Origin of the sequence: Albidovulum sediminis (assembly GCF_025380365.1) — a bacterium.
Taxonomy (GTDB): domain Bacteria; phylum Pseudomonadota; class Alphaproteobacteria; order Rhodobacterales; family Rhodobacteraceae; genus Albidovulum; species Albidovulum sediminis.
Map to the genome: position 1 here is coordinate 1384079 of NZ_JAOCQF010000001.1, position 112459 is coordinate 1496537.

The following is a 112459-nucleotide window of genomic DNA, read 5'->3' on the forward strand; positions in this document are numbered from 1 at the left end:
CTGCGGGCCTCGGACGCGAACATCAAGAACTTCGAAACCCAGAAGGCCCAGCTCGAGGCGCGCAACCTCGAGACCCGGAAAGAGGCCGCGGCGCTCGCCGAGAAGCTCGACGGCCAGACCTATGTCGTGATTCGCTCCGCCTCGGACGCGGGCGCGCTCTACGGCTCGGTCACGCCGCGCGACATCGCCGATGCCGCCACCGCGGCCGGCTTCTCCATCGACCGTCGGCAGATCTCGCTCACGGCGCCGATCAAGGACCTCGGCCTGCACACCGTCTCGGTCGTGCTGCACCCCGAGGTGTCCGTCTCGGTGACCGTGAACGTCGCTCGTTCGGCCGAGGAAGCGGCGCTCCAGGCGTCCGGCAAGTCGATCCAGGAACTCGCGGCCGAAGCGGAAGCTGCGGCGGAATTCGAGATCGCCGAGCTGTTCGACGAAGTCGGCGCCGCGGCCGCCGAAGAATAATCGCGCCTTCAGGCCGATTTCCGACCGCGCCGGCCCGTCCGGCGCGGTTCTTCGTTTCCCGGCAACGTCCCGTTTCCGTCATCTCCTGTCGCACGCGGCAAAGACCGCGGCGCCTGCCCCGCGCCACCCTTGCCCAAACAGGACAGGAACCCGAATGGCCCTTGCCGCCCCTTCCCTGCAACCGGGCCACGCGTCAGGCGCGGGCGTCGGCTACCTCGTGGCCGGCATCACCGTCTTTTCCGTCCAGGACCTGATCCTGAAGCTCCTCAGCGGCTCCTACCCGCTTTATGAGGTGATGGTGCTCCGCAGCATCACGGCCATGCCGCTCCTCCTCGTGCTGGTCGCCCTGAACGGCGGGTTGCGTACGCTGGCAGCACCTGGCTGGACGGCGATGGTCGGGCGCGGGTTCGTCATGTGCTGCGCCTATTTCGGCTATTACCTCGCGCTCGCGGCACTTCCGCTGGCGACGACTGCGGCGCTCTACTTCACCGCGCCGCTCTTCATCACGCTGATGTCGGTGTTCCTGTTGCGCGAACACGTGGGCCCGCGGCGCTGGGCCGCCGTCGCCATCGGCTTTCTCGGCGCGCTGATCATGTTGCGGCCGGGGTCGGAGCTTTTCGACTGGGCGGCGGTGCTCGCCATCGGCTCCGGCCTGACATACGCGATGTCGATGGTCCACGCCCGACACCTCGGCACCCGCCACAGCGCCGCCGCGCTCGCCTTCTGGGGCAACCTCGTGTTCCTCTGCTGCGCGCTCCTCCTCGCGCTCGCCTTCGGCGGCGGCGCCCACGACAGCCAGTCCCACGCCAGCCTCGGGTTCCTCACTCGCGGCTGGGTGACGCCGACGCTCCGCGACCTAGCGCTGATGATGGCGACCGGCATCATCGCGGCGGCGGGTCTCACGCTTCTGACGCAGGCCTACCGGATCGCGGAATCGAACGTCGTCGCCCCGTTCGAATACACCTCGATGGTGTGGAGCGTCCTGTTCGGCTGGCTCTTCTTCCGCGACCTGCCCGACGCGCAGGGCTGGCTCGGCATCGCCATGATCGTGGGCGCGGGCCTCTACGTTCTTTACCGCGAAGGTGTCCGCGCCCGGCGCTGAGGTCAGCCCAGCTGGCAGCCGGGGGTGGAGCGCATGATCGCGCGCTCCTCCTCGCTCATCTCTTCGGCGATGCCCTCGAACAGCGGCGTCGACAGATAGCGCTCTCCGGTGTCGGGCAGCATGACCAGGATCACCGACCCCGGTGCCGCACTTTCCGCCACCCGCATCGCCGCGGCGAAGGTGGCCCCTGCCGATATGCCGACAAAGATCCCCTCTTCCGCCGCCAGCCGCCGCGACCAACCGATGCCCTCGGGTCCGGTGACCGGGATCAGGTCGTCGTGGAACCCCTTGTCCAGCGTCTCCTGCAGCACCAGCGGGATGAAGTCCGGCGTCCAGCCCTGGATCGGGTGCGGTTGCCAGGCGGGATGTCCCTGGGCCGGGGCGCCGTCCGCCTCCCGCGGCTGGGGCGTGCCGCTTTGCACCAGCGCGGCGTTCGTGGGCTCGGTCAGGATGATCTTGGTCTCCGGCCGCGCCTTGCGGATCACGCGCCCGATGCCGGTCACCGTGCCGCCGGTGCCATAGCCGGTGACGATGTAGTCCAGCCGCTCGCCCGCGAAATCCGCCAGGATCTCTCGCGCGGTCGTGGCCTCGTGGATGTCGGCGTTGTCCTTGGTCTCGAACTGGCGGGCCAGGAACCAGCCGTGCTCCTGCGCCAGTTCCACCGCCTTGCGATACATGCCGACGGCCTTTTCGGCCTTGGGCGTCAGGACCACCTTCGCGCCCAGTAGCCGCATCAGCCGCCGCCGCTCGACCGAGAAGGTTTCCACCATCGTCACGACCAGCGGATAGCCCTTGGCCGCGCAGACGACCGCAAGGCCGATGCCGGTGTTGCCCGAGGTGGCCTCGACCACCGTCTGACCGGGCTTCAGCCGCCCCTCGCGCTCGGCCGCCTCGATGATGTTGACGGCCAGCCGGTCCTTGACCGAGGCGCCGGGGTTGAAGGCCTCGACCTTCACGTAGACGCTCACGTGTTCCGGCGCGATCCGGTTGATGCGGATCACCGGCGTGTCGCCGATGGTGTCAAGCACGCTGTCGTAACGCCGGCCGCGTCCGGCCGTGGTCCTGATGGTTCCGGGCATGGTGTTCCCCCTGTTCGCTTCGCCTGCGGAGGATAAGCCATCGGCGCACCCGAAGGAACCGCCCTGCGCGGACTATTCCGCCGCCCTGCCCAGAAGGGCGCGCGTGCCGGCCAGCACCCGCCGGAACTCCGCCCGCGCGGGTTCCGCCCCGGCCGGAAGCGCGCCGACGACCTCCTCCGCCCAGTCCAGATAGGCAATCTGCCGCGCCCGTGGCCAGCCGACGGGGGGCGTTTCCCCCACCGCGCGCACGTTCGACATCTTGTCGCAGATCTTCACCAGCGTCGCCCCGGTCGACTTGTGCGGCGCCTTCAGCACCTGCTGCCGCTTGCGCTCGGCCTTGGGCAGGTTCTTGTCGTCGGTCAGTTCCAGCACCAGCGCGGTGATCTCCTCCCCGAACAGGGTCCGCAGATCGCCGGCGGTGACGCTGCAATCCTCGATCGTGTCGTGCAGCCAGGCAGCGGCGATCACGGCCTCGGAGCCGCCGAAGCGGACGGCCAATGCCGCCACCTCCTCCAGATGCACGGTATAGGGCTCCCGCGCGGCGCCCTTGCGGACCTGCCCGTCATGGGCACGCATGGCGAATTCCTTCGCCCTTTCAATGATATCCATCAACACTCCATCCGGCCAGCCGCCGCACGCAGGTGATACCCTCCGCTGCGCGGAAAGCATGGCCGATTCCAGATTTGGGAAAAAGAAGGCATTGCCTTCCCTTCCAACATGGCACTTCCCGGCGAAGATGCAAGGGCAAAAGAAAAGGCCGCACCCAGAGGTGCGGCCCGGTTCCGGTCCGATGACCGAAGGCTCAGATCTCGTCGAGCGCGTCGACCGCCTTCTGCAGCGCGTCCTTCGACACTTCCTTTTCCTTCACCTTCGCACCGGCAAAGATCAGGTCCACGACCTTGTCCTCGAAGATCGGGGCGCGCAGTTGCTGCTGCATCTGCGGGTTCTTCTGCACGAACTCGAAGAAGGCGCGTTCCTGGCCCGGATACTGGCGCGCCTGCGCCAGGACCGCCTGCGTCATCTCCGCGTCCGTCACCTCGACCTTCTCCTTGCGGCCGACCTCGGCCAGGAGAAGCCCAAGCCGCACACGCCGCTCGGCGAGCTTGCGGTGCTCGTCCGTGGGCGTGATCGCGCCGTGGTCGTGGCCATGGTGGTCAGGGTTTTCCTCGTGCCAGAGCTGGTGCGCGATCTGGTTCGCCTCGGCATCGACCAGGCTCGGCGGCAGGTCGAAGCTCACCTGCTTGTCGAGTTCGTCCAGCAGCGCACGCTTCATCACCGCGCGGGCGGCGGAGACATATTCCGCCTCAAGCCGCTCCGTCACCTGGCCCGTCAGCGCCTCAAGGCTTTCCGCCCCGAACCGCTTGGCCAGTTCGTCATCGATCTCGGCGGGCTTCGGCGCCTTCACCGCCTTCACGGTGCAGTCGAACACCGCGGCCTTGCCGGCCAGATGCTTGGCCCCGTAGCTGTCCGGGAACGACACCTCGACCGCGACCGCGTCGCCGGCCTTGGCCCCGACAAGCTGCGCCTCGAAGCCGGGAATGAAGCTGCCCGACCCCAGCACCAGCGGATAGTCCTCGCCCGCGCCGCCGTCGAACGGCTCGCCGTCGATCTTGCCGACGAAGTCGATCACGACCTGGTCGCCGTCCTTGGCCTTCGACCCCTTCTTGCGGTCCTCGAAGCTCTGGGCGTTGCTCGCCAGGTTGTCGAGCGCCTCCTTCACCGCGGCCTCATCCGCCTTGACGACCAGCTTATCGAGCTTGATCTTCGAGACGTCGAGATCGGGGATCTCGGGCAGCGCCTCATAGCTCATCTCGACGATGACGTCGTCGCCCTGCTGCCAGGCTTCGCCGCCCTTCATCTCGACCTTCGGCTGCACCGCCGGACGGTCGCCGGTCGCATCGAAATGCGACTTCATCGCGCCGTCGATCGCATCCTGCATCGCATCGCCCAGCAGCCGCTGGCCGAACTGCTTGCGCAGCATGGCAAGCGGCACCTTGCCCTTGCGGAAACCCTTCATCTCGATCTCGGGCTGCGCCTCGACGAGCTTTTCGGTAACTTTCCGATCCAGATCCGCAGCCGGCACGGTGATCGTGTAGCTGCGCTTCAGACCGTCCTTCAGGGTCTCGATGACCTGCATTCCCTTGTCCTTTTCCCTCATGGTGCGGGTGAAGGGACTTGAACCCCCACGCCGTTAGGCGCCAGAACCTAAATCTGGTGCGTCTGCCAGTTCCGCCACACCCGCAATGCCCACGAAGGACAGCCCCTGAGGACCGCCCCCCGAAATCCGCGCCCTTCTAGCAAGTCCCGAACGGGGATGCGAGAGGAAAAAGGCGCGTTCCGGCGCGCGCAGGGCCGCGCCATCGCGCCGATTTTCCCCGAATTGTCCCGCCCTCATCGCATTCTTGCCAGAATTCACCGGCAGACTTGACTTACGGTTGGTTAACAGGTGCTGCCATGTCCATGATCTTTGCCGACAATCTTGCTCGCAAGTCCGATTGCCTTGACGAAGGAACATTCCACGGAATCGCCGATGGCACGCGCATCTTCACCTCGAAGGGCCTGCAACCGGTGGAAACGCTGTCCGCCGGCGACCGCATCGTGACGCTTGAGGGCATGCGCGTCCTGCGCCGCGTCTGGGTCGAGGATCACGCCGGCCCGATCGTGCGGGTCAGGGCCAGCACGCTCGGCAGCCAGCAGCCCAGCCGCGACATGACCTTCTCTGCCGGAATGCCGGTGGTGATGCGCCAGTGGCGCGGACGCGGGCCCCGGGCCACAGCCGTGGTGCCGCTTCTGCGGCTTGTCGACGGGGTCGAGATCTGCCGCGGCGACGAGGCGGTCCTGCGCACCTACACGCTCCAGTTCGACACCGACCAGGTGGTCTATGCCGCCGGGCTCGAGGTCTTCTGCGCCGGGATCGGGATCGAGACCGAAGCCTGGTACAAGCGCGGCAACATCTTCCTCTCCTGATCGCTAAAGCCCGAGGGTCCGGAAGACCGCAGGCAACTGCTCCGGCAGGTCCTCCGCGATCAGGCCGGGGCCGAATGTCCGCGCGCATTCGACATGCAGCCAGGCGGCGGTTTCTGCCGCCTGCATCGGTGCGAAGCCCCGCGCCAGAAGCCCCGCGATGAACCCCGCCAGCACATCACCCGACCCCGCCGTGGCAAGCCAGGGCGCCGCGCGGTCGTAATGGGCGGAGTTGATGCTGCACCGTCCCGAGGGGTCGGCGATCACGGTATCGGGGCCCTTGAAAAGCACCACGCAACCCGCCCGCGCCGCCGCCTCTCGCGTGGCGTCGACCTTGGAGTAGGCCGGGCCCTTCATGGCGGGGGCGGCCAGTTTCTCGGCAATGTCGGGGAAAAGCCGCGCGAACTCGCCGCCATGGGGGGTGAGGACACAGCGGTCATGAAGCGCCGCGAAAAGATCGGGCCGCCCCGCAAGGATCGTCAGCGCGTCGGCGTCAAGGACAATGGAGGGACGATGGCCGTTCTTCTTGAGGAAAGCCGCCACCTGCGCCTCGGTCGCATCGATCAGCGGCAGTCCCTCGGCCAAGTGCCAGGCCAAGGCCGTCGCCACCAACTCCACCTCCCGCTCGCCCGTGCCAAGACCTGGCCCTAGGCAGAGCGCGTTGATCCGCTTGTCCTCCAGCACCTGCGCCAGCTCATCGGCATCGGCGACAGGTTTCAGCATCACCGCATCCAGCCGCGCCGCATTTTCCGCCAGCGCCTCTGGCGGGCACCCCACCGTCACCACCCCCGCCCCGATCCGGATAGCGCCCCGTGCAGCGAGACGGGCGGCCCCGCCCCTGCCCGCGCCACCGGAGAGGATCAGGGCGTGCCCGTGGGAGTATTTGTGGGCATTTGGTCTTGTGGCTGCGATCCGAGCCGCTTTGACGGATGTAACGAAGACCGTCTCTTGCCGGGGTGCCAACCCCGGCTCGCGCCCGACCCGCCCCCCCGGGGCGGGCGCGAACGCCCCCCCCGCGGGCCGGGCGCGAGCCTCGTCTCTATTGCCAGCATCGTCGGAAAGGCCGATGTCCTTGACTACCAGACCCCCGCATGCTTCCGGGCCAAGCGCGAGCATCATCCCGATCTTTGTTCGGTGAAACGTCACCGTCAGATCGGCAGGAAACGCAGCCTTTCCCAGCAGACGACCGCTATCGGCGCAAATTCCGGACGGAACATCGACGGACACGCGGCGGATATTCCCCACCAGCCCGGGATCATCGAGTGTGCCGAAGAAGTCCAACATGTTCGGCCATGCCAGCGGGCGGCTGAGGCCGATCCCGAAAAGTGCGTCCACAACAAGATGGTGTCCGCACGGATGAATCGGTGGGGGCAGGAACTCGGTGTTGAGATCAGTCCCGACGACCTCCCCCATCCCCAACCACCGCTCATAATTCACCCGCGCATCCGGCGGCATCTTCTCCGGGTCGCCGTAGAGGAACACCTCCACCTCCCAGCCCCACTCCTTCAGCAGACGCGCCACGACGAAGCCGTCGCCGCCATTGTTGCCCGGCCCGCACAACACCACCGCCCGATGTGAGGTCTTCGCAAGCTCCGGCCATTCCTCGAAGATCGCCTCGACCACGCCCCGGCCCGCGCGCTCCATCAGCTCAAGGCCCGTGACCTCGCCGGAGGCAATCGCCGCCTGTTCGATGGCCCGCATCTGCGCGGCGGTCAGAAGCTCGGTCATGCGGAAAAGCCCCCAAAGTTCACAAACAGCCCCAAATGCGGGCGATATGCACAAAAATGAGGCACATGACCCGGAATCGCGGCCGGCGGCGCCCCTCTCGCAGCCTAGCCAATTGTGCGCCCGCAGCGAAAGTGGTGACAGGGGCCGACCGCGATGAAACCCCCAAGGGAGTCGGCCCATGAAGAAGATCGAAGCCATCATCAAGCCCTTCAAGCTCGACGAGGTGAAGGAAGCGCTTCAGGACGTCGGCGTGCAGGGGCTGTCGGTGATCGAGGTGAAGGGCTTCGGCCGCCAGAAGGGCCATACCGAACTTTACCGCGGCGCCGAATACGTCGTCGACTTCCTGCCCAAGGTGAAGATCGAGGTCGTGCTTTCGGACGACATGGTCGAGGCCGCGATCGAGGCCATCGTCTCGGCCGCGCGCACCGACAAGATCGGCGACGGCAAGATCTTCGTCTCCCCCGTTGAACAGGTCATCCGTATCCGCACCGGCGAAACCGGTGAGGACGCGATCTGAAACACCCCGGCGGCCCCCGGCCCGAACCACCAGGCCCCCGGCCCAAACCTCCACAAGAAAGGATCACAGGATGAGCAAGATCCAGGATGCTCTGAAACTGATGAAGGACGAGGAGGTCGAATATGTCGACATCCGCTTCACCGACCCCAAAGGCAAGCTTCAGCACGTGACGCTGGTTGCCGATCTCGTCGACGAGGACTTCTTCGAGGAAGGCTTCATGTTCGACGGCTCCTCCATCGCCGGCTGGAAGTCGATCGACCAGTCCGACATGAAGCTGATCCCCGATGCGGGCTCGGTCTACATCGACCCGTTCTATGCCGAAAAGACGATGTGCGTGCACTGCAACGTCGTCGAACCGGACACGGGCGAGCCCTACAGCCGCGACCCCCGCGGCACCGCGGCCAAGGCCGAGGCCTACCTGAAAGCTTCGGGCATCGGCGACACCGCCTATTTCGGCCCGGAAGCGGAATTTTTCGTCTTCGACGACGTGCGCTATTCGGTGACGCCGCAGAAGGTCTCCTACCAGATCGACGCCCATGACGCGGCCTGGAACACCGACGCGGAATACGAGATGGGCAACCTCGCCCACCGCTCGCTCCACAAGGGCGGCTACTTCCCGGTCAACCCGATGGACGCGGCCCAGGATCTGCGCGGCGAGATGCTCTCGACCATGAAGCGCATGGGGATGAAGGTCGACAAGCACCACCACGAGGTGGCGACCGCCCAGCACGAACTTGGCCTGATCTTCGGCGGCCTCGTCGAGCAGGCCGACAACATGCAGAAATACAAGTACGTGATCCACAACGTGGCCCACGCCTACGGCAAGTCGGTGACCTTCATGCCGAAGCCGATGAAGGGCGACAACGGCTCGGGCATGCATGTCAACATGTCGATCTGGAAAGGCGGCAAGCCGCTTTTCGCCGGCGACAAGTATGCCGACCTGAGCCAGGAGGCGCTGTGGTTCATCGGCGGCATCCTCAAGCACGCCAAGGCGCTCAACGCCTTCACGAACCCCTCGACCAACTCCTACAAGCGCCTGATCCCGGGCTTCGAGGCGCCGGTGCTGCGCGCCTATTCCGCCCGCAACCGGTCGGGCTGCGTGCGGATCCCGTGGACCGAATCGCCCAAGGCCAAGCGCGTCGAGGCCCGCTTCCCCGACCCGGCGGCGAACCCGTATCTGGCCTTCGCTGCGCTTCTCATGGCCGGCCTCGACGGCATCAAGAACCGGATCGACCCGGGCCCGGCCTCGGACAAGGATCTCTACGACCTGCCGCCGGAGGAACTGGCCGAAATCCCGACCGTCTGCGGCTCGCTCCGCGAGGCGCTTGAGGAGCTGGAAAAGGACAAGGACTTCCTGCTGGCGGGCGACGTCTTCACCCGCGACCAGATCGATGGCTATGTCGCGCTCAAGTGGGAAGAGGTCTACGCCTACGAACACACGCCGCACCCGATCGAGTACCAGATGTACTACAGCTGCTGAGATCGGCGGCGCGATGACGAAAGGGCCCCGCAAGGGGCCCTTTTGCTTTGGCGGCGGCGCGCAGGCTTCAGACGAGGATCGCGGCGATGCCGGCGGTCATCGCCCCCATCACCACCGCCATCGCGGGAAGGCCGCGATGCCGGCGCGGAAGCCAGAAGAAAAGGCCAGAGGCCAGCATCATCAACCCCAGCGGCGGGGCGACCTTCCAGGTGTCCCAGGTGGCGCCCTTGCCGGCAAGGCGCAGAACCGGCCCCATGTGGCCGATCATCCGGGCCATCGCCGACATCGTGCGGCTGACCGCGGGCCGCGACACCGGACGACGCGCCGCGATCTCGGCCAGTGCCCTGCCAATCGCGGCGGTCTCGTTTGCCCACTGGGCGCGGAACAGGATGCGGCAGTCGAAGTCGATCACATAGGCGCTGTTCGGGCGCCCGCCGAGGGCGCGGTGCAGCGTGCCGTCGATATCGTCCGCGGCCACCTCGAACGGAATGCGGTGGCGCGCCTTGAGGTCGCGCGCGTTGGCAAGCTTGGCGGCGGCGGCGCGGGGCTGGGGAACGCGTGCGCCGGGGTGCGCCTCGCGCACGTTGACAAGCACGAAGCGGATCGCGTGGCCATAGGTGGCATGCAGCCGCACCAGCCCTTCGGCGGCACTTTCGGTGACCGGGCAGGTCAGCGACCCGAAGACGATGAGGATCGGGCGGCGGTCGGAGGCTTCGGGCCAGCGCAGGGTGGAGCCGTCGACAAGCTGCAGATCGGGCAGCGAGACATGGTCGCCCGGCCCGAGGTCGGACTTGCGCACGAACATGTCGTTCAGGATGTCTGGATAGATGCGGGGGTGATCGTAGCGGTAGAAATCTGCCGCTTGCGGTTCGGTGGACCGGGACATGACGGGGCTCCGTGAAAGGGGGGGCGCGCGACGGGCGCGCCCCCGCAGGGGATCAGGCCTTGGCGCCGGCCTTGGCGAGCGCGCGCAGGTCGTCGGCGGTGACGGGCGTGCCGCCCACGCCCCAGGCGCCCGGCTGGACATCCTGGATGGTGACCCAGGTGACCTGGCGCAGGCCTTCGCCTTCCACCGACACCACGGCGTCGGTGACCTTGCGGATGATTTCCTGCTTCTGTTCGAGGCTCAGGTATTCACCGACCCCGGTGATCTGGACGAGAGGCATTGTCGTTCTCCTTTTCTGGTTTGGGATTTCAGGCGGCGGCAGACCATTCGACGGCCTTGAAGGCGGCGTCGAGCGGGGTTCCGGCGATGTGGGTGGTGTAGTTCGAGATGGTCTTGAGGCCGACGCCCAGGACCACTTCAAGGGCCTGCTGCGGGCCGTAGCCCGCGGCCTCGAAGGCGGCCAGATCCTCGGCCTCGGGCCAGCCGCGGGTGCGCGTCACGGCGGCGGCGAAAAGCCGGAGCGCCTGCAGCTTGCTGTCCGCGATGGCGGTGTCGTTGCGCAGCGCGTCGGTGACCGAAGTGGCGACCTTCTGCATCCCGGCCAGCGCGGTGTGCACCGACATGCAGTAGGCGCAGCCGTTTTCGCGGCTGGCGGCCAGAAGGACGATCTGCCGCTCGGTCGCGCTCAGCGACGATCCGTCGAAGATGCGCGCAAGCGTCATGTAGCCTTCCAGAAGTGCCGGCGCGGTGGACATGACGGCCAGCAGGTTCGGCACGAAGCCAAAGCCCTTCTGTGCGCCGGACAGGATCGGCCGGGCCGATTCCGGTGCGGATTCAATGGTATTGACGGGGAAGTTCACGTTGGTCTCCTTATGATGATCTGGAACAATCGTTCCAATTTGGACAGAATCGGGTAGAGGGTCTTCGCCCGGGCAGGAAACCCGGGATTCGGCGGCCCCGGGCGACGTCGCCCGGGGAGGTTTCAGTGCGCGTTCAGTCGGTGGCTCAGGTCATCGAAGCCGCCGATATGCTCGTCCCCGGCAAAGATCTGCGGGATGGTGCGGGCATTCGGCACCCGGCGGCGCATTTCGGCCAGGACCTCGGGCTTGCTGACGTCACGTTCGACGAAGGACAGGTTGCGCGCGACCAGCAGTTGCTTGGCGGCGACGCAGTAGCTGCACCCCGGGCCGGTGAATATCTCGATCCGTTCCATCCCCGCCCCTTCAGTGCGAGACGCTGAGCACGGGCGTCACGCCGTCGAACATGGATTCAAGCCCGACACCCAGCGCATCGCCGAACTTCGACACCGCGATATAGGTGGTGATGACAAAGGCGGCGTCGACGATCTGCGCATCGGACCAGTTCGCCTTCAACCGTTCCCACAGGTGCTTCGGCACGCGGTTCGCATCGACGCCGATCTGCACGGTGAAGTCCAGAAGCGCGCGTTCGGCTTCGGAGAAATGCGGGCTGGTGCGGTAGCGGTCGCCGTCCAGATCGGCGATCTTTTCCTCGCTGATGCCCAGCATGCTCGACACCCGCTCGTGCTGGACGACGCAGTACTGGCAGCTGTTGGCCTGCGTCGCCTTCAGGATCAGCAGTTCCTTCGTCGCCCAGTCAAGCACGCCATCCTTGAGGATCGCCATGATCGTGTCGGTAAAGACCGTGCCGTATTCGGGCTGGTGGCCGAACACCTTGAAGATGTTCAGAAGCGCCTGGAACCGCGCCTCGGACCGGTCGTAGAAGGCCAATGTCACGGCATCGGCCTGATCGCGTTCGACATAGCTGACAGTCATCGTCTTCTCCCATAAAAGTTCTGGAATGTTCGTTCCAGAACGGCCAAAAAAAATCACCCCAGCAGACGCATCGCCTGAACGACGATCTGCTCTTTCTGCGCTGCCGGGGCGTTCGCCCTGCTCATCACCCGAAGGCCGAGGAACAGCGCGTAGAGTGTCGTCGTCGTCGCCTCGGCGTCGAGGTCCGGCGCAATGTCGCCGGCCGCTTGCGCCTCCGCGATCCGCTGGCGGAAGAACGCACGCAGTTCGCCCAGGCTCGCGGTCACGGCGGCGGCGATCTCGGGATCATGGGGCGCAAGTTCCACCGCCGAATTCACGATCAGGCATCCGGCCGGGCTTTCCGGCGTCGTCACCTGTTCGGCGGCGGCGCGGAATGCGGCAAGGATCGCCTCCCTCGGGCCGCCCGCCGCGATCAGTCCGGCCAGGAAGCGCGCCCGATAGCGTTCGTCATAGCGGTCCAGCGCGGCAAGAAAGATGTCACGCTTGCCTTCGAAGCTTGCGTAGATGCTGCCGCGGTTCACGCCCGTGGCCTGCACCAGGTCGTTGATCGACGTGCCCTCATAGCCGCGCGACCAGAACACGCGCATGGCGCGGTCGATGAAGGCGTCGGTGTCGTGTTGCTTGGGGGCGGGCATGGCGTTCTCCTGATGCAGGAACGTTTATAGCATCTGGAACGGTCGTTCAAGAAGATTCCGAAATGTCCGGTTTCGTCCCCGGCGCGGCGGCACGATCGCCGCGCCGGGGAACACCTCAGAGCGCCGCGATCTGCGCCACGGCCTCTTCGGTGGTCCACAAGGCGTTGGCGATGTAGCGGAAGTTGATGATGGCGGCGAGGTAGCCGTCACCCTCGGGCAGCTTGGCCGCGGCGGTCGCGTCGCTGACGACCGCAACCTCGAAGCCCATCTCCAGCAGTTCGCGCAAGTGCGCCTCGACGCAGAGGTTCGCGGACATGCCGGCCAGGATCACCTGATCGACGCCGTTCTTGCGCAGTTGCAGCGCCAGGTCGTTCTGCTCGGGGCCGTAGACCTTGTGGGGCGAGGCGACGATGGTCTTGCCGTCGTTGATGAACTCCCGGTATTCGGGCATGAAGTCGGCGCCCGAATTCTCGAACCCGTCAAGGTTGGTCGGCCCCTTGCGGTCGAACATCCCGATGGCGTGCATCAGTTTTTCCAGCGGGCCTTCGAATTTCCAGCCATGGTCGGTCGGGTAGTAGTAGTGGGGCGAAACCGCCACGACCAGGTCTTTTTCCTTCGCGGCGCGGAACAGCTTGCCGATGTTCTCGACCACGCCGTGTTCGGTCACGCTTTCGCCGACGACCTTCCAGGTCACGCCGTCCGGGCTGAGGAAGTCGATCTGCGGGTCCGTCACCACCACGGCGACTCGGCCCTTCTGCAGGACCATGTCCGACGGCGGCAGCGCCGGTTCGGCCGGCGGGGCGTAGGGATCGGCTTCCTGCGCGGCGGCAGGGGCAGCGATGGCGGCGGCGCCGGCCAGGGTTGTCGCGCCGACGCCCATCAGCGCCTGACGCCGGCTTACGCCGCAGGCATGCCCGTGGGCATGGTCGTGATCGTGATCATGAGAGTCGCACATTTGAGTTGTCCTCCGTGGATTGATGATGCCTAGATAATCGGGGCGATGTTCGGAATCGTCTCGATTATGTCCGGAGGCGGAAAATGTTGCTGGATGAGGTCCTGTCGCGGATGACGGTCGAGGTCGAGCCCTTCTCGATCTGCGAGATGGCGCCGCGCGGATGGCTCGACATGCCGAAATCCCCCGCCGCCAGCCTGCATTACGTTCTCAGCGGTACCGGGGCGCTGCATCTGGGCCCCTCGCGGTCGCATCCCCTGAAGACCGGTGACCTGGTCCTGGTGCCGGCGGGGTCGAGCCATTCCATCGGGGCGGAAGATGGCCGATTCGTCTCGTTCGCCAGTTGCCAGCCGGCGCGGCTCGGCCTGTCGCACCACCGCGACGGCACGGCGGACGAAGGGCTGGGGCTGATGGTGCTCTGCGCCAGCATTTCGCTCGGGCTCAGCGGGGCGGGCACCGTCATCGACCTCCTGCGCGAACCGGTGATCGAGGCGGCGGGGGCCGAACACCTGATCCGCCTGATCCTCGATGAACTCGCGGCGCCCGGCCCGGGGTCGCGCGCGCAGATCAAGGCGCTGCTGCTCTACCTCATCATCGCGTCCCTGCGCCGCAGCGTCCTCAGGCAGGATCCGGGCACGGGCTGGCTGGTCGCGCTGTCCGACCGCAACCTGTGGCCGGCCCTGGCCGAGGTGATAGCGCGGCCGGGCGCCGACCACAGCGTTGAATCGCTGGCCGAGCGGGTGGGGATGAGCCGGGCGCGCTTCGCGGCCCGCTTCAAGGATACATTCGCCACCAGCCCGATGCATCTTGTGCGCGACCTGCGGCTTCAGCACGCGGCGCGCCTGCTGCTCGAGGGGCATCACGGCGTGGCGCGCGTGGCCGAGCTTGTCGGCTTTTCCAGCCGCAGCCATTTCACGCAGGCGTTCGAGGCGCGCTATGGCATCAGTCCCGGCCGCTACGGGCGCACGGGCGGGACCGAGGAGTCCCCGTCCGGCGACACCGCGGACGGGGAATAGGCAGGGCGCGAAGCCCCACCCTGCCCTACCTTGCCCTACCTTGCCCTGGCCTAGCCGATGATGCGGTTCAGCGTCTGCGACGGGCGCATGACCGCCGCGGTCCGGACCGGGTCGGTGTGGTAGTAACCACCCAGATCGGCCGGCTTGCCCTGCGCGGCGGCGAGTTCCGCGACGATCTTCGCCTCGTTCTCCCTGAGCGCCTGCGCGATCGGCGCGAAATGCGCGGCAAGGCCGGCATCCGCCGTCTGCGCCGCCAGCGCCTCGGCCCAGTAGAGCGCGAAGTAGAAGTGCGAGTCGCGGGTGTCGGGCTCTCCCACCTTGCGGCCGGGCGAGCGGTCGTGGTCGAGGATGCCCTGAGTGGCCACGTCGACCGCGTCGCCCAGCACCTGCGCCCGGGCGTTGCCGGTGCGGTCGGCGAGATACTTGAGGCTTTCGCCCAGCGCGCAGAACTCGCCCAGCGAATCCCAGCGCAGGTGGTTTTCCTCGATCAGTTGCTCGACGTGCTTGGGGGCGGAGCCGCCCGCGCCGGTTTCGAACATGCCACCGCCCTGCATCAGCTTGACGATCGACAGCATCTTGGCCGAGGTGCCCAGTTCGAGGATCGGGAACAGGTCGGTCAGGTAGTCGCGCAGCACGTTGCCGGTGATGGCGATGGAGTTCTCGCCCTTGCGGATGGTCTCCAGCGTCACCCGCACCGCCTTTTCCGGCGCGAGGATGAGGAAGCGGTCGGCCACGCCCTTCGCCGCAAGGATCGGCCTGACATAGCGGATCAGTTCCGCGTCATGCGCGCGCGTCTCGTCCAGCCAGAAGATCGCCTGACAGCCTTCCAGCCGCTGACGGTCGATGGCCAGTTGCACCCAGTCCTCGATCGGCGCCTTGCGGGTCGAGGCCGAGCGCCAGATGTCGCCCTTCTGCACCCGGTGTTCGTGCAGCACCGTCCCGTCGGCCAGCCGCATCCGCACGATCCCGTCGGCCGCGATCTCGAACGTGGTGGGGTGGGAGCCGTATTCCTCGGCCTTCTGCGCCATCAGGCCGACGTTCTGCATCGTGCCCGCCGTGCGCGGGTCAAGCGCGCCGGTTTCCTTGAAATAGGCGATGGCCTCGGAGAAGACGCCCGCATAGGAACTGTCGGGGATCACGCAGTTGGAGTCGGCGGCCTTGCCGTCGGGGCCCCAGCCCTTGCCGCCCGCCCGGATCAGCGCCGGCATCGAGGCATCGACGATCACGTCAGAGGGGACATGCAGGTTGGTGATCCCCTTGTCCGAATTCACCATGTAGAGCGGCGGGCGCGCGGCCAGCGTCGCCTCGATATCCGCCTCGATCGCGGCGTGTCCGGGCATCTCGGCCACCCGCTCAAGCAGCGCGCCGAGGCCCGAGTTCGGGTTGACCCCCGCCGCGGCCAGCGCCGCGCCGTGCTTGTCGAACACCGGCTGAAGGAAGGCCGTGACCGCGTGGCCGAAGATGATCGGGTCGGAGACCTTCATCATCGTCGCCTTGAGGTGGATCGAGAACAGCGTGCCCTCCCGCTTGGTCGCCTCGATCTCGCGCGCAAGGAAGGCGCGCAGCGCCCGCGCCGACAGGAAGGTGGCGTCGACAACCGTGCCCGCGGGCAGCTTGAGCCCGTCCTTGAGCAGGGTCACGGTGCCGTCCGCTGCCTCATGCTCGATCCGGATCACGCTGTCGGCGGCGAGCGTCACGGAGGTCTCGTTGGCGCGGAAGTCGTCCGCCCCCATGGTGGCGACCCGGGTCTTGCTGGCGGCAGACCAGGCCCCCATCGAATGCGGGTTGGCGCGGGCATAGGCCTTGACCGCCTTGGCGGCGCGGCGGTCGGAGTTGCCTTCGCGCAGGACCGGGTTCACCGCCGATCCCTTGATCGCGTCATAGCGGGCGCGCGCGTCGCGTTCCGCGTCGGTCGCAGGCGCCTCGGGATAGTCGGGCACGTCGTAGCCCTGCGCCTGCAACTCGCGGATCGCCTCGACCAGCTGGGGAACCGAGGCGGAGATGTTCGGCAGCTTGATGACGTTGGCCTCGGGCGTCTTGACCAGTTCGCCCAGAACCGCAAGATCGTCGGACTGGCGCTGCGCCGGCGCCAGCCGGTCGGAGAAGGCTGCAAGGATGCGCCCGGCCAGCGAGATGTCGCGCGTGCCGACCGTCAGGCCCGCCGCCGCGGCGAAGGTGCGCACGATCGGCAGAAGCGAGGCCGAGGCCAGTTCCGGCGCCTCGTCCACCTTGGTGTAGATGATGTCGGGAGTATCGGTCTGTGACATGTCAAGCCTGCCTATGCTGGATCGCTGCGGCCGTATACTACAGTATACAAATGCCGCCAAGCCTTCGTTTCGAAAGAATCGCGGCGCCTTGCGGGCGGGGCACCACAGGCGCGCCTGCCCGCATAGTAGGAAATTCGGCGCCGGAGGTAAGCCGGATTCGCGGGCACCCCGCGCGGGTGTCGCAGGATCGGCCTGCCGTCCGGGCAGGGGCCCTCATCCGCGGCTCAGGCCCACCGGCGACGAGAGCGGCTTGACTTCCACGGGGTTGGCCTGGATTGGTCGGCGCATCGACCGGGCCGAAGAGGTTACGGATTTTGCAGTCGGAGGACAGAATGGCCAGCCTGGTGATCGAACCACCCGCCGCGGTGACGCTTCCCGTTGCGGGAACGGAGGCGCGGTTTCCGGTGCGCCGCGTCTACTGCATCGGCCGCAACTATGCGGCCCATACCGTCGAGATGGGCGGCGACCCGAATCGCGAACCGCCGTTCTTCTTCCAGAAGAACCCCGACAATCTCGACCCGTCGGGCCGGTTCCCCTATCCGCCCGCGTCCTCCGACGTGCACCACGAGGCCGAGATCGCCGTGTTCCTGAAGTCGGGCGGCAGCGACATCCCGGTGGACAAGGCGCTTGAACATGTCTTCGGCTACGCGCTCTGCCTCGACATGACGCGCCGCGACCTGCAGGCAGAGGCCAAGAGGCTTCAGCGCCCGTGGGAGGTCAGCAAGGCCTTCGAACATTCGGCGCCGGTCGGCCCGATCCATCCGGTGGCCGAGGTGGGCCACCCGACTTCGGGACGCATCGCGCTGACGGTGAACGGCACCCCCAGGCAGGAGGGCGACCTCAACCAGATGATCTGGAAGGTGCCCGAGATGATTGCCTGCCTGTCGCGGTATTTCGAACTCGCGCCCGGCGATGTGATCCTGTCGGGCACGCCCGCGGGCGTCGGCGCGGTCGAACGGGGCGACGTGATGGACATCAGCGTCGAGGGGCTGGGGAGCATGACGGTCAAGGTGGTCTGACCCGGCGCGGACGTCCCGGGCGGGCCTTGCCTGCCCGCCCGCCCAAGCCGGCGTCAGGGCTGGTCCACGGGCGGAGTGCTGCGGCCAAGGCGTCCGTTCAGGCCCAGCCGCATCTGCTTCTCGATCTCGACCAGCGCGAAGAACGCCGCCCCGATGGCGACGATCAGGAACCCGTCACGCAAGGGCACCGCCTCGGTCCCGAGGATCGTCTGCAGCGGCGGCAGGTAGGTGACGGCGAGTTGCGCGGCGGTGATCGCGACGACCACCGCCCAGACCACCGGCGTGCCCCGCACCGCGGTCCAGGTCAGCGAGGTTCCGTGGATGTTGCGGATGAAGAAAAGGTGGAAGACCTCGAGCACCACCAGCATGTTCATCGCCATCGTCCGCGCCAGCGCCAGCGAATGGCCCCGGTCGATCGCGTAGGCGAAGATGCCGAAGACTGCGGCCAGAAACAGCGATGCCACCAGCACCACATGCCAGACGAGCGCGCCCGACAGGATCGGCGCATCGCGGCGGCGGGGCGCGCGCGCCATCGTGCCCGGCTCGGTCGGCTCGAAGGCGAGTGCGAGGCCAAGGGTGATACCGGTGATGAGGTTGACCCATAGGATCTGCACCGCCGTGATCGGCAGGGCAAGGCCCGCGAGAAGCGCCAGAACCACCGTAAGCGCCTCACCCGCATTCGTCGGCAGTTCAAAGCTGATCACCTTCCTGAGGTTATCGTAGACCGTCCGCCCCTCGCGCACCGCTGCGGCGATGGTGGCAAAGTTGTCGTCAGCCAGCACCAGATCCGCCGCCTCCTTCGCCGCCTCGGACCCTTTGCGGCCCATGGCGATGCCGGCGTCGGCGCGCTTGAGCGCGGGCGCGTCGTTCACCCCGTCGCCGGTCATGGCGACGGAAAGCCCGCGCGCCTGAAGAGCGGCGACAAGGCGCAGCTTGTCCTCGGGACTGGTGCGGGCGAAGACGTCGACCGAGGTGACGAGATTTGCAAGCTCCGCGTCGTCCAGCTTGTCAAGCTCCGCCCCCGTCAGCACGCGGTCGGGATGCTCCAGCCCGATCTGCCGGGCAATCGCGGCGGCGGTTCCGGCGTGGTCGCCGGTGATCATCTTGACGCGGATCCCCGCCGCGCGGCATTCCGAGACCGCCGCCACCGCCTCGGGCCGGGGCGGGTCGATGAGGCCGACAAGGCCCAGGAAGGTCAGGCTGCCCTCCAGCGTCGCCTCCTCGATCCGCGCGCCGGGCTCGCTCCGTTCGGCCAGCGCCAGCACCCGCAGCCCCTGCCGCGCCAGCGCCTCGGCCCGGTGGTGCCAATCATGGGCGTCGATCCCCGAACACATGCGCAGAACCCGCTCCGGCGCGCCCTTCACATGGGTGAGCCGGCCGTCCGGCCCCTCGCTCAGGACGGCCATGAATCGGTGCCGGCTGTCGAAGGGGACCACGTCCAGCCGCGCCCCCTCTACCCGGCCCGCGACCTTGCCCGCGAAGGCCAGAAGCGCGCCTTCCATCGGGTCGCCCTCGACCGTCCAGTGCCCGCCCTTGCGGCCGATGGCGGCGTCGTTGCAAAGTGCCGCCGCGCGCGCCAGCCGCGTCAGGTCGCCTTCGGGTGCAACCCTGCCCTCGGGCGCATAGCCTTCGCCCGCGACCTCGAACGACCCTTCGGGCGTCTCGACCGCGACGACCATCATCTCGTTGCGCGTCAGCGTGCCGGTCTTGTCGGTGCAGATGACCGAGACCGAGCCGATCGCCTCGATCGCCGGCAGGTGGCGCACGATCGCGTTGCGCCGCGCCATTGCCTGCACGCCGATCGCCAGCGTGATCGTCATCACCGCCGGCAGGCCCTCGGGGATCGCGGCCACGGCGACGCCCACGACCGCCATGAACATCTCGGAAAAGTCGTGGTGGCCGACGAAGTAGCCGAAGGCCAGCAATAGCGCCGAGGCGAGCAGGATCAGGAAGGACAGCCAGCGCGCGAAATGGTCCATCTGCGCGACAAGCGGGGTGGACAGCGTCTCCACCCCGGCGAGCAGGCCGCCGATGCGCCCGACCTCGGTCGCGTGTCCGGTCGCCACCACCACGCCGTGCGCGGTTCCCTGCGTGACCAGCGTGCCCGACCAGAGCATGCAGGACCGGTCGCCCAGAAGGGCGTCGGCGGCCACGGCGCGCGCCGACTTCTCCACCGGCACGGATTCGCCGGTCAGGATCGCCTCCTGCGCGAAAAGTCCCCTCGCCACGGTCACGCGCAGGTCCGCGGGAACCCGGTCCCCCGGCTCAAGCAGGACGATATCGCCGGGAACCAGATGCGCGCCCGCGACCGTGACCCGCCGCCCGTCGCGCAGGACCGCGGCGCGCGGCGCCAGCAGGCCCCGGATCGCCGCCATCGCGGCCTCGGCCTTGCCTTCCTGAACGAAGCCGATGACGGCGTTCGCCAGCACCACCGCAAGGATCACGCCGGTGTCGATCCAGTGCCCCATCGCGCCGGTGACGACGCTCGCACCGAGAAGGACGTAGACAAGGACGTTGTCGAACTGCACGAGAAAGCGCGCCGCCATGCCCCTGCCCCGAACCTCCGCCAGCCGGTTCGGCCCGTGCTCCCCCAACCGGCGCGCGGCCTCGGCAGCGGACAGGCCGTCCGGCCCGCTCCCGAGCGCGGCAAGGCAGCCGGCCACCGATTGCGCATGTGCATCGGGCAGGGCCATGTCAGCCCCGCGCCGCTGCGGCGGCCGCCGCCGACGGAGTGCGCCGGCCTTTCTCCGGGGTCACGGGATGCTGCATGACACTCCTTTCGCGACGCGGGGACCCTGCGGCACCCGCCCGACCGCACCATAGCGCCATCGTGCAACGCCCAAATGACCTGCATCAACCCCGTGTGGCGCCGCTTCAGGCGCGCTCGTCGGTCTGCATCCGGCGTTCAAGCCAGCGCACCCCCGCCGAAACGACAAGGATCAGCGCCAGGTATTCGAGCACCAGGATCGTATAGATCTCCAGCGGGCGGTATTCGGTAACCACAAGCTCATTGGCCTTGCGCGTCAGCTCCTGCATCCCGATGACCGAGACGAGCGAGGACATCTTCAGCATGTAGACCAGTTGGTTGCCAAGCGCGGGCAGGATGCGCCGGATCGCCTGCGGCAGGATCACGTAGCGCATGGTGTCGCCATAGCCGAGCGAGACGGAATAGGCGGCCTCGTACTGCCCCTTCGCGATCGACTGGATGCCGGCGCGGAAGATCTCCGCCTCGAACGCGCTGTCCGAAAGTGCCAGCGCGATGACGCCCGCCCAGAAGACGCCGATGGTCAGCCCGGTCAGCTGCGGCAGGCCGTAGTAGACCCACAGGATCATCACCAGGATCGGCACCGCCCGCACCAGTTCGACATAGCCCCGGCTCGCCCCCCTCAGCCAGCGGTTCGACGACAGGCCCGGCAGCGCCACCAGAAGGCCCAGCGTGACAGAGATCACGATAGCGGTCAGCGACAGGGCGACCGTGTATTTCAGGCCGCTGAGAAGGAAACTCAGGTTCGTCCAGCCCGCCTTGGTCGAGGGGTTGACGACATACCAGCCCCAGTTTGACGAACAGCCCGAGAGGAGAAGGGCCAGCACCGGAACAAGGAAGAAGCGTTTCATGGCGGCCCCTCAGTGGTTCAGGATCTTCTGCAGGAAATCCTGGCAGCGGCGGCTTTTGGGCGCGGTGAAGAACTCGGCCGGGGGCGCCACCTCGACGATCTCGCCGTGGTCCATGAACACCATGCGGTCGGCGACCTTGCGGGCAAAACCCATCTCGTGGGTGACGACGATCATGGTCATGCCGGTGCCCGCAAGTTCCACCATCACGTCGAGAACCTCGTTGATCATCTCGGGGTCCAGCGCCGATGTCGGCTCGTCAAACAGCATGATGCGCGGCTCCATGCAGAGCGAGCGGGCAATGGCCACGCGCTGCTGCTGGCCGCCGGAAAGCTGGCGAGGATATTTCTCCGCCTGCTCGGGGATGCGCACCCGGTTCAGGTAGCGCATCGCCAGGTCGCGCGCGGCCGGGCGGCTCATCCCGCGCGCGCGGACCGGGCCCAGCATCAGGTTCTCGATCACCGTCAGGTGCGGAAACAGGTTGAACTGCTGGAAGACCATGCCGACCTCGGAGCGGACCTTGCGCGTGCTGGCGGCGTCCGCGCCCAGGCGGATGCCGTCCACCGTGATCGTGCCCGACTGATGCGCCTCAAGCCCGTTGATGCAGCGGATCAGCGTCGACTTCCCCGACCCGGAGGGCCCGCAGATCACGATCCGCTCCCCCGCGCGGGCGGAAAAATCAATGTTCTTCAGCACCTGGAAGTCGCCGTAGAACTTCGACACCCCCGAAAACGTGATGATCGGAGCCTCGTGCGCCGTGTCCATCTCTGCTAGTCTCTCCCCGCAGGCTTTCGGGGACATCTGGCGCCCCGACATTAGTGAGTGTTGCACAACACCTAATTGTTTGTCACTCTGATATGACTGCACAAATCAGCCAACCGGGGGAGAGACGGAAATGAAGGCGATCAAGGCCGCGCTGGCGGCTCTGGCACTGATGGTGGCGGCGCCCGCGGCGCAGGCGCAATCCGCCCTGAACGATATCCTGAACAGCGGCGTGATGAAGGTCGGCACGACCGGCGACTGGAACCCGATGACGATGAAGGACCCGGCGACGAACAGCTACACCGGCTACGACATCGACGTGATGACGGCGATGGCGCAGGACCTGGGGGTCGAGGTCGAATTCGTGCCGACCGACTGGAAGACACTGGTCAACGGCGTCGTGGCGGGCACCTACCACCTGACCGGATCAGCCTCGATTTCCCCCGCGCGGGCGAAGGCCGCGGGCTACTCGGACAGCTACTTCACGCTGGCGACGGTGCCGCTCATCAACAAGAAGGACGCCGACAAGTACAAGGACTGGGCCGACCTCGACAACGCCGAGGTGATCGTGGCCGCGACCCTGGGCACGACGCAGGAAAAGCAGGTGAAGGAATTCTTCCCCAACGCCCAGCACAAGATCGTCGAGGCGCCCGCGCGCGACTTCCAGGAGGTGCTGGCAGGCCGGGCGACGGCGCACATCACCTCGAACGTGGAGGCGAACAAGCTGGTGCAGGAATATCCCGAACTGATGATCGTTCCGGTGTCGGCGCCGCGCGCGCGCACGCCGGTGGCGATGCTCCTGCCGCAGGGCGACCAGGTCTGGATCAACTATGTCAACACCTGGATCGAGTTGAAGAAGCAGGCAGGATTCTTCGACGATCTTGGCGCGAAGTGGAACCTCGGCAACTGATCCGCGTCGGGGGCGCCACGGCGCCCCTTTCCGCAGGTGGATGCGCATGCCCCGGCTGGACCTGATGACCTGGAACGAGGTGCAGGCGCATCTTGCCGCCGGTGGCGGCGCGATCCTGCCTGTCGGCTCGACCGAGCAGCACGGGCCGATGGGCCTGATCGGTACCGACGCGCTCTGCGCCGAGGTCATCGCGGAGGCGGCGGCCGAAATCTGCGGTGCGGTTGTTACGCCGACGGTCTGGTTCACGCCCGCGCCCTTCAACATGGGCTTTCCCGGCACGCTGTCGGCCAGCACGCCACTATTTTCCGCGCTGGTGGCGGAAATCCTGGACGGCCTGTCACATCACGGCTTCCGACCCGTCTACATCCTGAACGGCCACGGCGCCAACCTGGAACCCCTGCGCGCGGTCGCGGCGGCGCGCCCGGACCTGCCTGTCCACATTCGAAGCTGGTGGGACTTCGCGACCGTGAACACCCTGCGCCGGACGCTTTACGGCGACTGGGAGGGGATGCACGCGACGCCGTCCGAGATTGCGATCACGATGGCCACGCACCGGCAGGTTCCGGTGCCGGAGGCGGCGAAGCAGCCGCCGCGGGCGCTGTCGGCGGACTTCATCCGCGACCATGCCGGCGACCGCCACGGCCCGCCCGACGAACACCGGCGCGACTTCCCGGACGGGCGCGTGGGCTCCCACTCCGCGCTGGCGCGGCCCGGACACGGGCGGGCGCTTCTCGAGGCCGCCGCCGCTGCCGTCGCGCAGGACTACCTGGATCTGATCGCGGCAAGGCCGTCGTCGCCGGCCCGCAGCTAGATCACCGCCCCCTGTTCGGCGAGGAACATGAGATGCCGCCGGTTCCGGGCGCCAAGCTTGGCGCGGATACTGCGTGCGCAAAGCTTCACGGTGCCTTCCCGCAGGCCAAAGTCGGTCGCGATCTCCTTGTTGCTGCGTCCGGCGCAAAGATGCGCGAGCAGCGCCTGTTCGCGCCGCGTCAGCGTCGACGCCGACAGTGGACTCCGCTCCGTGTCGTCGGCGGGATAGGCCGGCACCCTGCCCGACTGGACAAGGGTGAGAGCGTCCAGAAGGAAGGCCCCGCCAAGGCTTTTTGGCAGCACCGCAGAGGCCCCGGCCGACAGCAGCGCCTCTGCCGCCGCGGACCTCAGGCTTGCCGTCAGCAGAAGGACCTTCGTCGCCGCGTTCGCGTCCCTCAACCGTTGAAGGACTTCGAAGCGGGGCAGCGCAAAGGCGTCGCTGTCGACGACGACGCAATCCACGCAAGCGCCGCCCTTGAGGCGCGCGACCAGCTCGCCGATGTCAACGCAGGTTTCGACACGGGAGGGGCTGTTGGCCTCGATGTAGCTCGCCAGCGCCTCGTTCACCAGTCTCAGGCCGGTCGCCAGAATTATTCGCATGGTCTGTTCTTTCCATTCGCCCCACCCCGCCAAAATCCTGCCGAAATGCGCTTCAATTGGGGCGAAGGGCGCTGCCAGCGCAATGCATTGGAATAGACGCGGGCATACTAAAGTTGATCCCCCGGCAATCGGAGCCAGCCCGCGCCCGAAAGGAAAAAGCCCCGCCGGGTCCATCCGGCGGGGCGCACCCGATCAGGGGAACGACAGGGCCGGGCGGCCCCGCCGGTGCGGGAGCGCTCAGTAGCTCATCGCGATGTGGTCAAGGATGCCGCCGCTGCCGGCGGGCGTGGCGAGGCCCTGCCAGACATTCGCGGCGCGCGCATAGCGGTCGATCGCGGCCCAGGTCCGGCCCCCCCAGACACCATCGGCGGCGCCGTCCAGATAGCCGTATCCTGCGAGCACGGACTGAATCTTCTTCCGCTCCACCACCGGGCGGTCATTGAAGGCCAGGCGCATCGGCGCGGGATCGAACGCGTCGGGAACGGCAACCGGCTCATAGGGGATGATCCCGGACTTGGCGCCGATGATGAACATCAGGTCATGCCAATAGGCGCTTTCGGCGGCGGATGCCGTGTTGGCGGAAAGGGAAAGGGATAAAATCGTTACGGAAAGCAGCTTGCGAATCATAGCGCACCTTCTCTGCCCCCAAGGATTTGAAATCACCTTTGCGATCGGATTTGGATCGGGAATAGGGATATCCGGGCGGGATTGCGCATAGCCGCCCTACCCTTTCGGATAGATTCCGCGCAGGAGGGGTGCGCGCTTATGACGCGATGATGCCGCGGTCGCGCGCGATCATCGCGGCATGGGTCCGGTTGCGGGCGTCAAGCTTGCGGCAGATGCTTTTCACATGCGCCTTGATGGTGACTTCCTGCACGCCGAGTTCGTAGGCGATGATCTTGTTCGGCTTGCCTTCGCAGATGCCGCGCAGCACGCTCAGTTCCCGCGCGGAAAACTGCCCGCCTGCCTCATCGCCGCCCTGGCGCATGAACTGGAAGGGGGCATAGATCTCGCCCGCCGCCATGAACCGGATCGCCTGCACAAGCGACTTCGCGCCCAGAGTCTTGGGAACAAAGCCCGACGCCCCGGCGGCGATCGCCCGTTCCACCGTCTCGCGCGTCGCATTGCCCGACATCAGCGCCACCGCGCCGCCGGTGTTCGCCCTGAGCACGCGCGACAGCCCGTCAAGGCCGTTCATCCCCGGCATGTGGTAATCGAGAAGGATGCAGTCGAACGGCCCTTCACGCACGATCCCGTTCAGCGTCGCATCGACATCGGCCGCCGACGACACGTCCATGTCATCGTGGCTGGCGATATAGGCGACAATCGTTTCAAGAACCAACGCATGATCGTCGGCGACGAGAATCTTCATTAGCTCAGTTGGTGTCCATGCTGCGCGTCTGTTCGGTTTCCGCTCGAAAGATGTGGCCCATGGCCACGCTGTGCAAGCGTTAACGTCCGCGGTTCGATTATTCTAAAGCAACGCGCCCCATACTTAAGAAGACTTGCCTTTCGGTGCACGTCATGTTCCGTGCATCTCAGGTGTGTATGGGGAACCCCAAGTTTTGTGTGGTCTGGGCGCGTTTCGGAATAGGCTTGCGGCCGTCCGGCTTGCCATCATGGTCTGCTTCCTCGCACCCGCGGCATTTGCCAGCCCCCTGCCCGATCTCGCGAAGCCCTCGGGGGACGTTGTCCTGACGGTGTGCGGGCACATCCTGGTCCGGAACTGGGGCAGTTGCGCCGCACTCGACCTCGCGTCGCTCAGGGCGCTGGGGAGGGTGCAGATCACGACCAGCACCATCTGGACCGAGGGCGTCCAGCAGTTCGAGGGCGTCCCGCTCAAGGTCCTGCTCGACCGGCTGGGCGCCTTGGGCAGCGTCGTCTGGGCGCGTGCGGCCAATGACTATGGCGCCGAGATTCCGGTGGCGGAGACCTCGGAAGATGGCCCGATCATCGCCTACAGCATGAACGGCAAGGAAATGTCGCTGCGCGACAAGGGTCCGCTCTGGATCGTCTACCCCTACGATGCCGACAGCCGGTATCGCAACGACGTTGCCTATTCCCGCAGCGTCTGGCAACTTGTTGGCCTCGATGTGCGGGACTGATCCCGCCCCCGTGGCATCCCCCTGACCAAGGAGCAACCGATGGGCACCACCGGGCGGGAGAGCGGCCCTGACCCCCGCAGCCCTTCGTCCGGGCGGTTCGTCAGGATCGGGCAGTCCATCGGCCGCTGCCTGACCAATTCCTCGTGCTGGGCGGTCTCGGTCCTGGTGCTGTGCCTGCTGAGCGCGGCATTCCTGGTGCAGAACATCGTCCTCGACCTCGAGCGTCACCGCTCCGCTGTCGAGGACCGGGTGCTGTGGAACATCGCGCAGGCGGAACTTGAGCTGAGCGCGCTCGAACTGGCCATCACCCACAGCCTGCTCGACGAAAACCCCGGCAGCCTTGCCCAGGTCCGGCGCGCCTACGACATCTTCTACAGCCGTGTCCGCACCTTCGAGGAGGGCGACACCTACGGCGACCTGCGCCGGGACCCGAGCTTTGTCGAGGGAATGGCGCTGGTACGCGACTATCTCGACCGCACGACCGCCGTGATCGATGCCCCCGACGCCACGCTGATCGCGGCGCTGGGCGAACTGCATGTCGAGACGGACGCCATTCGTGACCCGGTCCGGCAGATGGCGCTCGATACCGTGCGCAACCGCACCGTCTACGCCGACGCCATCCGCGATACGCTGGTCGCGACACTGCTGCGGCTTGGCGGCATCGCGACCCTTCTGATCCTGGCGCTTCTGTTCAGCACTATCATCGTTCTGCGCCTGTCCAGAAGCGCCGAAGAACGCGCGCGCCGCATCGGCGAGACGAAGACCCGGATCGAGGCGATCCTGACGCGCACCAACCGGGGGGTGATCACCGTCGACGGCAACGGCACGGTGACGGACTTCAACCGCGCCGCCGAGCAGATGTTCGGGATCGGGGCGGCGGACGTGCTGGAGCGGCACCTGGAGGACGTGCCCATCGACGAGGCGATGAAGGATGCGATCTACCGGCTGATGATCCCCGTGGGCGAGCCGGGCAGCGGCATGGTTGAACGCCTGGTCGGCCGCCTGACCCACGCCCGGCGCAGCAATGGCGACCTGTTCCCGGTCGAGGTGTCGATGTCGGCCATCGACGGCCCGACCGGACGCGGCGTGCTGGTCTGGATCGCCGATATCGGCGCCCGCCTGCAGCGCGAGCGCGAGTTGAACGAAGCACTGGAAAGCGCCGTGGCCGGAGAGACTGCGAAGGCGCGGATGCTCAACCTGATGAGCCACGAGATCCGCACGCCGCTGAACGGCCTTGTCGGCGCGCTGCAGGTCCTCGGCGACACCACTCTGACCCCTCGGCAGGAAAAAATCGTCGGCGCCATGCAGACTTCCTGCGACATCCTCATGAGCCACGTTAACTCGGTCCTCGACATTTCCCAGATCGATGCGGGCCGGCTCGAATGTGCGCAGGACCCCTTCGACCTCGAGGAGGTCGCGCGGCAGGTCCATGACAACCAGATCCATGCCGCACGCAAGGCGCGCAATCACCTGATCGTTGAAAACGCCATCGCGGGCAGCGCGACCTACCTCGGCGATGCCCAGAAGATCCGGCAGGTGCTGATCAACCTTGTCAGCAACGCCACGAAATTCACCCAGGACGGCGAGATTCGCCTGCGGCTGTCCGAGGCGCCCTCGGGTGAGGTGACGATCGAAGTCAGCGACAGCGGGATCGGCATCGCGCCGGAACACCACGAACGCATCTTCCAGGATTTCGTCACCATCGACGCAAGCTATGAGCGCAACGCAGGAGGAACCGGCCTTGGCCTGCCGCTCTGCCGCCGACTGGCCCGGATGATGGGCGGCAGCCTGACGGTGCAAAGCGCGATCGGCGCGGGCAGCACCTTTTGCCTGACGCTTCCGCTTGCCCCGGCCCCTTCCGCCGAAGTCGCTGCCGCCGACACGGCCGCCCCGCCCGTCACCGCCGGCGCCGGTGACGGGCAGGCCCCGTCCGGCAAGCCGCTGCGCATCCTTGTCGCCGAGGACAACCTCATCAATCTAGAGATCCTGACCGACATGCTGACCGGCGACGGCCACAGCGTGACCAGTGCGCGCGACGGCGAGGCGGCGGCGCGGCTGGCGGAGGCCGAAGCCTTCGACATCATCCTGATGGACATCAGCATGCCGCTGCTGACGGCGCGGATGCGACGCGCGCAATCCGTCAGGGCGATGGGCCATGCCGGGATGTGCCGATCGTCGCCGTGACCGCCTATGCCCAGCGATCCGAGATCAACAAGTTCCTTGGCGCGGGCATGACCGCGGCTATTGTCAAGCCGGTCTCCCGCACCCGCCTGCGCGAGCTTCTGGGAACGCTGGCGGGCACTGCCCCTGCGCAGGGGGACGACGGCGGGGCGGGCGTCGACATGGACACGCTCCACGACCTCGTCGCCGCGCTTGGCCACGGCCGGGTCGCGGCGATCCTCGGACAGGTGGACGCGGAGGTGCAGGCGCTTGCCGGCGCGCTGGACCGGATCGACGCGGGCGGGACAGTGCGCGACGCGGCCGCGCAGCAGGCCCACCGGCTTGCGGGCGCGGTCGCGCTGATCGGCGCGCGCGGCCTGCGCGATCGCCTGGCATCGCTCGAATCCGCCGTGATCGGAGGCGCGGGAGCCGAGCAGGTTGCGGCGCAATCCTGGGCGATCGCGGCGGACTGGGCGCGCATCCGGGCCAAGGCCGAGCGCGCCCTGGCCGGCGAAGGGGCCGCGGCACGCACCCCGGCCACGCCCGGAAGCTGACCGAAAGAGACCGCGACGGCGCAAAAGGGCAACCTCGAAGCAGCGGAGATATCCGGTATCGCCCGACCGACCGAAAGCAAGGCTTAAGAGCGGGCCTGCCCGGTGGTCATATGGCAGGAACGATCCCTGCATGGCGCGCCGAGATGACTTTGCCGTTCCCCCTTCCCCGCCCCGATGCCGGTCTTGCCTTTCGCGGCGCGACGGCCCGCGCCTTCCGCTGGCTTCTCCGCAGGGGCGCGGGGGATGTGCCGGCCGCGCCCGCCGAACCGCCGTTTCGCAGCGATCTTCTGCGGGGGGAGCAGGTGATCGCCGTCAATGCGCCCGCAGACCTCGGCAGTGAGCTGACGCTCTGGTCCGCGCAACTCGGGGCGGGAGGGGTCCGTCACGCGGATGCGCCCGGCGCCGCAAGCGCCCTTGCCACCCCGCTGAAAGACGCCGCGCTGGCCGTCGTCTGGCTGGATCGCGACGAGGATGCCGATGGCCCTTCCCGCGACGGCCTGGCCCGGGCGCTGCGCGAGGCCGCCCCCGACATGCCGCTGATCCTGGTCTCCGCGGGACCGGGCCAGGCGGCCTTCGGCAATCGCGATGGCGAAGGGTTCGACTGTGTGCTGCCCGCACCGCTGGGTCCGGCCGCCTTCAAGCTGGCGGCAGGCGCCGCGATCGCGAACCGCAAGAAACACCGCAATCGCATCGTCCCCGGCGCCCGCACGGGCGGCCCCCGCCCCACCTGAGGAAACCCGCGAATGCCGCGATTGCCCGGCCCGCGAATGTGGGCGAAAAGGAAGCCCACGGGCAGGCGGATGACGGGGGCCGGGGCGGGCATGGTGGAACTCTTCGGGAAGATGCCGGACGGAATGCCGGTCGAGCGGGTTACGATCAGGGGCGGTGGTCTGACCGCCTCGGTCCTGACCTGGGGCGCGGTCCTGCAGGACCTGCGGCTGGACGGCCATGCCCCGCCCCTTGTCCTCGGCTTCGACGGGTTCGAGGATTACCCGGCCCATTCGCGCTATTTCGGCGCGACGGCGGGGCGCTGCGCGAACCGCATCGCCGGGGCGGCCTTCACGCTGGAGGGCGTGGAACACCGGCTGGAGGCGAACTTCCTCGGCAGGCACCAGTTGCACGGCGGCAGCGCGGGTTTCGGCAAGCGGCTGTGGACGGTCGAGGAGGCGGGAGCGGATCACGCGACGCTTCGGATTGACAGCGCGGACGGCGACATGGGCTTTCCCGGCGCGCTGAGCGCGCGGGTGCGCTTCGCGCTTGAGGCGGGCGGCGTGCTCGACATCCGCATGACCGCCTCGGCGGACCGGCCGACGCTTTGCAACCTTGCCCACCACAGCTATTTCAACCTCTCGGGCGAGCCGGACATCCTGAACCACCGGCTGCGCGTGGCGGCCGATCACTACCTGCCCGTCGACGCGGACCTGATCCCGACCGGACAGGTGGCGCCGGTCGAAGGCACCCCCTTCGACCTGCGCGCCGGCGCCCGCCTGGGCGATGTCACTGCCCGCACGCGGCTTGACCACAACTTCTGCCTCGGCCCCGCACGCGTCCCGATCCGCGAGGTGGCGGAGCTTCGGGGTGGCGATGTCGCGATGCGCGTGCTGACCACCGAACCGGGGGTGCAGGTCTTCGACGGCGCGCCGCTCCAGGTGCCGGTGCCGGGCCTTGACGGGCGGCGCATGGGCGCGCATGCGGGTATCGCGCTTGAACCGCAGGTCTGGCCCGACGCGATCCACCACCCGGACTGGCCGCAGCCGATCCTCCGGCCCGGCGAGACCTATCGCCAGCACACGCAGTTCGTCTTCAGCAGGCGCGCGCTCTGACGCGCCCGCGGATCATCCCGACAGGCGCCCTGCGTCATGGACAGGGCGCACCCGGATCGGGGGGGCATAGCCGCCCAGCCGCGTCGTCCTGAGGCCCAGCCGCACCGCCGATTCCGCCAGCGCGACCGCGCAGACGACCCCGTCGATCACCGGAAGCCCGTGTTCGCGCGACAGCGCCGCGGCGAAATCGGCCATGCCGGCGCAGCCCAGCACGATCGCCTCGGCCCGATCCTCGGCGATGGCGCGCGCGACCTCGGCGCTGACGCGGCCACGCCCTTCGGACCCGGGCCGCTCCAGCTCCAGCACCGGCACGTCGGAGGCGCGGACACGGGCGCATCGCGCGGCCAGACCGTAGCGCACCAGGTTGTGTTCGAGCGCCGGCACCGAGCGGGCCAGCGTGGTCACGACCGAGAACTTGTTCGACAGCATCGAGGCGAAGTGATAGCCGGCCTCGCCGATCCCGATCACCGGCCGGTCGGTCGCGCAGCGCGCGGCGTCAAGCCCGGTATCGTCGAAGCAGGCGATCACCACCGCGTCGAAATCGGGCGTGGTGTGGATCAGGTCCAGAACGCCCGGCACGCACATCGCCTCGTCATGGTAGCCCTCGATCGCGGCCGGCCCGGCCGCGGGATTGACGGCGATGATCTCCGTCCCCGGGGCGGCGGCGCGGCGGGCGGCCGCGCCGATCTTCTCGGTCATGGAGGCCGTCGTATTGGGGTTGATCACCAGAAGTCGCATCGCGTCACCTAAAGCTCCCCGCCGAGATAGGCGGCCTTGATCCGTTCGTCCCCCATCAGCGCGCGGCTTTCGCCCGACAGCACCACCGCGCCGGTGGAAAGCGCATAGGCCCGGTCGGAGATCGACAGCGCCATGCGGCTGTTCTGCTCGACCAGGAGAACGCTCACCCCCTCGTCCCGGCTGATCGCGACGATGGCGCGGGCGATGTCCTGGACGAGCTTCGGCGCGATGCCGAGCGAGGGTTCGTCAAGCAGGAGGAGCCGGGGCTTGGCCATCAGCGCGCGCCCGATCACCATCATCTGCTGCTCGCCCCCCGACAGCGTCCCGGCCTGCTGGCCGAAGCGTTCCTTCAGGCGCGGAAAGCGTTCCAGAACGCTGTCGAGCGTTTGCTGGATCTCCACCTTGTCGGTGCGGGTGAAGGCCCCCATCAGGAGGTTGTCCTTGACCGACATGAAGGGGAAGACGCGCCGGCCCTCGGGCACCATGGCGATGCCCTTCCGCACGATCTCGGGCGCGGGCGTGCCGTCCAGGCGTTCGCCCATGTAGTGGATTTCGCCCGAGCGGATCTTCCTCAGCCCGGTGATCGCGCGCAGGATCGAGGACTTGCCCGCCCCGTTCGCGCCGATCAGCGCGACGGTCTCGCCCTCGTTCATCTCGATCGAGACGCCTTTGAGCGCGTAGACGTGGTCGTAGTAAAGCTCGACGTTCCGGAAGGATAGCAACTGTGTCATGGCCTACATCCCGATCGCGGCGTCTTCGCTGCCCAGATAGGCTTCGATGACCTTTTCGTTGGACTGGATCTCCGCCGGCGTCCCCTCGGCGATCTTCTGGCCGAAGTTGATGACGACGATGCGGTCGGAGATCTTCATCACCGCCGGCATGTCGTGTTCGACCAGAAGGACGGTGATCCCGCGTTCGTCGCGCAGCCGACGCACCAGCGCCACCATGCGCATCGTCTCGTCATGGTTCATGCCGGCGAAAGGTTCGTCGAGGAGCAGCACCTTGGGGTCGGTGGCGAGCCCGATCGCCATGCCGAGCGCCCTCAGATGCCCCTGCGGCAGGTTCGACGCCATCTCGTCCCGGATCGCGTCGAGGCCGAGAAAGCCGATGATCTCGTCCGCCGAGGCGCCGAACTCCGCCTCGTCCTTGCGCGCCTGAAGCGTGCCGAGGAAGAACCCCAGGAGCGAGGCGCGCGAGCGCAGGTGATGGGCGACCACGATGTTTTCCCGCACCGTCATCGACCGGAAGATCGTGGTTTCCTGGAACGTCCTCACCACCCCCATCCGCGCCACCCGGTGCGGCGCGAGGTTCGAGATGCGCGTGCCCTTGTAGAGGACCTCGCCCGAGGTGGTCTTGAGGAACGAGGCGATCAGCTTGAAGAGCGTCGATTTCCCCGCCCCGTTCGGGCCGATCACCGACAGGATCTCCCCCTCCGCCACGTCGAAGGAGATGTCGTTGTTCGCGGTCAGCCCGCCGAAGCGCTTGGTTACGCCCCGGACCTGAAGGATCGGTGTCATTTGCGGCCTCCCTTGCGGTCGAACAGGCTCAGCAGGCCATTGGGCAGCACCAGCATGAGCGCGATCATGAGCGAGGAGTAGATGAGGAGCTGGTAACGCCCGGTGGTGAAGAGGAGATCCCAGCCGAAGTAGAGAAGCAGCGTGCCGAGCATCGGGCCGAAGACGTAGCCGAGCCCGCCGAGGAAGCAGTTCAGCATGAAGTTCACGCTGTCGGCGACCTGGAAGGACGAGGGGTAGATCGACTGCGAGATGGCCACGAACATCGCCCCAGCGATCCCCCCGAAGAAGGAGGAGATCGAATAGGCCAGCACGCGCAGGTAGGCGGTGTTGACGCCGATCGAGGCGGCCAGTTCCTCGTTCTGCTGGAGCGACCGGCAGAGGTGGCCGAGGCGCGAGTTGACGATCCGCCACAGGCAGGCGTAGCAGATCACCATCAGCGTCACCGCCATGAAGTAGAAGGCAAGCTTGGGATTGCCGAGCGTGGCGAAGTCAGGGATCAGCGTCAGCCCGAGGATCGACACCTCGCCCGGCAGCGGGATCGAGGTGATGCCCTTGGCCCCGTTCGTGACCGGAAGGGCCAGCGCGGTCAGGCGCGCGACCTCGGTCAGGACCAGCGTGACCATCGCGAAGTAGACGCCGCGCAGGCGCAGGATCGGCAGCCCGATCAGGACCGAGAGTGCCGCGCAGAAGACCCCCGCCAGCGGCAGCGTGAGCCAGAAGCTGACCCCCGCGGTGGTCACGAGGATGGCCGAGACATAGCCCCCCGCCAGCGCATAGGCGCCCTGCCCGATGTTGATGCGGCCGATGTAGAAGGTCAGCCAGACACCGGCCGAGGCCACCGAGAGGAGCGCGACGGAGGTGAGCGTGTAGTAGAAGTCCCACCGCCCGCTCAGCGCGATGGCCAGGGGCACCGCGACATAGACGGCGATCACGAAGGCGCCGATGCCCAGAAGTTTTTGCGTGTTCATGGCCTTATCCCCACGGTTTGCCCATCAGCCCCTGCGGGCGGAAGGCGAGGAAGACCATCAGCGATGCGAAGATCACCAGATAGGTGATGTCGCCATAGGCCGCGAGAAGCGTCAGGCCGATCGATTCCATCATGCCAAGGATGAAGCCCCCCGCGATGGCCCCCGAAATGACGCCCGCGCCGCCGATCATGATCATCAGGAACGCCTTGATCGAGGTCGGCCCGCCCATGCCGAGGTTGACCCCGGTGATGGTGACAAGAAGCCCGCCGACAAGCCCCGCGAGCATCGCGCCCAGCGCGAAGCCCAGCATCGAATAGCGCTCGACATCGACGCCCATCAGTTGCGCGGCCATCCGGTCCTGCGCCAGCGCCCGCATCGCGCGCCCGGCCCTGGTGTATTGCATGAGCGCGATGAAACCCGCGATCATCGCGATCGCCAGCACCCCGATCAGGATGCGGTCGTAGGGCATCACCAGGCGGAAATCCCAGTTGAAGACGCCGTTCACGATCTTCGGCACGCCGCGCTGCTTTTCCCCGAACAGGAGCAGGATGACCGCGTCGAGGAAGAAGGCGATGCCCGCCGCCAGCAGCATGGTCGATTCCTCGCGCTTGGACCGCGCGACGACCGGGCGGAACAGGAACCGCTCCACCCCCGCGCCGACCACGGCCAGCACGACCGCCGAGGCCACCAGCCCGACGATGAAGGGCAGCCCGAACTGGGCCACGACCGTATAGGTGACGAACCCGCCCAGCACGTACATCTGCCCGTGGGCGAAGTTCAGCACGTTCATGAGCGAGAAGATGAGCGTGAGCCCGAGCGCAATGAGCGCGTATTGGGCACCGAGATAGAGCCCATTGGCAAGAATCTGTTCCATGTCGCGTCCTGAGGTTGGGCGGGGTCCGGCAAGGATAGGTGCGCCGGACCCCGGAAAGACACTCGTCAAGACACTCCGCGCGCGGCTCAGTCCACCTGAGCGACGAAGAGCGTCTGGAACGCGCCGTCCTTGAACTCGTTCACGACGAGCGGGACGGACACCTGGCGCTTCTGACCGAACGAGGTGGTGCCGACATAGGTGAGCTTCGCGTCGCCGACCATGAAGGGGTTCGGCGCCTCGAACGTGTCCATCGTCTTCTTGAATTCCTCGACGTCGTTCATCGCGGCGGGGTTCGCCTTGATGGTCTCGAGGATGTATTCGAGCGCGTAGACCTTGGTGTTGGACTCGTCGTTGTATTCGCCGAACATCTTGGTGTAGCGGTCGACGAATTCGCGCATCGCGTCCGAGGCCAGTTCGGGCGTGGAGGCGCCGCCGACCGAGATGAAGCCGTTGGCAAGCTCGCCCGCGCCTTCCTGGAGCACGGTCGCGTCCTGCGCGGTCTCGGTCGAGATCAGGCCGGTGTAGCCCAGTTCGCGGGCCGAGCGGATCAGTTGCGGCGCGTTGGCGGGCGACACGCCCGACAGCACCAGAAGGTCGGGCTGCGACTGCAGCACCGGCAGCAGGACCGGCGTGAAGTCGGTGGTGTCGACCTGGTAGGTCACGCTGTCCGATACCACCTCAAGCCCGAGCGCCTTGGCCGCCTCGACCCCGCCGTCACGCTGCGACAACGGGTCGGATTCGTTGGCGGCGACAAAGGCCACCTTCTTCACCCCGTTGTTTTCCATCAGGTATTTGTAGATCGCCGGGCCAGACTGGTAGTTGGCGACCATGCCGAGGATCGCGTTCGACGCGGGCGCGGTGTAAAGCTCCTTCGGGAAGGCGTAGGGGAAGTACATGATGCCGTTCTGCTCGGCGACCGGGCGCACGGCGGCGGCGCCGTCGTCCACGTTCGGGCCGACGACATAGTGGATGCCTTCCTGCGCCATCTTCTCCATGCCCGCGATCGCGCGCTTGGGGTCCTTCTGGTCGTCGAAGGCGACGATCTGGACATCGTATTTCTGGCCGTCGATCTCGACCCCGCCGAGTTCGTTCAGCCAGGCTGCGCGGGTTTCCATCGAGCGCTGGTTGGAAATGCCCCAGGCCGCGGCCGGACCCGAGGTCACGCCGACGAACCCGATCTTGAGGACCGGGTTCTGCGCGCTGGCGGCACCGAAGAAAACCAGACTGGCGGCTGCGGCGAGCGCCGTGGATTTCAAGAGGGTGCGTCTGTTCATCTCAATCCTCCCTGATTGCCATGTACGTCATTGCCTCGCGTTCCGGGATTCGGCGCGAGCTGGCAAGGTGATTGAGCCAGATTGTTAACAATCGTGTCAACAAAATAATTGCCGTATTGTCGATGATCTTGGAATCTTTCAAACTGGCCCTGCGCGCGCTAATCATCGGCGGGCGCATCTTGACGGGACGCATTGGACCATGACGCTTGCAGGACCCACGATCGACCGGTTTCCCGACGCCGAGGAGGTCGCCGAGGAGGATATCGTCGAGCAGATCTACGAGGCCGTGGTGGAACAGCGGCTTCCGCCCGGCACCAAGCTGTCGGAGGCGGCCCTTTGCAAGGCGTTCGGCGTGGGCCGGATGCGGGTGCGCCGCAGCCTGCTTCTGCTGGCCAGCCGCGAGGTGGTGGAGCTGCATTCGAACCGCGGCGCCTTTGTCGCCCGCCCTACCCCCGAACAGGCGCGCGAGGTTTTCGAGGCGCGGCTGGCGATCGAGCCCAACGTGACGCGCCTGGCCGTCGAACGCGCGACGGCGGCGGATATCGACGCGCTCGACCGCCATCTGCTCAGCGAGGCGCAGGCCCACACGGAGGGCAACCGCCGGGACGCGATCCGGCTTTCGGGCCAGTTCCACACCCTGCTCGCGCAGATCGCGGGCAACGGCGTGATGCTGCGGATGGTCAAGGAACTGATCACGCGGACATCGCTGATCATCGGCATCTTCGGCGCGCCGGGTGTGTCGAACTGCCGCGACGACGACCACGCCGACCTGGTGGCTGCCTTCCGCGAACGCGACGGCGAACGCGCCGCCCGCATCATGGACGCGCACCTGCGCCATATCCAGGCGCATGTGGACCTGAAGTCCGCGCATCGCTCCAAGGTCGACCTTCTCAGCGTCTTCGCGCCGCAGGCCCGCGCCGGCACGAACCAGGGCTGAGGCGCCGCCGCACCGTGCCCGCCTGCCCCGCCCTTGCGGACGATCGGGCGAAGCGGACATAACGGTGGCGCGGGAGGGGAAAAGCCATGACCACGCTGAAGCTGCGCATCCTGTTCGACGACGCGATGCTGGGCCCTGGCAAGGCGGACCTGCTGGAGCGGATCCGCGCCACCGGGTCGATCGCTGCGGCGGGCCGTCAGATGGGGATGAGCTACAAGCGCGCCTGGATGCTGGTCGAGGAAATGAACGCCGCCTTCCGCGCGCCGCTTGTCGTCAGCGCGCGCGGCGGTCCGGGGGGCGGCGGCGCGCAGCTTACCGAGGCGGGCGAAGAGGTGCTGGGGCTTTACCGTGACATCCTTGAGCGCGCCCGCGCCGCCACCACCGACCCGATCGCGGCGCTGGAGGCGATGCTGGTGACCGGGGGCAGGTCGGATATTTCCGGTGGAAAATAACGCTTGCGCGCCAGGGCAGCGCGGATAGATATGTTCCTGAGAACATATCGAACGGAGGACTCATGCGCCGACCTCTCACAGCCATCCTGACCGTTGCGGCGCTGCTCGTGCCTCCCCTGCCCGCGCTGGCGGAGGAGGTCGTGGTCTTTGCCGCCGCCTCGATGAAAACCGCCCTCGATGCGGTAGCTGCCGATTTCCAGTCGGCCACCGGCCATACGGTGACGATCAGCTATGCCGGATCGAACGCGCTGGCCAAGCAGATCATCGAAGGCGCGCCGACCGATATCTTCCTTTCGGCGGCGGTGAACTGGATGGACGAGGTGGAGAAGGCGGGGCTGGTGACTGAGGGCACCCGCGCCGACCTTTTCGGCAACACGCTGGTGCTGGTCGCCCATGGAACGGACGCGGCCCCGGTCGAGATCGGGCCGGGCCTCGATCTGGCGGGCCTCTTGGGCGACGGCAAGCTTGCCATGGCAATGGTCGATGCCGTGCCCGCCGGGCAATACGGCAAGGCGGCGCTTGAAAGCCTCGGCCTCTGGCCCTCGGTCGAGGCCTCGGTCGCGCAGTCGGAAAACGTGCGCGCGGCGCTGATGCTGGTCTCGACGGGCGAGGCACCCTATGGGATCGTCTATGCGACCGACGCGGTGGCCGATGATGCCGTCACCGTCGTCGGCACCTTCCCCGACGACAGCCACAAGCCCATCGTCTATCCGGGCGCCCTTCTGACCGGGGCTGCGGACGCGGCCGACCGCGCATTTTTCGAGGCATTGTCCTCCGATGCCGGGGATGCGAAGTTCGCCGCGCAGGGCTTCGCGATCCTGAACTGACCGGACCGAACCACCTTGAGCGAGGCGGAATGACCGATTGGCTGACACCCGATGAATGGCGCGCAGTGGCCCTGTCGCTGCGCGTTTCGTTCTGGGCCACGCTGGTCAGCCTGCCCTTCGGGCTCCTGGTCGCCTATGCGCTGGCGCGATGGAACTTCTGGGGCAAGCCGCTGCTCAACGGGGTGGTCCACCTGCCGCTGATCCTGCCGCCGGTGGTGACGGGCTATCTGCTGCTGATCATCTTCGGGCGACGGGGCGCGGTCGGGCAGGTCCTGGACGAGTGGTTCGGCGTCGTCCTTGCATTCCGCTGGACCGGGGCGGCGCTGGCGGCGGGGATCATGGCCTTTCCGCTGATGGTCCGCGCGATGCGGCTTGCGATCGAGGCGGTGGACCCGCGGCTCGAACAGGCAGCCGGCACGCTCGGGGCGTCGCGGCCTTGGGTCTTTGCCACCGTGACCCTGCCGCTGATCCTGCCCGGCGTCATCGCGGGCGCGATCCTTGCCTTCGCCAAGGCGATGGGAGAGTTCGGCGCGACCATCACCTTCGTCTCGAATATCCCCGGCCAGACCCAGACCCTGCCCTCGGCGATCTACGCCTTCCTGCAGGTGCCGGGCGGGGAGCCGCAGGCGGCGCGCCTTGTCGCCATCGCCATCGCGATTGCCATGGCGGCGCTTCTGCTGTCCGAATGGGTGGCACGCGCGGTGGCCCGGAGGATCTCGGGCCAATGACCCTTCGGATCGCCCTGAAGCACCGGTTCGAGGGGTTTTCGCTGGACCTGGCATTCGAGGCGCCGGCCGGGGTGACGGCCCTGTTCGGGCGGTCGGGATCGGGCAAGACGACGGTGATCAACGCCGTCGCCGGCCTGTTCCGCCCCGACGAGGGCAGGATCGCGGCCGACGGCGTGGTGCTTCTCGACACCGGCGCGGGCCGGTGCCTGCCGCCCCACCGCCGCCGCATCGGCTATGTCTTTCAGGATGCCCGCCTGTTCCCGCACCTGACGGTACGGCAGAACCTGCTCTTCGGCCGCTGGTTCGCGCCCGCCGGGCCCGATGTGGGGCCGGGTGTGGGGCTTGAGCGGATCGTCGCGCTTCTGGGGATCGCCCCGCTGCTTGACCGTCGCCCCGCCACGCTTTCGGGGGGCGAAAGGCAGCGCGTTGCCATCGGCCGCGCGATCCTGTCGAACCCGCGCCTTCTGCTGATGGACGAACCGCTCGCCGCGCTCGACGAGGCGCGCAAGGGAGAAATCCTGCCCTATCTCGAACGGCTGCGCGACGAACTGGGCCTGCCCATCCTCTACGTCAGCCATTCGGTCGCCGAGGTGGCACGCCTGGCCACGACCGTCGTGCTGATGGAGGCCGGCCGCGTCACCGCCATCGGCCCGGCGAGCACGATCCTGTCAGACCCCGCGATCGCCCCCGTCATGGGCCTGCGCGAGGCGGGCGCCATGATCTCCGCCCGCGTCGTGGCGCAGGAGGCGGACGGCCTGACCCGGCTCGACACCGGGGCCGGGCCGGTCTGGCTGCCGCGAATAGAGGCGGCCGAGGGTGCCACGGTACGCCTCAGGATCCTGGCTCAGGACGTGATGCTCGCGACGCGGCGCCCCGAGGGGATTTCGGCCCTGAACATCCTGTCGGTCACGGTCCGGGACATCCACCTCGGCGAAGGTCCGGGCGCGCTGGTGCGGCTGTCGGCGGGCGAGGCCACGATCCTGGCGCGGGTGACCCGCCGCTCGGTCGATGCGCTGGACCTGCGGGCGGGCCGGCCTGTCTTCGCGGTGCTCAAGGCCGTCTCTGTCGCGCGCGAGAACGTGGGCCGCGCAGGGCCGTGACGGCGTGCGCGCGCCGGGGCGGCCGGTCGCGGCGGCCCCGCTAGTGCAGAGTGGCGGGCAAGGGATTGGCGCCGGCCGCGAGGCGCCGCAGCGTCAGCCCGACCGCCCTGCCCGCCTCGGCCAGGATCGGCGCGGCGTCGGCCCGCACCATCAGGGTCGCCAGCAGCATCGCATCCTCGCGCTCCTCCTCGGCCGCGGGCATGAGGAAGTTGGCAAAGCAGGCCGCGCCCCCGCCAAGGCAGCGGCAGCCCGCCTTGTGGTGGAGGAGCGGGCGGGAAACCCCGCGCACGCAAAGGCCCCGGTCCTGCGACCGGGGCCTTCGTCTCTGGTGCGCGGCTGGCTTTCGGGTTTATTCGAAGGCGCTGGCGGGGTAGAACTTCACGTTCTCCCACTTGCCGTCCTTGGCCTGCTGGATCGAATAGGACCCGGCGGGCGTGCCGCTTGCGTCGAAGGCAAGCGGGCCCGAGGCGCCCTCGTAGTTCACGTCCTTGCCGGCGGCGATCGCCTCCTTGCCGGCGGCAAAGCTGCTGACGGCCTCGCCCCCGTCGGCGATGTCACGGATGACCGCGTTGATCCCCTCGCCGGTGCAGGCATCGGCCTTTTCCAGCGACAGCGCGATCAGGTTCGCCATGTCGAAGGAGTTCGCCGCGAACGGCCCCGGCTCCGCCCCGTTCTTTTCCTGATAGAGCGCGTCGAAGGCCTTGTATTCGGGCAACGAGCTGTCGGCGTCGGCAAATTCCACGAAGGCGCGGTCGTTCAGGTACTGCGCGCCCACGGCATCGAATATCTCGGGCACGGCGAGGTCGGCGGTGAAGAGCCACTCACCCTCGAACCCGCCCGCGGTCGCCTCCTTGATCACGGTCACGCCGGATTCCTGGCCACCGGCCAGGTAGATCGCATCCGGCGCATTGGCGAGGACGGAGACAAGCTCGGCCTGGTAGGACGGCTGGCCGGGGTTGTAGATGACGTAGTCGGTCAGTTCGATCCCCGAGGCGGCAAGCTTGTCCTTGGCGACCTGCGCGGGCGAGATCGTCGATTCCTCGTTCTGAACCAGCATCGCCACGCGCTTGTAGCCCTTTTCGCTGAGCCACAGACCCGAGGCCGCGCCGTCGCCGAGGTCGGAGGAAACCGTGCGATAGACATAGTCGCCGCCCAGTTCGTTCAGCGTGATCGTCCCCGCGTAGGGCGACATGATCACGGTCTTGGTGCGCTTGGCCAGATCGACAAGCGCCACCATCACGCCCGAGGTCGGGCCGACGACGGCGACGGCGCCTTCGCTCTCGATCATCTTGGTGGCCTCGCGGATGCCCACCTCGGGGTTGCCGCCGGTGTCGGCGACGACGGTGCGGATCATGCCGCACTTGGTGCCGCCCGCCGCGTTCACTTCGGCCACGCCCAGTTCGACGGCCCCGGCGACGATCTTGCCGAACTCCCCAAGCTCACCCGTCAGCGGCACGAGCACGCCGATGGTGACCTCCTGCGCGGACGCGGCAAGGGTCGAGGCGGCGAAGGTTCCGGCGAGCAGCGTGGATTTGAGCAGCATGCTCCTTATGGTCTGCGTCTTCATTGTCTTGTTCCTCCCTTATGTCGTTACACGTGAACCTGAAGCAGGACTTCTTCCAGGCGGCCAGGTGCCAGCAGCGACCTGGCTTCGAGGATTTCGGAGGTGCGGCCGGCGTCGATCACATAGGCCGTCTCGGAAATGGCGAGGATCTTTTCGGGGTTCTGTTCCACCACCCAGACCACCCCCATGCCCTCCTCGGCCAGTTCGCGAACCCAGGAGACGATGCGGTCGACGAAGATCGGGGCAAGACCCGCGGTCGGTTCGTCGAGGATCAGGATGTCGGGGCCGGCCACCAGCGCCATGGCGATGGCCAGCGTCTGGCGTTCGCCGCCAGACAGGGTCGAGGCCGCCTGATCCGCGCGTTCGGCCAGGATCGGGAACCGGCGCAGCACCTCGGCCACCCGCTCCCCCGCCCCCTCGAAGGCGAGCGAGGAGGCGCGCAGGTTGTCCCTGACCGAGAGGGCGGAAAAGACGTTGTGATCCTGCGGCACGAAGCCGATGCCTTCCTTGCAGATCGAAAGCGCGCTGTGGCCGACGAGAGAGTTGCCGCGATAGCGCATCTCCCCCTCCATCACCGGAAGGTGCCCGGCGATGGTCTTCATCAGCGTGGATTTTCCGGCGCCGTTCGGCCCCAGGACGGCGGTGATCTCGCGCGGCGGCGCGGTCAGGTCGATGCCGTGCAGGATCTGGACCTTGCCGTAGCCCGATTTCAGCCCCTTGACCTCAAGCTGCATGGTCCGCCCCCAGATAGGCAGTGATCACCTTTTCGTCGGCCTTGATCTCTGCCGGGGTGCCTTGCGACAGAAGCTGGCCGTTCTGCAGGACAACCACCCGGTCGGCGATGCGCAAGAGGAAGTGGAGGTTGTGCTCCACCACGATCAGCGTCCGCCCCTCGGCATGCAGATCGACGAGGATGTTCGACAGTTTTGACTGGAGGCTGGGGTCGACCCCGGCGGTGGGTTCGTCCAGAAGCAGGATCTTGGGGTCGCGCACCAGTTGCCGCGCCACCTCCAGCATCCGCAACTCGCCGCCCGAAAGGCTGCCCACATGGTCATTGATCCGTTCGGACAGGCCCACGCGCGCCAGCACCGCCGCGGCCTTGTCCCGCAGCGCGCCTTCGCTGTCCCGCCAGCGGCCGGAGAACGCCATGCCGACGCGTTCGCCTGCGCTGTCGGCGCCGACGATCACGTTGTCGAGCACGCTGAGCGAGGGGAAGGCGCGCGGGGTCTGGAAGGTGCGGCCCAGCCCCAGCGCGGCGATTTCGGACGCGCGCGCTTTCGCAAGGTCCACCCCGTCCAGAAGCACCTTGCCTTCGTCGGGCTTGAGGACGCCCGAGATCAGGTTGAAGGTCGTGGACTTGCCCGCCCCGTTCGGCCCGATCAGGCCGAGGAAAGTGCCTTCGGGGACCGTGAAGCTCAGCCCGTCGTCGCCGCCGACGGCCTTGAGCCCGCCGAAGCGCTTGATGACCCGGTCCACGACCAGCAGATCGCGTGTCATGCCGCGGCCCTCCGTTTCACCATCGCCTCGAACGGTTGCCAGCGCAGGATCAGGATGAAGAGGATGCCAGTGACGATGTCCTCGCCGGCCGCCGCGATCTCGGCGGCGCGCACGGATTCGAAGGGGAAGGCGCGCACGAGTTCCTGAAACCCGACCAGCGCCATGGTGCCGAGGACCGCGCCGAGGATCGTGCGCTCGCCGCCGAGGACCAGCGCGATCCAGACGAAGAAGGTGACTTCGGCGGTGAAGAGGTCGGGGCTGACGAGCGTCGTGATCATGGCGTAGAGCGCGCCCGCAAAGCCGATCGGAACGGCCGAGATCACGAAGACCTCGAACCTGAGTCGCGCGATGTCCTTGCCGATCGCCTCTGCCGCGGTCTCGTCGTCGCGCACGGCGTCGATGGCGCGGCCATAGGGCGAGGCGAGCAGGCGGCGGAAGACGAGCGCGGTCGCCAGCATCAAGAGGAAGGCCGCGCCCGCATAGGCCCAGGCGTCGGGCAGGCCGAGGCTGCCGGGGTCGGGCCGTTCCACGTTGGCAAGCCCGACGGTGCCGTTGCCGATCCGGCGTTCGTTGACCAGAAGCGAATGCAGCATCTCGGCAAAGGCGAAGGTGGTCAGCGCCAGATACTCGCCCCTCAGCCGCAGGGTCGGCCAACCGGTGAGGACGGCGAAGGCCATCGAGGCGACACCCGCCGCCAGGAAGCCTGCCCACCAGGGCCCGTGCAGGCCGACCAGGTACTGGTCCAGGCCGCTCGGCGGTTCCTGCGTGACGATCGCATAGGCATAGGCGCCCGCCGCGAAATAGGCGACGGTGCCGAAGTTGATCATCCCGCCACGCGCGTATTGCAGGTTCAAGGACAGCGTCAGGACCGAGAACAGGCTGCCGAACATGACGACGGCCAGGAAAAGCTGCACGAGGTTCATGACCGCGCCTTCCCCGACAGCCCCTGCGGGCGGACAAGCAGGGCCAGGATCACCACGAGGAAGGCGATCAGCGGCCGGTAGCCCGCCGGTATCCAGTAGACCGACATGTCCATCGCGATGCCGACGATCAGCCCCGCGGCGATCACGCTGTAGAGCGAGCCGAGCCCGGCCAGGATCGCCACGGCAAGGATCTGCAGGATCTGGTTGAAGGCGATGTCGGTCGAGAGCGTCGCGATCAGCGCCAGCATCACCCCCGCCAGCCCCGCCAGCCCCGAGGCGATCAGCCAGGTCGCGCGCGAGGTCTGGCGCACGTCGATCCCGCGTGAGGCTGCAAGCTCGGGGTTCGACGACATCGCCCGGATCGCAAGCCCGGTCTTCGTCCGGTTCAGGAACAGCGCAAGCGAGATGCCGGTTGCCGCCGCAAGTGCCACGACGACCATCTGGTAGTCGGTGATGCGCAGGCCGAAGGCCTTGTAGGAGGTCGCCAGCGGCATGTCGAGCGAGCGGATGCCGGTGCCGATGATGGCGTGCATGACGCCGGCCATGACATAGGCCACCCCGACAGAGGTGATCAGCAGGACCGCCGGCCCGAGCCGGCGCATCGGGTCATAGACCACCCGCCCGATCGCCAGTCCCAGGAATGCCGTCGCCACCACCGCGACCGCGGCCGAGGGCAGGAAGGGCCAGCCCGCCACCGCGTTCAGCCCCCAGGTGATGAAGGCAGAGACGCCCAGCATTTCGGCATGCGCGATGTTGAGGAACCCCTCGACCTGGCGCGTCAGAGAGAATCCGATGGTGGCGAGGATCAGGAAACAGCCTGTCACCACTCCTGTCAGGGCGTACTGCGCCAGCAAGGTCACGTCTCACCTCCCACCTCGCCCGCCCGCGGCTTCCCGCGGGGCGGCCGGTTCGTGTCTGTCCCGGTACTTCGAAGCGCCGGAGTTCAGGCCGGGGTGTACCGTGATCGGTTTCTATTTACGAAGTATGCTCCTCTTTACTGCAAACGCAACGATTTTCTTTGCCCGCCGACACGTCCCGCGAAGGCTGCGGGGACACCACGCTAGAGCGTGCCCATGGGCGCCCGGCTCGCCTCGTTGTTGGCATCGACCATCTTGTTGATCAGGCGGAAGAATTCGTCGCGCTCCTCGTCGGTCAGGGGGGCGATCAGGCGTTCTTGCGCGCGCGCCATCCGGGGACGCACGCCCTTGATGAAGGCGCGCCCCGCCTCGGTGATCTTGACCAGTTTCGCGCGCCGGTCGAACTTCGAGGACTGGCGGGTGAGAAAGCCGCGCCGCTCCAGCCGCCGGATCACGTCGGCCCCGCTGGTGCGGTCGATTCCGACCGAGGTGGAGAGGGTGAGCTGATCCATCTCCTCGCCGCTTTGCAACACGGTCAGGATGGCGGACTGCACCGGCGTCACATCCTCGCTGCCGCATTCCTCGGCGAAAAGGCCCACATGGATCTGGTGCAGGCGCCGGATCAGGTAACCGGGACGGGTCCACAACTCGTCATAGGTGCGACTGCGGACCTTGCCGGGCCGCGGTTCCTTGCCTGGCGTCTGTGACGTTTTGTCCATGTCCACCGCCATTTCCTTGCGATCCGGGACCGGCCTGCGAGTCCCGCATTTCCGGTCCTGTCTTATCACCGCTCGGCCCCCGTCAAACAAGCCTTCACGCGCGCCAAGGGTGTTGCATGGGTGTTATTGTGCAGTATACTTCCTTTGTGGTCCACCCTTTTCGGACCCTCCGGTTTCTGCATGAATGCGCCGGTCGGGCCGGCAGGTTGCGGCGAAGGAAGGTGAACGTGTCTACGGGTATCGGCGAACGCGTCCAGCGCAAGGAAGACCGCAGGCTTCTGAACGGGCAGGCCCGCTTCGTCGGCGACATCCGCCTGCCCCGCCAGTGGGAGGCGGCCTTTGTCCGCAGCCCCGTCGCGCACGGGCGCATCCGCGCGGTCCGCAAGCCCGCAGGGGCCGAGGCGCGCGTCTTCACTGCCGCCGATCTGGCTGATGTCCGGCCGATCCGCGCGCAATCCTCGCTGCCGAGCTACAACGCTTCCGACCAGTATCCGCTGGCCAAGGACAAGGTCCGCTTCGTCGGCGAATGCGTGGCGATCTGCATCGCCCCCACCCGCGCCGAGGCCGAGGACCTGGCGGAACGGGTCGAACTGGAAATCGACGCCCTGCCCGCGGTCGTTGACGCGCTGAAGGCACGCCAGCCCGATTCGGCGCTCCTGCACGAGGAGTGGGGCAGCAACCTGTTCCTGACCACCTTCTTCGACGGCGACATCGACAGCCTGCGCAAGACCGCCCCCGTCGTCATCGAGCGCGAATATTCGACCGCGCGCCAGTGCATGAACCCGATGGAGGGCAAGGGAACGCTCGCCCACTGGGACGAGAAGGCAGGCCAGCTTGTCGTCTACACCTCGACCCAGGTGCCGCACCTGATCCGCACCGGCATTTCGGAATTCCTCGGCCTCGACCAGGGCCAGGTCCGGGTGATCGCGCCGGATGTGGGCGGCGGCTTCGGCTACAAATGCGTGCTCCAGCCCGAGGAGTTGTCGGTGTCCTGGGTCGCGCGCCGGGCCGGCCGCCCGATCCGCTGGACCGAGGACCGGCGCGAACATCTGGTCGCCGGCGCCAACACCCGCCAGCACCACTACCGGCTCACCGCCTTCGCCGACACCCGCGGGCGGCTTCTGGGGATCGACGCGGAGATCACCGTCGATGTCGGCGCCTATTCGGTCTGGCCCTTCACCGCCTGCCTGGAGGCCGCGCAGGCGGGCGGCAACCTGCCCGGCCCCTACGACTTCGGCATCTACCGCTGTCGCACATATTCGGTCGCGACCAACAAGCCCGCCTTCACCCCCTATCGCGGCGTGGCCCGGCCCGGTGTCTGCTTTGCGATGGAATTGACGATCGACGCCATCGCCCGCGCGGTGGGGCGCGAGCCGTCCGAGGTGCGCAAGGAAAACCTCGTCCCGGCAGCGAAGATGCCCTACACCAACGTGACGAAGAAGTTCTACGACAGCGGCGACTACCCCGAAAGCGTGGCGCAGGCCGAAAAGGCCATCGACCTCAAGGGGTTCCGCGCGCGACAGGCGGCCGCCCGCGCGGAAGGCCGGTATCTTGGCATCGGCTTTTCGACCTTCACCGAACAATCCGCCCACGGAACCAAGGTCTTTGCCGCCTGGGGCCTGCCTTTGGTGCCCGGCTACGATCAGGCGATGGTGAAGATCACGCCGTCCGGCTCGGTCGAGGTGCGGTCGGGCAACCACAGCTTCGGCCAGGGGCTGGAGACGACGCTGGCCCAGGTGGCGAGCGAATGGCTGAGCGTCGACGTCAGCCGCATCGGCGTGGTGATGGGCGACACCGGCGTAACGCCCTATTCGACCGGCGCCTATGCCTCGCGCGGGATGGTCATGTCGGGGGGCGCGGTGTCGAAGGCGGCCGAGGTGCTGGCGGGCCGGGTCAGGCGCCACGCCGCGCACCTGCTGCAATGCCGGGCCGAGGACGTGCGCCTTGCCGAGGGCAAGGCCTGGCACGGCGCCGCGCATGTGACGTTCGAGGATATCGCGCGGGCCTGGTACCTGCGCCCCGACCAGTTGCCCGACGACGTGGAGACGGCGGGGCTTGAGGTGACGGAGGGCTACAAGCCCGACATCGACACTGGCGTCTTCACCTATGCGACCCATGCCGCCGTGGTCGAGGTCGACCCCGACACCGGCCGTGTCGCGATCGAGGATTATTTCATCTTCGAGGATTGCGGGCGGCGGGTGAACCCGCTGATCCTCGAAGGGCAGGCCTATGGCGGCGCGGCGCAGGGCATCGGCACCGCGCTTTTCGAGGAGGTGCTTTACGATGCGAACGGCCAGCCGCTGACCTCCACCCTTGCCGACTACATCCTGCCGGGGCCGGCGGAACTGCCGGCGTTCCGCCTTGGCCATGCCGAAACGCTGTCACCCTACACGCGGCACGGGATCAAGGGCGTCGGCGAAGGCGCGGCCATCGCGCCGGGCGGGGCCATCGTCAACGCGGTTAACGATGCGCTTTCCCCCTTCGGCGTCGAGTTGAACAGCCTGCCCGCCACTCCCGAGCGGGTGCTGGGCGCGATCCTGAAGGCGCAGGCCGCGCGGGAGGCTGCGGAATGAAGCCTGCCGCCTTCGAGATGGTCCGCCCCGCCGATGCGCCCGAGGCCGGTCGCGCGCTGGCGGCGGGCGACGGCGCCGTGAAGGTCATGGCGGGGGGTCAGTCGCTGGGCCCGATGCTGAACCTGCGCCTTGCCCGGCCCGAACGCCTTCTGGACATCACCGCGCTGCCGGGCCTTTCCGACTGCCGCGAGACGGCGAGCCATGTGGAGATCGGCGCCGCCGTCACCCACGCAAGGATCGAGGACGGCGACTGCCCGGAACCCATCGCCGGCATGCTGCGCCATGTCGCGGGCGGCATCGCCTACCGCGCGGTGCGCAACCGCGGCACCATCGGCGGCAGCCTCTGCCACGCCGACCCGGCGGCAGACTGGGTGACGGCGCTGACCGCGCTCGGCGCCGGCGTCGTGGCGACGGACGGCACGGGGGCCACGCGCGAGATTCCGATGCCCGCCTTCATGCTCGGCGCCTATCGCACCGCGCTTCGGCCCGACGAGATCGTGACCGCGATCCGCATCCCGCGCCATTCGCCGGCCGCGCGCTGGGGCTACCACAAGATCTGCCGCAAGGTGGGCGAGTTCGCCGACGCCATCGGTGCCTTCGTCGCCGACCCCGAGACGCGCATCTGCCGCGCGGTCTTCGGATCGACCGGGGGGGCGCCGCTCCTCCTGCCCGACCTCGCTGCCCATGCGGCACGGACTGGCTCTCCGGCCGGCCTAACCACAGTGAAGACGGCGCTGGAACACAGCGGGCTATCGCTCTCAGCGGTGAAGATCCACCAGCTTGCCGTCGCCCATCGCCGCGCGGTCGAGGAGGCCCTGGCCGATGTCTGATACGATCCGCCTGACCGTCAACGGCGAAGACTGCACCGCGACCGTTCCGCCCCGCGCGCAACTGGCCGAGGTGCTGCGCGACCACCTCGACCTGACCGGCACGCATCTGGCCTGCGAACAGGGCGTCTGCGGCGCCTGCACGGTGATGATGAACGGCAAGCCTGTCAGGTCCTGCATCACCTATGCCCATGCCTGCGACGGCGCGGTGATCGAGACGATCGAGGGCCATCGCGGCGATCCGGTCATGGACCGCCTGCGCGACGCCTTTTCGCGCCACCACGCGCTGCAATGCGGCTTCTGCACGCCCGGCATGCTGGCGACCGCGCGCGACATCGTCGCCCGGTTCGACGACCCCGACGAGGCGACGATCCGCCATGAACTCAGCGGCAACCTCTGCCGCTGCACGGGCTATGTCGGCATCGTCGCCGCGATCCGCGACGTGGCGGGCCAGCGCCGGACCGAGGGCGGCCGGGCCGAACGGCCCGCCCCGGCCATCCCGGCGCGGTCGCGCAGCTTCACCCGCTTTGACCCGCTGCCGCCCGAAGCCACCCCAGCGCCCGCCGCCGCAGCGGCGCGCGTGTCGGACGAGGGCGGCGCGACGGTGGTGCGCCGCGACTTCACCCTGAACCACCCGCCCGAAACCGTCTGGGCGCTGTTCCGCGACCCGCGCAGCGTCGCCCCCTGCATCCCCGGCGCCACGCTCGAGAGCGTGGATGGCGACCGCTTCCAGGGCTCGGTCGAAATCCGCTTCGGCCCGATCCGGGCGCGGTTCGGCGGGCACGGTACGTTCCGCAACGACGACACCACGCGCGAAGGCGCGATCAGCGGCCAGGGCGATGACAAGCTGGGCAAGTCGCGGGTGCGCGGCGATCTCGGCTATGCGATCGCGCCCGGCACCGATGCCGCCACCAGCCAGGTCCGGGTGGAGTTGCGCTTCGGGATCGAGGGGATGCTGGCGCAGTTCAACCGGCCCGAGCTTGTCGCGGGCTTCGTCGACTACATCCTGGCCCAGTTCGCCGCCAACTGCGACGCGGTTCTGGCCGGCGGCGCGGCCGCGCCCGCCCGCCGGCTCAGCGTCTTCGCGATGCTCTGGGCGGTGCTGAAGGCGCGGCTGAAGGGCCGCTAAGCCCGCCCCTAGTCCACGAAGGCGCGTTCGACGACATATTCGCCGGGGCGGCTGTTCGCGCCCTCGGTGAAGCCACGCGCCTCCAGGAGGCGCTTCATGTCGAGGTTGAGGCCCATCGAGCCGCAGATCATCACGCGGTCCTGGCCGGGGTCGAGCGGCGGCAGGCCGAGATCTTCAAAGAGTTTCCCGCTTTCGATCAGGTCGGTGATCCGGCCCATGCGTTCGGACGGCTCGCGCGTCGTGGTCGCATAGCGGCGGAACTTCGCGGCCGCCTCCTCGCCCACCAGCGGGTCCTCCAAAAGCCGCCGGTGCAGGTCGGCGCCATAGGCAAGCTCGCTGACATTGCGGCAGGTCTGGGTCAGGATCACGGTCTGGAACTTCTCATAGGTCTCGGGCTCGCGCATCAGGCTGGCGAAGGGGGCGACGCCGGTGCCGGTCGAGATCATCCAGAGCGTCCGGCCCGGCAGCAGCGCGTCGAGGACCAGCGTGCCGGTGGCCTTCGTCCTGACGATCACCTGATCGCCCGGACGGATCTTCTGCAACCGCGAGGTCAGGGGGCCGTCCGGCACCTTGATCGAATAGAACTCCAGCTCCTCGTCCCAGAAGGGCGAGGCGATGGAATAGGCCCTAAGGACCGGCTTGCCACCCTCGCCCGGCAGGCCGATCATCACGAACTCGCCTGACCGGAAGCGGAAGCTTTGCGGCCGCGTCACGCGGAAGGAAAACAGCCGGTCGTCCCAGTGGCGGACGCTGAGGACGGTCTGGCCGTCGGGCAAGACGGCGGGGGTCGCGGCGTAGGGGTCTTGCACGGCGTTCATGGGTCACTCCGGTTATCTGGGGGGCGGTCGGGGGGGCTGCCCGGCGTCAGGGGGTCACGCGCAGGCCGTCCACCTCGAAGCCGTCGTCGTCGGGCGCGCGGGGGGGCAGTTCCACGACCGCGCTGCCGGCATCGGCCTCGGGGAAGGCCACCCGCGTGCCGTCAAGCTCGTAGCCCTCAAGCACGTCCCCGGGCGCCTCCGCGCCGGCCGGATAGACCGGCTTTTGCGCATGCGGGGCTTCCGGCGCTTCGCCCGTAATCAGCAGCGCCGCCTTGCCGGGGCGTCCGTTCCAGTCCTCGGCATCGGCGGGCACGGTGCCGATCTCGGTGATGACGGGCCAGCGCGCCGCGTATTTCGCGTTGATCGCCAGCCAAGTCTCAAGTCCCGGCTCGGTATCTGCCCGGATCGCATCGGCCGGGCATTCCGGTTCGCACACGCCGCAGTCGATGCATTCGTCGGGGTGGATGACCAGAAAGTTCTCCCCCTCGTAGAAGCAGTCCACCGGGCAGACGGTGACGCAGTCCTGAAACTTGCAGTTGATGCAGTTCTCGGTGACGACATAGGTCATGATTCACCTCCCGTTTTAGGAAGTATACTTCTTATTTGTCGCCCGCGCAAACCCTTTGCCGCGCCGTCCCGTCAGCCGACGACGGGAACCGGGACCACGTCATAGGCATGCGCGATGGTGCGGTTCAGGACCGGGTCCAACAGCTCGAAGCGAAAGCGCGGGCTCGGGCGCACGCCGCCGATGGCGCCGCAGGTGCCGCCGAACATCAGCACGCCCTCCTCCAGGGCGCCGCCCTCTTCGGCCAGCTTCGCCAGCAACTCACGCGGCGAGATCAGGCCAGCGACGCCGCCATCCTGATAGACGACCTCTGCCCCGTTCTCCTTGATGTGGGAGCGGATGCGCAGCTTGTCCCAATGCCCCTCGACCTCGTCGAGCGGCCAGAACTCGGTCGCCACGGGCTTGTCGCACAGCTGCTTGGCGACCGAGATTCCCATGTGTTCAACCACCCGGTCGGTGTGGTCCGATCCGGCGCCGACCCAGATCCGGCCCTTGTGGTTCAGAAGCACATATTCGACCTCGCCGCTCGACCCCTCGCCCAGCGCCTCGATGGTGTCGGCGGTCGACAGGCGCGACACGCCGACGCGGTAGAAAAGCGGCGTCTTCGAAGGCGGCTGCACGCCGATCTTGGCAAGTTCGTCGATGTGGTGCTGAAGCGCGGCCCGGTCGCGCCCGGTCCAGCCGCCGACGATCACCTTGCGGACGGTGACGCGGTCCCGCTCGGCCCCCTCGCGGGTGGTGAACAGCGCATCGAAAACGACTTGGGCGGGCATGGATGGTCCTTTCGGTCAGTGGCCGCGGATGGTGCCTTCAATCCCGCGCGCGATGGACAGGAGCCGCCGGTCCTCGCCCGTCCGGCCCATCAGCATCGCGCCAACGGGAAGGGTGCCATCGTCGTGGCAGGGGATGGAGATGGCGGGAAGGTCGAGGAAGTTGCCGACCGCCGTGTTGCGCAGGCAAAGCAGGTTGGTGGCGTTGGACACGGCGGTGTCCTTCAGGCTGTCCAGCGTCGGCGGCACGATCTGCACGGCGGGCAGGATCAGCGCGTCGAAGGGCAGCGTCCGCTCGGCCACCAGCGCCCGCATCCGCGCGCGCTCCTCGATCACGCGGATGTAGTCCTCGGCCGTCTGCGAGCGTCCGGCGCCGAAGCGGTCGCGCACCCAGGGGTCGTAGAATTCGGCCCGCGTGGCCAGGTGCGGGGCGTGCCAGGCGTGGGCCTCCGCCCCGACCAGCCCGCCCTTGGCGTTGATCCGCGGCAGGTCGGCGAGTTCGGCAATGGTCAGCGGCGTCAGCCGCACGCCGCGTCGCGAAAGCCGCGTCAGCATCGCCTCGAACGCGGCGCCCACCATGGCGTCCATGTGCTCTGTCACATAGCCGCCAAGGACGCCCAGCCGGAGCCCGCCTTCGGGGAACGACGGCTCATCCTCCCCCTCCCCGCCCGCAAGGACGGAATCGAGCACCGCGCAGCACGAAACGCTGGTCGCCAGCGGCCCGATGCAGTCAAGCGTCTTCGACAGGGGCACGGCGCCTTCGCGCGGGACGCGGGTCGAGGTCGGCTTGAAGCCGACGATGCCGCAGAAGGCGGCCGGGATCCGGCAGGAGCCGCCGGTGTCGGTGCCGATGGCGGCGGGCACCATCCCCGCCGCGACCGACACGCCGGCACCCGAGGACGATCCGCCCGGTATCCGCGCCTCGGCCGGGTCGCAGGGATTGAGCGGCGTGCCGAAATGGGCGTTCAGGCCAAGGCCGGAATAGGCGAACTCGGTCATGTTGTTCTTGCCGACGATGACGAAGCCGGCCCGGCGCAGGTTCCACACGATCGCGGCATCGGCCGCGGCAGGCGCCTGCGTGTCGAGCACCCGCGACCCCGCCCGCGTCACCTCGCCCTTCACGTCGAAGAGGTCCTTGATCGCGATCGGCACGCCGGCGTGGCGCGGCAGCGGCAGGCCCTTCGCCCGCGCGCCGTCGATCCACTCGGCCTGCGCCATCGCCGCACCGGCACAGGTGGACAGGAACGCAAGCCCGCCCTGCCCCGCGGGATCGGCGATGCGTTCCAGCGCCTCGGCCACGAGGGCGGCGCTTGTCACGGCGCCCTTGTCGAGCTTGCGGGCAAGGTCGGTGATGTTCTGGATCATCGGACGGGCACCGGGACAAGGGCAGGCCACCCCCGGGGGCAACCCGCCGCGATGGGGGGAGCTTACTGCGGGTCGTAGTAGTGCTGTTCCATCAGCAGGCAGCCTTCTTCGCTGCGGAAGGGGCCGTGGGGCACATGCGGCGGACGCACGCAGTAGGTGTATTGCCCGAACCGCTCGCCCCCCGTCGGGCCGTCGTTGCCGACCCAGAGATCGCCCTCGATCACGAAGACCTCTTCCCAGTAGTCATGCTCGAACGGGACGGTGGTATAGGTGCCCGGCTCGAACTTCAGAAGCCGCGTGTGCCCGCCCTGGCGGTTGGCCATGTCGAGCGTGCCCGACAGGATCTTCTGCTTGATCCCGGCAGGGTATCCCTTCGGTGTCTCCCAGCCGCTGTCGATGTCGACCTGGTAGAATTCGCGATGGATCTTGTTGACGGCCATGGATGCCTCCCTATTCGGCTGGTTCCTTGTTGAATTTCGGACTGTTGGCGCGGATCGTGTCCATGTTGTTGCGCTGCGTTCCGAACTTGTCGTGCTCGAACACGCCCTCGGGGATGTTGAAGAACCCCGAGGCAAGCTGGGCGGGCGTGGACTCCCGCATCTCGATGGAATCGAAGGGGCAGACGTCGAGGCAAAGCTCGCAGCCGATGCAGCTGTCTGTGTGCACGTCGATCTTGCCCGCCGGGTTCTGTGACAGTGCCTCGTAGAAGCAGACCTGGATGCAGATGTTGCAGGTCGGGTTCTTGCAGGTGTCCTCGTTGACGACCGCGTGCATCCGGTTCTTGGAGAACTGTTCGGAATAGTCCTTGACCGAGCGCTGCGAGGCGAGGCCGATCATCTCCTCCACCGTCTCGTAGCCCTTTTCGTCCATGAACTGCTCGACCCCCTCGATGATCTTGGGCAGCCACTTGATGCCCTTGACCATGAGGATCGAGCCGACCTGCACGATGGTCGCCCCCGCCATCAGGAACTCGATCACGTCCCGGTGGTCGAAGATGCCGTTCGAGCCCGAGATCGGCATGCCGAGGTCTTCGTGGATGCGGTGCACCCAGCGCAGCGACAGGGGCTTGACCCAGGTGCCGCCGATCCCGGCCGGGCCGCCGATGCGCGGCTGGCCCGTCTCTATGTCGACGACAAAGCCGGTGTGGCGGTTGATCGCGGTCACGCCCGCCGCCCCTGCCTCGCGCACCGCCTTGGCCACGGCGAGCGGCTTCGACTGGTCCGGCGTCAGCTTGACGATGACCGGGATGCCGACGGATTCGCAGACCTGGCGCGTGACCTCGTAGGCCACCTCCGGCTCCTGCCCGATCATCGAGCCACCGTGGACGCCGGGCATCATCGCCGGGTGCGGGCAGCCGAAGTTCAGTTCGACCATCGGCAGGCCGCAATCCTCGATCGTGCGGCAGATGTCCTTCCAGCCGTTGATGTCCTTGGCGCCGGCGCTGCCGATCAGATGGGCGCCACGGTCGGCTGCGTATTTCTGGGTTTCCTTCAGATCGGGGATCCAGTCCTTGTAGTAGGTGCTGGAATAGCCCGACCGGCTGTAGAAGACGAAATCGCGCGCGGGCTTGCCGCGGATGATCTCGCCCTTGGCGTTCATCACGCAGTACTTCGAGTTTTGCGTCAGCCGCGCCATGTCCTCGATATCGGTCAGCGTCTTGATGATCGCCCCCGACGCGCCCGCGTCGAAGCATTGGCGCATCAGGTCGGGGCTGTTCGTCGTTTCGAGCGACGCGATGATGACGGGGTTTTTGAACTTCACTCCGCAGAAGTCGACGCTCATGTCGGCCATTTGGTTCCTCGCGCGCTGATTCGTCCCTGCATCGCTCGTTCATGGGCGATTATTAGGTAGTATACTCCTTTTATTTGACCCGACAAGACTGTTGAACCGCCGCCGGAACCCAATGACAAGTCATTGCCATATAGAGGAAATTTCCGGGAATACCGGCGGACGCCCAGGTTCGGCGCGGCGGGATGGCGGGGAATGCGGCTCAGCCCTCCGGCAGGTCCGGGGGGATGTCCACGCCGGGCAGCCAGGGCTTGATGTCGAGAAGCGGCGTGCCGTCGAAGGCGTCGAGCGCATCGACCTCGACCACGCCGGCGGCGGCATCGACCGACAGCACGGTGACCGCGGCAAGCGCGATCGGGTTCGGCCGCGCGGGCGAGCGCAGGGCGAAGGTTCCGCGCGGGTCCGGGCGGTGGCTGGGCGCCTGCACCAGAAGGTCGCGCCGCGCCCCGGCCATCCAGTAAAGCAGAATCACCTTCGCGCCCGCCTCCAGCCCCGACAGTGCCGGCCGATACTCCGGCCGCACCCAAGCCGAGAAGCGCCCCGCCTGGGCGCGCGCCCTTACCCGCGCCTCGGTCAGGTTCTTCGGGCAGTCGCCCTTGCGCCAGGGGGTGGAAAGGTGGCCGATGAAGGCCACGCCGGCATCGCTGCGCAGGGCCGGGTCGAAGGGGGCGCGGATCTCGCCCGGCCGCGGCGGGTCGAAGCCCGCGTCACCCGCCGGTCCGTCGTCTGCCCCGGCCATGATCCCCCCCCGATGTCCCTGCCGATTGCCCCGTCCGAAGCAGTCTCGGCCAGAAGGGGCGCCTGCGCAAGACGGGCCGCGTCAGGGCTGCGCGGGGGCCGCCGTGCCGTGGTCCGCATGGCCGTGGCCCTCGGCGCCGGGCGGGTCGATCATGAACTCGACCTCGACCCGGCCCGCCGTCTCGAAGATCAGCGTGGCCGGCACCATCTCGCCCTCGCTCAGCCGCACCTTCAACCCCATCAGCATGATATGCAGGCCGCCGGGCTCCAGCACCACCGTGCCGCCCGCGGGGATTTCGACGCCGTCCTCGACATGGGCCATGGTGGCGACACCCTCGGTGCCGATGCGGGTTTCGTGCAACTGCGCCTTCGCGGCAACTTCGGTCTCGATACCGATCAGTCGGTCAGGGTGGCTGCCGCCGTTCGCGATGGCCATGTAGCCCGCCGCTGTGGCCGCGTTCGGCGCAGGCTGCGGGATGTTCGGATGGATGATCTCGATGTCGCCGGCGCTGACACCGTGGGCCACGGCGGTGCCGGCAAGGCCAAGAAGGAGGATCGCGGCAAGAACGGATTTCATGGTGTTTTCCTATGAAGAAGCGCCGGGCGGCCCGTCGGTGCGGTGGCGGCCATCGGCGCGAAGACGGGGAAGCGGCGGCCGGGACCGGCGCCGGGCAACGCGAAAGGGTCAGGCCGCCGGAGGGGCGCGCAACCGGTGCGCCGGGTCGATCGGGCCGGCGGAGGCGACGATCACGCACGGGGCGGTCGCCGGGCCGCCGATCCTCAGGTCCGCGTCCGCGGGGGAGCGAGCCGCATCCGGCAGCAGCGCCGCGCCCGCGACATGGCAGGCCGGGCAGCCGTCGTGATCGGCGCGGCCATCACCGTCGGCATCGCCGCAGATCGCCGCGATGTCGCCCCCCGCAAGCGCGAAGGACTGAAGCGCCGAAAGGGCCGCATCCGGAACCGGGCGCGCCAGCCCCGCCATCGCCAGGGCGAGGACAAGGACGGGCCGGAGGACGACCCCGGAAATGACGCTGCGCAGGAGGTGAGCCATGGGCCACGATTGCCCGCAGACGCCGGCAAATGCAACCGCCACGGGTGCCCGCCGCCCTGCCCGGCGCGCGGCCGCCCTTGCCCCTGCCCGCGAATCCGCCGATCCTTGGGGCACACCGCTTCAGACCCCGAACAGGGAGAACCGCCATGGCCGCCACCCCGCCCGTCTGCGATTTCGGCTGGAAGGCCCCGGCCTTCTCGCTTCCCGCCACCGACGGCAAGACCTATGCGCTGTCCAACGTGGCGGGGCCGAAGGGCACGCTTGTCATGTTCATCTGCAATCACTGCCCCTACGTGCTGGCCGTGCTTGACCGCATTCTGCGCGATGCGCGCGATCTTCAGGGGCTGGGAATCGGCGTCGCCGCGATCTGCGCGAACGATGCGGTGGCCTATCCCGACGACAGCTTCCCCGAGATGCGCCGGATGGCCGAGGCGAAGGGTTTCCCCTTCCCCTATCTGCATGACGAATCGCAGGCAGTGGCGCGGGCCTGGGGTGCGGCCTGCACGCCGGATTTTTTCGGTCTGAACGCGGCGGGGGAGTTGCAGTATCGCGGCCGGCTTGACGCCTCGGGCCGCATGCCGGGCCCGGCGGACGCCCGGCGCGACCTTTACGAGGCGATGAAGGCGATCGCCGAAACCGGGCGCGGACCGGCCGAACAGGTGCCCTCGATGGGCTGCTCGATCAAGTGGAAGGTAGCGTGAGCGGCGCCATCGTCTTCGACCTCGACGGCACGTTGGTCGACAGCGCCCCCGACATCAGGGCTGCGCTGAACCGGGTGCTTGCCGGAGAGAACGCGGAACCCGTCACCCTGGCCGAGACGGTGTCGTTCGTCGGCCACGGCATTCCGCAGCTTGTCCGCCAGGCGCGCGAGGCGCGCGGCCTTGGCCCGGACCGGCAGGATCCGATGACGGCGGCCATGCTGGCCGGCTATCTGGCAGAACCTGCGGCGCTGACACGCCCCTACCCCGGTGTGACGGCGTGTCTGGAACGGCTTTGCGCGCTGGGGCATCCGCTGGGGCTTTGCACCAACAAGGCGCTGGCGCCGACGCTTGCCATTCTCGACGCGCTCGACCTTGGCCGCTTCTTCGGAGTGGTCATCGGCGGCGACAGCCTGCCGCAGAAGAAACCCGACCCCGCCCCCCTGCACGCCGCCTTCGCCGCGCTCGGAACGCCGCTCCTCTATGTCGGCGACAGCGAGGTCGACGCCGCCACCGCCGAGGCGACGGGCGTCGCCTTCGCGCTGTTCACGAAAGGCTACCGCAAGGCACCCGTAACGGCGCTGCGCCACAGCTTCGCGTTCGACCGCTTCGACGATCTGGCACGCCATCTCGACGGGCGCGCGGCCCTGTCGCCGACCGCCGGCTGAGCGCCGCGGGGGCGGCGGGGGCTCCCCCCGAAGCCCGTATCGGGGTGACCTGGTTGCCGCTGCGTAAAGCAGTTGGGCCACCCACGCTTTCTCCTTGGCAAGCGACGGTTTGGGACGCTAACATTTCGCCGCGTGGGCGCTCATCACGCCGCACGAGACAAACCCGGCAGTCCGATGGCGGCCGGCACAACGTCCAAGGGAGATAAGATGAAAACCATAGGTGCCACCGCAGCGGCATCACTTGCTGCGCTGATGATGACGACCGGCCTCGTCTCGGCCCAAAGTTTGGCCGAACTGGAAGCGGCCGCGAAGGCGGAAGGCATGCTCACCACCATCGCCCTGCCCCATAGCTGGTGCGGCTACGGCGACGTGATCGCGGGCTTCAAGGCGAAGTACCCCGAAATCGAGGTCAACGAACTGAACCCCGACGCGGGTTCGGCCGATGAAGTCGAGGCGGTGAAGGCCAACAAGGACAACAAGGGGCCGCAGGCACCGGACGTCGTGGATGTGGGTCTTGCCTTCGGTCCCTCGATGAAGGACGAGGGGCTCCTGCAGCCCTACAAGGTCTCGACCTGGGACGAGATCCCGGATTCGATCAAGGACGCCGAAGGCTACTGGTACGGCGACTACTATGGCGTGATGTCCTTCATCGTGAACAAGGACCTTGTCGCCAACACGCCGGCCGACTGGGCCGATCTGCTCAAGCCGGAATATGCGGGCCAGGTTGCCCTCGCCGGTGATCCGCGCGCCTCGAACCAGGCCATTCTCGGCGTTCTGGCCGCGGGCCTGTCGACCGGCGCCGCCTCGGGCGAGGCCGCGGGCAAGGCCGGACTCGACTACTTCGCCGAACTCAACAAGGCCGGCAACTTCGTGCCGGTGATCGCCAAGGCCGGCACCATCGCCCAGGGCGCGACGCCGATCGCGATCGCCTGGGACTACAACGCGCTGGCCTGGGCGGACGAGCTTGCCGGCAACCCGCCGGTCGAGATCGTCGTGCCGTCGACCGGCGTTCTGGCCGGCGTCTACGTCCAGGGCATCTCGGCCTATGCGCCGCATCCGAACGCGGCCAAGCTGTGGATGGAATACCTCTATTCGGACGAAGGCCAGAACCTGTGGCTGAAGGGCTACTGCCACCCGGCGCGCTTCAACGCGATGGTGGCGGCCGGCAAGGTGCCGCAGGAGCTGATCGACGCGCTGCCGCCGGCAGCGTCGTACGAGGCCGCCTACTTCCCGACGCTTGACGAGGTCAACGCCAACAAGGCGGCCGTGACCGGGGGCTGGGACGCCGTCGTCGGCGCCAACGTGCAGTAACGGGCGACCGTTCATCGGCCCCGGCCCGGTTTTCCGGGCCGGGGTCCGCAACAAGAATAATTCGACAGGGGACACCATTCGCATGAGCTTCGTGCCGTCCACACGGCGCCTGCCGCTGACATGGGTGGGGCTGGCGCCCTTCCTGATCTTCATCACGCTGTTCCTGATCCTGCCGACGGCGCATATCGTGATCGGGGCCTTTCAGGACCGCGACGGCGGCTTCACGCTGCAGAACCTGCGCGACCTGAACACCGGCACCATCCCATCAAGCTACTGGATTTCGGTGAAAATCTCCGTCGCCTCGGCCTCGCTCGGCTGCCTGATCGGCTTCGCCATGGCCGCCGCCGTGACCTTCGGCGCCGTCCCCCGCTGGATCAAGGCGCCGCTGATGACGTTTTCGGGCGTGGCCTCGAACTTCGCCGGCGTGCCGCTGGCCTTCGCCTTCCTCGCCACCTTCGGCCCGGTGGGGCTGGTGACGCTGTTCCTGCGCAACAACTTCGGCATCGTCCTGAGCCGCGACCTCGGCTTCAACATCCTCAGCTTCTGGGGCCTGACGGTCACTTACCTTTTCTTCCAGATCCCGCTGATGATCCTGATCATCACCCCCGCGCTCGAAGGGCTCCGGCGAGAGTGGCGCGAGGCGGCGGAGGTGCTGGGCGCGACCGGCCTGCAATACTGGCGCATGATCGCGCTGCCGATCCTGTTCCCCTCGCTTCTGGGCACCTTCGCGCTTCTCTTCGCCAACGCCTTCGGCGCGGTGGCGACGGCCATCGCGCTGACGGGTTCCGCCCTCAACATCGTGCCGATCCAATTGTTCGCGCAGATCCGCGGCGACGTGCTTGGCAACCCCAACCTCGGCTACGCCATGGCCTTCGGCATGATCGTCGTCACCGCGGTGGCAAACGTCCTTTACATCTGGCTGCGCATCCGCGCCGAACGGTGGCTGAAATGAGCGTCTGGGCACGCATCGCCGGCTGGGCGGCCCTTCTTTTCGGCCTGCTCTACTTCATCGTCCCGCTCGGGGGGCTGTTCGAGTTTTCGCTGAAGGCGCGGCGGGGGGTCTATTCGCTGGACGCCTACGCCAAGGTGATCGGCGATGCCGAGTTCCAGGCGACCTTTACCTATTCGGTGGTCATGGCGCTGGTCACCATCGCAGTCGGCGTGCTGATCGTCGTGCCGACCGCGTTCTGGGTCCGCCTCAAGATGCCCTGGGCGCGGCCCTACGTGGAGTTCATCACCCTCCTGCCGCTGGTGATCCCGGCCATCGTCATCGTCTTCGGCTACATCCGGCTCTACAACACCTCAAGCTGGCTGCCGATGACCGGGTCGGTGACGGGCACCAACCTGCTCCTGGCCATGGGCTACACCGTCCTTGCCCTGCCCTACATGTACCGCGCGGTCGACACCGGCCTGCGCACCATCGACGTCGCCACCCTGACCGAGGCGGCGCAAAGCCTGGGCGCCGGCTGGATCGGCATCCTCGGCCGGGTGATCCTGCCGAACGTCATTCCGGCGGTGCTGTCGGGGGCGTTCCTCACCTTTGCCATCGTCATCGGAGAGTTCACGCTCGCAGCGCTGCTCGACCGTCCGGCCTTCGGGCCATATCTGCAACGCATCGGGGCGAACAAGCCCTATGAGCCCTTCGCACTTTCGGTGATCGCCTTCGCCATCACCTGGGCCTGCATGGGGCTCATCCAGCTTGTCACCCGTTTCTCCAAGCATTCCAAGGCCGCAAGATGAGCTTTCTCGACATCACCCATCTGGAAAAGAGCTTCGGCGCCGTCCGCGTCGTCAAGGACTTCAACCTGTCGGTCGAGAAGGGAGAGTTCATCTCGCTCCTCGGGCCGTCGGGCTGCGGCAAGACCACCGTGCTGCGCATGGTCGCGGGGTTCGAGGAGCCCTCGTCCGGCGCCATCCGCATCGGTGGCACCGACGTGGTCGGCAAGCGCCCGAACCAGCGCAACATCGGCATGGTGTTCCAGGCCTACGCGCTGTTTCCCAACCTGACGGTCGCGGGCAACGTGGGCTTCGGGCTGAAGATCAAGGGCACGCCCCGAGCCGAGATCGACGCGCGCGTGGCCGAGATGCTGGCGCTGATCGGCCTGCCGGACCTTGGCGGGCGCTACCCGTTCCAGCTGTCGGGTGGCCAGCAGCAGCGCGTGGCGCTGGCCCGCGCGCTGGCCCCCAAGCCGCAGGTCCTGCTTCTGGACGAGCCGCTGTCGGCCCTTGACGCCAAGGTGCGCGTCAGCTTGCGCAACGAGATCCGCGCGATCCAGCGCGACCTTGGCATCACCACGATCTTCGTGACCCACGACCAGGAAGAGGCGCTGTCGATCTCCGACCGTATCGTGGTGATGAACGGCGGTGTGGCCGATCAGGTGGGCACGCCGTTCGAGATCTACAACCGGCCGAACACCCGTTTCGTCGCCAATTTCGTGGGCCAGCTCAACGTCTTCCGCGCCGACGCAGGCGGCAGGATCGGCGGGGTGGAGGTCGGCCAGGGCGAATATGCCGCCCGGCCGGAATCGCTGCACCTTGGCCATGCGGAGGGTGCCGACATCCGCCTTGCCGCGACGGTGGCGGAGGTGCATTTCCTCGGCTCGGTGATCCGCCTTGGCGCCACGGTCGCGGGCGTCGACAAGGGCGTGGCGCTTGACATCTTCAACCGCCCCGACGCGCCGCCGCCGCAGGTCGGCCAGAAGATCGACCTCAGCCTGTCGTCGCGCGACCTGATCCGGCTGCAATAGCGCCCGATCAGCCGCCGATCACCACCCGCTCGCGCCGGATGATGTCCTCGCCGTCCGGCGCAAGGTAGGCGCGCGCGGCGCGATGGCCGTCATGGACCGCATGCGCGATCAGCCCCGGCGCCCGCGCGTCGCCAATCCGTTCGAGCGTCGCAAGCCCCGCGTCCTGCAACGCTGTCCAGAGCCCGTCGCGCGGCTCGCGCGAGGTGACGGGAACGAAGCCTTCGCAGGCGATCCGAGAGACCCGCCCGGTAAAGGCGCAGACCAGTTCCGCCGCACCCGGCACCAGTCCGCCGACCGTCGTGGAGGTGACGATCCGCACCCCCCGCTCCATCAGCCCAGCCTGGATCCCGGCCTGTTCGGTGGTCAGGATCGTCCATTCGGCGGCCACCTTGCCGGCGGTGACAAAGGTCACCTCCAGCCCCTCGGCGGCGAGCATCCCGGCGATGCCGGCGGCGATGTGATAGCCCTCGTCGTCGAACACCACGACCGGTCCCGCGGGGCGCGCGCCGCGCAGAATCCGGTCGGGCGTCAGCGTGCGCGGATCCTCATAGCCCGCGACCCCGGTCGGGTGGCTGCGCCCCCGCCCGTCGGCGCGCCAGAGGCTTCCGGTCGCGACAAGCACATGGCGCACGCCGGTTTCGAGGACCGCCGCGCGATCCATCTCGGAGGCGGGGAAAAGCTCCACGTTGTCCAGCTTGCCGATCTGGTGCACCCGCCAGTCGCGGACCCGCGCCCATTCGCCCAGCCCCGGCAGCGACGCCTCGAGCGTGACGCGCCCGCCGGGTTCGTTGGCCGCCTCGGCCAGAAGGACCGGTATGCCGCGCCGCCCCAGCGTCAGCGCCGCCTCGAGCCCCGCGGGGCCTGCGCCCACGACCAGCACCGGGTCGGCCCGGCCGGTCACGGCAGGGGCCTTTTCGGGGTGCCAGCCGCGCCGCCATTCCTCACCCATCGTCGGGTTCTGGGTGCAGCGGATCGGCGCCCCCAACCCGTCATGCGCGTAGCAGATGTTGCAGCCGATGCATTCGCGGATGTCGTCCATCCGTCCCTCGCGGATCTTCGCGGGCAGGAACGGGTCGGCGATCGAGGGGCGCGCGGCGCCGACAAGGTCCAGCACGCCGCGCCGGACCTGCGACAGCATCGTCTCGGGGCTGGTGAAGCGCCCGACGCTGACCACCGGCTTGCCGGTCAGGCCGCGGACATGGGCGACATGGTCTTCCAGCGTCGCCTCGCGCACGAAGCGGGAGGCGCCCATCTCGTGCCCGTAGTCGGGCACCGTCACGTCGAACAGATCGACGAACGCCGCCGCGCGGGCCAGAAGCGCGGACCGCTCCTCCCGTCCGGCGCCGGATTCGTCATAGACCTCGATCCGCGTGGCCAGCGCCGCCCGGTCGCCCAGCACCTCGCGCGTGTCCTCCAGGAGTTCGAGGTAAAGCCGCGCCCGCGCCGCCGCGTCGCCGCCGTATTCGTCCGTCCGCCGGTTGGTCGAGGCGTCGAGGAACTGGGTCACCAGGTAGGTATGCGCGGCATAGACATAGACGATGTCGAACCCCGCCGCGATCGCGCGCCGCGCCGCCGCGCGGTGCCAGTCGCGCAGGTTGGCGATGTCCTGCCGGTCCATGCGCCGGCTTTGCCAGGGGTTGAGTTCGACCATCATGCTGTCGGGGGCCAGCGGCGCCTCGCGCGTCAGCACGTTGGAGGACCGCTGCCCGCCGTGCCAAAGCTCCACCCCCGCCAGCGATCCGTGCGCGTGCACAGCCTCGGTCATCGCCGCAAGGTTTCGCACGTCGCCATCGTCCCAGAGCGAGGCATAGGGCGCGTGGGTGTCGTCGGAGCTTGGATGAATGGAGCAGTATTCGGTATTCACCACGCCCCAGCCGCCCTCGGCCTTCACGCCCCGCATGGCGGCCAGCGTGTGCGGGTGGATGTTGCCCATGCCGGTGCAGTGCGGCACCTGGTAGAAACGGTTCGGCGCGGTGACGGGACCGATCCGCACCGGCTCGAAGAGGATGTCGAAACGGGGATCGCGGGTCATCGGCTGGCCGTCCTATCCGGTTGCGTGGTCTTCGTGGATCGCGCGAAGCCGGGCCAGCAGGTCCGCCGGAAGCGGCGCCGGCCCCGGCATCGCAAGACGTTCCTTCAGGTCACGGTCGATGCGCTGATAGAGCGTCTCATCCGGCTTGTCCGTCGTCGAAAGCGGTTCGTTCCCGCCGAAGTAGCGGCTTGCCCAGAGGTTCGTGCGGCAGTGCCGGGCCGTGTGTTCATGGCCGAGCACGGTGCCCGTCAACCCGATCTCGGCCAGAAGGTCGAGCGCCAGCGTGTCGTCGTTCACCTCGGTCCCCGCCCAGAGTGTGCGCAGCATCCCGGCATATTCGTTGCACAGAAGCAGCGCGTGAAGGGAATAGGTGATCCCCTGGTCGAGCGAGCCGAGATAGTCGCAGGTCGCCGGGCGGGTGTGATAGATCTGGCCCATCATCGTGGCGATCTCGAACACCGCGTCCTGGCCGAAGCGGCGGGCGCGGGCATCGCCGCCCAGCCCGGTGAAGGACGGCAGGCCCAGATGCCGGCGCACCTGGCAGATGAGCTGTTCGCCCAGCATCGTCTGCGGCAGGTTGCCGATGCCGCCCGTGGCCGGCTCCATGAAATAAGGGTTGGTGGAGCCGATGCAGAAGGCGCCCGGCCGCACCGCCTGCGCCAGTACCATCCCGGCGAAGTCGGTGGCCAGGCACTGGACCACGGCCCCGGCGGTGGTGATCGGCGCCGAGGCGCCGCCGATGGCAAGCGTTCCGACGCTGACCGGCACGCCGGCGCGGACGGCCAGGAGCAGTTGCTCCACATGCGAGGCCGCGTAGAACAGCGGCAAGGGCGTGATGATGTGAAGGAAATAGGGCTTGTCGCGCAGCGCCCCTGCCCCGCCCCGAAGGGCCGAGGCCATGGCAATCGCCGCCTCAAGCGAGCGGGTCCATTCGCAAAGAAATTCCAGCGGCTTGGTGGTGTTTTCCATCATGCAGAGGAATTCGCCGATCTCGCCCTGAAGGGTTGAATTCGGCACATCCTTGCAGGCCACGCAGACCGCGTCGATGTTGTCGAGCCCCTCGGCCAGACGGGTGACGGTCGCAAGATCGGCCCGCGTGCTGTCGCGCGGCTCTCCGGTTTCCTCGTCATAGACCTTGATGCAGGTCATCCCCGGCATGAACCAGGTGTGATCCTTGTCGATGTCGATCGCCCGCGTACCGTCGCGGTTCCACAGTCGCGTCGACCGGGCACAGCCATCGAGCGCGGCGCGGACGACCGGCGCGGGCATCTTCACCACCCCGCCCCCGACCTCGCACCCCGCCCGACGAAGCAGATCATCTGCCTCGGTGCCCGTCTCCATCCGCATGCCGATGGTTTCGAGGAGCGTCAGGGCGGCGTCGAGGATGCGGCGGACATTTTCGGCGGGCATGGTGTCGTAGGGCCGGCTTGCCGTCGAGTGCGGGCCAGGGGGCGCCGGCGCCAGGCCCTCGGCCGCGGCGCGCTGTCGGTGAACGGAACGGCGCATGCTTTTCCCTGTCGGTCGCGCAATGGTTGCAATCTGATTAACAGGTCAGTCAATATTTTGCAATCGAGTCGTGAACCCGCCCCCCAGCCCGCACGCAGGCGAAGGCGGCGGCAGGCGGGCGTGCGTGCCGTCAGCGCATCTTCGGATAGGTCGGCGGAAAGACCCGCTCCAGTTGCGGATGGCCCCAGATCCGGTCGGGATAGCGCGCCAGAAGACGCTCGAACTGCGCCTGCGCGCGGACGCGGGCCGCGCCTTCGTCGAACCCCGCCACGACGCCCTCGCGCATCGACAGGCGGCCGTCGACGAACACCGCCTTCGTGACCCGGCCCGTCGCCCCGAAGACAAGCGACTGGATCGGATCGACGGTCGGGGCGAACCACGGGTCCATCAGGTCGAAGACGGCGATATCGGCCTTCGCGCCGGGGGCGAGGCGGCCAAGGTCGGGCCGGCCCAGTGCGTCGGCGCCGCCCAGCGTCGCGGCGTCGAAGACCTCGGCGGTGGTCAGGCCGGTGCCGCTGCCCTCGGCTGCACGCCCCATCATCAGCGCGACCGCCATGTTCAGCACCATGTCCGGCGGGGCGGTATCGGTGCCCATGCCGATGCGGATGCCCATCTCGCGGCAGCGCCGGAACGATCGAAGCATCTCGCCGTCGCGGGCGTAGACCAGCGGGCAATGCGCGACGACCACGCCGTGATCGGCATAAAGCCGCAGGTCCTCGGGCGTCGCCTCGACCGCGTGGGGGGCGATCAGGCGGTCGTGCAGCAGGCCGTGGTCAGCGAGCCAGCGCGGCGCGGTCATCCCGTGCAGGCGATGGACCGTCTCGCGCTCCATCCGGCCCTGCGCCATGTGCAGCCGCACCGGCAGGCCAAGGTCGCGCGCGGCGGCCATGGTGCGCTGCAAGAGGGCAAGAGTGCAGGTCTCCACCCGGTCGGGCGCCAGCATCGGCTGCACCAGCCCCTGCCCTGCCCCGGCGATCCGCCCGGCGAAATCCAGCGCCGCCTGCAGGCCCGCAAGCCCGCGCGCCTCGTCGAAGCGCGGCTCCAGCACGCCCGGCGCGGTGCAGACCATACCACCCGACCGGTAGGCCGGACCAAGGTAGACGCGCAGCCCCAGATCGGTCGCAGCCTCCGCCGCCGCCTCGAACTCCTCCACGGTCTCGCCCCAGGCGCGGTAGAAGAGCGAGGCGATGGGAAGCGCGGTGGTGATCCCGTTGCGCAGGAGATGGGCAAAGGCGAAGCGTTTCTGGAATGCCAGGTCCTCGGGCGCGTACATCTCGCGCGGGCCGCCTTGCAGGTAATCCTCGGGCCAGACGCGGCCGGTGGCCCAGCCCGGCCCGTAGTCAACGGTCAGAAGCGTGGTGTCGATGTCCGACAAAGCGTCAAGATCGATGAATCCCGGCGAGATCAGCGCGGCACCCAGATCGATGCGCCGCGCGACCTCGCCCTCGAACCGCGGCCCGACATGAAGGATGTCGCCCCCCTCGATCACCACCTCGCCATTTTCAACCAGCCGGTGCCCGCGGCCGTCGTGGCCGACGATCCAGCGCGCGGCCAGCGCGGTGCGCCCCGCAGCCCGCTGGCCGAGCGTCAGGTCGGCCAGCGTCCGCAGCGTCATCGGACCACCCCCAGCGCGGGGCCAGCCGACGGCGGCGCGGCCTCGTAGGCCAGCAGGTGGTCGGGCTTCTTCAACTCGAACTGACGGTCCGAGGTGATGTAGGCGTCGGCATGCAGCCGCGCGATGGGCTGGTAGGTTTCGGGGTTCACGTAGCGGCCCGCCGCGTCAAGGCACCGGTCCTGCACGTGCATGTGCACCACCTCGCCCACCACCAGCACGCGACGGGGATAGTCGATCAGCCGTTCCACCCGGCATTCGAAGGCGCAGGGGCTTTCGGCAATGCGCGACACGGCGATCTTGCGGCAGCCAAGCGCCGTGAAGCCCGCGAAGGCCAGCTCGTCCACCTCGGGGGCGAAGTTCACGCCGCAGACGATCATCCGTTCGGCGATGGACATGTCCACCATGTTCACGACGAATTCCCCGCTGCGCCGGATATTGGCGACGGTGTCCTTGTCGTCGCCGTTGGCGCGGGGCTGGATGCCCAGCACCAGGATCGGCGGTTCATGCGCGAAGACGTTGAAAAAGCTCATCGGCGCGGCGTTGTCGCGACCATCTGCCGAGCGTGTGGTGACCAGCGCGATCGGGCGCGGCCCGACGAAGTTGGTCAGCAGCCGGTAGCGGTCGGGGCCGGGCAGCGTGGTGAAATCGAATTCCATCCCGTTTCCTCCCGGTCAGCCGGCAACGACCGCGCCGCGGCGGACGACGGTGCGGGCGGCCGGGCGCCGCGCCAGCGCATCCCCCGGCGTGACCGCGTCCAGAAGGACGAAGTCGGCCCGGTTGCCCGGCTGAAGGCCGTAGCCCGCAAGGCCGATGGCGCGCGCGGCCTGATCGGTGGCGCAGGACAGCGCGCGGCGGAAATCCTCGTCGGTGTTCCAGTCGAAGCGGAACGCCGCGAGGAAGGCGCGTTCCAGCATGTCGCCGTTGCCCAGGGGCGACCAGGCGTCGCGGATGCCGTCCGACCCGACGCAGACCGTCACGCCCAGTTCGTGCAACCGCTCGATCGGGGGCACGGCGATGTCGGCGGGGACCGAGCTCATCAGCGAAATGCCAAGATCGGCCAGCCGTTTCCCGATACGGTCAAGCTCCGCCTCCGCGATCATGCCCAGGCAATAGGCGTGAGAGATCATCACCCGCCCGGAAAGGCCCGCGGCGGCGGTGTGATCGGCGATGCGCCGGACCTGCCACGCCCCAAGCTCGCCCTTGTCGTGCAGGTGGATGTCCACCCCCGCGCCGGTTTCGGCGGCCAGATCGAAGATGAAGCGCAGCTGCCCCTCCGGGTCGCCGTCGATGCCGGCGGGATCGAGCCCGCCCACCGTTTCCACCCCCATGGCGATGGCCTCGCGCATCAGGTCGGCGGTGCCGGGGCGGCAGAGCAGACCCTGCTGCGGGAAGGCCACGAACTGCAGGTCGATGCGGTCGGCCCAGGCCTCGCGCAGGCGGAACATGGCCTCGACATGGGCAAGGCCGATGTCGGGCGCCACGTCGATGTGGCTGCGCACGGCGGTGGTGCCCTGTGCCAGCATCCGGCCCAGAAGCCGCCCGGCGCGAACCTCGGGCGGGGTCGTGTTGGCGCCCAGCACCCGGCGTTCGTTGTCGATGTAGTCCCTCAGCCGCGCGGCGCGGCGGCCGGGCACCCAGTCCTCGCCCCAGAGCGTCTTGTCGAGGTGGACATGCGGCTCGACGAAGGCCGGAAGCACCAGCCGCCCGCCGCTGTCGATCGCATCCGGGGCGGCGACATCGGGGCCGATCGCCTCGATCAGCCCGTTCCGGCAGCGGATGGCGGTGGGCCTGCCGTCGAGATCGCGCAGGTTCGCGTAGGTGGTTCCGGTCATTGTCTTCCCCTCTGCGGACGGCGCGGCGGGTGTCGCCGCGCCGATGCTGGCTCAGCCTTTCAGGCGCGTCCAGATGCGGTCCTGCAATTCGCGCGCGGCCGGGCCGCAATCCTGCGTGGCGACCAGGCGGCCGGAAAAGGCGTCGGGCATGTTGATCGCCTCCATCCCGCGCCACTGATCGCTGAGGAACTCGTCCGACTTGATCGCGTTGGCGTAGGCGATGGCATTAGACACCGCGGCCGCGTTTTCCGGCGCCATCATCCAGTTGATGAAGATCTTCGCGTTCTCCGGATGCGGCGCCGTCACCGGCACGGCGAAGTTGTCGCGGAACATGGGCGTGCCTTCCACCGGGTAGATGTAGCGGATGGTGTCGCGCTGCGCGGTGGCGCGCGCCGTGGCGCCGTTCCACAGGTGGTGCATCGCCACCTCGCCCGAGGCCATGCGGTCCACCGTGCTGTCGGCGGAATAGAGCTTCAGCTTCGTCTTCTGCGCCTCAAGCAGTTCCAGGATGCGCTTGGCGTCGTCGTTGCTTTCGGTGCATTGCGGGATGCCGAGGTAAAGGCTGGCCGCCAGGATCAGCTCGCTCGAGATGTCGAGCGCGGCGATCTTGCCTTCCATCTCCGGCTGCGGCTCGAAGAAGACCTTCCAGCTCTGTTCCAGCTCCGCGCCCGCGACCTGCGCGCTGTCATAGGCGATGCCGGTCGTGCCCCAGAGATAGGGCGCGGTATACTGGCGGCCGGGGTCGAAATCGGGGTCGGCGAAGGCCTCCTTCACATGCACGAAGTTCGACAGGCCCGGGGCGTCGATCTTCATGAGGTGCCCGTCGGCGATCATGCCGGGCACGACGTAGTCGGAGGGCACGATCACGTCATAGGCCGCCCCGCCCGCCTGCAACTTGGCCAGCAGCGTCTCGTTGCTGTCATAGCCGTCCAGGATCACCTCGATGCCGGTCTCGTCGGTGAATTTCGCAAGCAGTTCAACCGGATAGTAGTCGGTCCAGTTGTAGAAGTAGAGCACCTTCTCCGCCTCCTGTGCCGGCGCCGGAAGCGCCAGCGAAAGGCTGAGGAGAGAGGCCGCGATCAAGGGTCTGGAAGGCATGGAACACTCCTGTCGGGTTAGCGGCGCAACTGGCCAAGGAAGAACGAGAGGGAAACGAGCAGGATCGAGATGACGAGCATGACGGTCGAGATGGCGTTGATCTCGGGCGTGATCCCGGCGCGGATGGCCGAGAAGATGTAGACGGGCAACGTCGTGGTGCCCGGCCCGGACAGGAAGAACGAGGTCAGGAAATCGTCGAGGCTGGTCACGAAGGCCAGCGTGAAGCCCGCCATGACGCCCGGCCACAAAAGCGGCATCGTCACCCGGCGGAAGGTGCGGAAGCGGTCGGCGTAAAGGTCCTGCGCGGCCTCCTCGTAGCTGCCGCTCATGCCGTCGAGCCGCGCCCGGATCGGCAGGTAGGCGAAGGGGATGCAGAAGGCGGTATGGGCCGCGATCATGGCGCCAAGCCCGAGCGAGACGCCCAGCGACACGAAGAGCAGCAGCGTCGCCACCGCCACCACGATCTCGGGCAGGATCAGCGGCAGGCGCAGCAGCGTCTCGGTCGTGTCGCGCCCCGGAAAGGCGCGCCGCGTCGCCAGCGCCGCCAGAAGCGCGATCAGCGTCGCCGCGGTGGCAGAAGTCCCGGCAAGGACGATCGAATTCCACGTCGCAGCGCGGATCGAGGGATTGGCGAGGATGCGCAGGTACCAGTCGAACGAGGCATGGGTCCAGACCGTCGCGGTGCGGTTGGCGTTGAAGCTGTAGACGGTAAGGACGATCACCGGCACGTAGAGGAACACCAGCACGGCGATCGAGATCTCTCGCATGACGGGAAAGCGGCGCAGGTTCATCGCGGCGCCCTCCGGCTGCGCCAGAGCGCCATCGCGGTCATCACCGCCAGCATGATCGCCAGCAGCACGATCGACACCGCCGCCCCAAAGGGCCAGTTCCGGGCGGGCCCGAACTGGGCCTGAATGACGTTGCCCAGCATCGCCGTCTTGCCGCCGCCCAGAAGCGCGGGGGTGACGAACGCGCCGAGGCAGGGGATGAAGACCAGAAGCGACCCCGCGACGATGCCCGGAAGCGCCAGCGGCAGCACCACCCGCCTCAGCGCCCGCCTGCGCGTCGCGCCAAGGTCGAGCGCGGCCTCGATCAGGCGCCAGTCGAATTTCTCGAACACCGAGTAGAGCGGCAGGATCATGAAGGGCAGGAAGGAATAGGTCAGCCCGATCGCCACCGCCGCGTCGTTGTAAAGAAGCTGGACCGGGCCGAAGGGCCAGAGCCGGTTCAGCACCGCGGTCGTCCAGCCATCCTCGCGCAGGATGATGAGCCAGGCGTAGTTGCGCACCAGCAGGTTGGTCCAGAACGGGATGGTGACCAGAAGCAGCATCACCATCCGCCCCGTCCGCGTCAGCCCCGCCATCCACAGCGCGACCGGCAGGCCGAGCACCAGGCAGAGGAGCGTCGTCACCGCCGCCTGCAGGACCGAGCGCAGGAAGATCACCAGATAGGTGGGGTTGAGGATCATCCGGCCGTCGAAATCCTCCTCCCAGACCAGGCGCAGGTAGTTGCCTGCCCCCGGCGATGCCTGCCAGTCGACCCCGGCGCTTGCCGACTTTTCCAGCAGCGAGACCCAGCCCATCAGCCCGAGCGGCACGCCGATCAGGAGCACGATCACCCCAAGCGCGGGCAGGAGCAGGACAAGCTGCCGGACAGCGGCCGACTGCATCATGCCTGCATCACCTGCAGCGCCTCGGCCGGAAGGCAAAGGCCGACGCGGCCGCCGCGTTCGGGCATCGGCGCGGAAAGATCCGCCTCGCGGATCAGGAAACTGCCGCCGTCGGGCAGCTCCAGCTTGTGCAGCATGGCGGTGCCGAGAAAGGCGGAATGGACAAGCGTCGCATCGACCACGCCCGCGCCCGGCGCGACCATGCGCGCGCGCTCCGGGCGGATGGCGAGCGTGACGCGGCCCGGCGTGGCGCCGGGCACCGGGACCACCCCGCCGCCGGCCAGGCGGACGCCGCCGCCGGCCAGCGCCTCGGCCTCGATCAGGTTGATGTCGCCGATGAAGTCGGCCACGAAGCGGTGGGTCGGCGCCTCGTAGATGCTGCGCGGCGGCCCCATCTGCAGGATGCGCCCGCCCTGCATCACCGCGACCCGGTCCGACAGCGTCAGCGCCTCTTCCTGATCGTGGGTGACGAAAACGAAGGTGATCCCCGCTTCGGCCTGCAACTGCTTCAGTTCGATCTGCATTGCCTTGCGCAGCTTGAGGTCCAGCGCCGACAGCGGCTCGTCCAGAAGCAGCACCTTCGGCCGAGGGGCCAGCGCGCGGGCCAGCGCCACGCGCTGCTGCTGGCCACCCGACAGTTCCGAGGGCCGGCGCCGCGCGAAGGCCTGCATCCGCACCATCTCCAGCGCCTCGCCGGCGCGGCGGCGGACCTCTTCGCGCGGCAACCCCTGTTCCTCAAGCGCGAAGCCCACGTTCTGCTCGACCGTCAGGTGCGGGAACAGGGCGTAGCTCTGGAAGACCGTGTTGACCGGGCGGTGGAAGGGCGGCGCCTTGGTCAGGTCGGCGCCCTCGATGCGGATTGTCCCGCCGTCAGCGGTTTCGAACCCCGCGATCAGCCGCAGGAGCGTGGTCTTGCCGCAACCCGACGGCCCCAGCAGCGTGAAGAACTCCCGCCGCCCGATCGCGACCGACACGTTGTCGAGCACCCGCACGGCAGATTGGCCCCGGCCGAAGGACTTGCTGACAGTCTCGATTGTCACGGCGTGTGCGTCGGTCATGCGGCCTCCGGGAGCGATCCCCCGAAGCCTTGGCCATCGCATGCGATTCTGTCAAGATCGTATGCACTATTGCCGGGCTATTTGCATACGATCCTTGAATCCAGACCGCCGCCCGCTGCCGTCCCCGTCACTCCTTCGGCATCTGCGCCGCGAAATCGGCCAGAACCGCGCGCACGTCGCAGTCGACCCGCGCGCCGAGTTGCGCCCGCGCCGCCACCTCCTCGACGTGATGTTCCATCAGGTCGCCGGCGCGGGCAAAGTCGCCTGCCAGCATCGCCTCGACGATCTCGCGATGTTCGCGGGCACCGCAATCGGCTGAATGGGGGCGGCCATACATCGCCATCACCAGCGAGCAGCGCGACACCACCTCGGTCAGGTAGCGTTCCAGAAGCGGGTTCCCGGTCAGGCCGGCCAGATACAGGTGGAACTCACCGGCAAGCCGGATCGCCTCGGCGTCGCTTTTCGCCGCCAGTCGGCCCTCCTCCTCGATCATCTCGTGCAGTGTGCGGGCCACTTCCGCGTCGATCCGCCCCGCGAGTTGCCGAACCATCGCGCGTTCCAGCGCCGCGCGGACCGCGAAGATGCCCCGCCCCTCCTCGAGCGTGGGGTTGGCGACGAAGGCGCCGCGATTGGGCAGAAGCTCGACCAGACCCTCGGCCGCGAGCCGGCCCAGCGCCTCGCGCGCGATGGTCCGGGACGATCCGAAAGCCTCTCCGATCATGTCCTCGGGCAGGCGCGCGCCCGGCGTCAGGCGCTGTTCGAGGATGGCGAGGCGCAGCGCCCGGTGGACCTTCTCGGTGCGTGTCAGCGGGCGCTGTGCGGGTGTTGCCGACGTCGTCTTGGCTGCCAAGGCTCCTCCTCGGGGCGCTGCCCGGTTGGCCGGCGAGCCGGGTGCCCGCCGTCGCCGCCCGACTATGCCGACGGGGGGGATCGGCCGCAAGCGGCGCCATGCCCCTGCCCTTGCGCCTGCCCCGGCCCCGCGCCTAACCCGCCCTTCCCTCCGGGCGGCGCGCGGTCAAAGCAAATGCTGCCGCCCCTGTGCCGCCTCGGCGTCGGAGATGTCGTGGGTGACCTGCAGCACCGGCAGCCCCTGGTCCCGCGCGGTGTCGAAGACCAGTTCCCGGATCTGGCCGCGCAAGGTGGCGTCCAGCTTGGAAAAGGCCTCGTCCAGCAGCAGCGCGCAGGGTTCCGACAACAGCATCCGCATCAGCGCTACCCGCGCCCGCTGCCCGCCTGACAGCGTCGCCGGATCGCGGTCGAAGAACCCGGCAAGCCCGATCGCCTCCAGCGCCTCTTCGATCCGGGCCCGCCGTTCGGCCCTGCCGCGCACGTGCGGGCGCAGGCCGAAGGCAAGATTGCCCCCGACCGAGAGGTGGGGGAACAGCAGTTCGTCCTGAAACAGGATGCCGACGCGCCGCGCCTCGGTGGGCATGTGCGTGATGTCGACCCCGTCAAGCCGCACCCGGCCCGACAGCGTGAAGGCCGGCGCCAGCGTTCCGGTGATCGCGGCCAGAAGCGTGGACTTGCCCGACCCCGACGGCCCCATCACCGTCAGCGTCTCGCCGGGTCGGATCAGCGTGTCGAGCGCGACCAGCCGCTGGCCGCCCAGCGCGATCGCCACCCCTTCAAGCCGCAGGCCGCGTTCCGCTTCAACCATCGCGCAGCCCCGTCCGGTTGCGCCACAGAAGCCGCGGCAGAAAGATCGCCAGCAGATAGGGCGCCAGCGCCGCCAGCGCCTGCATCAGCGCGTAGACCCCGATCACCCGCCTGTCCCCGCCGGAGGCAAGCGCCACGGCCTCGGTCGTCAGGGTCCGGACCCGGCCGGCGCCCACCAGCAGCGTCGGCAGGTACTGCCCGACGGAAACCGCGAAACCGACCGCCGCCGCGGTCAGAAGCGGCCTCAGCAGCATCGGCAGCCGCACGGTCCAGAGCACCCGGTCCGGCCCGGCACCCAGCGCGCGGGCGACGGTATCCTGCCGCACGTCCCAGGCCCGCCACGGCTCCGACAGCGACAGGAAGACATAGGGCAGCACGAAGACCACATGCGCAAGCACCACCGGAACCCGCCCCCCGTCGAGCCCCGACAGGAGCGCGAAGGTCTGGAACCCGGCCAGAAAGGCGACCTGCGGCACGATGAGCGGCAGGTAGAGAAGCCAGAGCGAGCGGCTTCCCGGGCGCAGCCCGTGCCGGTGCTCCGCCTCGAGGCAGGAGATGGTCAGGAGGAGTGCGATCGCGGTGGACAGGCCCCCGATCAGCAGCGTTTCGGCGACCGGCGCGGCCAGGCGCGGCCCGTGGCGGTCCCAGTTGCGCAGGGAAAGGTCCTGCGGCAGCAGGTCGGGAAACTGCCAGAGCCCGGCGAAGGACCACACCAGAAGGCCGGCCAGCCCGGCGAAGACGGCCAGCGCCGACACCCCCGCCAGCGCGAGCGCGGCCAGCCGCAGCCCGGCCTCGGCCACGCGGTTTCCACGGCCGCCGCGCAGCGTCCAGCGGCAGCCGGCAAAGGCCGCGGCGACCTCGAGCGTGCGCCAGAGGCCAAGGCCCGCGGCGACAAGGCCAAGCTGCAGGAGCGCCCCGGCCGCGGCGCGGAAGCGCAAGGCAAGGTCGGGGTCGTTCATCCACTTCACCACCTGCACCGACAACGGCGGCGGCGTGTTCGGGCCAAGGATGATCGCCACGTCCACCACCGACATCGAATAGGCCAGCACCGCGTAGACCGGCAGGCGGATCTGGCGGTAGACGGCGGGAAAGACCGTCTTGAACCAGCCGTTGACACGGGCGTAGCCCAGGGCGCGGGCGGTGGTCAGGCTTTGCGCCGGGCGCGCCTGCGTCATCGCCGCCAGCGTCATCAGCATCAGGAACGGCACCTCCTTCGACACCAGCCCGAGGATCAGCGAAAGGCCGGCGGGATCCTGCACGATCAGGAGATCGGGCGGCTGTTCCCAGCCCGTCGCCCAGGGCGACAGCGCCCGCGCGATCCAGCCCGAGGGCGCGATCAGGAAAGCCAGGCCGAAGGCCGCGGCCGCGTGCGGGACCGAGAGGAGCGGCGACAGCGCCCGCTCGACCGCGGCGAAGGTCCGCGTGCCGGACCATCCCGCGACGATCAGCACCACGATCGCCAGCGACAGCGCGGTCGCGCCCAGGCCGACGACGGCGCTGAGCGTGGCTGCGCGGGCAAGGCCGGGCCAGGCCAGCAGGTCCGCGAAGACCGCGGTGCCGACCCCTGTCCCGCCCAGCGCCGGCATGTAGCCCAGGGCCGGGGCAAGGGTGCCCAGAAGCCCGGCCAGGACCGGCCCCAGCATCGCCGCCATCGTCAGCGCCGGCGCCCAGGGCAGCAGACGGATGCGCCAGGGGGCCAGCGGACCGGTCCGCTGCAGGCTGGCCTCGCGCATCCCGCCCAAGCCCATTACCGGTTTACTCTGACACGCCGAAACGGGCGATCCAGTCCTGCTCAAGCCGGACCATCCAGCTCGGATGCGGCTCCGGAAGGCTGGCGCCAAGTTCGGCCGGCGAGAGCGTCGCCACGCCGAGTTCGATCCCGTCGAACAGCGCGCGGTCCTCCGCCGACAGCCGGGCCATCGACAGGATCGTGCCGCTGCCCCAGACCGCGGGGTCCTGTTTGCGCGCCTGCGCCTCGGGCGACATCAGGAAATCGGCCACCACCATCGCGCCCGCCGCGGCGTTGGCGTTGTAGGGGATGGCGACGAAGCTCGCGTTGCCGATGGTGCCGCCATCCAGCACATAGGTGCGCACGCTGTCCTGAAGCTCACCGTTGGCGATGGCGTTCGACGCCTCGTTGGGGTCGAAGCTGAGCGCGATGTCGATCTCGCCGTCCGCCATCAGCTGGAGCAGCCTGGGGCCGTTCTGCGGATAGGCCTGGCCGCCGCGCCACAGGTTCGGCGTCAGCGCGTCGAGGAAGGTCCAGAGCGGCGCGGTCGCGGCGGCGTAGGCGGCCTCGTCGACCGGCCTGCCAAGGACCGCCGGGTCCGGTGCCAGTTCGAGAAGCGCCTGCTTGAGGAAGGTCGAGCCGACGAAATCGGGCGGCTGCGGGAAGGCGAAGCGGCCGGGGTTGGCACTGGCCCATTCCAGCAGCGCCGGCATCGAGCGCGGCGGCTCGGCCACCCGCGCGGTGTCGTGGTAGAACACGATCTGCGCCATGCCCCAGGGCGCCTCAAGCCCGTCGGTTGGAATGGTGAAATCCGCCGTCACCGCCGCATTCTCGGCCGGGTCGACGAATTGCCAGTTCGGCACCTGCTCCGCCCAAGGGCCGAAAAGCAGTCCTTGCTCCTTCATCGCGGCGAAGTTCTCGCCGTTGATCCAGATGAGGTCGACGGCCCCGCCCGCGTCCTTGCCGGCCGCGCGTTCCGCGACGACGCGGCTGACCGCCTCGGCGGTGTCCGACAGCTTCACATGCTCGACGGTCACGCCGTAACGGTCCTGCACCTCCTGCCCGACCCAGGCGATGTAGTCGTTGACCGTGTTCGACCCGCCCCAGGCGTTCCAGTAAACCGTCTGCCCCCGCGCCTCGTCCAGCACGGCCGACCAGTCGGCCGGATCGGCCGCCTGCGCGGCGGCGGATACGGCCAACGTCGCAAGGACGGCCACGCCGCCCGCCAAAGTCCTGATCATATGACGTTTCTCCTTGTCATCTCGTAAATCGCGAAGGCCCGTTCGGGGACACCGCAAGCATGGCATCGAGCGCGCGAAACTCGTCCGCGACCATCCGTGCCGTTTCGGGCGCAAGGTAGTGGTCGACGCGGTCGCGCACATGCGCCACCAGATCCGCACCACTTGCCTCGGCCGACCAGTCTTCCCCGTCGCCGCCGCCGCGGGCGGCCCGCGCGGACAGGACGCGCCATTTCGCGCACCACGTCATCGACCAGAGCCACATCGCGCGGCGCATCGGCACCAGCCAGCGCCCGGCGTCCTCTGCCCAGTCCGCATCGCCGATCCGGGCGATCCAGCGATCATGCGCGCGTGCCACCTCCTCGACACTAAGGACGGCATGGCTGGCCACGTCCCAGGTGGTGGAGGTGTAGAGCGTGGCATGGGCCAGGTCGAGCTGCGGCGCGCCGTAGCGGCACTTTTCCAGATCGACCAGAACGGCGCGGCCGCCCTTGTCGATCAGGAAGTTGCCGGGATGGGCGTCGAACGAGATCAGCCGCGTTGCCGGCCGTGCGGAGGCCGCGACCAGCACCGCAAGATCGGTGATGCCGTCGCGGATCAGTCCTGCGGTCCCGGGCGCGATGCCCGAGGGGCCGAGATATTCCGCCTGCGCCCCGATCTCCTCCAGCAGGTCCGCCAGGGGGTCGGCCGGCGACAGGAGCGGCACCCGCCCGGCGCGAGGGGGCACGGGCAGCGCGTGGATCGAGGCCAGCGCATCCACGATCGCGTCAAGATCGCCCGGCAGCCGTGCCGGCCGGCCTTCGATCTCCTCGACGACTAGCCCGCCGCGCGGCAGGCCGGCCGCTGGCGCCAGCACCTTCGCAAGACTGGGCGCATGGCCCCCCTGCGCGGCGCGCGTGAAGCAGGCGGCCTGATAGGCCAGGTTTCCCGCCGCGCCAAGGCGCATCTGGCTTTGCTTCGGCAGCCGCGCAATCAACCCGGTCCCGGCCAGCCGGTAATGCGCATGGGCTAGGCCGGTGTCGGCCATCGGCTCGGCCACCGCGCTGATCCCAACGGCCTGCAACGATGCCTGAAGGCCGACCTCCAGCGAACGGATGGGCGCGGATGCCGTCATGCCGCGGCCAGCCGTCCGGCATCACGGCGACGCGCCGCCGTGCGCGCGCGAACCAACGTCAGGCCGCACGAATGCAGGGCCGCGCCTGCCTCGCGGCAGTGCCTGCGCCCGCGACGGCAAGCCCAACTCGGCACGTAGTATTTGCTCTCCATTCACCCGCCCAGGTCAGCCCCGATGATCCGGGCGAGACCCTAGCTTAACTTCCACGGCCACTTCACCTAACTTTATCGTCAGAATCCGAAACACATGCGATCGCGACACCGCCTGCGCGGCCGCGGGCCGGGGCGGAAGGAAGGTATGCATGCAGGGCGCCATCGTTCACATCTTCGCCAAGGCCCCCCTGCCCGGCACCGTGAAGACACGGCTGGCCCGCACCATCGGCGACGTCGCCGCCTGCGATCTCTACCGCGACATGCTTGCGCAGACGGTGCGCCGGCTGGGGTCGGGGACGGGCTGGCACACGGTCCTGGCGGTGACCCCCGACGATGCGGCGGACCGGCCCGACCTTTGGCCGGTCGCGGCCGAGCGGCACCCGCAGGGCGCCGGCGACCTCGGTGCGCGGATGCTGCGCGTCCTGGCTACGGCCAGCGAGGGGCGCCCCGTCGTCATCGTCGGCAGCGACATTCCCGATCTGGATGCACCGCATGTCGCCGGAGCCTTCGCGGCGCTTGGCCGGGCTGACATCGTCATCGGCGCGGCGCTGGACGGGGGCTTCTGGCTGATCGGCGCCTCCGCCCCGCCGCCGGCCGGGCTTTTCGACGCCGTCCGCTGGTCCACGGCCTTCGCGCTGGCCGACACGCTTGCCAATGCGGCGGGGCTGCGCGTCGCCCTTCTGGACGACCGGCTCGAAGACCTGGACGATGCCGAGGGACTGCGCCGCCTTGCCGGGCGCATCGCCGCTCAGCCGTAAAGCCGGGCCAGCCGGACCGGCGGCACGCCGGCGAAGTACAGGGCCAGGATCGACAGGTTGCGCGCGATGCGCCGGCCGTACCCGGCGCCGCGGTAGCGTTCGGCGCTGGTCGTCATGGACTGGTCCAGCAGCAGGATCCTGCGCCGCCCGATGCGGCGGACCAGGTCGACATCCTCCATGAGCGGCATGTCGCCGTAGCCGCCGACGGCGTCGTAGAGGCGCCGCGACAGCAACAGCCCCTGATCGCCGTAGGGCAGGCCCAGCGCGCGGGTCCGCCAGGCCACCCCGCGCTCCATCATGCGGGCGGTGCGTGCGGTGTCGTCCAGCCTCAGCCGGAAGACCGCCGCCCGGTCGTCATGCCCGGACGCACAGAAATGCCGGACCGTCCCGATCCAGTCGGGGTCGGGGCGCGAATCCGCATGCAGGAAGAACAGCCAGGGCGCCTCGGCCGCCGCCGCGCCGAGCCGCAGTTGCCGCCCCCGCCCCGGCGCGCTGTCAATGACGCGCGCGCCCCGCGTGCGGGCGACCTCGCGGCTGTCATCGCGCGATCCGCCGTCGACGACGATGACCTCGCGCACCAGTCCTTCCACCCGCGCAGGCCTCAGCGCGTCGAGCGTGCGGGCAAGCTGCCGCGCGCCGTTGAGGACCGGAACGATCACCGACAGGGGCGCCTGCGAATCTTCTGCCGAGGGGGGCATGTCTCTTTCCCTGCGATTCGGTCGGTTCCGGCCCGACCGGACCGGACGGGGCGCAACCATCGCGCCGGTCGCGACCGGGGGCAAGGCCGGTTGTCCGGGGTACGCCAGGTTTCGGGGCGCATTCGACCGCACAAGTTTCATCCGAGCGGGCACATGGAACCGATGCCAGGGTTTCCCGGCAAGGACCGGTCGCCGGCCCCGCGTGGAACCGGCCGGGCGTGGCGTCTCGAAGCCGTGTCCGGGGCGCGCGTTCCATGCATGAGGCATCGCGCGCCGGCCAGGCGCCGGTTCAGGAAAACTTTGATTTCTCCCCCGCGCTGGTTCAAGAATTTGATCAAACTCAAACCCTGCGTGAGAGCCGATCATGACCCAGCCCACCCCGACCCATGCCCGGACCGTTATCGTCGGAGGCGGCTCGATCGGTTGCAGCACGGCCTATCACCTCACGAAGCTGGGGATGCGCGATGTCGTCGTGCTCGAACGCGACCGGCTGACCAGCGGCACAACCTGGCACGCCGCCGGGCTGATCGTCGCCGGTGTGCTCAAGTCCGAATCCGAATGCGAGATCTACACCCACGGGCGCGATCTCTATGCCAGACTCGAGCAGGAAACCGGCGTGCCCACCGGATTTCGCGATGTCGGCTATCTGCAGATCGCCTCGAACGAGGAACGCCTGCACGAAATGCGCCGGGTCGCGCCCTTCATGCGCCGCCACGGCATCAACGTGCTTGAGATTTCCCCGAAGGAGGCCGCCGACCTGTTCCCGATCGGCGATCTTTCCGACGTGCTCGCCGGGTTCTACATTCCCGAGGACGGGCGCGCGAACCCGGTCGACGTGACGATGTCGCTGGCCAAGGGGGCCAGAATGGGCGGGGCGCGGATATTCGAGAACACGGCCGTCACCGAGATCCTGGTCAGGAACGGCGCAGCGATCGGGGTACGCACCGCGACCGGGCAGTCGATCCTCGCCGAGAATGTCGTGATCTGCTGCGGGATGTGGTCGCGGCAATTGGGGGCGAAGGCCGGGATCAACCTGCCGCTGCAGGCCGCCGAGCACTATTACCTGATCACCGAGAAGATCGAGGGCCTCAGCCGCGACCTCCCCGTGCTCGAGGACCCCAAGACCTACACCTATTACCGGGAAGAGGTCGGCGGGCTGATGCTCGGCCTGTTCGAGCCCGGCGCGGCGCCCTGGAAGCTGGATGGCATTCCCGAGGACTTTGCCTTTGGCGAGATCGAACCTGACTGGAACCGCGTCGGCCCGCATCTGGAAAAGGCCTACGGGCGCGTGCCGTCTGCACTGAACGTCGGCGTTCGCAAGCTGTTCTGCGGGCCGGAGAGCTTCACGCCCGACCTTGCGCCGCTGGTGGGACCGACGCCCGAGCTGCGCAACTGCTACGTCGCCTGCGGCATGAACTCGCTCGGCATCCTCAATGGCGCGGGCATCGGCAAGGTGCTGGCACACTGGATCGTGGATGGCACGCCGCCCGTCGATGTCACGGCGATGAACGTCAACCGCTTCACCAGGAACGAAGCGACCCGCGCCTTCCGCCGCGATCGCGGGCCAGAACTGCTGGGAAAGATGTTCGGCCAGCATTTCCACAACGAAAGCTTCCAGACGGCCCGGAACGTCAAGCGTTCCGTTCTCTACGACCGGCTGAAGGCGGCGGGAGCCTTCTTCAGCGAAAGCCACGGCTGGGAGTTGCCGGACTGGTTCGCACCCACGCCCGAACAGGCGCAGGTCGAACGCTACAGCTGGTTCCGGCAGAACTGGTTCGACTGGCATGCCGAGGAGCACCGCGCGGCGCGCAGGGACGCGGTTCTCATGGACATGTCCTCGATGTCGAAATTCTCGGTCGAGGGGCGCGACGCCTGCGCGCTGCTCAGCCGTCTGAGCTGCAACGATGTCGACGTGGAGCCCGGGCGCGTGGTCTACACCGCCTGGGTCAACGAAAGGGGCGGCTTCGAGGCCGACCTGACCGTGACCCGGCTGACGAAGGAACGCTACGTCGTGGTCGTGGGCGAGAACAGCCATGGCCATACCGAGATGCGGATGCGGCGCAACATCGGCGAAGCCGAATGCGTGGTCGTCACTGACATCACCCCCGGCATCACCCAGATCAACATCCATGGTCCCAAGGCGCGACGGCTGATGCAGAAGGTCAGTTCGGCCGACCTGGACAACGAAGCCTTTCCCTTCATGACGGCGCGGGAAATCGACGTGGGCTACTTCAACATCCTGGCCCTTCGCGTGACCTATATCGGCGAACTGGGCTGGGAGCTCTATGTCCCGAGCATCCACGCCGTTCAGGTCTACGATCTGCTGATGGAGGCCGGACGGGAATTCGGATTGCGCCATGCCGGGATGCAGACCCTCGGCTCACTGCGGCTGGAGAAGGCCTATCGCGATTTCGGCGTAGACCTGGACAACACCGACAACCCGATCGAGGCCGGTCTCGGTTTCGCTGTCCGGCTGGACAAGCCGGGTGGCTTCATCGGCCGCGAGGCCTTGGCCAGGATCATGGCGCAGGGGGTGCCGCATACCCGGATGCTGCAATTCCTGCTGAAGGATCCGGAGCCGTTGCTCTATGGCAACGAGCTGATCTATCTCGACGGTCGGGAGGTCGGCCACCTGCAGGTCGGTGCCTATGGCCACACGCTGGGCGGTGCGGTGGCGATCGGCTTTGCCGAAACGGGGGCGCCGCTGACGGCGGAGATCGTCAAGGCCGGCGACTGGGAGATCGACGTTGCCGGAAAGCGGGTAAAGGCACGGGCATCGCTGAAACCGCTGTTCGACCCGGAGATGGAGCGGATCAAATGCTGATCGCGCCATAGAACCGGCTTGCAGGGGACGACATCGGCGCGGCTATCGCGCCCGGCGATCCCGAAACCGACGAAGGGGATCGGGCGACCTCATGTGGTTCGGTAAAGCCCCGCCATGCGCCCGCGCAGCGCGACAAGGGCAAGGACGGTGTCGATCGTCGGCGTGGGCGTTCCCGTGATGCGGCCCAGTTCCTGCACCGACCCGACAAGCGCGTCGATCTCCATCGGGCGCCCGGCCTCGAGATCCTGCAGCATCGAGGTGCGGTGCGCCCCGACCGCGGCGCCGCCGTCGATCCTGCGGTCCACATCGATCGGGAACGTGACGCCCAGCTTTTCGGCGATCTCCTGCGCCTCGATCATCATGCGCCGCGCCACGTCACGGGTGCCGGGATCGGTGCAGAGCACGTCCAGCGTGGCATGGGTCAGCGCGGAGATCGGGTTGAAGGACAGGTTGCCCCAAAGCTTCACCCAGATCTCGTCGCGCAGGCGCGGCCTCACGGGGGCCTTCAGCCCCGCCGCCTGCAGCGCCTGCGACAGGGCCACCGCCCGGTCCGATCTTGATCCGTCGGGTTCGCCCAGGGAAAACCGGTTGCCCTCGATATGCCGGACGGTTCCGGGCTGGCTGACTTCGGCCGCCGGATAGACGACGCAGCCAAGGACGCGGTCGGGGCCGAAGCCGTCCCATTGCAGGTTTCCGCGATCGACGCTGTGCAGGCGGGTGCCTTCGAGCGGCCCGCCGATCTTGTGGAAATACCACCAGGGCACACCATTGACGCCGCTGACAACGGTCGTCCCGGGTCCGATCAGCGGTTGCATCGCCGCGACCACCGGCGGCACCGAATGGGCCTTCAGCGTCACGATCAGATAATCCTGCGGACCGAGGTCCGCGGCATCGGCAGTGGCACGCACCCGGACGGTGACCGGCCCTGCGCCCTCTTCCAGAAGTGTGAGGCCCTGCGCCTGGATCGCCGCCAGGTGCGGGCCGCGCGCCACGATGCTCACGTCGCCCCCGGCCTGCGCCAGTTTCGCGGCCATGTATCCGCCGATGGCGCCCGCCCCGAAGATGCAGATCTTCATAGCAACCCCCTCATGCCGGCGGTTCAGGCCGGTTGGCCAAGCCCAAGCTTTTCGGCCAGGCCGATCCGCTGCAGCTTGCCCGTCGCGCCCTTGGGGATTTCGTCCAGGATGATGACCCGGCGGGGAACCTTGAAATCGGCCATGCGAGAGGCGCAGAAATCCCGGATCTCCCGTTCGGTCGCACTCTGGCCCTCGCGCAGGACCACCGCCGCCGCCACCTCCTCGCCCAGCTTCGGATGGGGCAAGGCGAAGGCCACGACCTGCTGGACCGCGGGGTGATCCAGCAGGACGCCGTCCACTTCCAGCGGGCTGATCTTTTCGCCGCCACGGTTGATGATTTCCTTCAGCCGTCCGGTCAGCCGCAGGTAGCCCTCGTCGTCCAGGGCCCCCTGATCCCCGGTGCGGAACCAGCGCCGGCCCTCGGCCTCGAAGAAGTTCTTCGCGTTGGCCTCGGGGTTGCCCTCATAGCCCGGGGTGACGTTGGGGCCGGAGATCACGACCTCGCCCGTGCCCTCGATCAGGCGGTTCTCGACCTCGTGCGCGATCCGCACCAAAGGGCCGGCGGCAAGGCCGACCGAGCCCGGCTTCTGCGCGCGAGGTGGCAGCGGGTTGCAGGTCATCTGGTGCGTGGCTTCCGTCATGCCATAGGCTTCGATGACCGGCGCGCGGAAGGTCTCTGCCAGCTCCAGCATCACCTGCGCCGGCAGCGATGCCGAGGAAGAGCGCAGGAAGCGCAGGGGATGCGCCGCGATCACATCGCGGTTGCGCGACGCGCGCGCCAGGATCGCCTGGTGCATCGTCGGAACCGCCGTGTACCAGGTCGGCTCCGCCTCCTTCATCCAGCCGAAGAACTTCAGTGCATCGAACCCCGACGCGCACCAGACCGAGCCGCCTGCGGCGAGCGAGGCGGTGACCGCCGCGATCAGGCCGTGGATGTGGAACAGCGGCATCACGTTCAGGCAGCGATCCGCTGGAGAAAGCGACAGCGATGCACCGATGTTGCCCGCCGAGGCGACCAGGTTCGATTGCGTCAGCGGCACGATCTTCGGCCGCGACGTGGTGCCGGAGGTGTGCAGGATCAGCGCGGTCGCATCGGGGCCCGGCCGGCCCGGCGGGGCGGGCGTGGCGGCGGGCGTGGCGGCGGGCGTCCCGGTCAGGCGGAACTGGCCGGCGGGCTGATCCGGATCGCCGTGCAGCCGCAGGATCGTCATGCCCAAGGGCGCCGCCGCCGCAAGGGCCGGCCCTTCGTAGCCCGCGGGGACCACGATGGCCTTTGCCCGCAGGTCCTCCAGATAGAATCGGAACTCCTGTTCCTGATAGGCCGGGTTCAGGGGCGCGGTCACCGCGGCCTGCGCGATGGTCACGAAGGCCGCCGCCATCTCCGGCCCGTTCGGCAGCACGATCGCCACGCGGTCGGCCGCCCCGATGCCGAACCCGCGCAGATCCGCCTCGACCTGGCCCGCCAGCGCCCGCAGCTCCCCGTAGCTGAGCCAGGCACGCCCCGGCGCGCCGATGGCCAGCGCACCGGCATCCTTGTGCGCAAGCAATGCAGAAACTGTGGCAGTCATGTCCGTCTTCTCTTTCGTTGGGGTCGCCCGTCCGCCCTGCGGACTTAGCGCGATGCAGCGTAGTAGGATACCTTGCGCTCCAGGTAGGCAAGGAATTCCGACAGCGCGAAGGCAAGGCCGAACAGCACGATCAGCACCGCCCAGAACTCCGCCATCAGGAACTGGCTCGAATAAAGCTCGAACAGCGCGCCGAAGCCGACGATCGAGATCAGGAGCTGGCCGATGATCACGCCCTTCACCGCCCGGATCACGCCGATCCTGACCCCGCCAAGGATCTCCGGCAGCGCGGCCCAGAAATAGACCTTCACGAAGGCGTCCATCGGCGAGGCGCCGAAGCTGCGTGCCATCTCCACCAGCGAGCGGTTGATCTGGCGAACACCTGCACGGGCGTTCAGGATGATGATCCAGATCGCGAACAGCGCGGTCGTGATGATCACGGTCTTGGTACCGAAGCCGAACAGCACCATGAGCACCGGAACCAGGGCCGTCAGCGGAGCGGACAGGAAGATGTTGACCCATGGAAGCAAAAGCTCGTCCACGATCCGGTTCTTGCCCATCAGGATGCCGATGGGAATGCCCAGGACGATGGCGAAGAAAACGCCGGCGAGAAAGGCGTAAGAGGTCACCCAGAGCGCGTTCAGGAACGCGGGCGTGGGGATCAGCCCGACCAGCGTGACCATGACTTCCGAAAAGGGCGGAATGAAGAAGGTCAGGCCCAGCCGACCGACGAATTCCCACAGCAGCGCCCAGAGGATCAGCGATGACAGCGCCGGCAGCTTGTATCCATAAAGGCTCATGCCGGCCTCACTCGACGTAGCTGCGCAGCGAGGCCCAGATACGGTCGACGATGTCGAGGTATTCGGGATCGCGGCGGATGTTGTCGACGCTCTTGTCGCGGAAGCTGGACGGACGGATGATTTCAGACACCCGGCTGGGACGCGGCAGCAGGATGGCGATCTGGTCCGAGACATAGACCGCTTCCTCGATCGAATGGGTGACGAAGATGAAGGTCTTCTTCTCGTTCTTCACCAGCTCCAGCAGGTCTTCCTGGAACTTGCGGCGGGTCTGTTCGTCCACCGCCGAGAAGGGTTCGTCCAGCAACAGCACCTGCGCGTTCACCGACAGCGCCCGGGCGAGGCCGACGCGCTGCCGCATACCCCCTGATAGCTGGTGCGGGAACTTCTTCTCGAACCCGGCCAGGCCAACCTCGCGGATGTACTTCTCGGCGATCGCCTCGCGCTCCGACTTTGCCACGCCGCGAAGCTCAAGCCCGAAGGCCACGTTGCGCAGCACGCTCGCCCAGGGCAGCAGCGCGAAGTCCTGAAACACGAAGGAACGGTCGGGACCGGGCCCGGTGACCCGTTCGCCGTTCACCTCGATCTCTCCGGAGGTCGGTTTCAGAAGGCCCGCGATGATCTTCAGAAGGGTGGTCTTGCCGCAGCCGGACGGGCCGAGCAGCGACGTCAGTTCCCCGCGGGGAAATTCCAGGGACAGATCCTTCAGCGCCTGAACGTCGCCGTAGACCTTCGAAACGTTCCGGACGGAAACGGCGCTATCGGTCACGGCCTGCCGTGTTTCTGGCTCAATCGGTTGCATATCCACGGTTGTTCCCTTCAAAGAGGACGTTTTCAAGCTTCTCGAGCAGGTTCAGGAAGATCACTGCCAGCAGGATGATCGAGAAGATGGCCGCGTACATGCTGGGGTAGTCGGCGATGGAGCGGCTGTAGGTGATGATGTCGCCGACCCCGGTCGGCGTGATCTTGAGTTCGGACAGGATGGCCCCGATGAAGCCGGCCGAAACGCCCAGGCGAAGGCCCGAGAATATGACCGGCGAGGCGGCGGGCAGGATGATCTTCAGAAGGACATCCCGATCACGGGCCAGGAACGAGGTCGCCATCTCCTTCAGGGAGGCCGGGGTATTGCGTACCGCGGAGGCGGTGTTCAGCACGATCACCGGCATCGCCATGATGCAGACCACGAAGACCTTCGACGTCAGGCCGATGCCGTAGACCATGACGAGAATGGGGATCAGCGCGGCCAGGGGCGCGGCCTGCATGACGATGAAGATCGGCGAGAACATCCACTCGAAGCCCCTGCTCAATCCGATCCAGAGGCCCAGCCCGATGCCGAACACGGCCGAGAACAGGACGCCCACCACCAGGGGCTGGAGCGTTTCGGCGTAGGCCACGAAGATCGACCCGTCGAGGGTCATCCGCGCCAGCGCCGCCATCGAGTCGATGAAGGTCGGGAAGGCATAGCTGACGGGGACGCGGCCCGCGATTTCCCAGGCTCCGAAAACGATCAGGGCCGACAACAGCTTGAGCATCAGGGGACGGTGTCTGGTCACGTCGCGGTCCGCCTTGGATCGAGGAGAAGAGACCGCCGGCAGTCATGCTGCCGACGGCCGGATGGTGCGGCGTTACTTCATCGCCGCGTCAAGCGGGGCGAAGTACCAGAAGTCCTCCAGGTTCAGCGTTGCCGGGTCGCCCTCCAACTGGCCGGCCTCGACATACCATTCCATGTCGGCCTTCGCCGCCTCGCGCCCGCCTCCGTTCGGGTCGTAGAGACCGCCGGCAACCGCTTCGGTGTAGAAGGCGTCCAGGCCGTCCAGAACCTCGGCCGGAAGCTGGCCGATCGGGCCATCCGGGTTGGTTTCGCGGCGGATGATCGTGGGATCCTTGGCCATGTCGGTCCAGACGCTGTGCAGCGCGTCGACAAAGATGTTCACCGCCTCCTCGTTCTCCTTGATCCAGTCGAGGTTGGCAAAGAGGGCCTCGTCGCTGGCCTTGACTTCGAACATCGGCAGCGAATTGAACCGGTCGCCCGCTTCGGCAATGATCTTGTTGCGGTTCGACAGGTCGAGGATCGTGGCATTGGCCTGACCGGCCAGCATGGCGGCGACACGGTTGCCCGAACCCGGCACGTAGGACCGTTCGCCGAACTTGATGCCTTCCTTCGTCTCGATCACGTTGGCGATGGAATCGGTGCCGCCGCCGCGCGAATGCAGCATGATCGGCTGGCCGTCCAGGTCCTTCAGGGTGTTGAACTCCTTGGTCGTCACGGGAAAGAACACGAGCCGCGACAGCTGGAAGATGATCCGGACGGGCGCCTTGGACCGCTGCATCGCCGCGTAGGGGGTGCCGAAGGCGATATCCATGTCGCCGCTGAGAACCGCCTGGATGGCAAGCTCTTCCTCGGCGAAGGCCGTCCACTCGTAGTCGAGCCCGTTGGCCTTCGCACGGTCCAGCGCGACGAAGAAGGCCGCCATCTCATCCGAGGGCGGCTCGGCCAGGGCGATGCGGATCGTATCGGCCTGGGCGGCCGACACGACCATGCTGGTTGCAAGGGCAACCCCTGCAAGTCTTGCGATGAAGGCGTTCATGATTCTCCTCCCTGAGAATTCAGTTCACTACCGGCTTTGCCCGGAACGGCCTGCTCTTGCTTCTGGCCCGGGCGTTCGTCCTGCTCTACCCCTCTCCGAACAGTCGCCGCGCGACCGAGCCCAGATGCCTGCGCATGGCTTCATAGGCGGCCCCGGGGTCCCGATTGGCGATCGCCTCCGCGATGGCATCGTGTTCGCCGAAACTGGTATGATCGGGCGAAGGACGTTCGGTTTCCCGCGTCACGCTGCCCCACGCCACGGCCCTGCGGACCTCATTGAGCTGGTCGAACAGCGCCAGAAGCAGGAGGTTGTCACTGGCTTCGGCGATCGACCGATGGAACCGGTCGTCCTGGCTTTCGTATTCCTTCCACGTCGTCGCGGCCTTGGCACGATCGATCGCGCGCCGCATCCTCAGCAACGCCTCTCCCGACGCGTTGACCGCGGCCTCGCGGGCGATGGCGGGCTCGATCGCGAGGCGTGCGCGCATCATGCGGAACGGCGTCAGTTGCCGGACGATGCCCTCCATCTGCCCCGGCTGCTCGGGCTCCGGAGGTGTCCCGTCGGCCACGAACGTGCCCTTGCCGACATGGCGCCAGATCACCCCGTCACGCTCCAGCGCATCCAGCGCCTTCCGCAAGGTCGCGCGCGAAAGGCCAAGCTGATCGGAAAGGTGGCGCTCGGGCGGCAACCTCCCGCCGCCGGCGTAACCGCCGTCCTTGATGAACCCTCGGAGCCGGGTCACGGGATCGAGCACTTCGGACGTCTGGTCGCGCATCATTCGCTCTCGATTGGTCAACCAATTATGCTTCAGATCGAAGGCTACGCCGCGTAAAGTTGAAAATCAATCTTAAATTGGTTAGCCTAAACGCAAGAAATCCAGAACCATCCCAATTGATTTCATGCCGGTACTGGGCTAGCGTCCCTGCAAGATCCGTCCCGCAAGAGGTAGAACATGGCCGACTATGTGATCCCTGCCCCGCAGGTCCCTTCGATCCCCGTCAGCGGCGGCGGGTCCTTTCCCGTCCGACGCGTCTATTGCATCGGCCGAAACTACGCCGCCCACGCGGTCGAAATGGGCCATGATCCCGACCGCGAGCCGCCGTTCTTCTTCCAGAAGAATCCCAACAACATGGATTCGACAGGCGAGTTCCCGTATCCGCCCCACAGCAACGACGTGCACCACGAGGTGGAGATGGTCATCGCGCTGAAATCAGGCGGAACGAACATCGCCATTGCCGACGCGCTGAGCCACGTCTGGGGCTATGCCGTGTCGCTCGACATGACGCGCCGGGACCTGCAGGGCGAGGCCAAGAAGCTCGGCCGCCCCTGGGAAATCGGCAAGGCCTTCGAACGCTCCGGCCCCGTGGGTCCGCTGCATCCGGTGTCCACGGTGGGCCACCCCGACCGGGGACGGATCGAGTTGAAGGTGAACGGCGAACTGCGCCAGGAGGGCGACCTGAACCAGATGATCTGGAAGGTGCCGGAGATGATCTCCTACCTCTCGGAGTATTTCGAACTCCAGGCCGGCGACGTGATCATGTCGGGCACGCCCTCGGGCGTGAACTCCGTCGTGCGCGGCGACACGATGGAGGCGCGCATCGAAGGCCTTGGCACGCTGGTCGTCAAGGTCGTCTGATGGGCCTCCGGGCGAAAGCGGCGGCGCTGAACCGCTGACTGCCGCTTTCGTCGCGCGGGCAGGTGACCCATTAGACGCTGCGCAGGCTCTACCGCGAGGAAAAGCTGCAGGTGAGGAAACGCGGTGGCCTCACGCCCTCCGAATACATCCGCAAAATCAGGACTTCAGAGCCGGATCGTTTCATCCTCGACCCGATCCGCCAGATGCCAGGGCCGAAAGCCTGGGCGAGGGGGCGGCCATCTCCCAGAAAACAAAGCAAAAATCCGGCCGCAGCCGGATCGGGAGAACGCTTTTGCGAGGGCAAGTGGCGGAGCTGTCAGACGGATTCGAACCAGTCTCCGAATGGACAGTGAGCTTGCCCCTTACGCCGCGCCGAGTTGACGCCACTCGGCGAGAGCGGCGGCGCGGTTCTTCTTGAAATTTGCCCTCGAGTAGAAGCTACGCTCCGCGTTAAAATGGTTGAAGACCGAGGCGTGGACGGCAGCGAACATCTGCTGACTTCGCATCCGGCGAAACCGCTGCATAGCCCGTTCTCGTCGTCGGAGGGGCAGGTGCGAATTTTCCGCCCGGTTGTTGAGCCAGCGGCCCGTTTCCTGCCGGTCCGCCGCGCCGACCTCCCGTAGCGCGGCACCATACGATCGAAGCGTATCCGTTACCAAGATGTGCGGCCGATCGTAGCGCTTCATTGTTTTCTTGAGGAATTTCAATGCAGCCTTCTTGTCCCGCTTTTTCGTCACGAAGCTTTCCAGCACCTCGCCTTCCTGGTCAATGGCCCGCCACAAGTAGTGTCGCTCACCGTTGATCTTCACGAACATCTCGTCGAGGTGCCATTGCCACTGCGGCTCGGAACGCAGCCGCTCCGCCCGTTTCTCGCGTATCTCGGCGGCGAACATCGGGCCAAAACGCTGCCACCAGAACCGCACCGACTCGTGGCTGATCTCGATCCCGCGCTCGTGAAACAGGTCCTCGACGTTCCGAAGCAACAGCGGGAACCGGACGTAGAGCATCACCGCCAGGCGGATGATCTCCGGCGAGGTCTTGAAATACTTGAAGGGGCCATGCTTGGTCATGCCGAAAGGCTAGGTCGACGCCGTGCCGCACGGCAAGCCAGGTCCCTCTGACAGTGCCTGCTTGATCTATGTCATTATCCGCAGTGGAGCACCGCTGTACCAGTAGCACATCTCGAAGTGCCGATTCCTTGAGAGTCTTGGTACCGAGCTAATGGAGGGTATTTTACATGAGCGAAGAAGACAAGATCGTGCGGACGCATCTTCCCCCGCGTAAGACGCGTCGACAAGGGCTTATCACTTATGATGCCAAGGATCCCGACACCAATTACCCACCAATCGAAATGCTGCGTCCGCCGAAAGGCGCACCTAACGTTATACTGATACTGGCGCTGGCAGACTAATTCGAACTCGTCTCAGCAAGGGCAGTGTCGCTGTCCTTTATGGCGCGCAGAGACCGCGCCACTCAGCAAGAGCGGCGGCGCGGTTGGCCTTGAAGAGGGGTCGGCTCGAGAGGCTGCGTTCCTGATTGAAGTGGTTCGAGACAGAGGCGTGGATGGCGGCGAACTTCTGCAAACTTCGCATCCGTCGGAAGCGGAGCATCGCCCGCTCCCGACGTCGGAATGGCAGGTGTGAGTTTTCCGCCCGGTTGTTCACCCAGCGGCCCGTCTCCTGCCGGGCGTCTGCACCTAGCTCTTTCAGAGCAGCGCCGTAAGAGCGGAGTTTGTCCGTCACAATGACCTCGGCCGGTCCGTGCTTCCGCATTGCTTTCTTGAGGCATTTCAAGGCAGCCTTCTTGTCCCGCGCCTTTGTCACGAAGCTCTCGAGTACCTCGCCCTCGTGGTCGACGGCGCGCCAGAGGTAATGCCGCTCGCCGTTAATCTTCACGAACATCTCGTCCAGGTGCCAACGCCAGTGGCTGGACTTCATGCCCTCGATCCGGCGTTTCCGGATCTCGGCGGCAAACATCGGGCCGAAGCGATGCCACCAATACCGGACTGTCTCGTGGCTGATGTCGATGCCGCGCTCATGCAGCAGGTCCTCAACGTTGCGCAGCGAGAGCGGGAACCGGACGTACAGCATCACCGCCAATCGGATGATCTCGGGACTAGTCTTGAAGTACTTGAATGGGTCGCGCTTTCTCATGAGGGAAGGTTACGAGACCGGTCGGCAACGGCTCAAGCCGGGTTCTTCTGACAACACCCGACGTGCTCGTGGCCAATGCCGTCGCCGATCACATCGCAGCGGCGACGACAGGCCATCGGCTGCTGGCCACGCCCGATCTCCGGGCGGACCCGGGCCATCTCGATGCGGCGCGTGACCTCGTGCGAGCGATCCGGACCCGCGAACCTGACCTGCTGCGCCGCATCCTTGTCCGCGGCACCATCGCACCGCGGGAGATCCAGCTCACGCTCGATCCCCACGCCCTGTCAGACGCGCTCCACCTCCCCGCCGCAGACCTGTCGCCCGATCTCATCAACCTCTCGGCACCGGTGCTTCTCCGGCGTCGCGGTATCGAGGCAAAGCTGGTTTCGGGAAAGGCCGCACCCGACCCCGATCCGGTGCTGCACCGCACGCTCTTCGAGGCGCATCGATGGATCGCTGATCTGCGCAAGGGAACCCCGCTCGCCACAATCGCAGGCAGGGCCGGACATCACGACGCCTTCATCCGGACCCGCGCGCCCCTCGCCTTTCTCTCCCCGAAGCTGCAGCGCGCCATCCGCGATGGCACCTTGCCGCCCGCGCTGACCCTGCACCGGATCCTCCGGCGCCCGATCCCCCTCGACTGGCAGGACCAGGAACGGCTTTACAGGCTCTGAGCCGCGGGTCGGGCCAGGGCTCTGTCCCGCCGCCGCGTCCCGGCTCATGCGACATCAGAATTCCCTGCAGGTTCCCTGCCTGGGGCGACAGGGAAATCCCGTCAAGTAGCTGATTCAGATGATTAAATTCGAGCCCCAAGCACCCGATCGAGGCAGAATCAGGAAATTTCCCTGCAAATTCCCTGCGTGCAGGGAAATCTCAGCCAAAACCGAACCGGCGGATGCGCCCCACTGAGACCCATCGCGGCAGCGCCGGCGGAAACCTCTCTCTGCCGCGTCTCCGCTCGGGCGGAGGAGGCGCAAGGCACGGAAAAATCGACCGTAAATCCGGTGTTTTTCCCATCAATATCAATATATTAGGTGGGTGGCGGAGAGGGTGGGCCTAACATCCAACCTTCTCCACCATAAGCCATTGATTTTCTATGAAACACCTCAGTCCGCTGCCGAGCTTCACTCAGCGGCTGGCATAATTTGCTACGCCCACAACGCTGAACGACAAGAGCCGCGATGCTCTCATAAGCTGTTGTCGATCGCCCAAGCTCGCGGCTAGTCTGTTCGTCATGGAGAGGGCGTTCTGGAACAGTCAACGCGGATGTTTCCATTTGATTATTTGAGGCGTGCATGGATGTTCGCAACCACGAAACCGAACTGAAGCAGCTCGCCGCGTTCGTTCACGACGAATGCCAGAAGCGCCTCAGGGCCTACGAGGCGCAGCCGCGAGACGCGGCCGAGCATTTCGAGACCGAGAACGAAGTTCTGTCTGGCGGGTACGCGTACCGTCAGTTGTACGAACTGGTGCAGAACGCAGCCGACGCGATCCTCGAGGCCGCGGAGCCGCAAGGACGAATTCATGTCTTTCTCTCCCCTCATCGGCTTGAGGCAGCCAACACCGGGGCTGCCCTGGACGAACCGGGGATTGTGGCGCTTCTTAATGCGCGCAGCTCACCCAAGCGCGGCAATCAGATCGGCAGATTTGGGATCGGGTTCAAGTCGCTGCTCAAGCTGGGCGGTCGCGTTGACCTGACATCCAGATCTGTAGGACTGCGCTTCGACCCCGAAGCCTGCCGTGATCGCATTCGTGGACATCTTGGTCTTGCCAAGAATGCACCCGCCCCTGGCATGCGACTTGCCGAGGTACTGGACCCTGCTGCCGAAAGCAGTCCACTCTTCAGTACAAGCAGGTGGAGCTGGGCGACCACGGTCGTCTCGGCGGAGATATCGGATGACGCCGCATTCGATCGACTGAGCCAGGAGATTGCCGATTTTCCGGCAGAGTTCCTGTTGTTCTTGCCCTCGGCTATCTCCCTCGAGCTTGAAGTTGAAGGGGCTGCACCCCGTCTCTTGACCAAGCGGTTTGAAGACGGATTCGCCGTTGTGGGTGACGGAACCAACGAGGCCCGATGGAAGGTCTTCGAGGCTTCGGTCAAGGTCGACAGCCAGGCCGCGCGCTCCGACGCAACTCACATCCAGGCAAGGGAACAGGTACCACTGTCTTGGGCAGTGCCGGTCGGTGGTCGTGAACAGGCTGGTCGCTTCTGGGCGTTTTTCCCGACCGAAACGCAGAGCCGCACTTCGGGCATTCTCAATGCTCCTTGGAAGCTCAACAGTGACAGGACCAACCTGATCAGGGGACCATGGAACGAAGCGATAATGCAGGCAGCAGCTGATCTGATCAGCGGCTCTCTCACTGCGCTGTCGACACCCGAGGACTGCGGGGCCGCAGTAAGTGCGTTTCCGCGCCAACCGGAACGGCAGGACGAAATCGCCGTGCCCCTTGTCCGGTCTCTCTGGGACAAGATCATTTCGTCGGAAGTCTTGCCTGACGTGAATGGTATTCCTCGCATTCCAAGCCAGCTTCTGCGGCATTTTGTCGAGAACACGGAAATCTGCAGATCATGGGCCGACCTCGCAGGCACGGATGCGCGCGAACGTTACCTGCATCCGGACTGCTACGTTTCCGAGGCACGGGTATCGCGGTTGAATGCTCTCGTCGCGGAAGCAAGACGCCGGGAGATGCAAGTCCTTGCTAAGTCGCCCGCCGACAAGTGGCTTGAATGCATTGCGAACACAGATATCGCATTGGCGAGACAGACCTTGGCTTTTGTCGGCAACCTCCTGCAGGAAAAGTTCAAACACGGACTGTACAGTGTCCCTGAAGCACGCCTGATACCCACGGCCGATGGAGGCCTGGCCACTCCTTCGGAAGCCGTGATTGTTGAGGGGGTGGCAGCGCCATCTGGTTTCCTGGCCGTTACGTCTGAAATCGTCTCCGACCCGAACTGCAGAGCGGTTCTGATCGAACAGATGAAGGTGAGGCAGTTCGGTTCCGACTCTTGGCACGAGCAACTCAAGGCTTCGCTGGAAAGGGCGAACACTGAGGATGACCCGTCGGATTGGGAGAATTTCTGGCAGAATTTCCTCTCAGCACCCGACGAAGCCAAGAACAGTTTCGTTGCGAAGCTCAGTGTTGGTAAGGTCAGGCTGTTTGCGGCTTCGGGCAAATGGCAGCGCCGGGGACTACTGGTCGTGCCGGATCAGCAGGTTGGGATTCCAGATGACAATATGCTGGATCTCGGTTTTCGGCGACGCATTGCACCTTACGTACCTTCGGACTGGCTTTCTGAGTTTCCCTCAGCGGTTGAACACGTGGATCGTCGCGAGCTGGAGATCGAAGGTTACCTGTCTCACCTGAAGCATGATGCTGCCGAGATACTCAGAGAACGAATGAATCGGAAGCCGCAGAGTTGGGCGCTGATCTTCGGTAGCGAAGAAGTTCGAATGCCTGGTGGCTGGCGTTTGCTAAAGCACCTTGCAGCAGCACCGGCGGCTCGACTCACAACGCAGATGCTCGGTTCAACATCTGGCGAGATCAAGGTTGTTGATCCTGTTGAAATTGTTCACAGTACGCAATCACATGTCTATCCCGCGCTTTCGGCTCCACATCCGATTTACTTTTGGCTGACGGAGCACGGATGGATACGCGTCGGCAACCTCGTAGCGCCGTTGAAGTGCATCCCTCTCGAACTTGCTGAGACCTTGGGCGACGCGGAAGTCGAGGGGTTCAAAGCTGTAGAAGGGTTTCTCCGTGCCAGGGACGTCAAGACGGACTTGGGGCCACGCTTGGCTTGGCCCAAGGCCAAACTTGCGCATGAGTGGATCACGCGCTTTTGGGAGGAGGTCTTCACGTCACTTTCGAAAAGAAGGAGTGATTTCAGGTCACTGCGGCCAGTGTGGGAGATGGCGCATGCTGAAGGCGCCATTCCGGCCACTTTGCCCAGCGCCGATGGCGCGATCCCACTGTCGGAAATCTATGTGACCTCCGATCCGAGCGTCGGGCACGATCTCGACGATGGAAGGATTGTCTTGCTGTCCCAGGAGATTGCATCGGCATGGGTGGCAGCCGGCGCAATCTGGCTTGGCACCGAGCCATCGATATCCTTCGAGAAGCGTCTGTCGGCTCCGTCCTACCTTCTCGACCTTTTCCCAGAGTTGGCGGCAGCACAGGAAGGCGCTGATGTCCTCAGTACGGTACTGGCCGTATGGGTCAGCGGCCTTGAAGAAAACGTCGGACCCTTCAGTCGATCAGTGACGGTCGGGATGGACGCCGACGGCGCATTTCTCATCGATCGTGAGCAGTTTGGTAGTCGCGGCCGGAGGGAATGTATCGAGCTGCTGCTTCGCTGCCTTGCGCGCCACGGTATCATCCACGACGGGGCAGACATTCAAGAAACCCTATCAAGGATAATGGATCGCCGGTCAGACGAGGCGCGCAAGGCAGTTCGCGACGAGAAATCGCTTGAGCTCAGATTGCTGAAGGCGATCGGAGGTGACCTCGAGACCCTGCTTGGGACCCTCACTCCTGCTACCCGTCAAGCAGTTGGGAACGATGTCGATCCGGAGAGTCTTGCCCGGCTGGCACTCGCGGTTCACGGACCGACGCTGCTCAGCAGGCTCAGGGACGCGCTCGAGCTTCAAGGGCTTGCGCCTCCCAATCGATGGGGTGGAGAACAGTCGCGCCTGTTTGTGCAAGAGCTTGGCTTTCCGATCGAGTTTGCTTCTTCGGTCGGCGGCCGGAGAGATGCAGAAATCTCCGTAAGCGGGCCGATCCACCTGCCAGCGCTTCACGATTACCAGGAAGATATCCTGACGAGCATTGGCTCGCTTCTCGACTCAGGCACTGGCCGCCGCCGAGCTGTGGTCAGCCTGCCTACAGGCGGCGGTAAGACGCGTGTCGCTGCCGAGGCCGTCGTGCGGCTCGTCTTGAAGGGAGATGGGCGCCGAACCGCACTCTGGATAGCCCAGACCGATGAACTGTGCGAGCAGGCGGTCCAGTGCTTTCGCCAGCTATGGGTCAATGTGGGAGAGCCCGGCGAAGATCTTCGTATCGTGCGGCTATGGGGTGGTCAGCGAAACCCGTCACCGCCGGAGGGTGACGAGCCAACCGTAGTGATCGCAAGCATCCAGACCCTGAACAGCCGCAGCGGTCGCCCGGAACTCGCATGGGTCGCTCAGACCGGGATCATCGTCATAGATGAGTGCCATCACGCGATAACCTCGAGCTACACCGACCTGTTGCGATGGCTCGATGTTCAGGTCGGCAGCGAGCGAGCACGGGAGCGTGAAGCGCCCGTTCTCGGCCTCAGCGCAACACCTTGGCGCGGATACGATGAGGACGAGTCCGAGCGGCTTGCGGCGCGTTTTGACCGTCGCTGGTTTCCGGCCGACCAGGCTGGCCTTCACGACAAGCTCTCCAGGATGGGCGTGCTTGCCGACCGGAGCTATCGCCCCCTTCGCTACGACAGGCCGATCACCCTGACAGAACGCGAACAGCAGCACGTCGATACGTTTGGGGAGCTGCCTGACAGCGTTGTGGATCGCATGGGCGAGGATTCCGACCGGAATGATCTGATCATCGATGCCATCGTGAACAGCAAGGCGGAGTCCATCCTCCTGTTCGCCAACTCTGTCGCACACGCGCAGTACCTTGCGGCGAGACTACACCTTGCAGATTGCCCTGCCGCCGCAGTCAGCGGTCAGACGGACCGGCTTGCGAGGCAGCATTTCACACGACGGTTCCGTGCCGGCGATCTACGGGTAATCTGCAATCACAGTGTCCTGACAACAGGCTTCGATGCTCCAAGGGCCGACATGGTCCTGATCTCAAGACCGGTCTTCAGCCCCGTACTCTACATGCAGATGGTTGGCCGCGGTCTTCGGGGTCCAGCCAACGGCGGTACCGCTCACTGTGAAATCATGACGGTGGAAGACAACATCATCAATTTCCGGGATCGCCTTGCATACCACTTCTGCCGACGCTTCTTCGATGCCTGACGCGTCAGGATGGAAATGTAGCTGTATTAAGCATTTGCATTGCCAGGTGATGATCTCCCGGCTAGCCTGATGGAGGCCCAGAAAATAGGCGCGCATAGTTTCCATGCGCATCAGGCGGGCTGGGAGGCCGCGGTGGACAACGAGAGGTCTGAACTTCGCTGGGGAGTCGAGCAACGCCTCGAGTTCATAGAGTTCCGCCTCTTCTGGGAGGGACATGTGAACCGAAGCGACCTGATGGAGCAGTTCGGGGTCTCGGTGAACCAGGCGTCCACCGACCTGAACCGCTACAACAGCTTCGCACCCGACAACATGGTCTACGACAAGAGCGCACGGACCTACGTCCGTGGCCCCGCGTTCAAGCCCCGGTTCCTCGAACCCGACGCAAGCCGCTACCTCGCCCAGCTTCGGTCGGTAGCGGACGGGATCCTCGACCGCGAGGACGCGTGGATCGCCGATCTCCCGCCCTACGCCTCGGCCCCGACCCCGGTGCGCGGCGTCAATCCGGTGACGCTCCGCTCCGTGGTCGGCGCCATCCGTCGCTCCGAGGCTATCGAGGTGAAGTACCAGCCCCTGTCCAGCCCGGACCCGCGCTGGAGGTGGATCGCGCCGCACGCCATCGCGTTCGACGGGTTTCGCTGGCACACGCGCGCGTTCTGCCTGACCGACAAAGCGTTCAAGGACTTCCTGCTTTCGCGAATACTGGAGATTCGCGGGTCGCGGATGAGCGAAGTGCCTTCAGGGCACGACGGCGACTGGAATACCGAAGTTACCCTGGAGATCGGGCCCCACCCCGCCCTGTCGGAAACTCAGGCAAAGGTCATCGCGCTTGACTACGGGATGCGCGGCGGCAAGGCGAAAATCAAGGTCCGACGTGCGCTGTTGTACTACGCGCTCAGGCGTCTCGGGCTCGATACTGATCCCGACGCAAGGAAGCCGCAGGATCAACAGATCGTGCTCTTGAACCGTGAGACACTTGGGGATTCAGCGCGATCGGCGTCGAACGCAGATCTGAATACGACAGCAACACAAGACATTGTTCGGTAGGGAATTCTGTAGCCATGAATATTGCTGGAAAAGCTCCGCTGGATACAGGCTGGGATGCAGATCAGCGCAAAGTGATCGAAGCAGATACGAACGCCCGACTTGCGGTTGAAGCGGGTCCCGGAACCGGAAAGACAGCCGTCGCCTGCGCGCGCCTCGCGCACCTGATTAACGAAGAGGATATCGAGGCCAGCAATACCTGGATGATCAGCTTCACGCGGACAGCGGTGGCGGAAATCCGTGCACGGCTGCATTCCTACGTTGGCGATGCATCCTTTGCCATCCGGATAGCGACCATCGACTCCCATGCGTGGTCCATCCACTCCGGGCACGACCCGAATGCGAGGCTGACCGGTTCCTACGAAGAGAACATTACCCGCGTCATCGAGCTGTTGAAGTCTGATGAGGATGTGGCAGACGAACTGGCGCAGATCGAGCACGTCGTCATTGACGAGGCACAGGACCTTGTTGGGCAGCGAGCGGATTTGATCGAGGCTCTGGTGAATCGGCTGCCTTCGGACTGCGGAGTCACGGTGTTCGCCGACGAGGCCCAGGCGATCTATGGCTTCTCCGACGACAGCATCGGACGTCGCAAGGGGGAAGCCTCAAAGCCTGGCATGCCGCTCCTCGACCGCTTGCGAGGCGTGAAGGCACTCGGCTTCACCACTTTTGTCCTTAAGGAGATTTATCGCACGTCCTCCCCCGGGCTTCGCAAGATCTTCTCCGAGTTACGGAGTGATGTGCTCGACAAGCAGAAACACCGCGACGGGTTGCACGGCCAGACAGCGGAGAGAATCCGGGCGCTGGCGGACCAGCAAGGGCTGAAGTGGACGCAAATGAAAGTTGCGGACTTCACGAGCGATGACCTCTTGCTCTTCCGAACTCGTGCTGAAGTCCTGATGGCATCGCAATTCTGTGCCCTTCCACATCGGCTGCGCCTGTCAGGATATGGGGTAACGCTGCCGGCATGGCTGGCGATCTGTTTCGCGGATTTTGTTGATCCGTTTATTGCCGAACGACGCTTTCTGGATCTCTGGGCGGCGCGCATCGAGAACAAGGCTGCGCCGCATTATGGTCCAGCTGAAGCCTGGCAACACCTCATGCGCGTTGCCGGCCGCAAGGACGGCTCTGTTGATATGCAGAGGCTGAGAAGGCGCCTGGGCCAGACCCGCCCCCCTGTCGAGTTGACGCTCCCCGAATACGGTCTCCACGGACCGATCGTCGGAACGATACATGCCAGCAAGGGTCGCGAGGCCAGCAACGTCGTTCTGCTGCTGCCGAACGGCGTGGAGTTCGAGAGCATCGAGGACGAAATAGAAGAAACGCGTGTGCTCTTTGTCGGAGCCACGCGTGCGCGCGCATCCCTGATTGTCGGGGAGAGCCACGCGTTCAGAGCATCAACATTGGCATCAGGACGGGTTCATCGTTCGGCCAGAAACGGCAAATCGACGATGGTTGAGATCGGCCGTGATGGCGACATCACTGCGCGCGGTCTCGTCGGTCGCAATGAATTCAGCGCAGCCGACGCCGCGGCAGGACAGGCATTTCTCACCAAGGTCGCCGATGTCGTCACGACCTACAAGCTGGAAGCGGATGCCGATCTCGATTGGCGCTACAGGATCCGAGCTGGCAACGAGGGCCCTCGCGTCGGTGCCCTGTCGCGCAACCTCACGTACGACCTGTGGGAGATACTGTCGAACAGGAACCAGAAGAAAAGCCACAGGCCGCCGGGCTACGTAAATCACGTCAGAGGTCAGGGCTGTGCAACAATTGTCCTGAGTCCGGACGACAATGACCTCGAGACATTGAATGAACCATGGGCTTCCTCCGGTTTCATCCTGACGCCGAGAATTGCTGCGTTCCCCCCCTTCTTCTTTTCAGGCCGGAGGTAGCCGCAATGCAGGACAAGTCACTCGATAGGGATACCGTCGCCTGTCGGCTTGCTGAGGATCTTATCGGGCCGCGTGCAGAGGACGAGGAACTGACGGCACGCCCGTCGGATGTCTACCTCACCGGCATCCTATGGCCCCAGCGTACGGCGATGTCGAGCGAGGATGATGAACGCCTCGGGACCGCGGGCGCTGGCTCGGGCGAGGAGAGCGACGGCGAGAACGATGCAGTCAGGACCGGCTCGATCCAGAAGCCCTCCGTGGCAGGCATATCATTCAGCGTTGTTGCGTCCATTGGTATCCCGCAAGTGCGGGTTACTTGCAGCTTCGCCACGTATCGGACCGAAAAGCGCGACGACGTCGACATCTGGGTCCGCCAACCGCACAGGGTTGAGATTCCAGTTCTTGATCTGCCGCCCGGCCCTACGCGTGAGCTTGCGCTTGCGGAACACGGTGACGGGCTGCCCAATGTCTCGCTCAGTGTCAGATGCATAAGTGCAGGTGGGCCCGTTCTCGTCACTCTCTCACTCGTGAATTCGATAGTCCCAGAACAGGGTCGAAACGAGATCGAGGCTGCGTCGCTGTTCCAGACGGCTCTTCGCGTCGAGCCCTGTGATGGCACTCTGCTGGTGCCGAAGCCCCCCCGGCGCGCGGCATCGCGGCATCAAGGGGGGGCCGACGTGCCCGCCGCCGTGAGTGACGAGGAAAGCGGAGCTCTGCTGTACAGGAACGTGGCCGAGTTTGCCGTCGGACATGTCTGCTCCGCCGAGTGGGAATCCTTGGACCACGCAGCCGGAACCCGCCCCACTGCACGATGGGTCGGGACGACCTGGCTCCCTTCAGCGATCGTCGAGGGCGTCGATCCGAATGGCCACACAGTCTTTTCCGAGCTTGGCAAGGACAGCGGGGGTTTCGATCCGCTTTCGGCTGAGGCACTGGCCTGCGCCGATGCAGCGAACCTCGAACAGGGGCTGCAACTTTTCTGCGATGCCTACGACCGTTGGATAAAATTGCAGCGGAAGCGCCTCGACGACACGTCGGACGTGGGATCAGAACTGAGAGCCGTGGCTGAGGCGCATCTAGCCCAATGTGATCTGGCGCTTGGGCGTATGCGGGCATCGGTCGACCAGCTTGGCACCGATCCGCGCCTGCGCCGCGCTTTCCAGCTGGCAAACCTTGCCATGCATCTGCAGCATTCATGGGACAACTCAAAGAGCCGCCACGGCCCCCTGCGCTGGCGCCCGTTCCAGCTGGGGTTCCTGCTCCTCAGTGCACCATCCTCGGTCATCCGTGATCACATGCACCGGGGCGTCATGGACCTCCTCTGGTTTCCCACCGGCGGTGGCAAGACCGAGGCATACCTCGCGCTGATCGCGTGCATCGCCGTGTATCGTCGGCTCTCGGATGATCCGAGTGACCACAGCGGTGTCTGTGCCCTCATGCGCTACACGCTGCGACTTCTCACGACCCAGCAGTTCGCACGCTCTGCCGCGATGATCGTGGCCTTGGAGGCGATACGCTCTGGTCGCGAGTCGGCACCCGACGGCTTGCCGCTTCAAGGTGACGAACCTTTCTCTATCGGCCTTTGGGTCGGAGGGGACGCTACTCCCAACAAGCGTGCCGACGCATTCGCTTCCCTCCGAGGGTCTTCGGAGGTGGCTTCGCCAAAACAGCTCGCCCGCTGTCCAGCCTGTGGCGAGAAACTGACCTGGTCGATGGCGAGCGCCACTTCACCCGTTGATGCCGAATGCACGAACAGCACGTGCAAGATGCACGGAAGACTACCTGTCTTCACTGTGGACGAGGATGTCTACGACAACCGGCCGACGTTGCTCATTGGAACTGCCGACAAGTTCGCTCAGATCGTCCGCGAGAAGAGAACCAACGGCCTGCTTGGAGTTTCGGATGGCTCTCCACCTGACCTCATCATCCAGGACGAGCTGCACCTAATCTCCGGGCCTCTGGGGACGATCGCGGGCGCATATGAGGCGGCATTCGACCTGATGTTCGCCGTGCGCGGACACCGGGCAAAGGTCATTGGCTCGACCGCTACGATCCGCAGAGCTTCGGAGCAGGTGCTGGCCCTTTTCGATCGCGAAGCATTCCAATTCCCACCGCCAGCGATAGATCACGACGATTCCGGTTTCGCGGTTCGTGATCGGCGGCCGAAGGCTGTGGGGAGACGCTATCTCGGTGTCACAACGGCCGGTCGATCGGCAAAGTTCACGTTGCAGGCAGTTGCGGGCTCCCTGCTGCAAACGGCGTTCGGGGCATTCAGCGATGATGTTCGCCGGGATGCCTACTGGACGCTCGTCGGGTACTTCAACTCGCTTCGCGAGCTTGGAGGTGCGCTCGTCCTCATGCAGGACGACGTAACCGACAGCATCGCGCTCTACGCTGATGCTCGCGCCGAGGAGAGAAGACCCCTCAGCAACGTCGAGGAACTGACATCCCGGCGAACGCAGGAAGAAATCCGCGGAATGCTCGACCTGCTCGACATCAAGGTCGGTTTCCCTGGCGCTGTTGATGCCGTTCTCGCGACCAACATGGTCAGCGTCGGCGTGGACATTTCGCGGCTGGGACTGATGCTGGTCAACGGACAACCCAAGACCATCGCCGAGTACATCCAGTCGACCAGCCGCGTCGGGCGGGGAGACGTCAGCGGCCTTGTCGTCTCGGTTCTCAACAACGCGAAGGCGCGCGACCGTTCTCATTTCGAGACGTTCTGCAGCTGGCACCGCACGCTCTACAGGGATGTTGAGGCGACCAGCGTTACTCCCTTCGCGTCACGGGCTCGCGACAGGGCGCTGCATGCGGCACTGGTTGCCGCAGTGCGCCACCTTGTTCCCGACATGCTCGACTCTCCCAGCATGGACGACGACGCGGAAGATCTGGCGATGGACCTCATCGACCTGCTCGTCGAGCGGGCGAAGCGGGTCGATCCGGAAGAGACTGCAGTCCGAAGAGAGCTTGAGCGCCGTCTCGACACATGGCGGGCAAGGTCCCCCACAGTTTACTGGAGTGACCACAAGGGAGGGAAATCCCTTCTCCAGAGTGCCGAGCGCGCTGCCGCTCGCCGGGCCGCCGGCCGCGACGCCGGTGCCGCCTGGCCCACCCTCAACTCCATGCGGACCGTCGAGGCTGGAACTCCCTTCAGGATGGCCCCTGTCCTCAGGGCAAAGGATGATACGCATGAAGAATGACCTTCAGGATTTGCGTCGCAGCGCAGTCGTTTCGACATTTGGCCCCGGCTCGGTGGTGGATTTCAGGGCGGGTGGAGGAGCTGTTTCGGGTATCGCAGCGGGCCTGGAGGAATGGGATCGCTCATTCCCCCCGGCTGGTCTTGCCCACCCGCAGGTCATCCGTGAGACACGCTTGCAGAAGAAGCTGGGCGTGAAGGGATTCAGGACACCCCCTGTGACGCTGGAGCGGGGAAAGGATGACGATCCGGATACCCGGCGTCTCGTCGCCGTGCGCTTCCCGAAATGGCTGCAGTGTCCCGGCTGCGATGTCGTCAGGCCGGAACGGCGATGGAAGAACGATCCGGGCAAAGCCTATCGCTACTGCGCTACGTGCACGGAAAAATCCCATGGTGACAGCAAGGTCTTCGTCATCCCCGTCCGCTTCGTAATGGCCTGCAAGCATGGCCACGTCGACGAGTTCCCCTGGGACTGGTGGGTGGGGCACAAGCCGGATTGCACGGTTTCGAAGCGTGACAATGCGGAGCGTCATCCCGGCCTGATCCTGCGGTCCGAGAAACCCGGCCTTGCCGGCCTCATCCTCAGTTGCCCCAAGTGCGGCGCGCGTCGGTCGATGGACGGCGTTTTCTCGAAGAAGACCTGGGAACGTGGGCCGAAATGCCGGGGGCACAGACCTTGGCTGGCCGATGGCGATGAAACTTGCGGCAAGGAGCAGTACGCGGTGCAGCGAGGTGCGTCCAACCTCTACTTTGCCGTGACGGAGTCAGCCCTCAGCATCCCGCCCTGGTCCGACCGTCTTCAGGAAGTTCTGGGCGACTGGTGGAGTTCCCTGACGAATCTCGATGACCTGTCCAAGCTTGAGGAATACATCGGATTCCTGGCTAAAGGTGACCTGGAGAGCATCCTGAAGGAGCTCGAGATGTCACCTGCCGAACTGGCAGAGGCGATCCGTGCGCGCCTCAAGTCATACGGACAGATGCGGACCGACGACCTGCGTCCGGCAGAATACCGACAATTCGTCACGGAGCCTGGTCGGAGTCGGACCCCCGACATCGACTTCGAAACCCGAAGAGAAACTGTATCTCCTGATATAGCTCGCTGGATCTTCAGAGTTGTACGGGCTGTCCGCCTTCGCGAGGTGCGTGCCATCAAGGGATTCACCCGGATCAATCCGCCTGGGGATCCCGACTCACCCGAAGTGGCACGGCTCTCCAAGGCTCCGCTTGAGTGGCTGCCGGCGATTGAAGTTCGAGGCGAAGGCATCTTCCTCGCACTGAACGAGGAACGGCTGGCGACGTGGGAAGCCCGACCTGACGTCATCGCGCGCGTATCCGAGTGCGAGACGCGACACCAGGCGGACTGGAAGGAGCGCTATGGCGACGATGCAAAGCCGCCGCAGGCGAGTACCCCGCGTTACATGCTCTGTCACACCCTCGCGCACGCGCTCATGCGTCAACTGACGCTTGAGTGCGGATACTCCTCCGCGTCCCTTCAGGAGAGGATCTATGCCGGGACGGGCGATGAGCAGATGGCTGGACTTCTGATCTATACCGCAACACCGGACTCCGATGGAACGCTCGGCGGGCTCGAACGGCAGGGAAAGGCGGGGCGCATCGAGGGCATCCTGCAACGTGCTATAGACGCGATCGAGTGGTGCTCATCCGATCCGCTCTGCATCACGGATATGATGGGAGCGATCAACAGCTACTCCCATTCGGTCTGCCACGCATGCTGCCTTGCTCCCGAGACATCATGTGAGGCCTTCAACAGCTTCCTTGACCGCGCGCTGCTGACCGGGGACGGGACGGGTTCGGGGCTCGGATACTTCGAAGACATGCTTCGGAGAAGCTGATGGCGGTGCTCTGGCCAAGGAAACTCCCCCGCTCGGTCCTCGATGACCCCAGACGCCGGGCTGAGGTTCGCGTTTACGATCGCCTCGCTGACGTCCTCGACGACAGTTTTCATGTCTTCTACTCGAGCCCCTGGCTGGGCACTGACAATCTGGGTAACGAGAGGGACGGTGAATGCGATTTCCTGATCGCGCACCCCATCCATGGCATTCTCGCCATCGAGGTAAAGGGCGGGAAGGAAATCTCGTTCGATCCGAGGGACGGTCAGTGGCGCAGCACGGATCACGGCGGTTTCGTCCACAAGATCAAGGATCCGGTGGCACAGGCGCGAAGCGCAAAGCATGAGATCCTGAAGCGGCTCAACGAGTCAGCAAGATGGCCCAAGCGCTTCATTCATTCTGCCCATGGAGTGATCTTCCCCGGTACAGGCTCGCCTCCCGGCAACCTCGGAGCTGATCGCCCGGCCTCGATCTTCTGTTGTTCGCGCCAGTTGCAGCATGGACTTCGCGGATGGTTGGATGACCGACTGAAGGCAGGGAAACGGCCAGACAATTGCGAGGCTCTGGGCCACGACGGCATCGCCGCGCTGGAAAGGCTGCTGGCGCATCCTTTCAAGCTCAGCTTCCGCATCGGCGCTGCTCTTGCAGAGGCCGACACGGAGTTCCGCGTTCTTGAACCGTCCCAGTACCATATCCTCGACGTCATCGCCGATATCCCCCGGGCGCTCATCCGGGGAGGCGCAGGGACTGGCAAAACGGTGGTGGCAATCGAGGAAGCGATCAGGTCTGCCGCGGCTGGACGGAAGACCCTTCTGACCTGTCACAGTCGGCCGCTCACAACGAACCTCGAGCGGAAGCTGAGGGGCGTCCAGAACCTTACGGTGGCCGGATTTCACGCTCTGTGTGGGCGCATCTCGCATCAGGCTGGTGTTCCGCCACCTTCCAATATCAGTGAGCAGGAACTTTATGAAACAGCGCTTCCCCACGCGCTCTACCGCGCGGTGGAGTTTCAGCCTGCACTCAGGTGGGACACGATCATTGTCGACGAAGGCCAGGACTTCAGCGCCGACTGGTGGATCGCAATAGATGCCTGCCTGACCCATGGTGGACACCTTCGTGTGTTCATGGACAGCAACCAGAGGGTCTACGAGAGCGCGGGGGTTAGCGTTCACGACCTGAGTGTCATTCCGGTTCGGCTTTCTCGGAACCTCCGAAACACAAAGAACATCCACAATGCCGCTTCAGTGCATTATTCCGGTCCCGAGATAGTCGCAGATGGACCCGATGGTCTCGCTGTCTCGTGGGTCACTGCCGAGAATGCTGATCAAAAGATCGAAGCCGCATACAGGGAGCTTAGACGGCTCGTATTCAATGAGGAAGTCGCTCCTGGCGACATAGCCGTGCTTGTCAACGGACCAGCCGCCCGAACCAGTTTCGTCGAAAGAAGCAGCGGGACCAGCATCCCACTCACAGATGCAGAAACGATGGCGCTCGAGGATGTGGTGGTGGATACGGTGCGGCGGTTCAAGGGTCTGGAGCGCCCGGCAATAATCCTGATTGCGAGCGGCGATGAAATGGACCACCGCGAGCTGGCCTATGTCGCGTTCTCTCGTGCGCGGGCCTACCTTTGCATCGTGTCATCCCGAGGGGAGGCCAAGTGGCTGTCGGAAGGGTTGCCGGATACCTGAGATCGCAGGTTGAATGATCACCAGGATCAGTGCACTGCTTTCAGGACCAGCATGGCAATCTGCCTCGCAAGGAAAGGCGGTACGGCATTGCCAACCTGGACATACTGCTGCGTGCGGTTGCCGAGGAAAAAGTAATCGTCGGGAAAGGTCTGCAGACGAGCAGCTTCGCGAACCGTCAGGCTCCGGCACTGGATCGGATCGGGGTGAATGAAGTAGTGACCATCCTTCGAGATGTGGCTCGTGACCGTGGTCGACGCCTCGTCCGCCAGCTGAACCCGGAAGCGGTCATTGAACACGCCGCTGTGCCAGTTTCGGTGATCCGGACTCAGCGCCAGAGGGAAATCGGCGGCCTTCGGGCTGTAGCCACGGACGGTTCCGAACACGGCAGTATAAAGGTATCGTCCCAGATCCGACGCCATGTGCCCGCGCGTTTCGTGCTGGGCCATCGCGCGAAGTCCCGGTCGCTCGATCCACTGGAGCAACTCATCGTTCGACGCGCCGTAGCCATCCGGCAACCGAAACGCCGCCCGAACAGTTGGCGAATTGTCCTTCAGTCGCTGCGAAACAGATAGGAACGCTTCGCGGAGCGCGCGGTTGTCCTTTCCCTTGGAGATGTCGGCCAGCAACTTCGCGGCGTAGAGGACTTCTCCTCGCCAGGAAGCGGCGTCGTCGCGCCCGCGGCTGATGCCGCTTCGCAAGTTGGGCATCGTTTCGATGACTTCGCGGACGGTTCGTACCATCCCGGATACAGCGATCTCCGCATCGGCGGCTCGTCCTGCGAGGTCCGAGCGGATGCCGACGATGATCACCCTGTGGCGACGCTGCGGAACTCCGAACGCCTCGGCGCGCACAACGAAATCCGAAGGTTGTGCCGCCTCCTGCAGGCTGGCCTTGCCATCCTCGACCCGGACGGCACGAAGTTCGTAGTGATGGGCGTGACCCGTGCCGAGCGAGGACAGATCCTCCATCAGCATCTCGAAAACCAGCCGGCTCTCGACCGTGGACGAGAGCATGCCCTTGACATTTTCCATAACGAAGGCGGCCGGGCGAAGCTTGTCGAGGACCCGGATATACTCCCGAAAGAGGTAGTGCCGCGCATCCTCCTCCGGGACGTAGCCGACCTTGCCTCTGGAGCGGACGCGCCCCACCAGGGAATAAGCTTGACAGGGCGGGCCGCCGATCAGGATCGTGTCGTCGTACTTTCGTTTCAGCGTCGCGATGGCGCCATCTATGGCGGTCGCCGCAGCCCCGGTGCCGAGCTCAAGCGCGCGGGCTTCGTCGATGGCATGCTGCCACGCTTCGGCATCGACGACTGACCAGTCCGGTTCGGATGCCAGCCCGGCATGGAAATCGATGAACTCTTTCGGCAAGACGCCATGACGTGCACGGTACTCGCGCAGAAAGGCACGCAGCGTCAGGGTCCGATGGGCCGACGCCTCCTTCTCGACCGAAATGCCGATCCGGAACGGCGTATGGCCGTCCTCTACGAGGGAGGCGAACCCCTCGCCAAGTCCGCCCGGGCCGGCGAACAGATCGACAATGCCGAAAGTGGAAGGCAAATCAGGCTCCTGACGAATTTCATTCAGCCGGTGTATACCAAGTTCAGGGACGAAAACCAGGACGGATGTGACAGATATCGTGGACCAGCAGACCCGTTCCCGGATGATGTCGGGGATCAGGGGAAAGAACACCAAGCCCGAGCTGGCTCTCAGGCGGGCATTGCACGCGCGCGGTTTTCGCTTCCGGCTTCATTCCGGCAAGGTTCACGGTCGACCGGACCTTGTCCTTCCGAAGCACCGCGCCGTGGTCTTCGTGCACGGCTGCTTCTGGCACCGACACGAGGGGTGCCGCTACGCGACCGTACCGGCAACCCGGCCGGACTTCTGGAGGGCGAAGTTCGATGCGAACGTCGCCAGAGACAGCGCCGTTCGCACAGAACTCCTCGAAGACGGGTGGCGCGTGGCGACGGTATGGGAGTGCGCCCTGCGGAAGCCGGAACAGGTGGAAGCCTCGACGGAAAGCCTGTCGATGTGGCTGCGAACAGAAGAACTTCAGATCGAGATCGGCGACAACAACGCACGTCGATCCTGAGCGGACCTCGCTGCGCTATTCGCAGGCCCGCGGGTCACGTCCGTCAAGGTGGTGTAATTTCCCGGATGGCCTGAGGTCATGATCAGGCGGCCTTTGTGGTTATGCTGAGAATGGGGTCGATCTCCTCCTTGTCGATCTGGGCGAAGGCCTCGACCATCATGTGGCGGCTGGCCGTCTGCCATTCGTCGTTCTGCTCGAACAGGACCGCGCCGATCAGGCGCATGATGGAGGCCTCGTTGGGGAAGATCCCCGACATCGGCGCGGCGCTTGACCTCCTTGTTCAGACGCTCGATCGGGTTCGCGGAATGCAGCTTGGTCCGGTGCTGGCGGGGGAAGGACATATAGGCCAGAACGTCGTGCTCGCTGGCGTCCACCTGAGCCTCCCGCCTGGGACGCATCGAAGATAGCATGATCAACCGCCAGAAGATGGATATTTGGCCGGAGTGACCATGTCTGCTGCGGTCAGTGCCAAACCGGAAAATGCCTAATCAATGAATCTTCCCAGAAGATTCCTAACGTTGGACACCTGCCACCTGCCGTCTCTTCGGGTGCGCATGCCGCGCGCGGTGAGTTCGGCGGCGATGGCGCGGAGCGTGGTATGACCTTGGCTGCGGATATCGGCGATCACGGGGACAAGGTCACG

The 112459-nt window shown here is 66.6% G+C and carries 105 protein-coding genes, 1 tRNA gene and 2 pseudogenes (2 of these 108 cut by a window edge); 40 read left to right on the top strand and 68 right to left on the bottom strand.

What is annotated here, in order from left to right; all coding sequences use genetic code 11:
* Both rplI and N5I32_RS06950 read left to right on the top strand, forming a co-directional pair.
* Positions 1–462, top strand: partial view of a 50S ribosomal protein L9 gene (gene rplI / locus N5I32_RS06945; RefSeq protein WP_261494663.1) — the 3' portion only. 108 nt of this gene lie to the left of the window's left edge; the window shows 462 of its 570 coding nt (coding positions 109–570); its start codon lies beyond the left edge, outside the window; it ends in the stop codon at positions 460–462.
* Between the two features lie 154 nt (positions 463–616).
* Positions 617–1564 (top strand): DMT family transporter, encoded by a 948-nt coding sequence (locus N5I32_RS06950; RefSeq protein WP_261494664.1) that lies wholly within the window; start codon positions 617–619, stop codon positions 1562–1564.
* Between the two features lie 2 nt (positions 1565–1566).
* Here the strand turns inward: N5I32_RS06950 and cysK are convergent, their stop codons facing one another.
* The 4 genes from cysK to N5I32_RS06970 all read right to left on the bottom strand — a co-directional run bounded on the left by cysK (position 1567) and on the right by N5I32_RS06970 (position 4885).
* Complete coding sequence (gene cysK / locus N5I32_RS06955; RefSeq protein WP_261494665.1) at positions 1567–2643, bottom strand: cysteine synthase A; 1077 nt, start codon at positions 2641–2643, stop codon at positions 1567–1569.
* Between the two features lie 72 nt (positions 2644–2715).
* Positions 2716–3252, bottom strand: a complete 537-nt coding sequence (locus N5I32_RS06960; protein ID WP_261494666.1) for an HD domain-containing protein — start codon at positions 3250–3252, stop codon at positions 2716–2718.
* A gap of 193 nt (positions 3253–3445) precedes the next feature.
* On the bottom strand, positions 3446–4780 hold the full coding sequence (tig, locus tag N5I32_RS06965) for a trigger factor (RefSeq protein ID WP_261494667.1): 1335 nt from the start codon (positions 4778–4780) through the stop codon (positions 3446–3448).
* 20 nt (positions 4781–4800) lie between these two features.
* A tRNA-Leu gene (locus N5I32_RS06970) sits at positions 4801–4885 on the bottom strand.
* A 212-nt stretch (positions 4886–5097) separates the two neighbouring features.
* On the opposite strand from N5I32_RS06970, the gene N5I32_RS06975 reads away from it, so the two are divergent.
* Positions 5098–5610 carry a Hint domain-containing protein gene (locus N5I32_RS06975; RefSeq protein WP_261494668.1) on the top strand — a complete coding sequence of 171 codons (513 nt, stop codon included), beginning with the start codon at positions 5098–5100 and terminating at the stop codon, positions 5608–5610.
* 3 nt (positions 5611–5613) lie between these two features.
* Here the strand turns inward: N5I32_RS06975 and N5I32_RS06980 are convergent, their stop codons facing one another.
* Entirely contained in the window at positions 5614–7335 is a 1722-nt protein-coding gene (locus tag N5I32_RS06980) for an NAD(P)H-hydrate dehydratase (protein WP_261494669.1), read from the bottom strand.
* Between the two features lie 178 nt (positions 7336–7513).
* Here N5I32_RS06980 and N5I32_RS06985 point away from each other — a divergent pair, with 178 nt between their 5' ends.
* A complete protein-coding gene (locus N5I32_RS06985) occupies positions 7514–7852 on the top strand; it encodes a P-II family nitrogen regulator (RefSeq protein WP_261494670.1) in 339 nt (112 codons plus the stop codon).
* A 70-nt stretch (positions 7853–7922) separates the two neighbouring features.
* Positions 7923–9332 carry a type I glutamate--ammonia ligase gene (gene glnA / locus N5I32_RS06990; RefSeq protein ID WP_261494671.1) on the top strand — a complete coding sequence of 470 codons (1410 nt, stop codon included), beginning with the start codon at positions 7923–7925 and terminating at the stop codon, positions 9330–9332.
* A gap of 67 nt (positions 9333–9399) precedes the next feature.
* Here glnA and N5I32_RS06995 read toward each other — a convergent pair whose 3' ends face one another.
* The 7 genes from N5I32_RS06995 to N5I32_RS07025 form a co-directional block, all read right to left on the bottom strand.
* Positions 9400–10218 carry a hypothetical protein gene (locus N5I32_RS06995; protein WP_261494672.1) on the bottom strand — a complete coding sequence of 273 codons (819 nt, stop codon included), beginning with the start codon at positions 10216–10218 and terminating at the stop codon, positions 9400–9402.
* Positions 10219–10270: 52 nt separating this feature from the next.
* A complete protein-coding gene (locus tag N5I32_RS07000) occupies positions 10271–10498 on the bottom strand; it encodes a tautomerase family protein (RefSeq protein ID WP_261494673.1) in 228 nt (75 codons plus the stop codon).
* 28 nt (positions 10499–10526) lie between these two features.
* Positions 10527–11078, bottom strand: coding sequence for a carboxymuconolactone decarboxylase family protein (locus tag N5I32_RS07005; RefSeq protein WP_261494674.1), 552 nt, complete (start codon positions 11076–11078; stop codon positions 10527–10529).
* 122 nt (positions 11079–11200) lie between these two features.
* Complete coding sequence (locus N5I32_RS07010) at positions 11201–11431, bottom strand: glutaredoxin domain-containing protein (RefSeq protein ID WP_261494675.1); 231 nt, start codon at positions 11429–11431, stop codon at positions 11201–11203.
* Between the two features lie 10 nt (positions 11432–11441).
* The gene (locus N5I32_RS07015; protein ID WP_261494676.1) at positions 11442–12011 is read right to left on the bottom strand and encodes a carboxymuconolactone decarboxylase family protein; all 570 of its coding nucleotides are present in this window, start codon (positions 12009–12011) and stop codon (positions 11442–11444) included.
* A gap of 53 nt (positions 12012–12064) precedes the next feature.
* Entirely contained in the window at positions 12065–12646 is a 582-nt protein-coding gene (locus N5I32_RS07020) for a TetR/AcrR family transcriptional regulator (RefSeq protein ID WP_261494677.1), read from the bottom strand.
* Between the two features lie 115 nt (positions 12647–12761).
* Positions 12762–13601 carry a cysteine hydrolase family protein gene (locus N5I32_RS07025; protein ID WP_261494678.1) on the bottom strand — a complete coding sequence of 280 codons (840 nt, stop codon included), beginning with the start codon at positions 13599–13601 and terminating at the stop codon, positions 12762–12764.
* A gap of 83 nt (positions 13602–13684) precedes the next feature.
* Here N5I32_RS07025 and N5I32_RS07030 point away from each other — a divergent pair, with 83 nt between their 5' ends.
* Positions 13685–14614, top strand: coding sequence for an AraC family transcriptional regulator (locus tag N5I32_RS07030; protein WP_261494679.1), 930 nt, complete (start codon positions 13685–13687; stop codon positions 14612–14614).
* Positions 14615–14664: 50 nt separating this feature from the next.
* Here N5I32_RS07030 and N5I32_RS07035 read toward each other — a convergent pair whose 3' ends face one another.
* Positions 14665–16881 carry an NADP-dependent isocitrate dehydrogenase gene (locus N5I32_RS07035; RefSeq protein WP_261494680.1) on the bottom strand — a complete coding sequence of 739 codons (2217 nt, stop codon included), beginning with the start codon at positions 16879–16881 and terminating at the stop codon, positions 14665–14667.
* A 332-nt stretch (positions 16882–17213) separates the two neighbouring features.
* Here N5I32_RS07035 and N5I32_RS07040 point away from each other — a divergent pair, with 332 nt between their 5' ends.
* Positions 17214–17900 (top strand): fumarylacetoacetate hydrolase family protein, encoded by a 687-nt coding sequence (locus tag N5I32_RS07040; RefSeq protein WP_261494681.1) that lies wholly within the window; start codon positions 17214–17216, stop codon positions 17898–17900.
* A 53-nt stretch (positions 17901–17953) separates the two neighbouring features.
* Here N5I32_RS07040 and N5I32_RS07045 read toward each other — a convergent pair whose 3' ends face one another.
* From N5I32_RS07045 to N5I32_RS07055, 3 genes are all read right to left on the bottom strand, one after another.
* On the bottom strand, positions 17954–20593 hold the full coding sequence (locus N5I32_RS07045) for an HAD-IC family P-type ATPase (protein WP_261494682.1): 2640 nt from the start codon (positions 20591–20593) through the stop codon (positions 17954–17956).
* Positions 20594–20774: 181 nt separating this feature from the next.
* Positions 20775–21515 (bottom strand): amino acid ABC transporter permease, encoded by a 741-nt coding sequence (locus N5I32_RS07050; RefSeq protein WP_261494683.1) that lies wholly within the window; start codon positions 21513–21515, stop codon positions 20775–20777.
* Between the two features lie 9 nt (positions 21516–21524).
* Positions 21525–22277 carry an amino acid ABC transporter ATP-binding protein gene (locus tag N5I32_RS07055; protein WP_304504747.1) on the bottom strand — a complete coding sequence of 251 codons (753 nt, stop codon included), beginning with the start codon at positions 22275–22277 and terminating at the stop codon, positions 21525–21527.
* A gap of 130 nt (positions 22278–22407) precedes the next feature.
* Here N5I32_RS07055 and N5I32_RS07060 point away from each other — a divergent pair, with 130 nt between their 5' ends.
* Positions 22408–23184, top strand: coding sequence for a transporter substrate-binding domain-containing protein (locus N5I32_RS07060; RefSeq protein ID WP_261494684.1), 777 nt, complete (start codon positions 22408–22410; stop codon positions 23182–23184).
* A 46-nt stretch (positions 23185–23230) separates the two neighbouring features.
* Complete coding sequence (locus tag N5I32_RS07065; RefSeq protein WP_261494685.1) at positions 23231–23995, top strand: creatininase family protein; 765 nt, start codon at positions 23231–23233, stop codon at positions 23993–23995.
* Here the strand turns inward: N5I32_RS07065 and N5I32_RS07070 are convergent.
* The 3 genes from N5I32_RS07070 to N5I32_RS07080 form a co-directional block, all read right to left on the bottom strand.
* Positions 23992–24594 carry a helix-turn-helix transcriptional regulator gene (locus N5I32_RS07070; protein ID WP_261494686.1) on the bottom strand — a complete coding sequence of 201 codons (603 nt, stop codon included), beginning with the start codon at positions 24592–24594 and terminating at the stop codon, positions 23992–23994. The genes N5I32_RS07065 and N5I32_RS07070 overlap by 4 nt on opposite strands.
* 237 nt (positions 24595–24831) lie before the next feature.
* On the bottom strand, positions 24832–25221 hold the full coding sequence (locus N5I32_RS07075) for a peptidoglycan-binding domain-containing protein (RefSeq protein WP_261494687.1): 390 nt from the start codon (positions 25219–25221) through the stop codon (positions 24832–24834).
* Between the two features lie 136 nt (positions 25222–25357).
* Positions 25358–25966, bottom strand: coding sequence for a response regulator transcription factor (locus tag N5I32_RS07080; RefSeq protein WP_261494688.1), 609 nt, complete (start codon positions 25964–25966; stop codon positions 25358–25360).
* 247 nt (positions 25967–26213) lie between these two features.
* Here N5I32_RS07080 and N5I32_RS07085 point away from each other — a divergent pair, with 247 nt between their 5' ends.
* The 5 genes from N5I32_RS07085 to N5I32_RS07105 all read left to right on the top strand — a co-directional run bounded on the left by N5I32_RS07085 (position 26214) and on the right by N5I32_RS07105 (position 31236).
* Complete coding sequence (locus tag N5I32_RS07085) at positions 26214–26699, top strand: putative pterin-binding protein (RefSeq protein ID WP_261494689.1); 486 nt, start codon at positions 26214–26216, stop codon at positions 26697–26699.
* A 39-nt stretch (positions 26700–26738) separates the two neighbouring features.
* Complete coding sequence (locus tag N5I32_RS07090; RefSeq protein WP_261494690.1) at positions 26739–28883, top strand: ATP-binding protein; 2145 nt, start codon at positions 26739–26741, stop codon at positions 28881–28883.
* Positions 28880–29413 carry an Hpt domain-containing protein gene (locus N5I32_RS07095; protein ID WP_261494691.1) on the top strand — a complete coding sequence of 178 codons (534 nt, stop codon included), beginning with the start codon at positions 28880–28882 and terminating at the stop codon, positions 29411–29413. The genes N5I32_RS07090 and N5I32_RS07095 overlap by 4 nt, the downstream gene beginning before the upstream one ends.
* Before the next feature lie 110 nt (positions 29414–29523).
* A complete protein-coding gene (locus tag N5I32_RS07100) occupies positions 29524–30144 on the top strand; it encodes a hypothetical protein (protein ID WP_261494692.1) in 621 nt (206 codons plus the stop codon).
* Positions 30145–30213: 69 nt separating this feature from the next.
* On the top strand, positions 30214–31236 hold the full coding sequence (locus N5I32_RS07105) for an aldose epimerase family protein (RefSeq protein ID WP_261494693.1): 1023 nt from the start codon (positions 30214–30216) through the stop codon (positions 31234–31236).
* A 12-nt stretch (positions 31237–31248) separates the two neighbouring features.
* On the opposite strand, the gene N5I32_RS07110 is transcribed toward N5I32_RS07105, so the two are convergent.
* The 6 genes from N5I32_RS07110 to N5I32_RS07135 all read right to left on the bottom strand — a co-directional run bounded on the left by N5I32_RS07110 (position 31249) and on the right by N5I32_RS07135 (position 36607).
* Positions 31249–31974, bottom strand: coding sequence for an aspartate/glutamate racemase family protein (locus tag N5I32_RS07110; protein WP_261494694.1), 726 nt, complete (start codon positions 31972–31974; stop codon positions 31249–31251).
* Positions 31975–31982: 8 nt separating this feature from the next.
* The gene (locus N5I32_RS07115) at positions 31983–32705 is read right to left on the bottom strand and encodes an ABC transporter ATP-binding protein (protein ID WP_261494695.1); all 723 of its coding nucleotides are present in this window, start codon (positions 32703–32705) and stop codon (positions 31983–31985) included.
* Positions 32706–32708: 3 nt separating this feature from the next.
* The gene (locus N5I32_RS07120; RefSeq protein ID WP_261494696.1) at positions 32709–33491 is read right to left on the bottom strand and encodes an ABC transporter ATP-binding protein; all 783 of its coding nucleotides are present in this window, start codon (positions 33489–33491) and stop codon (positions 32709–32711) included.
* Positions 33488–34459 (bottom strand): branched-chain amino acid ABC transporter permease, encoded by a 972-nt coding sequence (locus N5I32_RS07125; RefSeq protein WP_261494697.1) that lies wholly within the window; start codon positions 34457–34459, stop codon positions 33488–33490. The genes N5I32_RS07120 and N5I32_RS07125 overlap by 4 nt, the downstream gene beginning before the upstream one ends.
* Positions 34460–34463: 4 nt before the next feature.
* Complete coding sequence (locus N5I32_RS07130; protein ID WP_261494698.1) at positions 34464–35333, bottom strand: branched-chain amino acid ABC transporter permease; 870 nt, start codon at positions 35331–35333, stop codon at positions 34464–34466.
* Between the two features lie 86 nt (positions 35334–35419).
* On the bottom strand, positions 35420–36607 hold the full coding sequence (locus N5I32_RS07135) for an ABC transporter substrate-binding protein (RefSeq protein WP_261494699.1): 1188 nt from the start codon (positions 36605–36607) through the stop codon (positions 35420–35422).
* A 199-nt stretch (positions 36608–36806) separates the two neighbouring features.
* Between N5I32_RS07135 and N5I32_RS07140 the strand changes: the two genes are divergently transcribed.
* The 5 genes from N5I32_RS07140 (at position 36807) to modC (ending at position 40651) form a co-directional block, all read left to right on the top strand.
* The gene (locus N5I32_RS07140) at positions 36807–37544 is read left to right on the top strand and encodes a GntR family transcriptional regulator (RefSeq protein WP_261494700.1); all 738 of its coding nucleotides are present in this window, start codon (positions 36807–36809) and stop codon (positions 37542–37544) included.
* Between the two features lie 86 nt (positions 37545–37630).
* Complete coding sequence (locus N5I32_RS07145; protein ID WP_261494704.1) at positions 37631–37996, top strand: winged helix-turn-helix domain-containing protein; 366 nt, start codon at positions 37631–37633, stop codon at positions 37994–37996.
* Between the two features lie 62 nt (positions 37997–38058).
* Positions 38059–38823: a molybdate ABC transporter substrate-binding protein gene (gene modA / locus N5I32_RS07150; RefSeq protein WP_261494705.1), complete on the top strand. Its 765-nt coding sequence runs from the start codon at positions 38059–38061 to the stop codon at positions 38821–38823.
* A gap of 29 nt (positions 38824–38852) precedes the next feature.
* Positions 38853–39551 (top strand): molybdate ABC transporter permease subunit, encoded by a 699-nt coding sequence (gene modB / locus N5I32_RS07155; protein ID WP_261494706.1) that lies wholly within the window; start codon positions 38853–38855, stop codon positions 39549–39551.
* A complete protein-coding gene (modC, locus tag N5I32_RS07160; RefSeq protein WP_261494707.1) occupies positions 39548–40651 on the top strand; it encodes a molybdenum ABC transporter ATP-binding protein in 1104 nt (367 codons plus the stop codon). Before modB ends, modC begins: the two co-directional genes overlap by 4 nt.
* 40 nt (positions 40652–40691) lie before the next feature.
* Here modC and N5I32_RS07165 read toward each other — a convergent pair whose 3' ends face one another.
* From N5I32_RS07165 to N5I32_RS07195, 7 genes are all read right to left on the bottom strand, one after another.
* Entirely contained in the window at positions 40692–40940 is a 249-nt protein-coding gene (locus tag N5I32_RS07165) for a hypothetical protein (protein ID WP_261494708.1), read from the bottom strand.
* A gap of 60 nt (positions 40941–41000) precedes the next feature.
* Positions 41001–42218, bottom strand: a complete 1218-nt coding sequence (locus tag N5I32_RS07170; RefSeq protein ID WP_261494709.1) for an ABC transporter substrate-binding protein — start codon at positions 42216–42218, stop codon at positions 41001–41003.
* A 23-nt stretch (positions 42219–42241) separates the two neighbouring features.
* Positions 42242–42949: an ABC transporter ATP-binding protein gene (locus N5I32_RS07175; protein ID WP_261494710.1), complete on the bottom strand. Its 708-nt coding sequence runs from the start codon at positions 42947–42949 to the stop codon at positions 42242–42244.
* Positions 42939–43712, bottom strand: a complete 774-nt coding sequence (locus tag N5I32_RS07180; RefSeq protein ID WP_261494712.1) for an ABC transporter ATP-binding protein — start codon at positions 43710–43712, stop codon at positions 42939–42941. The genes N5I32_RS07175 and N5I32_RS07180 overlap by 11 nt, the downstream gene beginning before the upstream one ends.
* Positions 43709–44635 carry a branched-chain amino acid ABC transporter permease gene (locus tag N5I32_RS07185; protein WP_261494714.1) on the bottom strand — a complete coding sequence of 309 codons (927 nt, stop codon included), beginning with the start codon at positions 44633–44635 and terminating at the stop codon, positions 43709–43711. Before N5I32_RS07185 ends, N5I32_RS07180 begins: the two co-directional genes overlap by 4 nt.
* Positions 44632–45495 (bottom strand): branched-chain amino acid ABC transporter permease, encoded by an 864-nt coding sequence (locus N5I32_RS07190; protein WP_261494715.1) that lies wholly within the window; start codon positions 45493–45495, stop codon positions 44632–44634. Before N5I32_RS07190 ends, N5I32_RS07185 begins: the two co-directional genes overlap by 4 nt.
* A 200-nt stretch (positions 45496–45695) precedes the next feature.
* Positions 45696–46211 (bottom strand): MarR family winged helix-turn-helix transcriptional regulator, encoded by a 516-nt coding sequence (locus N5I32_RS07195; protein WP_261494716.1) that lies wholly within the window; start codon positions 46209–46211, stop codon positions 45696–45698.
* Positions 46212–46438: 227 nt separating this feature from the next.
* On the opposite strand from N5I32_RS07195, the gene N5I32_RS07200 reads away from it, so the two are divergent.
* From N5I32_RS07200 to N5I32_RS07210, 3 genes are read left to right on the top strand one after another with little or no spacing between them, the layout of a single operon-like run.
* Positions 46439–48784 carry a xanthine dehydrogenase family protein molybdopterin-binding subunit gene (locus tag N5I32_RS07200; protein WP_261494717.1) on the top strand — a complete coding sequence of 782 codons (2346 nt, stop codon included), beginning with the start codon at positions 46439–46441 and terminating at the stop codon, positions 48782–48784.
* Positions 48781–49614, top strand: a complete 834-nt coding sequence (locus tag N5I32_RS07205; protein ID WP_261494718.1) for an FAD binding domain-containing protein — start codon at positions 48781–48783, stop codon at positions 49612–49614. Before N5I32_RS07200 ends, N5I32_RS07205 begins: the two co-directional genes overlap by 4 nt.
* A complete protein-coding gene (locus tag N5I32_RS07210; protein WP_261494720.1) occupies positions 49607–50740 on the top strand; it encodes a 2Fe-2S iron-sulfur cluster-binding protein in 1134 nt (377 codons plus the stop codon). Before N5I32_RS07205 ends, N5I32_RS07210 begins: the two co-directional genes overlap by 8 nt.
* An 8-nt stretch (positions 50741–50748) precedes the next feature.
* Here N5I32_RS07210 and N5I32_RS07215 read toward each other — a convergent pair whose 3' ends face one another.
* The 9 genes and pseudogenes from N5I32_RS07215 to N5I32_RS07255 all read right to left on the bottom strand — a co-directional run bounded on the left by N5I32_RS07215 (position 50749) and on the right by N5I32_RS07255 (position 57835).
* Complete coding sequence (locus N5I32_RS07215) at positions 50749–51558, bottom strand: ferredoxin--NADP reductase (RefSeq protein ID WP_261494721.1); 810 nt, start codon at positions 51556–51558, stop codon at positions 50749–50751.
* A gap of 271 nt (positions 51559–51829) precedes the next feature.
* A pseudogene (gene fdxA, locus N5I32_RS07220) lies at positions 51830–52126 on the bottom strand (ferredoxin FdxA); the annotation flags it as partial.
* A 71-nt stretch (positions 52127–52197) separates the two neighbouring features.
* Positions 52198–52896, bottom strand: coding sequence for a DUF2848 domain-containing protein (locus N5I32_RS07225; protein ID WP_261494722.1), 699 nt, complete (start codon positions 52894–52896; stop codon positions 52198–52200).
* A 15-nt stretch (positions 52897–52911) separates the two neighbouring features.
* The gene (locus N5I32_RS07230; RefSeq protein WP_261494723.1) at positions 52912–54258 is read right to left on the bottom strand and encodes an amidase; all 1347 of its coding nucleotides are present in this window, start codon (positions 54256–54258) and stop codon (positions 52912–52914) included.
* A gap of 62 nt (positions 54259–54320) precedes the next feature.
* Positions 54321–54698, bottom strand: coding sequence for a cupin domain-containing protein (locus tag N5I32_RS07235; protein WP_261494724.1), 378 nt, complete (start codon positions 54696–54698; stop codon positions 54321–54323).
* Between the two features lie 10 nt (positions 54699–54708).
* Complete coding sequence (locus tag N5I32_RS07240) at positions 54709–56049, bottom strand: 4Fe-4S dicluster-binding protein (protein WP_261494725.1); 1341 nt, start codon at positions 56047–56049, stop codon at positions 54709–54711.
* Between the two features lie 199 nt (positions 56050–56248).
* A complete protein-coding gene (locus N5I32_RS07245) occupies positions 56249–56785 on the bottom strand; it encodes a TrmO family methyltransferase domain-containing protein (RefSeq protein ID WP_261494726.1) in 537 nt (178 codons plus the stop codon).
* 81 nt (positions 56786–56866) lie between these two features.
* A complete protein-coding gene (locus tag N5I32_RS07250; protein WP_261494727.1) occupies positions 56867–57361 on the bottom strand; it encodes a copper chaperone PCu(A)C in 495 nt (164 codons plus the stop codon).
* Positions 57362–57469: 108 nt separating this feature from the next.
* Positions 57470–57835: a hypothetical protein gene (locus tag N5I32_RS07255; protein WP_261494728.1), complete on the bottom strand. Its 366-nt coding sequence runs from the start codon at positions 57833–57835 to the stop codon at positions 57470–57472.
* Between the two features lie 146 nt (positions 57836–57981).
* Here N5I32_RS07255 and N5I32_RS07260 point away from each other — a divergent pair, with 146 nt between their 5' ends.
* The 6 genes from N5I32_RS07260 to N5I32_RS07285 all read left to right on the top strand — a co-directional run bounded on the left by N5I32_RS07260 (position 57982) and on the right by N5I32_RS07285 (position 63259).
* Positions 57982–58536, top strand: a complete 555-nt coding sequence (locus N5I32_RS07260) for a thioredoxin family protein (protein WP_261494729.1) — start codon at positions 57982–57984, stop codon at positions 58534–58536.
* Positions 58533–59201 (top strand): phosphoglycolate phosphatase, encoded by a 669-nt coding sequence (gene gph, locus N5I32_RS07265; RefSeq protein WP_261494730.1) that lies wholly within the window; start codon positions 58533–58535, stop codon positions 59199–59201. The genes N5I32_RS07260 and gph overlap by 4 nt, the downstream gene beginning before the upstream one ends.
* Before the next feature lie 207 nt (positions 59202–59408).
* Complete coding sequence (locus N5I32_RS07270; protein WP_261494731.1) at positions 59409–60512, top strand: ABC transporter substrate-binding protein; 1104 nt, start codon at positions 59409–59411, stop codon at positions 60510–60512.
* An 82-nt stretch (positions 60513–60594) separates the two neighbouring features.
* Entirely contained in the window at positions 60595–61464 is an 870-nt protein-coding gene (locus N5I32_RS07275; RefSeq protein WP_261494732.1) for an ABC transporter permease, read from the top strand.
* Positions 61461–62252 carry an ABC transporter permease gene (locus N5I32_RS07280; RefSeq protein WP_261494733.1) on the top strand — a complete coding sequence of 264 codons (792 nt, stop codon included), beginning with the start codon at positions 61461–61463 and terminating at the stop codon, positions 62250–62252. The genes N5I32_RS07275 and N5I32_RS07280 overlap by 4 nt, the downstream gene beginning before the upstream one ends.
* A complete protein-coding gene (locus N5I32_RS07285; protein ID WP_261494734.1) occupies positions 62249–63259 on the top strand; it encodes an ABC transporter ATP-binding protein in 1011 nt (336 codons plus the stop codon). The genes N5I32_RS07280 and N5I32_RS07285 overlap by 4 nt, the downstream gene beginning before the upstream one ends.
* Before the next feature lie 7 nt (positions 63260–63266).
* Here N5I32_RS07285 and N5I32_RS07290 read toward each other — a convergent pair whose 3' ends face one another.
* From N5I32_RS07290 to N5I32_RS07355, 14 genes are all read right to left on the bottom strand, one after another.
* Positions 63267–65291 carry an oxidoreductase gene (locus N5I32_RS07290; RefSeq protein WP_261494735.1) on the bottom strand — a complete coding sequence of 675 codons (2025 nt, stop codon included), beginning with the start codon at positions 65289–65291 and terminating at the stop codon, positions 63267–63269.
* A gap of 12 nt (positions 65292–65303) precedes the next feature.
* The gene (locus N5I32_RS07295; RefSeq protein ID WP_261494736.1) at positions 65304–66797 is read right to left on the bottom strand and encodes a trimethylamine methyltransferase family protein; all 1494 of its coding nucleotides are present in this window, start codon (positions 66795–66797) and stop codon (positions 65304–65306) included.
* Positions 66798–66927: 130 nt separating this feature from the next.
* Entirely contained in the window at positions 66928–68412 is a 1485-nt protein-coding gene (locus N5I32_RS07300) for an amidohydrolase family protein (protein ID WP_261494737.1), read from the bottom strand.
* Positions 68409–69068, bottom strand: coding sequence for a flavin reductase family protein (locus N5I32_RS07305; protein WP_261494739.1), 660 nt, complete (start codon positions 69066–69068; stop codon positions 68409–68411). The genes N5I32_RS07300 and N5I32_RS07305 overlap by 4 nt, the downstream gene beginning before the upstream one ends.
* A 15-nt stretch (positions 69069–69083) precedes the next feature.
* Complete coding sequence (locus tag N5I32_RS07310) at positions 69084–70244, bottom strand: amidohydrolase family protein (protein ID WP_261494740.1); 1161 nt, start codon at positions 70242–70244, stop codon at positions 69084–69086.
* A gap of 51 nt (positions 70245–70295) precedes the next feature.
* On the bottom strand, positions 70296–71342 hold the full coding sequence (locus tag N5I32_RS07315) for an extracellular solute-binding protein (RefSeq protein WP_261494741.1): 1047 nt from the start codon (positions 71340–71342) through the stop codon (positions 70296–70298).
* A 17-nt stretch (positions 71343–71359) separates the two neighbouring features.
* Positions 71360–72133: an ABC transporter permease gene (locus N5I32_RS07320; protein WP_261494742.1), complete on the bottom strand. Its 774-nt coding sequence runs from the start codon at positions 72131–72133 to the stop codon at positions 71360–71362.
* Positions 72130–73014 carry an ABC transporter permease gene (locus tag N5I32_RS07325; RefSeq protein WP_261494743.1) on the bottom strand — a complete coding sequence of 295 codons (885 nt, stop codon included), beginning with the start codon at positions 73012–73014 and terminating at the stop codon, positions 72130–72132. The genes N5I32_RS07320 and N5I32_RS07325 overlap by 4 nt, the downstream gene beginning before the upstream one ends.
* A complete protein-coding gene (locus N5I32_RS07330; RefSeq protein WP_261494744.1) occupies positions 73011–74069 on the bottom strand; it encodes an ABC transporter ATP-binding protein in 1059 nt (352 codons plus the stop codon). The genes N5I32_RS07325 and N5I32_RS07330 overlap by 4 nt, the downstream gene beginning before the upstream one ends.
* 127 nt (positions 74070–74196) lie before the next feature.
* Positions 74197–74919 carry a GntR family transcriptional regulator gene (locus tag N5I32_RS07335; RefSeq protein WP_261494746.1) on the bottom strand — a complete coding sequence of 241 codons (723 nt, stop codon included), beginning with the start codon at positions 74917–74919 and terminating at the stop codon, positions 74197–74199.
* Between the two features lie 165 nt (positions 74920–75084).
* On the bottom strand, positions 75085–75726 hold the full coding sequence (locus N5I32_RS07340; protein WP_261494747.1) for an ATP-binding cassette domain-containing protein: 642 nt from the start codon (positions 75724–75726) through the stop codon (positions 75085–75087).
* Positions 75719–77458, bottom strand: coding sequence for an ABC transporter permease (locus N5I32_RS07345; RefSeq protein ID WP_261494748.1), 1740 nt, complete (start codon positions 77456–77458; stop codon positions 75719–75721). The genes N5I32_RS07340 and N5I32_RS07345 overlap by 8 nt, the downstream gene beginning before the upstream one ends.
* 22 nt (positions 77459–77480) lie before the next feature.
* The gene (locus N5I32_RS07350; protein ID WP_261494749.1) at positions 77481–78695 is read right to left on the bottom strand and encodes an ABC transporter substrate-binding protein; all 1215 of its coding nucleotides are present in this window, start codon (positions 78693–78695) and stop codon (positions 77481–77483) included.
* A gap of 16 nt (positions 78696–78711) precedes the next feature.
* Positions 78712–79806, bottom strand: coding sequence for a phosphotransferase (locus N5I32_RS07355; RefSeq protein WP_261494750.1), 1095 nt, complete (start codon positions 79804–79806; stop codon positions 78712–78714).
* Positions 79807–80107: 301 nt separating this feature from the next.
* Between N5I32_RS07355 and N5I32_RS07360 the strand changes: the two genes are divergently transcribed.
* On the top strand, positions 80108–80716 hold the full coding sequence (locus N5I32_RS07360) for a TIGR04282 family arsenosugar biosynthesis glycosyltransferase (RefSeq protein ID WP_261494751.1): 609 nt from the start codon (positions 80108–80110) through the stop codon (positions 80714–80716).
* Here the strand turns inward: N5I32_RS07360 and N5I32_RS07365 are convergent.
* Positions 80707–81414, bottom strand: a complete 708-nt coding sequence (locus tag N5I32_RS07365) for a TIGR04283 family arsenosugar biosynthesis glycosyltransferase (RefSeq protein ID WP_261494754.1) — start codon at positions 81412–81414, stop codon at positions 80707–80709. The two genes, N5I32_RS07360 and N5I32_RS07365, sit on opposite strands and share 10 nt — an antisense overlap.
* A 364-nt stretch (positions 81415–81778) precedes the next feature.
* Here N5I32_RS07365 and N5I32_RS07370 point away from each other — a divergent pair, with 364 nt between their 5' ends.
* Positions 81779–84238, top strand: a complete 2460-nt coding sequence (locus tag N5I32_RS07370) for a GcvT family protein (RefSeq protein WP_261494755.1) — start codon at positions 81779–81781, stop codon at positions 84236–84238.
* Between the two features lie 89 nt (positions 84239–84327).
* On the opposite strand, the gene N5I32_RS07375 is transcribed toward N5I32_RS07370, so the two are convergent.
* From N5I32_RS07375 to N5I32_RS07405, 7 genes are all read right to left on the bottom strand, one after another.
* Positions 84328–85314 carry a 2-dehydropantoate 2-reductase gene (locus N5I32_RS07375; RefSeq protein ID WP_261494756.1) on the bottom strand — a complete coding sequence of 329 codons (987 nt, stop codon included), beginning with the start codon at positions 85312–85314 and terminating at the stop codon, positions 84328–84330.
* A gap of 23 nt (positions 85315–85337) precedes the next feature.
* Positions 85338–86882 (bottom strand): acyl--CoA ligase, encoded by a 1545-nt coding sequence (locus N5I32_RS07380; RefSeq protein WP_261494757.1) that lies wholly within the window; start codon positions 86880–86882, stop codon positions 85338–85340.
* 44 nt (positions 86883–86926) lie between these two features.
* Entirely contained in the window at positions 86927–87679 is a 753-nt protein-coding gene (locus N5I32_RS07385; protein ID WP_261494758.1) for an ABC transporter permease, read from the bottom strand.
* A 7-nt stretch (positions 87680–87686) separates the two neighbouring features.
* Complete coding sequence (locus N5I32_RS07390) at positions 87687–88445, bottom strand: ABC transporter ATP-binding protein (RefSeq protein WP_261494759.1); 759 nt, start codon at positions 88443–88445, stop codon at positions 87687–87689.
* 19 nt (positions 88446–88464) lie between these two features.
* Complete coding sequence (locus N5I32_RS07395; RefSeq protein ID WP_261494760.1) at positions 88465–89229, bottom strand: ABC transporter permease; 765 nt, start codon at positions 89227–89229, stop codon at positions 88465–88467.
* 72 nt (positions 89230–89301) lie between these two features.
* Positions 89302–90264 carry an ABC transporter substrate-binding protein gene (locus tag N5I32_RS07400; RefSeq protein ID WP_261494761.1) on the bottom strand — a complete coding sequence of 321 codons (963 nt, stop codon included), beginning with the start codon at positions 90262–90264 and terminating at the stop codon, positions 89302–89304.
* An 85-nt stretch (positions 90265–90349) separates the two neighbouring features.
* Positions 90350–91039 carry a FadR/GntR family transcriptional regulator gene (locus N5I32_RS07405; protein WP_261494762.1) on the bottom strand — a complete coding sequence of 230 codons (690 nt, stop codon included), beginning with the start codon at positions 91037–91039 and terminating at the stop codon, positions 90350–90352.
* A gap of 177 nt (positions 91040–91216) precedes the next feature.
* Here N5I32_RS07405 and N5I32_RS07410 point away from each other — a divergent pair, with 177 nt between their 5' ends.
* Complete coding sequence (locus N5I32_RS07410; protein ID WP_261494763.1) at positions 91217–91900, top strand: fumarylacetoacetate hydrolase family protein; 684 nt, start codon at positions 91217–91219, stop codon at positions 91898–91900.
* 362 nt (positions 91901–92262) lie between these two features.
* Here the strand turns inward: N5I32_RS07410 and N5I32_RS07415 are convergent, their stop codons facing one another.
* Positions 92263–92970, bottom strand: a complete 708-nt coding sequence (locus tag N5I32_RS07415) for an IS6 family transposase (RefSeq protein ID WP_261494764.1) — start codon at positions 92968–92970, stop codon at positions 92263–92265.
* A gap of 167 nt (positions 92971–93137) precedes the next feature.
* On the opposite strand from N5I32_RS07415, the gene N5I32_RS07420 reads away from it, so the two are divergent.
* Positions 93138–93311, top strand: a complete 174-nt coding sequence (locus tag N5I32_RS07420) for a hypothetical protein (RefSeq protein WP_261496023.1) — start codon at positions 93138–93140, stop codon at positions 93309–93311.
* Positions 93312–93348: 37 nt separating this feature from the next.
* On the opposite strand, the gene N5I32_RS07425 is transcribed toward N5I32_RS07420, so the two are convergent.
* A complete protein-coding gene (locus N5I32_RS07425) occupies positions 93349–94053 on the bottom strand; it encodes an IS6 family transposase (protein ID WP_261494765.1) in 705 nt (234 codons plus the stop codon).
* A gap of 68 nt (positions 94054–94121) precedes the next feature.
* Between N5I32_RS07425 and N5I32_RS07430 the strand changes: the two genes are divergently transcribed.
* The 7 genes from N5I32_RS07430 to N5I32_RS07460 all read left to right on the top strand — a co-directional run bounded on the left by N5I32_RS07430 (position 94122) and on the right by N5I32_RS07460 (position 109725).
* Positions 94122–94727, top strand: coding sequence for a hypothetical protein (locus N5I32_RS07430; protein ID WP_261494766.1), 606 nt, complete (start codon positions 94122–94124; stop codon positions 94725–94727).
* A gap of 621 nt (positions 94728–95348) precedes the next feature.
* Positions 95349–100058 (top strand): DEAD/DEAH box helicase family protein, encoded by a 4710-nt coding sequence (locus N5I32_RS07435; RefSeq protein ID WP_261494767.1) that lies wholly within the window; start codon positions 95349–95351, stop codon positions 100056–100058.
* A 132-nt stretch (positions 100059–100190) separates the two neighbouring features.
* Entirely contained in the window at positions 100191–101102 is a 912-nt protein-coding gene (locus tag N5I32_RS07440; RefSeq protein WP_261495955.1) for a BrxR family helix-turn-helix transcriptional regulator, read from the top strand.
* A 14-nt stretch (positions 101103–101116) separates the two neighbouring features.
* A complete protein-coding gene (locus tag N5I32_RS07445; protein WP_261494768.1) occupies positions 101117–102991 on the top strand; it encodes a UvrD-helicase domain-containing protein in 1875 nt (624 codons plus the stop codon).
* A gap of 5 nt (positions 102992–102996) precedes the next feature.
* On the top strand, positions 102997–106191 hold the full coding sequence (locus tag N5I32_RS07450) for a helicase-related protein (RefSeq protein ID WP_261494769.1): 3195 nt from the start codon (positions 102997–102999) through the stop codon (positions 106189–106191).
* Entirely contained in the window at positions 106181–108040 is a 1860-nt protein-coding gene (gene drmB, locus N5I32_RS07455; RefSeq protein ID WP_261494770.1) for a DUF1998 domain-containing protein, read from the top strand. The genes N5I32_RS07450 and drmB overlap by 11 nt, the downstream gene beginning before the upstream one ends.
* A complete protein-coding gene (locus N5I32_RS07460) occupies positions 108040–109725 on the top strand; it encodes a nuclease-related domain-containing DEAD/DEAH box helicase (protein WP_261494771.1) in 1686 nt (561 codons plus the stop codon). Before drmB ends, N5I32_RS07460 begins: the two co-directional genes overlap by 1 nt.
* Before the next feature lie 26 nt (positions 109726–109751).
* Here the strand turns inward: N5I32_RS07460 and N5I32_RS07465 are convergent, their stop codons facing one another.
* Positions 109752–111284 carry a DNA cytosine methyltransferase gene (locus N5I32_RS07465; protein ID WP_261494772.1) on the bottom strand — a complete coding sequence of 511 codons (1533 nt, stop codon included), beginning with the start codon at positions 111282–111284 and terminating at the stop codon, positions 109752–109754.
* A 67-nt stretch (positions 111285–111351) separates the two neighbouring features.
* Between N5I32_RS07465 and N5I32_RS07470 the strand changes: the two genes are divergently transcribed.
* On the top strand, positions 111352–111816 hold the full coding sequence (locus N5I32_RS07470; RefSeq protein WP_261494773.1) for a very short patch repair endonuclease: 465 nt from the start codon (positions 111352–111354) through the stop codon (positions 111814–111816).
* 82 nt (positions 111817–111898) lie between these two features.
* Here N5I32_RS07470 and N5I32_RS07475 read toward each other — a convergent pair.
* Both N5I32_RS07475 and N5I32_RS07480 read right to left on the bottom strand, forming a co-directional pair.
* Positions 111899–112181: pseudogene (locus N5I32_RS07475) on the bottom strand (transposase); the annotation flags it as partial.
* Positions 112182–112300: 119 nt separating this feature from the next.
* A protein-coding gene (locus N5I32_RS07480; protein ID WP_261494774.1) for a recombinase family protein crosses the window boundary here: on the bottom strand, positions 112301–112459 show its 3' end. The gene runs 531 nt beyond the window's last position; the window shows 159 of its 690 coding nt (coding positions 532–690); its start codon lies off the right edge, out of view; the stop codon is at positions 112301–112303.

Bases quoted from the DNA above. Each gene is read 5' to 3' on its own strand.
- N5I32_RS07260 (WP_261494729.1), top strand. From the start codon at position 57,982: ATGGCCGCCACCCCGCCCGTCTGCGATTTCGGCTGGAAGGCCCCGGCC.
- N5I32_RS07420 (WP_261496023.1), top strand. From the start codon at position 93,138: ATGAGCGAAGAAGACAAGATCGTGCGGACGCATCTTCCCCCGCGTAAG.
- N5I32_RS07065 (WP_261494685.1), top strand. From the start codon at position 23,231: ATGCCCCGGCTGGACCTGATGACCTGGAACGAGGTGCAGGCGCATCTT.
- N5I32_RS07055 (WP_304504747.1), bottom strand. From the start codon at position 22,277: ATGGACACGGCGCACGAGGCTCCGATCATCACGTTTTCGGGGGTGTCG.
- N5I32_RS07380 (WP_261494757.1), bottom strand. From the start codon at position 86,882: ATGACTGCCACAGTTTCTGCATTGCTTGCGCACAAGGATGCCGGTGCG.
- N5I32_RS07250 (WP_261494727.1), bottom strand. From the start codon at position 57,361: ATGAAATCCGTTCTTGCCGCGATCCTCCTTCTTGGCCTTGCCGGCACC.
- N5I32_RS07175 (WP_261494710.1), bottom strand. From the start codon at position 42,949: ATGCAGCTTGAGGTCAAGGGGCTGAAATCGGGCTACGGCAAGGTCCAG.
- glnA (WP_261494671.1), top strand. From the start codon at position 7,923: ATGAGCAAGATCCAGGATGCTCTGAAACTGATGAAGGACGAGGAGGTC.
- N5I32_RS07325 (WP_261494743.1), bottom strand. From the start codon at position 73,014: ATGATGCAGTCGGCCGCTGTCCGGCAGCTTGTCCTGCTCCTGCCCGCG.
- N5I32_RS07285 (WP_261494734.1), top strand. From the start codon at position 62,249: ATGAGCTTTCTCGACATCACCCATCTGGAAAAGAGCTTCGGCGCCGTC.
- N5I32_RS07035 (WP_261494680.1), bottom strand. From the start codon at position 16,881: ATGTCACAGACCGATACTCCCGACATCATCTACACCAAGGTGGACGAG.
- drmB (WP_261494770.1), top strand. From the start codon at position 106,181: ATGAAGAATGACCTTCAGGATTTGCGTCGCAGCGCAGTCGTTTCGACA.
- modA (WP_261494705.1), top strand. From the start codon at position 38,059: ATGCGCCGACCTCTCACAGCCATCCTGACCGTTGCGGCGCTGCTCGTG.
- N5I32_RS07290 (WP_261494735.1), bottom strand. From the start codon at position 65,291: ATGACCCGCGATCCCCGTTTCGACATCCTCTTCGAGCCGGTGCGGATC.
- N5I32_RS07365 (WP_261494754.1), bottom strand. From the start codon at position 81,414: ATGCCCCCCTCGGCAGAAGATTCGCAGGCGCCCCTGTCGGTGATCGTT.
- N5I32_RS07355 (WP_261494750.1), bottom strand. From the start codon at position 79,806: ATGACGGCATCCGCGCCCATCCGTTCGCTGGAGGTCGGCCTTCAGGCA.
- N5I32_RS07245 (WP_261494726.1), bottom strand. From the start codon at position 56,785: ATGGCCGGGGCAGACGACGGACCGGCGGGTGACGCGGGCTTCGACCCG.
- N5I32_RS07120 (WP_261494696.1), bottom strand. From the start codon at position 33,491: ATGACACCGATCCTTCAGGTCCGGGGCGTAACCAAGCGCTTCGGCGGG.
- N5I32_RS07145 (WP_261494704.1), top strand. From the start codon at position 37,631: ATGACCACGCTGAAGCTGCGCATCCTGTTCGACGACGCGATGCTGGGC.
- N5I32_RS07340 (WP_261494747.1), bottom strand. From the start codon at position 75,726: ATGGTTGAAGCGGAACGCGGCCTGCGGCTTGAAGGGGTGGCGATCGCG.
- N5I32_RS07170 (WP_261494709.1), bottom strand. From the start codon at position 42,218: ATGAAGACGCAGACCATAAGGAGCATGCTGCTCAAATCCACGCTGCTC.
- N5I32_RS07115 (WP_261494695.1), bottom strand. From the start codon at position 32,705: ATGACACAGTTGCTATCCTTCCGGAACGTCGAGCTTTACTACGACCAC.
- N5I32_RS07270 (WP_261494731.1), top strand. From the start codon at position 59,409: ATGAAAACCATAGGTGCCACCGCAGCGGCATCACTTGCTGCGCTGATG.
- N5I32_RS07135 (WP_261494699.1), bottom strand. From the start codon at position 36,607: ATGAACAGACGCACCCTCTTGAAATCCACGGCGCTCGCCGCAGCCGCC.
- tig (WP_261494667.1), bottom strand. From the start codon at position 4,780: ATGCAGGTCATCGAGACCCTGAAGGACGGTCTGAAGCGCAGCTACACG.
- N5I32_RS07180 (WP_261494712.1), bottom strand. From the start codon at position 43,712: ATGACACGCGATCTGCTGGTCGTGGACCGGGTCATCAAGCGCTTCGGC.
- N5I32_RS07080 (WP_261494688.1), bottom strand. From the start codon at position 25,966: ATGAAGATTCTCGTCGCCGACGATCATGCGTTGGTTCTTGAAACGATT.
- N5I32_RS07315 (WP_261494741.1), bottom strand. From the start codon at position 71,342: ATGCCTTCCAGACCCTTGATCGCGGCCTCTCTCCTCAGCCTTTCGCTG.
- N5I32_RS07140 (WP_261494700.1), top strand. From the start codon at position 36,807: ATGACGCTTGCAGGACCCACGATCGACCGGTTTCCCGACGCCGAGGAG.
- N5I32_RS07105 (WP_261494693.1), top strand. From the start codon at position 30,214: ATGACGGGGGCCGGGGCGGGCATGGTGGAACTCTTCGGGAAGATGCCG.
- N5I32_RS07280 (WP_261494733.1), top strand. From the start codon at position 61,461: ATGAGCGTCTGGGCACGCATCGCCGGCTGGGCGGCCCTTCTTTTCGGC.
- N5I32_RS07300 (WP_261494737.1), bottom strand. From the start codon at position 68,412: ATGACGCTGCGGACGCTGGCCGACCTGACGCTCGGCCAGCGGGCTGCG.
- N5I32_RS07305 (WP_261494739.1), bottom strand. From the start codon at position 69,068: ATGGAATTCGATTTCACCACGCTGCCCGGCCCCGACCGCTACCGGCTG.
- N5I32_RS07425 (WP_261494765.1), bottom strand. From the start codon at position 94,053: ATGAGAAAGCGCGACCCATTCAAGTACTTCAAGACTAGTCCCGAGATC.
- N5I32_RS07225 (WP_261494722.1), bottom strand. From the start codon at position 52,896: ATGCCCGCCCAAGTCGTTTTCGATGCGCTGTTCACCACCCGCGAGGGG.
- N5I32_RS07400 (WP_261494761.1), bottom strand. From the start codon at position 90,264: ATGAACGCCTTCATCGCAAGACTTGCAGGGGTTGCCCTTGCAACCAGC.
- N5I32_RS07435 (WP_261494767.1), top strand. From the start codon at position 95,349: ATGGATGTTCGCAACCACGAAACCGAACTGAAGCAGCTCGCCGCGTTC.
- N5I32_RS07445 (WP_261494768.1), top strand. From the start codon at position 101,117: ATGAATATTGCTGGAAAAGCTCCGCTGGATACAGGCTGGGATGCAGAT.
- N5I32_RS07025 (WP_261494678.1), bottom strand. From the start codon at position 13,601: ATGTGCGACTCTCATGATCACGATCACGACCATGCCCACGGGCATGCC.
- N5I32_RS07060 (WP_261494684.1), top strand. From the start codon at position 22,408: ATGAAGGCGATCAAGGCCGCGCTGGCGGCTCTGGCACTGATGGTGGCG.
- N5I32_RS07320 (WP_261494742.1), bottom strand. From the start codon at position 72,133: ATGAACCTGCGCCGCTTTCCCGTCATGCGAGAGATCTCGATCGCCGTG.
- N5I32_RS07030 (WP_261494679.1), top strand. From the start codon at position 13,685: ATGTTGCTGGATGAGGTCCTGTCGCGGATGACGGTCGAGGTCGAGCCC.
- N5I32_RS07070 (WP_261494686.1), bottom strand. From the start codon at position 24,594: ATGCGAATAATTCTGGCGACCGGCCTGAGACTGGTGAACGAGGCGCTG.
- N5I32_RS07450 (WP_261494769.1), top strand. From the start codon at position 102,997: ATGCAGGACAAGTCACTCGATAGGGATACCGTCGCCTGTCGGCTTGCT.
- N5I32_RS07195 (WP_261494716.1), bottom strand. From the start codon at position 46,211: ATGGACAAAACGTCACAGACGCCAGGCAAGGAACCGCGGCCCGGCAAG.
- N5I32_RS06985 (WP_261494670.1), top strand. From the start codon at position 7,514: ATGAAGAAGATCGAAGCCATCATCAAGCCCTTCAAGCTCGACGAGGTG.
- N5I32_RS07205 (WP_261494718.1), top strand. From the start codon at position 48,781: ATGAAGCCTGCCGCCTTCGAGATGGTCCGCCCCGCCGATGCGCCCGAG.
- N5I32_RS07345 (WP_261494748.1), bottom strand. From the start codon at position 77,458: ATGCGCGAGGCCAGCCTGCAGCGGACCGGTCCGCTGGCCCCCTGGCGC.
- N5I32_RS07100 (WP_261494692.1), top strand. From the start codon at position 29,524: ATGGCAGGAACGATCCCTGCATGGCGCGCCGAGATGACTTTGCCGTTC.
- N5I32_RS07130 (WP_261494698.1), bottom strand. From the start codon at position 35,333: ATGGAACAGATTCTTGCCAATGGGCTCTATCTCGGTGCCCAATACGCG.
- N5I32_RS07255 (WP_261494728.1), bottom strand. From the start codon at position 57,835: ATGGCTCACCTCCTGCGCAGCGTCATTTCCGGGGTCGTCCTCCGGCCC.
- N5I32_RS07330 (WP_261494744.1), bottom strand. From the start codon at position 74,069: ATGACCGACGCACACGCCGTGACAATCGAGACTGTCAGCAAGTCCTTC.
- N5I32_RS07110 (WP_261494694.1), bottom strand. From the start codon at position 31,974: ATGCGACTTCTGGTGATCAACCCCAATACGACGGCCTCCATGACCGAG.
- N5I32_RS06995 (WP_261494672.1), bottom strand. From the start codon at position 10,218: ATGTCCCGGTCCACCGAACCGCAAGCGGCAGATTTCTACCGCTACGAT.
- N5I32_RS07350 (WP_261494749.1), bottom strand. From the start codon at position 78,695: ATGATCAGGACTTTGGCGGGCGGCGTGGCCGTCCTTGCGACGTTGGCC.
- N5I32_RS07410 (WP_261494763.1), top strand. From the start codon at position 91,217: ATGGCCGACTATGTGATCCCTGCCCCGCAGGTCCCTTCGATCCCCGTC.
- N5I32_RS07020 (WP_261494677.1), bottom strand. From the start codon at position 12,646: ATGCCCGCCCCCAAGCAACACGACACCGACGCCTTCATCGACCGCGCC.
- N5I32_RS07050 (WP_261494683.1), bottom strand. From the start codon at position 21,515: ATGAAACGCTTCTTCCTTGTTCCGGTGCTGGCCCTTCTCCTCTCGGGC.
- N5I32_RS07085 (WP_261494689.1), top strand. From the start codon at position 26,214: ATGGTCTGCTTCCTCGCACCCGCGGCATTTGCCAGCCCCCTGCCCGAT.
- N5I32_RS07275 (WP_261494732.1), top strand. From the start codon at position 60,595: ATGAGCTTCGTGCCGTCCACACGGCGCCTGCCGCTGACATGGGTGGGG.
- N5I32_RS07045 (WP_261494682.1), bottom strand. From the start codon at position 20,593: ATGGCCCTGCCCGATGCACATGCGCAATCGGTGGCCGGCTGCCTTGCC.
- N5I32_RS07210 (WP_261494720.1), top strand. From the start codon at position 49,607: ATGTCTGATACGATCCGCCTGACCGTCAACGGCGAAGACTGCACCGCG.
- N5I32_RS07295 (WP_261494736.1), bottom strand. From the start codon at position 66,797: ATGCGCCGTTCCGTTCACCGACAGCGCGCCGCGGCCGAGGGCCTGGCG.
- N5I32_RS07090 (WP_261494690.1), top strand. From the start codon at position 26,739: ATGGGCACCACCGGGCGGGAGAGCGGCCCTGACCCCCGCAGCCCTTCG.
- N5I32_RS07375 (WP_261494756.1), bottom strand. From the start codon at position 85,314: ATGAAGATCTGCATCTTCGGGGCGGGCGCCATCGGCGGATACATGGCC.
- N5I32_RS07460 (WP_261494771.1), top strand. From the start codon at position 108,040: ATGGCGGTGCTCTGGCCAAGGAAACTCCCCCGCTCGGTCCTCGATGAC.
- cysK (WP_261494665.1), bottom strand. From the start codon at position 2,643: ATGCCCGGAACCATCAGGACCACGGCCGGACGCGGCCGGCGTTACGAC.
- N5I32_RS06950 (WP_261494664.1), top strand. From the start codon at position 617: ATGGCCCTTGCCGCCCCTTCCCTGCAACCGGGCCACGCGTCAGGCGCG.
- N5I32_RS07000 (WP_261494673.1), bottom strand. From the start codon at position 10,498: ATGCCTCTCGTCCAGATCACCGGGGTCGGTGAATACCTGAGCCTCGAA.
- N5I32_RS07240 (WP_261494725.1), bottom strand. From the start codon at position 56,049: ATGGCCGACATGAGCGTCGACTTCTGCGGAGTGAAGTTCAAAAACCCC.
- N5I32_RS07040 (WP_261494681.1), top strand. From the start codon at position 17,214: ATGGCCAGCCTGGTGATCGAACCACCCGCCGCGGTGACGCTTCCCGTT.
- N5I32_RS07015 (WP_261494676.1), bottom strand. From the start codon at position 12,011: ATGACTGTCAGCTATGTCGAACGCGATCAGGCCGATGCCGTGACATTG.
- N5I32_RS06960 (WP_261494666.1), bottom strand. From the start codon at position 3,252: ATGGATATCATTGAAAGGGCGAAGGAATTCGCCATGCGTGCCCATGAC.
- modC (WP_261494707.1), top strand. From the start codon at position 39,548: ATGACCCTTCGGATCGCCCTGAAGCACCGGTTCGAGGGGTTTTCGCTG.
- N5I32_RS07185 (WP_261494714.1), bottom strand. From the start codon at position 44,635: ATGAACCTCGTGCAGCTTTTCCTGGCCGTCGTCATGTTCGGCAGCCTG.
- N5I32_RS07075 (WP_261494687.1), bottom strand. From the start codon at position 25,221: ATGATTCGCAAGCTGCTTTCCGTAACGATTTTATCCCTTTCCCTTTCC.
- N5I32_RS07310 (WP_261494740.1), bottom strand. From the start codon at position 70,244: ATGACCGGAACCACCTACGCGAACCTGCGCGATCTCGACGGCAGGCCC.
- N5I32_RS07215 (WP_261494721.1), bottom strand. From the start codon at position 51,558: ATGAACGCCGTGCAAGACCCCTACGCCGCGACCCCCGCCGTCTTGCCC.
- N5I32_RS07360 (WP_261494751.1), top strand. From the start codon at position 80,108: ATGCAGGGCGCCATCGTTCACATCTTCGCCAAGGCCCCCCTGCCCGGC.
- N5I32_RS07125 (WP_261494697.1), bottom strand. From the start codon at position 34,459: ATGAACACGCAAAAACTTCTGGGCATCGGCGCCTTCGTGATCGCCGTC.
- N5I32_RS07370 (WP_261494755.1), top strand. From the start codon at position 81,779: ATGACCCAGCCCACCCCGACCCATGCCCGGACCGTTATCGTCGGAGGC.
- N5I32_RS07385 (WP_261494758.1), bottom strand. From the start codon at position 87,679: ATGAGCCTTTATGGATACAAGCTGCCGGCGCTGTCATCGCTGATCCTC.
- modB (WP_261494706.1), top strand. From the start codon at position 38,853: ATGACCGATTGGCTGACACCCGATGAATGGCGCGCAGTGGCCCTGTCG.
- N5I32_RS07405 (WP_261494762.1), bottom strand. From the start codon at position 91,039: ATGCGCGACCAGACGTCCGAAGTGCTCGATCCCGTGACCCGGCTCCGA.
- N5I32_RS06980 (WP_261494669.1), bottom strand. From the start codon at position 7,335: ATGACCGAGCTTCTGACCGCCGCGCAGATGCGGGCCATCGAACAGGCG.
- N5I32_RS07235 (WP_261494724.1), bottom strand. From the start codon at position 54,698: ATGGCCGTCAACAAGATCCATCGCGAATTCTACCAGGTCGACATCGAC.
- N5I32_RS07415 (WP_261494764.1), bottom strand. From the start codon at position 92,970: ATGACCAAGCATGGCCCCTTCAAGTATTTCAAGACCTCGCCGGAGATC.
- N5I32_RS07010 (WP_261494675.1), bottom strand. From the start codon at position 11,431: ATGGAACGGATCGAGATATTCACCGGCCCGGGGTGCAGCTACTGCGTC.
- N5I32_RS06975 (WP_261494668.1), top strand. From the start codon at position 5,098: ATGTCCATGATCTTTGCCGACAATCTTGCTCGCAAGTCCGATTGCCTT.
- N5I32_RS07230 (WP_261494723.1), bottom strand. From the start codon at position 54,258: ATGATCCAGAACATCACCGACCTTGCCCGCAAGCTCGACAAGGGCGCC.